General features: G+C 59.9%; 101 protein-coding genes and 1 riboswitch (1 of these 102 running past the window's edge). Of the genes, 53 read left to right on the forward strand and 48 right to left on the reverse strand.

What is annotated here, in order from left to right; translation table 11 throughout:
- Positions 1-300 precede the first annotated feature (300 nt).
- Positions 301-471: a hypothetical protein gene (locus tag AC4HNJ_RS11455; protein WP_490479710.1), complete on the reverse strand. Its 171-nt coding sequence runs from the start codon at positions 469-471 to the stop codon at positions 301-303.
- 96 nt (positions 472-567) lie between these two features.
- A complete protein-coding gene (locus AC4HNJ_RS11460) occupies positions 568-762 on the reverse strand; it encodes a rubredoxin (protein ID WP_490479711.1) in 195 nt (64 codons plus the stop codon).
- 263 nt (positions 763-1,025) lie between these two features.
- Between AC4HNJ_RS11460 and hemL the strand changes: the two genes are divergently transcribed.
- Positions 1,026-2,309: a glutamate-1-semialdehyde 2,1-aminomutase gene (hemL, locus tag AC4HNJ_RS11465; protein ID WP_490479912.1), complete on the forward strand. Its 1,284-nt coding sequence runs from the start codon at positions 1,026-1,028 to the stop codon at positions 2,307-2,309.
- Positions 2,310-2,434: 125 nt separating this feature from the next.
- Here hemL and AC4HNJ_RS11470 read toward each other — a convergent pair whose 3' ends face one another.
- Together AC4HNJ_RS11470 and AC4HNJ_RS11475 are read right to left on the reverse strand one after the other, a co-directional pair.
- A complete protein-coding gene (locus AC4HNJ_RS11470) occupies positions 2,435-2,854 on the reverse strand; it encodes a VOC family protein (RefSeq protein WP_490479712.1) in 420 nt (139 codons plus the stop codon).
- A 39-nt stretch (positions 2,855-2,893) separates the two neighbouring features.
- The gene (locus AC4HNJ_RS11475; RefSeq protein WP_490479713.1) at positions 2,894-4,111 is read right to left on the reverse strand and encodes an acetylornithine/succinylornithine family transaminase; all 1,218 of its coding nucleotides are present in this window, start codon (positions 4,109-4,111) and stop codon (positions 2,894-2,896) included.
- A 349-nt stretch (positions 4,112-4,460) separates the two neighbouring features.
- Here AC4HNJ_RS11475 and AC4HNJ_RS11480 point away from each other — a divergent pair, with 349 nt between their 5' ends.
- The 6 genes from AC4HNJ_RS11480 to AC4HNJ_RS11505 all read left to right on the forward strand — a co-directional run bounded on the left by AC4HNJ_RS11480 (position 4,461) and on the right by AC4HNJ_RS11505 (position 9,806).
- Positions 4,461-4,985 (forward strand): FapA family amyloid fibril periplasmic chaperone, encoded by a 525-nt coding sequence (locus AC4HNJ_RS11480; RefSeq protein WP_490479714.1) that lies wholly within the window; start codon positions 4,461-4,463, stop codon positions 4,983-4,985.
- A gap of 10 nt (positions 4,986-4,995) precedes the next feature.
- Positions 4,996-5,652, forward strand: a complete 657-nt coding sequence (locus AC4HNJ_RS11485) for a FapB/FapC family functional amyloid domain-containing protein (RefSeq protein ID WP_490479715.1) — start codon at positions 4,996-4,998, stop codon at positions 5,650-5,652.
- A gap of 36 nt (positions 5,653-5,688) precedes the next feature.
- On the forward strand, positions 5,689-6,579 hold the full coding sequence (locus AC4HNJ_RS11490; RefSeq protein ID WP_490479716.1) for a FapB/FapC family functional amyloid domain-containing protein: 891 nt from the start codon (positions 5,689-5,691) through the stop codon (positions 6,577-6,579).
- Between the two features lie 187 nt (positions 6,580-6,766).
- Entirely contained in the window at positions 6,767-7,432 is a 666-nt protein-coding gene (locus tag AC4HNJ_RS11495; RefSeq protein WP_490479717.1) for a C39 family peptidase, read from the forward strand.
- A 10-nt stretch (positions 7,433-7,442) separates the two neighbouring features.
- Complete coding sequence (locus AC4HNJ_RS11500) at positions 7,443-8,426, forward strand: hypothetical protein (protein ID WP_490479718.1); 984 nt, start codon at positions 7,443-7,445, stop codon at positions 8,424-8,426.
- Between the two features lie 87 nt (positions 8,427-8,513).
- Entirely contained in the window at positions 8,514-9,806 is a 1,293-nt protein-coding gene (locus AC4HNJ_RS11505; RefSeq protein ID WP_490479913.1) for a hypothetical protein, read from the forward strand.
- 46 nt (positions 9,807-9,852) lie between these two features.
- Here AC4HNJ_RS11505 and AC4HNJ_RS11510 read toward each other — a convergent pair whose 3' ends face one another.
- From AC4HNJ_RS11510 to AC4HNJ_RS11520, 3 genes are all read right to left on the reverse strand, one after another.
- Positions 9,853-11,193 carry a sigma-54 dependent transcriptional regulator gene (locus AC4HNJ_RS11510; protein WP_490479719.1) on the reverse strand — a complete coding sequence of 447 codons (1,341 nt, stop codon included), beginning with the start codon at positions 11,191-11,193 and terminating at the stop codon, positions 9,853-9,855.
- A gap of 253 nt (positions 11,194-11,446) precedes the next feature.
- On the reverse strand, positions 11,447-12,265 hold the full coding sequence (locus AC4HNJ_RS11515) for an SDR family oxidoreductase (RefSeq protein WP_490479720.1): 819 nt from the start codon (positions 12,263-12,265) through the stop codon (positions 11,447-11,449).
- Between the two features lie 7 nt (positions 12,266-12,272).
- Positions 12,273-12,875, reverse strand: a complete 603-nt coding sequence (locus tag AC4HNJ_RS11520; RefSeq protein ID WP_490479721.1) for an LON peptidase substrate-binding domain-containing protein — start codon at positions 12,873-12,875, stop codon at positions 12,273-12,275.
- An 86-nt stretch (positions 12,876-12,961) separates the two neighbouring features.
- Here AC4HNJ_RS11520 and AC4HNJ_RS11525 point away from each other — a divergent pair, with 86 nt between their 5' ends.
- Both AC4HNJ_RS11525 and AC4HNJ_RS11530 read left to right on the forward strand, forming a co-directional pair.
- A complete protein-coding gene (locus AC4HNJ_RS11525) occupies positions 12,962-13,897 on the forward strand; it encodes an ABC transporter ATP-binding protein (RefSeq protein ID WP_490479722.1) in 936 nt (311 codons plus the stop codon).
- On the forward strand, positions 13,894-15,309 hold the full coding sequence (locus AC4HNJ_RS11530) for a hypothetical protein (protein ID WP_490479723.1): 1,416 nt from the start codon (positions 13,894-13,896) through the stop codon (positions 15,307-15,309). Before AC4HNJ_RS11525 ends, AC4HNJ_RS11530 begins: the two co-directional genes overlap by 4 nt.
- Here the strand turns inward: AC4HNJ_RS11530 and mpl are convergent.
- Both mpl and AC4HNJ_RS11540 read right to left on the reverse strand, forming a co-directional pair.
- Positions 15,299-16,654, reverse strand: coding sequence for a UDP-N-acetylmuramate:L-alanyl-gamma-D-glutamyl-meso-diaminopimelate ligase (gene mpl / locus AC4HNJ_RS11535; RefSeq protein ID WP_490479724.1), 1,356 nt, complete (start codon positions 16,652-16,654; stop codon positions 15,299-15,301). The two genes, AC4HNJ_RS11530 and mpl, sit on opposite strands and share 11 nt — an antisense overlap.
- Before the next feature lie 174 nt (positions 16,655-16,828).
- Positions 16,829-17,413, reverse strand: a complete 585-nt coding sequence (locus AC4HNJ_RS11540; protein WP_490479725.1) for an adenylate kinase — start codon at positions 17,411-17,413, stop codon at positions 16,829-16,831.
- A gap of 202 nt (positions 17,414-17,615) precedes the next feature.
- Between AC4HNJ_RS11540 and AC4HNJ_RS11545 the strand changes: the two genes are divergently transcribed.
- The 4 genes from AC4HNJ_RS11545 to AC4HNJ_RS11560 all read left to right on the forward strand — a co-directional run bounded on the left by AC4HNJ_RS11545 (position 17,616) and on the right by AC4HNJ_RS11560 (position 24,325).
- The gene (locus tag AC4HNJ_RS11545) at positions 17,616-18,887 is read left to right on the forward strand and encodes a 6-phosphofructokinase (RefSeq protein ID WP_490479726.1); all 1,272 of its coding nucleotides are present in this window, start codon (positions 17,616-17,618) and stop codon (positions 18,885-18,887) included.
- A gap of 233 nt (positions 18,888-19,120) precedes the next feature.
- Positions 19,121-21,148 (forward strand): sodium-translocating pyrophosphatase, encoded by a 2,028-nt coding sequence (locus tag AC4HNJ_RS11550; RefSeq protein WP_490479727.1) that lies wholly within the window; start codon positions 19,121-19,123, stop codon positions 21,146-21,148.
- A 132-nt stretch (positions 21,149-21,280) separates the two neighbouring features.
- Complete coding sequence (locus tag AC4HNJ_RS11555; protein WP_490479728.1) at positions 21,281-23,404, forward strand: prolyl oligopeptidase family serine peptidase; 2,124 nt, start codon at positions 21,281-21,283, stop codon at positions 23,402-23,404.
- Between the two features lie 69 nt (positions 23,405-23,473).
- Positions 23,474-24,325, forward strand: a complete 852-nt coding sequence (locus AC4HNJ_RS11560; protein ID WP_490479729.1) for a 2OG-Fe(II) oxygenase — start codon at positions 23,474-23,476, stop codon at positions 24,323-24,325.
- Positions 24,326-24,360: 35 nt separating this feature from the next.
- Here the strand turns inward: AC4HNJ_RS11560 and AC4HNJ_RS11565 are convergent, their stop codons facing one another.
- Positions 24,361-24,888, reverse strand: a complete 528-nt coding sequence (locus tag AC4HNJ_RS11565; protein ID WP_490479730.1) for a hypothetical protein — start codon at positions 24,886-24,888, stop codon at positions 24,361-24,363.
- A 248-nt stretch (positions 24,889-25,136) separates the two neighbouring features.
- Between AC4HNJ_RS11565 and pdxR the strand changes: the two genes are divergently transcribed.
- Positions 25,137-26,570, forward strand: a complete 1,434-nt coding sequence (pdxR, locus tag AC4HNJ_RS11570; RefSeq protein ID WP_490479731.1) for a MocR-like pyridoxine biosynthesis transcription factor PdxR — start codon at positions 25,137-25,139, stop codon at positions 26,568-26,570.
- Positions 26,571-26,831: 261 nt separating this feature from the next.
- A complete protein-coding gene (gene ppa, locus AC4HNJ_RS11575) occupies positions 26,832-27,365 on the forward strand; it encodes an inorganic diphosphatase (RefSeq protein ID WP_490479732.1) in 534 nt (177 codons plus the stop codon).
- Here the strand turns inward: ppa and AC4HNJ_RS11580 are convergent.
- Positions 27,355-28,323, reverse strand: a complete 969-nt coding sequence (locus AC4HNJ_RS11580) for a LysR family transcriptional regulator (RefSeq protein WP_490479733.1) — start codon at positions 28,321-28,323, stop codon at positions 27,355-27,357. The genes ppa and AC4HNJ_RS11580 overlap by 11 nt on opposite strands.
- Positions 28,324-28,424: 101 nt before the next feature.
- Between AC4HNJ_RS11580 and AC4HNJ_RS11585 the strand changes: the two genes are divergently transcribed.
- Together AC4HNJ_RS11585 and AC4HNJ_RS11590 are read left to right on the forward strand one after the other, a co-directional pair.
- On the forward strand, positions 28,425-29,642 hold the full coding sequence (locus tag AC4HNJ_RS11585; protein WP_490479734.1) for an MFS transporter: 1,218 nt from the start codon (positions 28,425-28,427) through the stop codon (positions 29,640-29,642).
- A gap of 163 nt (positions 29,643-29,805) precedes the next feature.
- Positions 29,806-30,822, forward strand: a complete 1,017-nt coding sequence (locus AC4HNJ_RS11590) for a zinc-binding alcohol dehydrogenase family protein (RefSeq protein ID WP_490479735.1) — start codon at positions 29,806-29,808, stop codon at positions 30,820-30,822.
- 60 nt (positions 30,823-30,882) lie between these two features.
- On the opposite strand, the gene AC4HNJ_RS11595 is transcribed toward AC4HNJ_RS11590, so the two are convergent.
- The 4 genes from AC4HNJ_RS11595 to AC4HNJ_RS11610 form a co-directional block, all read right to left on the reverse strand.
- Positions 30,883-31,455: a ferritin-like domain-containing protein gene (locus tag AC4HNJ_RS11595; protein WP_490479736.1), complete on the reverse strand. Its 573-nt coding sequence runs from the start codon at positions 31,453-31,455 to the stop codon at positions 30,883-30,885.
- Positions 31,456-31,555: 100 nt separating this feature from the next.
- Positions 31,556-31,945 carry a DUF3224 domain-containing protein gene (locus AC4HNJ_RS11600; protein ID WP_490479737.1) on the reverse strand — a complete coding sequence of 130 codons (390 nt, stop codon included), beginning with the start codon at positions 31,943-31,945 and terminating at the stop codon, positions 31,556-31,558.
- Positions 31,946-32,496: 551 nt separating this feature from the next.
- On the reverse strand, positions 32,497-34,374 hold the full coding sequence (gene thiC / locus AC4HNJ_RS11605; RefSeq protein WP_490479738.1) for a phosphomethylpyrimidine synthase ThiC: 1,878 nt from the start codon (positions 34,372-34,374) through the stop codon (positions 32,497-32,499).
- Between the two features lie 88 nt (positions 34,375-34,462).
- Positions 34,463-34,557, reverse strand: a riboswitch (TPP riboswitch).
- Positions 34,558-34,628: 71 nt separating this feature from the next.
- Complete coding sequence (locus tag AC4HNJ_RS11610; protein ID WP_490479739.1) at positions 34,629-35,279, reverse strand: TetR/AcrR family transcriptional regulator; 651 nt, start codon at positions 35,277-35,279, stop codon at positions 34,629-34,631.
- Between the two features lie 85 nt (positions 35,280-35,364).
- On the opposite strand from AC4HNJ_RS11610, the gene AC4HNJ_RS11615 reads away from it, so the two are divergent.
- The 3 genes from AC4HNJ_RS11615 to AC4HNJ_RS11625 all read left to right on the forward strand — a co-directional run bounded on the left by AC4HNJ_RS11615 (position 35,365) and on the right by AC4HNJ_RS11625 (position 37,884).
- Positions 35,365-35,694 (forward strand): hypothetical protein, encoded by a 330-nt coding sequence (locus AC4HNJ_RS11615; RefSeq protein WP_490479740.1) that lies wholly within the window; start codon positions 35,365-35,367, stop codon positions 35,692-35,694.
- A gap of 162 nt (positions 35,695-35,856) precedes the next feature.
- Entirely contained in the window at positions 35,857-36,516 is a 660-nt protein-coding gene (locus AC4HNJ_RS11620) for a protein-L-isoaspartate O-methyltransferase family protein (protein ID WP_490479741.1), read from the forward strand.
- 36 nt (positions 36,517-36,552) lie between these two features.
- Positions 36,553-37,884: a TolC family outer membrane protein gene (locus AC4HNJ_RS11625; RefSeq protein ID WP_490479742.1), complete on the forward strand. Its 1,332-nt coding sequence runs from the start codon at positions 36,553-36,555 to the stop codon at positions 37,882-37,884.
- 74 nt (positions 37,885-37,958) lie between these two features.
- Here AC4HNJ_RS11625 and waaA read toward each other — a convergent pair whose 3' ends face one another.
- The gene (gene waaA, locus AC4HNJ_RS11630; RefSeq protein ID WP_490479743.1) at positions 37,959-39,224 is read right to left on the reverse strand and encodes a lipid IV(A) 3-deoxy-D-manno-octulosonic acid transferase; all 1,266 of its coding nucleotides are present in this window, start codon (positions 39,222-39,224) and stop codon (positions 37,959-37,961) included.
- A 92-nt stretch (positions 39,225-39,316) separates the two neighbouring features.
- Here waaA and lpxL point away from each other — a divergent pair, with 92 nt between their 5' ends.
- The 3 genes from lpxL to AC4HNJ_RS11645 all read left to right on the forward strand — a co-directional run bounded on the left by lpxL (position 39,317) and on the right by AC4HNJ_RS11645 (position 42,272).
- Positions 39,317-40,252 (forward strand): LpxL/LpxP family Kdo(2)-lipid IV(A) lauroyl/palmitoleoyl acyltransferase, encoded by a 936-nt coding sequence (gene lpxL / locus AC4HNJ_RS11635; RefSeq protein ID WP_490479744.1) that lies wholly within the window; start codon positions 39,317-39,319, stop codon positions 40,250-40,252.
- A gap of 161 nt (positions 40,253-40,413) precedes the next feature.
- On the forward strand, positions 40,414-41,190 hold the full coding sequence (locus AC4HNJ_RS11640) for a polysaccharide deacetylase family protein (RefSeq protein WP_490479745.1): 777 nt from the start codon (positions 40,414-40,416) through the stop codon (positions 41,188-41,190).
- Positions 41,187-42,272, forward strand: a complete 1,086-nt coding sequence (locus AC4HNJ_RS11645; RefSeq protein ID WP_490479746.1) for a glycosyltransferase family 4 protein — start codon at positions 41,187-41,189, stop codon at positions 42,270-42,272. The genes AC4HNJ_RS11640 and AC4HNJ_RS11645 overlap by 4 nt, the downstream gene beginning before the upstream one ends.
- A gap of 35 nt (positions 42,273-42,307) precedes the next feature.
- Here the strand turns inward: AC4HNJ_RS11645 and AC4HNJ_RS11650 are convergent, their stop codons facing one another.
- From AC4HNJ_RS11650 to AC4HNJ_RS11675, 6 genes are all read right to left on the reverse strand, one after another.
- Complete coding sequence (locus tag AC4HNJ_RS11650; RefSeq protein WP_490479747.1) at positions 42,308-43,105, reverse strand: glycosyltransferase family 2 protein; 798 nt, start codon at positions 43,103-43,105, stop codon at positions 42,308-42,310.
- Positions 43,095-44,354: an O-antigen ligase family protein gene (locus AC4HNJ_RS11655; RefSeq protein WP_490479748.1), complete on the reverse strand. Its 1,260-nt coding sequence runs from the start codon at positions 44,352-44,354 to the stop codon at positions 43,095-43,097. The genes AC4HNJ_RS11650 and AC4HNJ_RS11655 overlap by 11 nt, the downstream gene beginning before the upstream one ends.
- Positions 44,355-44,408: 54 nt before the next feature.
- On the reverse strand, positions 44,409-45,533 hold the full coding sequence (locus tag AC4HNJ_RS11660; protein WP_490479749.1) for a glycosyltransferase: 1,125 nt from the start codon (positions 45,531-45,533) through the stop codon (positions 44,409-44,411).
- A gap of 87 nt (positions 45,534-45,620) precedes the next feature.
- Positions 45,621-45,827, reverse strand: a complete 207-nt coding sequence (locus tag AC4HNJ_RS11665) for a zinc-finger domain-containing protein (RefSeq protein WP_490479750.1) — start codon at positions 45,825-45,827, stop codon at positions 45,621-45,623.
- 163 nt (positions 45,828-45,990) lie between these two features.
- Positions 45,991-46,578 carry a YceI family protein gene (locus tag AC4HNJ_RS11670; protein WP_490479751.1) on the reverse strand — a complete coding sequence of 196 codons (588 nt, stop codon included), beginning with the start codon at positions 46,576-46,578 and terminating at the stop codon, positions 45,991-45,993.
- Between the two features lie 116 nt (positions 46,579-46,694).
- On the reverse strand, positions 46,695-47,288 hold the full coding sequence (locus tag AC4HNJ_RS11675; protein WP_490479752.1) for a malonic semialdehyde reductase: 594 nt from the start codon (positions 47,286-47,288) through the stop codon (positions 46,695-46,697).
- Positions 47,289-47,424: 136 nt separating this feature from the next.
- Here AC4HNJ_RS11675 and AC4HNJ_RS11680 point away from each other — a divergent pair, with 136 nt between their 5' ends.
- On the forward strand, positions 47,425-48,390 hold the full coding sequence (locus AC4HNJ_RS11680) for a mitochondrial fission ELM1 family protein (RefSeq protein WP_490479753.1): 966 nt from the start codon (positions 47,425-47,427) through the stop codon (positions 48,388-48,390).
- A 196-nt stretch (positions 48,391-48,586) separates the two neighbouring features.
- On the opposite strand, the gene AC4HNJ_RS11685 is transcribed toward AC4HNJ_RS11680, so the two are convergent.
- From AC4HNJ_RS11685 to AC4HNJ_RS11695, 3 genes are all read right to left on the reverse strand, one after another.
- Complete coding sequence (locus AC4HNJ_RS11685; RefSeq protein ID WP_490479754.1) at positions 48,587-49,042, reverse strand: T6SS immunity protein Tli3 family protein; 456 nt, start codon at positions 49,040-49,042, stop codon at positions 48,587-48,589.
- Between the two features lie 86 nt (positions 49,043-49,128).
- The gene (locus AC4HNJ_RS11690; protein ID WP_490479755.1) at positions 49,129-49,551 is read right to left on the reverse strand and encodes a hypothetical protein; all 423 of its coding nucleotides are present in this window, start codon (positions 49,549-49,551) and stop codon (positions 49,129-49,131) included.
- Between the two features lie 36 nt (positions 49,552-49,587).
- Positions 49,588-49,740 (reverse strand): hypothetical protein, encoded by a 153-nt coding sequence (locus AC4HNJ_RS11695; protein WP_490479756.1) that lies wholly within the window; start codon positions 49,738-49,740, stop codon positions 49,588-49,590.
- A 265-nt stretch (positions 49,741-50,005) separates the two neighbouring features.
- Here AC4HNJ_RS11695 and AC4HNJ_RS11700 point away from each other — a divergent pair, with 265 nt between their 5' ends.
- On the forward strand, positions 50,006-51,583 hold the full coding sequence (locus AC4HNJ_RS11700) for a hypothetical protein (protein ID WP_490479757.1): 1,578 nt from the start codon (positions 50,006-50,008) through the stop codon (positions 51,581-51,583).
- 61 nt (positions 51,584-51,644) lie between these two features.
- On the opposite strand, the gene glnE is transcribed toward AC4HNJ_RS11700, so the two are convergent.
- From glnE to AC4HNJ_RS11755, 11 genes are all read right to left on the reverse strand, one after another.
- Positions 51,645-54,497, reverse strand: coding sequence for a bifunctional [glutamate--ammonia ligase]-adenylyl-L-tyrosine phosphorylase/[glutamate--ammonia-ligase] adenylyltransferase (gene glnE / locus AC4HNJ_RS11705; RefSeq protein WP_490479758.1), 2,853 nt, complete (start codon positions 54,495-54,497; stop codon positions 51,645-51,647).
- A gap of 181 nt (positions 54,498-54,678) precedes the next feature.
- Positions 54,679-55,062 carry a hypothetical protein gene (locus AC4HNJ_RS11710; protein ID WP_490479759.1) on the reverse strand — a complete coding sequence of 128 codons (384 nt, stop codon included), beginning with the start codon at positions 55,060-55,062 and terminating at the stop codon, positions 54,679-54,681.
- 499 nt (positions 55,063-55,561) lie between these two features.
- The gene (locus AC4HNJ_RS11715) at positions 55,562-56,116 is read right to left on the reverse strand and encodes a hypothetical protein (RefSeq protein WP_490479760.1); all 555 of its coding nucleotides are present in this window, start codon (positions 56,114-56,116) and stop codon (positions 55,562-55,564) included.
- A gap of 241 nt (positions 56,117-56,357) precedes the next feature.
- Positions 56,358-56,732, reverse strand: coding sequence for a hypothetical protein (locus AC4HNJ_RS11720; RefSeq protein ID WP_490479761.1), 375 nt, complete (start codon positions 56,730-56,732; stop codon positions 56,358-56,360).
- A 9-nt stretch (positions 56,733-56,741) separates the two neighbouring features.
- Entirely contained in the window at positions 56,742-57,254 is a 513-nt protein-coding gene (locus AC4HNJ_RS11725) for a PAAR domain-containing protein (protein WP_490479762.1), read from the reverse strand.
- A complete protein-coding gene (locus tag AC4HNJ_RS11730) occupies positions 57,251-57,622 on the reverse strand; it encodes a PAAR domain-containing protein (RefSeq protein ID WP_490479763.1) in 372 nt (123 codons plus the stop codon). The genes AC4HNJ_RS11725 and AC4HNJ_RS11730 overlap by 4 nt, the downstream gene beginning before the upstream one ends.
- 222 nt (positions 57,623-57,844) lie before the next feature.
- Positions 57,845-58,984, reverse strand: a complete 1,140-nt coding sequence (locus AC4HNJ_RS11735) for a sulfate/molybdate ABC transporter ATP-binding protein (RefSeq protein ID WP_490479764.1) — start codon at positions 58,982-58,984, stop codon at positions 57,845-57,847.
- 14 nt (positions 58,985-58,998) lie between these two features.
- The gene (gene cysW / locus AC4HNJ_RS11740; protein WP_490479914.1) at positions 58,999-59,856 is read right to left on the reverse strand and encodes a sulfate ABC transporter permease subunit CysW; all 858 of its coding nucleotides are present in this window, start codon (positions 59,854-59,856) and stop codon (positions 58,999-59,001) included.
- Complete coding sequence (gene cysT / locus AC4HNJ_RS11745) at positions 59,856-60,680, reverse strand: sulfate ABC transporter permease subunit CysT (RefSeq protein ID WP_490479765.1); 825 nt, start codon at positions 60,678-60,680, stop codon at positions 59,856-59,858. The genes cysW and cysT overlap by 1 nt, the downstream gene beginning before the upstream one ends.
- 19 nt (positions 60,681-60,699) lie before the next feature.
- Positions 60,700-61,713, reverse strand: a complete 1,014-nt coding sequence (locus AC4HNJ_RS11750; protein ID WP_490479766.1) for a sulfate ABC transporter substrate-binding protein — start codon at positions 61,711-61,713, stop codon at positions 60,700-60,702.
- A 103-nt stretch (positions 61,714-61,816) separates the two neighbouring features.
- Complete coding sequence (locus AC4HNJ_RS11755; RefSeq protein ID WP_490479767.1) at positions 61,817-63,028, reverse strand: OprO/OprP family phosphate-selective porin; 1,212 nt, start codon at positions 63,026-63,028, stop codon at positions 61,817-61,819.
- 220 nt (positions 63,029-63,248) lie between these two features.
- Here AC4HNJ_RS11755 and AC4HNJ_RS11760 point away from each other — a divergent pair, with 220 nt between their 5' ends.
- From AC4HNJ_RS11760 to AC4HNJ_RS11775, 4 genes are all read left to right on the forward strand, one after another.
- Positions 63,249-65,042: an assimilatory sulfite reductase (NADPH) flavoprotein subunit gene (locus tag AC4HNJ_RS11760; protein ID WP_490479768.1), complete on the forward strand. Its 1,794-nt coding sequence runs from the start codon at positions 63,249-63,251 to the stop codon at positions 65,040-65,042.
- Between the two features lie 8 nt (positions 65,043-65,050).
- Positions 65,051-66,748: an assimilatory sulfite reductase (NADPH) hemoprotein subunit gene (cysI, locus tag AC4HNJ_RS11765; protein WP_490479769.1), complete on the forward strand. Its 1,698-nt coding sequence runs from the start codon at positions 65,051-65,053 to the stop codon at positions 66,746-66,748.
- A complete protein-coding gene (locus tag AC4HNJ_RS11770; RefSeq protein WP_490479770.1) occupies positions 66,745-67,467 on the forward strand; it encodes a phosphoadenylyl-sulfate reductase in 723 nt (240 codons plus the stop codon). Before cysI ends, AC4HNJ_RS11770 begins: the two co-directional genes overlap by 4 nt.
- A gap of 103 nt (positions 67,468-67,570) precedes the next feature.
- Positions 67,571-69,316, forward strand: a complete 1,746-nt coding sequence (locus AC4HNJ_RS11775) for a bifunctional sulfate adenylyltransferase/adenylylsulfate kinase (RefSeq protein WP_490479771.1) — start codon at positions 67,571-67,573, stop codon at positions 69,314-69,316.
- Positions 69,317-69,369: 53 nt separating this feature from the next.
- On the opposite strand, the gene AC4HNJ_RS11780 is transcribed toward AC4HNJ_RS11775, so the two are convergent.
- Positions 69,370-70,377, reverse strand: a complete 1,008-nt coding sequence (locus AC4HNJ_RS11780; RefSeq protein ID WP_490479772.1) for a LysR substrate-binding domain-containing protein — start codon at positions 70,375-70,377, stop codon at positions 69,370-69,372.
- A gap of 298 nt (positions 70,378-70,675) precedes the next feature.
- Between AC4HNJ_RS11780 and cysG the strand changes: the two genes are divergently transcribed.
- From cysG to AC4HNJ_RS11795, 3 genes are all read left to right on the forward strand, one after another.
- Complete coding sequence (cysG, locus tag AC4HNJ_RS11785) at positions 70,676-72,115, forward strand: siroheme synthase CysG (RefSeq protein WP_490479773.1); 1,440 nt, start codon at positions 70,676-70,678, stop codon at positions 72,113-72,115.
- 156 nt (positions 72,116-72,271) lie between these two features.
- Positions 72,272-74,173 carry an LTA synthase family protein gene (locus AC4HNJ_RS11790; protein ID WP_490479774.1) on the forward strand — a complete coding sequence of 634 codons (1,902 nt, stop codon included), beginning with the start codon at positions 72,272-72,274 and terminating at the stop codon, positions 74,171-74,173.
- A gap of 244 nt (positions 74,174-74,417) precedes the next feature.
- On the forward strand, positions 74,418-75,563 hold the full coding sequence (locus tag AC4HNJ_RS11795) for a hypothetical protein (RefSeq protein ID WP_490479775.1): 1,146 nt from the start codon (positions 74,418-74,420) through the stop codon (positions 75,561-75,563).
- Between the two features lie 433 nt (positions 75,564-75,996).
- Here the strand turns inward: AC4HNJ_RS11795 and groL are convergent, their stop codons facing one another.
- Together groL and AC4HNJ_RS11805 are read right to left on the reverse strand one after the other, a co-directional pair.
- The gene (gene groL, locus AC4HNJ_RS11800; RefSeq protein ID WP_490479776.1) at positions 75,997-77,637 is read right to left on the reverse strand and encodes a chaperonin GroEL; all 1,641 of its coding nucleotides are present in this window, start codon (positions 77,635-77,637) and stop codon (positions 75,997-75,999) included.
- 55 nt (positions 77,638-77,692) lie between these two features.
- Positions 77,693-77,986: a co-chaperone GroES gene (locus AC4HNJ_RS11805; protein ID WP_115479661.1), complete on the reverse strand. Its 294-nt coding sequence runs from the start codon at positions 77,984-77,986 to the stop codon at positions 77,693-77,695.
- 244 nt (positions 77,987-78,230) lie between these two features.
- On the opposite strand from AC4HNJ_RS11805, the gene AC4HNJ_RS11810 reads away from it, so the two are divergent.
- From AC4HNJ_RS11810 to purH, 13 genes are all read left to right on the forward strand, one after another.
- Positions 78,231-78,929, forward strand: coding sequence for a class II aldolase/adducin family protein (locus AC4HNJ_RS11810; RefSeq protein WP_490479777.1), 699 nt, complete (start codon positions 78,231-78,233; stop codon positions 78,927-78,929).
- Positions 78,930-78,938: 9 nt separating this feature from the next.
- The gene (cutA, locus tag AC4HNJ_RS11815; RefSeq protein ID WP_490479778.1) at positions 78,939-79,268 is read left to right on the forward strand and encodes a divalent-cation tolerance protein CutA; all 330 of its coding nucleotides are present in this window, start codon (positions 78,939-78,941) and stop codon (positions 79,266-79,268) included.
- Positions 79,269-79,374: 106 nt separating this feature from the next.
- Positions 79,375-80,079 carry a glutathione binding-like protein gene (locus tag AC4HNJ_RS11820; RefSeq protein WP_490479779.1) on the forward strand — a complete coding sequence of 235 codons (705 nt, stop codon included), beginning with the start codon at positions 79,375-79,377 and terminating at the stop codon, positions 80,077-80,079.
- A gap of 92 nt (positions 80,080-80,171) precedes the next feature.
- On the forward strand, positions 80,172-81,083 hold the full coding sequence (locus AC4HNJ_RS11825; RefSeq protein ID WP_490479780.1) for a DMT family transporter: 912 nt from the start codon (positions 80,172-80,174) through the stop codon (positions 81,081-81,083).
- Positions 81,084-81,167: 84 nt separating this feature from the next.
- Positions 81,168-83,339, forward strand: coding sequence for a protein-disulfide reductase DsbD family protein (locus AC4HNJ_RS11830; protein ID WP_490479781.1), 2,172 nt, complete (start codon positions 81,168-81,170; stop codon positions 83,337-83,339).
- 13 nt (positions 83,340-83,352) lie between these two features.
- Positions 83,353-83,898, forward strand: a complete 546-nt coding sequence (locus AC4HNJ_RS11835) for a TlpA family protein disulfide reductase (protein ID WP_490479782.1) — start codon at positions 83,353-83,355, stop codon at positions 83,896-83,898.
- A gap of 145 nt (positions 83,899-84,043) precedes the next feature.
- Entirely contained in the window at positions 84,044-84,496 is a 453-nt protein-coding gene (gene aroQ / locus AC4HNJ_RS11840; protein WP_490479783.1) for a type II 3-dehydroquinate dehydratase, read from the forward strand.
- Positions 84,497-84,565: 69 nt separating this feature from the next.
- On the forward strand, positions 84,566-85,027 hold the full coding sequence (gene accB / locus AC4HNJ_RS11845; protein WP_490479784.1) for an acetyl-CoA carboxylase biotin carboxyl carrier protein: 462 nt from the start codon (positions 84,566-84,568) through the stop codon (positions 85,025-85,027).
- A 13-nt stretch (positions 85,028-85,040) separates the two neighbouring features.
- Positions 85,041-86,414, forward strand: coding sequence for an acetyl-CoA carboxylase biotin carboxylase subunit (gene accC / locus AC4HNJ_RS11850; protein ID WP_490479785.1), 1,374 nt, complete (start codon positions 85,041-85,043; stop codon positions 86,412-86,414).
- Between the two features lie 215 nt (positions 86,415-86,629).
- Entirely contained in the window at positions 86,630-87,526 is an 897-nt protein-coding gene (gene prmA / locus AC4HNJ_RS11855) for a 50S ribosomal protein L11 methyltransferase (RefSeq protein ID WP_490479786.1), read from the forward strand.
- A gap of 153 nt (positions 87,527-87,679) precedes the next feature.
- On the forward strand, positions 87,680-88,447 hold the full coding sequence (locus AC4HNJ_RS11860; protein WP_490479787.1) for a DUF3426 domain-containing protein: 768 nt from the start codon (positions 87,680-87,682) through the stop codon (positions 88,445-88,447).
- A gap of 195 nt (positions 88,448-88,642) precedes the next feature.
- A complete protein-coding gene (locus tag AC4HNJ_RS11865; protein ID WP_490479788.1) occupies positions 88,643-88,930 on the forward strand; it encodes a helix-turn-helix domain-containing protein in 288 nt (95 codons plus the stop codon).
- A gap of 110 nt (positions 88,931-89,040) precedes the next feature.
- Positions 89,041-90,654 (forward strand): bifunctional phosphoribosylaminoimidazolecarboxamide formyltransferase/IMP cyclohydrolase, encoded by a 1,614-nt coding sequence (gene purH, locus AC4HNJ_RS11870; protein WP_490479789.1) that lies wholly within the window; start codon positions 89,041-89,043, stop codon positions 90,652-90,654.
- Between the two features lie 97 nt (positions 90,655-90,751).
- On the opposite strand, the gene AC4HNJ_RS11875 is transcribed toward purH, so the two are convergent.
- Positions 90,752-91,768 carry a bile acid:sodium symporter family protein gene (locus AC4HNJ_RS11875; protein ID WP_490479915.1) on the reverse strand — a complete coding sequence of 339 codons (1,017 nt, stop codon included), beginning with the start codon at positions 91,766-91,768 and terminating at the stop codon, positions 90,752-90,754.
- A gap of 91 nt (positions 91,769-91,859) precedes the next feature.
- Between AC4HNJ_RS11875 and AC4HNJ_RS11880 the strand changes: the two genes are divergently transcribed.
- Together AC4HNJ_RS11880 and AC4HNJ_RS11885 are read left to right on the forward strand one after the other, a co-directional pair.
- Positions 91,860-92,756, forward strand: a complete 897-nt coding sequence (locus tag AC4HNJ_RS11880; RefSeq protein WP_490479790.1) for a LysR family transcriptional regulator — start codon at positions 91,860-91,862, stop codon at positions 92,754-92,756.
- Between the two features lie 45 nt (positions 92,757-92,801).
- Positions 92,802-93,512, forward strand: a complete 711-nt coding sequence (locus AC4HNJ_RS11885) for a glutathione S-transferase (protein ID WP_490479791.1) — start codon at positions 92,802-92,804, stop codon at positions 93,510-93,512.
- A gap of 36 nt (positions 93,513-93,548) precedes the next feature.
- On the opposite strand, the gene AC4HNJ_RS11890 is transcribed toward AC4HNJ_RS11885, so the two are convergent.
- On the reverse strand, positions 93,549-93,980 hold the full coding sequence (locus AC4HNJ_RS11890; protein WP_490479792.1) for an EamA family transporter: 432 nt from the start codon (positions 93,978-93,980) through the stop codon (positions 93,549-93,551).
- Positions 93,981-94,012: 32 nt separating this feature from the next.
- Positions 94,013-94,543, reverse strand: coding sequence for a DUF2782 domain-containing protein (locus AC4HNJ_RS11895; protein ID WP_490479793.1), 531 nt, complete (start codon positions 94,541-94,543; stop codon positions 94,013-94,015).
- A 137-nt stretch (positions 94,544-94,680) separates the two neighbouring features.
- On the opposite strand from AC4HNJ_RS11895, the gene polA reads away from it, so the two are divergent.
- The 5 genes from polA to AC4HNJ_RS11920 all read left to right on the forward strand — a co-directional run bounded on the left by polA (position 94,681) and on the right by AC4HNJ_RS11920 (position 101,114).
- Positions 94,681-97,416, forward strand: coding sequence for a DNA polymerase I (polA, locus tag AC4HNJ_RS11900; protein WP_490479794.1), 2,736 nt, complete (start codon positions 94,681-94,683; stop codon positions 97,414-97,416).
- 337 nt (positions 97,417-97,753) lie between these two features.
- Positions 97,754-98,794, forward strand: a complete 1,041-nt coding sequence (locus tag AC4HNJ_RS11905; RefSeq protein ID WP_490479795.1) for a LacI family DNA-binding transcriptional regulator — start codon at positions 97,754-97,756, stop codon at positions 98,792-98,794.
- Positions 98,795-98,940: 146 nt separating this feature from the next.
- Positions 98,941-99,351: a VOC family protein gene (locus tag AC4HNJ_RS11910; protein WP_490479796.1), complete on the forward strand. Its 411-nt coding sequence runs from the start codon at positions 98,941-98,943 to the stop codon at positions 99,349-99,351.
- A gap of 16 nt (positions 99,352-99,367) precedes the next feature.
- Positions 99,368-99,781, forward strand: coding sequence for a YciI family protein (locus AC4HNJ_RS11915; protein WP_490479797.1), 414 nt, complete (start codon positions 99,368-99,370; stop codon positions 99,779-99,781).
- A gap of 52 nt (positions 99,782-99,833) precedes the next feature.
- Positions 99,834-101,114: an RNA polymerase sigma factor gene (locus tag AC4HNJ_RS11920; protein ID WP_490479798.1), complete on the forward strand. Its 1,281-nt coding sequence runs from the start codon at positions 99,834-99,836 to the stop codon at positions 101,112-101,114.
- Between the two features lie 100 nt (positions 101,115-101,214).
- On the opposite strand, the gene AC4HNJ_RS11925 is transcribed toward AC4HNJ_RS11920, so the two are convergent.
- The 6 genes from AC4HNJ_RS11925 to AC4HNJ_RS11950 all read right to left on the reverse strand — a co-directional run bounded on the left by AC4HNJ_RS11925 (position 101,215) and on the right by AC4HNJ_RS11950 (position 114,015).
- Entirely contained in the window at positions 101,215-102,705 is a 1,491-nt protein-coding gene (locus tag AC4HNJ_RS11925) for an MFS transporter (RefSeq protein WP_490479799.1), read from the reverse strand.
- Complete coding sequence (locus AC4HNJ_RS11930; protein WP_490479800.1) at positions 102,702-104,882, reverse strand: alpha-L-rhamnosidase-related protein; 2,181 nt, start codon at positions 104,880-104,882, stop codon at positions 102,702-102,704. The genes AC4HNJ_RS11925 and AC4HNJ_RS11930 overlap by 4 nt, the downstream gene beginning before the upstream one ends.
- A gap of 250 nt (positions 104,883-105,132) precedes the next feature.
- Positions 105,133-106,692, reverse strand: a complete 1,560-nt coding sequence (locus tag AC4HNJ_RS11935; RefSeq protein ID WP_490479801.1) for a GH39 family glycosyl hydrolase — start codon at positions 106,690-106,692, stop codon at positions 105,133-105,135.
- Positions 106,693-106,821: 129 nt separating this feature from the next.
- The gene (locus AC4HNJ_RS11940) at positions 106,822-109,191 is read right to left on the reverse strand and encodes a TIM-barrel domain-containing protein (protein WP_490479802.1); all 2,370 of its coding nucleotides are present in this window, start codon (positions 109,189-109,191) and stop codon (positions 106,822-106,824) included.
- Between the two features lie 179 nt (positions 109,192-109,370).
- Positions 109,371-110,939, reverse strand: a complete 1,569-nt coding sequence (locus AC4HNJ_RS11945) for an alpha-amylase family glycosyl hydrolase (protein ID WP_490479803.1) — start codon at positions 110,937-110,939, stop codon at positions 109,371-109,373.
- A gap of 178 nt (positions 110,940-111,117) precedes the next feature.
- Entirely contained in the window at positions 111,118-114,015 is a 2,898-nt protein-coding gene (locus tag AC4HNJ_RS11950) for a TonB-dependent receptor (RefSeq protein ID WP_490479804.1), read from the reverse strand.
- Between the two features lie 451 nt (positions 114,016-114,466).
- Here AC4HNJ_RS11950 and AC4HNJ_RS11955 point away from each other — a divergent pair, with 451 nt between their 5' ends.
- Positions 114,467-115,343, forward strand: the 5' portion of a protein-coding gene (locus AC4HNJ_RS11955) for an alpha-glucosidase family protein (RefSeq protein WP_490479805.1). 737 nt of this gene lie beyond the right edge of the window; 877 of the gene's 1,614 nt are visible here — the first part of the coding sequence; its start codon is at positions 114,467-114,469; its stop codon lies off the right edge, out of view.

Raw genomic sequence — 115,343 nt, forward strand, 5'->3', positions numbered from 1 at the left:
AAAGATCAACTACTTGCGATCCTTTCTTCAGATCGCCCCGTGACCTTTCGTCCCGGGTGAGCCGCCCATTCTACATCCCTTACTACTTCCGTCAACACCTAATTGAAAACTTGTTGGCGAGATTTTGGGGGGACCCGGCGAAGGGCTATGCGCCAGGGGGATTGAAATCATAGCGCCGGTCGGCGAGCGTGTGAAGAGGTAAAACACACCAATCGCAAAATTCACACCGAGCGACGACAAACCGGGATAGCCCATCGTCGACAAGGCACGGAGGATGCGGATGCAACGCCCGGCCACATGCTATCTGGCGGCATTGGGCTCCACGCCTGCAACGGGAGCGGCGATACCGGCACTTGCCCGAATATCCGCATCGTGCGCAGCCACAAAGCCAACGCGGTAAGGGACCAGCACCTCGGGACTCAGCTTTTCCAGTGCGTCCCAGTCGTCCTCAAAGGGGATGAACTGCTGCATGACTGCTCCTCAATAATGAGTTTCAGGATCATTGCAGCAGCCAAAACGGCCCATGCGCCGGCGAAATCAGGCGATTTGCGGTCGACGCAAGGCAGATCAATCGATCTCAATCATCTCAAAATCGTCTTTGGTCGCGCCGCAGTCGGGGCACGTCCAGGTATCGGGCACATCTTCCCAGCGCGTGCCAGGTTCAATGCCCTCTTCCGGCAAACCCTGCGCCTCGTCATAGATGAAGCCGCAAACTACGCACATCCATTTGCGCAAGGTGGTGTCGGTGGAAGCTTGGTTCATGGAAGACATCGCCACATTTAGGGTGAATAGAACATTCTCGCAACTCCACCGCCAATGCGAAAGCACTGCCGCGATTCACGAAAACCCCTGCCGGCAAGACAGATTGACCCAACGTCATACAGCAGAGCGACACTCCAACTTTTCAAGGTGGCGACGGACAGGCCTCTGCCTCGACAATGATGCTCGACTTTACGGCAAGGGCCGGCATACCGATGAAACGTCAGGCAGCCTGCACGCCATTTCCCACATCGAGCGTTTCCACCATGACGAATCACGAGCTATTCCAGCGCGCACTCCAGTTAATGCCAGGCGGCGTCAACTCACCGGTACGCGCTTTTAAATCCGTGGGCAGCGAGCCGTTTTTTACAGCTCGTGCCGATGGAGCCTATCTATGGGATGTAGAGGGCAAACGCTATATCGACTATGTCGGCTCGTGGGGGCCGATGATCGTCGGCCACAATCATCCGGCGGTCCGTGAGGCGGTCGAACGTGCCGTGCGCAGCGGCCTATCCTTCGGCACGCCCTGCCCTGCTGAGATTGTCATGGCGGAAACCATCACGCGACTCGTCCCTTCGGTAGAGATGGTGCGCATGGTGAACTCCGGCACAGAAGCCACAATGTCAGCCATACGAGTAGCCCGTGGCGCGACCGGACGCAGCAAGATCGTCAAATTCGAAGGCTGCTATCACGGTCATGGCGACAGTTTTTTAGTAAAAGCCGGCTCCGGCGCGCTTACGTTCGGCGTCCCCACATCACCCGGCGTTCCCAAAGCAAATGCAGATCTGACACTCACCCTTCCCTATAACGACCTCGACGCAGCGCGCACTCTTTTTGCGGAACATGGGCACGACATTGCAGGCGTGATCATCGAGCCAGTCGCGGGCAACATGAACTGTATTCCTCCTGATGAAGGCTATCTGGAGGGCTTACGCGACTTATGCACCCGGCATGGCACGCTGCTGATCTTTGATGAAGTCATGACTGGCTTTCGCATCGCCCTGGGAGGAGCCCAAGCACATTACGGAGTAAAGCCCGACCTCACCACCTTCGGCAAAATCATTGGCGGTGGCATGCCAGTAGGTGCCTATGGCGGACGCCGGGATCTCATGGAACACGTGGCCCCAGCCGGACCGATCTACCAAGCGGGCACTTTAAGCGGAAACCCAGTCGCCATGGCGGCAGGCCTGGCCATGCTTGAATTAGTGCAGACCCCAGGCTTTTACGACTCCTTAGCAGCGCGTACTCGCTTGCTTACCGACGGTCTGCAAGCTGTCGCCGATGCGGAAGGCATTCCCTTCAGTACAAACCGGATAGGTGGAATGTTCGGTCTGTTTTTTACGAAGGGAAAGGTGCGGACCTACGCGCAGGCCACAACGGCAGATATTGCCGTGTTCAGTCGATTCTTCCATGGCATGCTGGAGCGCGGTGTTTTCCTTGCCCCCAGCGCCTTTGAGGCAGGATTTCTCTCAGCCGCCCACAGCGATGATGACATTGCCGCAACGCTGGACGCGGCAAGGGGTGCGTTGCAAGCAGCACTTACAGGTTAACGCGGCACCGCGCCGCCCACAGCAATCCGTCAAGATGCGTGGTTGCAGATTGCACGCCACGCATCTTGGAACCAATGCAAAAACGGCCACGTCATGCAGACCCACTGCACTGTCGATTCGCGCCTTTACCAGCTCCCCACGTTAGGCATGGACGTCCATGGCTCACGCGGCGGCAAATGACCATCCTGCAGCAGTTCGATCGAAATCAGGTCCGGCGAACGTACAAATGCCATATGCCCATCACGCGGCGGCCGGCTGATGGTGTAGCCCATCCCTTGCAGATGCTCGCACGTTGCGTAGATATCTTTGACCTGAAAGGCGAGATGTCCAAAGTTGCGAGCCGATCCATAATCCTCTTCCGAGCCCCAATTGTAAGTAAGCTCGATTTCCGCCCCGGGACTATCCGGCGCAGCCAAATAAACCAGCGTGTATTTCCCCTCGGGTACATCCATGCGCCTAACCTGCTCAAGGCCGAGACCGTCGCAGTAAAAACGCAGTGAGGCATCGAGGTCGCGCACGCGTACCATGCTATGTAAGTATTTCATTGAATGTCTCCGGGGGAAGGGGAGCTGATAATTTCGTTGCTATGTTCGGCCCACGAAGGCACGCAATGTAACGCGCAGACGCGACAGACCTTCGGACACTTCGGCATCAGTGATGTTCAACGGCGGCACAAAGCGCAGCACATCCGAACCGGCCTGCAACACCAACAAGCCATGCGCGGCAGCGATATCGAGTATCTCGCCAGCCTTACCTCGATACGTGTCCGTCAACACGGCACCCAGCATCAGACCGCGTCCACGGACCTCCGAAAAGATGCCTAGTTCATCACCTAACGACATCAACGCTTCTCGAAACTGCGAGGATTGACGCTTGACGTTGCTCAGCAACTCGGCAGAAGAAAGCTTGCGCAGTGCCACCCTTGCCACGGCCGAAGCCAGCGGATTGCCGCCGAACGTTGTTCCGTGTGCGCCGAATTGCATCGCCTGTGCGACTCTCGGGCCTGCAAGCATGGCGCCAATGGGGAAGCCACAGCCAAGCGCCTTGGCCAGCGTCACGATGTCAGGCACAACATCATCCTGTGCATACGCAAACAACGTCCCCGTACGTCCCATGCCGCATTGGATCTCATCCAGCATCAGCAACGCATTGTGCTGATCACACAATTCGCGCACTCGCTTGAGGAAACCTGGCGCCGCCGGCACAACCCCGCCTTCACCCTGCACCGGCTCCAGCATCACCGCAGCGACATCACCATTGGCGAATACCTTCTCCAACGCAGCGATATCGTTGAAGTCCAGATAAGAAAAACCACCCGGAAGCGGCTCATAACCTTCCTGATACTTGGGCTGGGCTGTCGCGGTTACTGTTGCCAGCGTGCGCCCATGGAACGATCCTCGAAAGGTGACAATCACGCGCTGTGACGGCGCCCTGCCCTGCGCTGTCGCCCACTTACGTGCCAGTTTGATGGCAGCCTCGTTGGCTTCCGCGCCTGAGTTGCATAGAAACACCCGCTCGGCGAAGCCCGATGCCTCGACCAACTCCTGCGCCAGGTGCAACGGTGGTTCCGTGTAAAACACATTGCTGCTATGCCAAAGCTTGCCTGCTTGCGTTGTCAGCGCGGCAAGCAAGTCAGGATCCTGATGCCCTAATGCATTGACGGCAATCCCCGCCCCGAAATCGACATAGTCGCGACCTTCTGTATCCCAGACACGCGCACCCTTGCCATGATCGAGCACCAAGTCGCGCGGTTTGTACACCGGCAGCCAATAACGTTTGCCGAGGTCAGTGAGTGAAGACACACGTAACTCCTGTGCTCAATACATGCTTGTTCCTGGCGAGATGCAACCACGCCAGGCGGAAAAGAATTTCGGTGAAGCCGCATCGTAGCCACGGCACGCCATCCTGCCAACATACGGTGGCGTTGTTTATCGCGACTTGTCCTGTATCGCAACTGTTACACCTGCCTTGAAACCGTTCTAGCAAGCCGCCTGGCGCCATGATGGCGCCGCCGAGCCTGTAACAGCCTGTGACAGGCTACCGCGGCTGCCGACAACGCCAGCGATGCGTTAACCCCTCTTTTTTCAGCGTTTTTTCGTGCTGGCATGGTACTTGCCCCTTCTTCATCAGGGATCTAAGGGGATGTTGCCCATGGACACTACACACCAAAAGTCACAGTGCCTCGCACGTGAACGTTTGCTCGTTGCGAGTGTGCTCACGCTTTGTCTGCTTCCTGCCTTGTGCGTCGCCGATGGCACTCGTGTGGCGCAGAAAGCCAAACCCGGCGAGATCATTTTGATCCGCAACGTGGCAGCGCGTCCGGCCGATCGGCCGCCGACCGCTCCCGGCATGGCGCTTATGGTCAGCGCATCGCCCAATCCCCAACTTGGCAATGCCATCACCGGCAGCGGTGGGCCAGGAGAAATTACCGACGCGGAAATCGCCGATCTCAACGCAGGGCCACGAGCCGGTGGCATGTCAGTCGTCTCGAACACCCAGCGCTCTCTCGGCGTCGCCATGGGCACAAACACCGGCGGAACCACGGTGAGCAACAACGGGGTCAGCAATACAGTGAGCGCCCCGGCAGGCGGTGCCGTGGCGGACAGCACTCGCAATATCGGCGACCAGGTAACCAACGCCATATCGCAAATCCCTCTCCTTGGCGCAAGTCACTGAAGGGAGCGCGATGAACGCTACGCATCATCGCATGGCATGGGTTGTCGGACTTTGGTCCGCCTTCACGCTGTCACAAAACACGCTTGCGCAAACGGCGGGGAACGACAGCTATGCCACGATGCTCAGCTATCTGGACAATAACGTCATGAGCGGCAACGCCTTGCAGGGCGCGCAAGGCATCAGCTCCGTCAACACAGCGGCGGGCGATGCCAACTTGCAGGCAAATGTCCACGCTTTCGCCCTCGGCAGTCAATCTCAAGCACTTATACAAGCGCGGCAACATCTGCATAGCGAAACAGACGACACCCCGCTTTACGCAAGCAGCACCATAGGCGGACATGCCTATGCCAATGGACAGGGCATCGCATCGATTAATCAGGCCAGCGGCAACGGCAACACGCAACTCAATGGCGTCGCCGTGCAACTGGCCAATCAGGGCATACGCGAAACGACGGACGGCGCCTTGGCCACCACCGTCTCCGCGTCGGCAGGGGGGCAAACAGCATCGTCGAACCCACATGCACAGGCTGGCGGCACCAGGAACGTGGCAGTCGATCCGTCCGCAATGGAGGGCTTCAACGGTGTGATGCAACTCAACCAGGTCGCAGGATCCGGCAATGCGTCGGACAACATGCTGCTGTTGTCCGCGCCGCCTTCTGCGCATTGAAAGCAATCCGCAGCACCAGTCATTAGAGAGGGCACCATGAACGCTAATCTGAGAAGGACTTTGATCGCACTGGCTGTCATAGGCAGCTTCGGCGCCTCGCTGGCATACGCTCACGACGACGGCGGAAGCAATAGCCAGGTCAAGATCAGCAAACGGATATCGCTGAGTTCAAACATCAACGTCAGCGGCGATCCTTATGTCGATGGCAAAATTGACATCAACGCTGCGGCCATCGCTGTGTCCAACGGCACGCAGTCATCGCTCTACAACAGCGTGCACAACGACTCGGATGTCAGCAACAGCGCCAACATCAGTGGAACCGTAGGCAACGGGGCCTCGGGCAACCTGGGCGTGAACCAAGCCTCAGGTGATCAGAACGCTCAAGGCAATCAGGCCGCTCTGGCCGATGCAGGCGCATCGGTAAGTGATGCCGGTTTTACCTTCAACTGCGAACATAGCGGCAGCGGCTGCGGTGGCAGCCAGGGTCAAGGTTCGCAGGCTGGCAGCATGGCAGATGCCGAAACGTTTGCGACACAGTCCTCGTACTTCAGCAGGACGTACAACCACGGCACCACCAACTCGGCCAACATCAGCGACCATGCATTCAACAATGCATCCGGCAACGTTGGCGTGAACCAGGCGGCAGGCGACGGCAACGAGCAGCTCAACCAGCTCTCGGCGGCCACGGCCAGCAACGTGGCTTACGCTGTAGCAACGTCGACACTGGACCAGGAATGGTCCGGCAACAGCGTGGACAACGATCCAGGCACGCTCGGTTGGTGCAGCTATCCGCAAGCCACCACCAACTCGACCAACCTATCGGGCAGCGTGCTTGCCAATGCCAGCGGCAACATCGGCCTGAACCAGGCATCGGGGACGGGAAATCTGCAGAGCAACAGCCTCGCCATGGGTGTTTCCAACCCGTAATGGCGTGACCAAGGAACGCGCCGTCAGCTGACGGCAATGAGGGCGGTAACCCGGCGCCATGTCGCCGGGCACCATGTGGAAGCCCCCGGCCCGTCCCCTGCGGGCCGGGGGTCTTCCCTTCGCAGGACATGAAGGGCTGGGCATGCGATCTGCATTTTCCACATTTATAGGAATGCTAGGGCTAGCCATGGTTTGCCTGAGCGGACGCGTCCATGCCGGCAATGTGAGTTTTGCCGACGTATTGCCTAATGGCGCGCAATACAACGCGCATGTCACCAGCATGCAGGAGCTGCGCTTCGCGAATATCGTGCGCCAGCACACCGACTACAGCTGTGGCGCCGCCGCACTCGCGACCATTCTCCGCTACGCCTATCACCTCGATGTAGATGAAAACATCGTCATCGACGGCATGATGGGCGAGGCCGATCCAGCACTCGTCAAGCAACGCGGCTTTTCCTTGCTCGACATCAAGCATTACGTCGAAGCGCTGGGCATGCGCGGACGCGGTTACCGTGTCGATCTCGCGCGCCTACGCACCTTGCGCGTACCAGTGATCGTACTGATGGACGTACGCGGCTACCGACACTTTGTCGTACTCAAACAAGTGCACGATGACCACGTCGAACTTGCCGATCCCATCCTGGGCAATCGCACCATGGGCCTTGATGACTTTCTGAAGGCATGGCCGTCGCATGTACTCTTCGTTGTGATCGGGAGCGACTTCGATCGCCACACCGTACTGCTACAACCCGTCGACAAACCCAGCGCCCGCGCCCTGTTCGCCCGCCAAGGTGGCGCCATTACCGACGCCGAATTACTCGATTTCGGCTTTACCCACGCCGATCTCTTTTGAGGGCCTTGTCATGGATAAGCGCTCACTACTATTCACCGCAGTCGCACTGGCTATAGCCTGCGGCTGCAACAATGTGCTTGCCTACGAAGTGAATGCCGATCGGCATGTGGGCACCGGCATCCACGAAGTGGCCGACCAAGAACTGGCCGACATGCGCGGACGCTATGTGGTCGGCGATAACACCGTGCTGTGGTTCGGCGTACAGATGGTTTCGACCTGGCAGACCAACAACGGTCAAATCTTGCAAAGTGCACTGAGCCTCGGTCTTAACTTCAGCAAGAATGCCAACGAGCCGCAGGTCACTTTTGTCCCGACCGTGACCATCACCACACTCAGCAATGCGCTGCCGTCCCCATCCACCCCATCCCATATCAGCCGCAGCATCCAGAGCGGTGGCGTCGCCAATGTAGGCGGCCTGACGCAAAGTGTGCAGATTGCAGGTGATCGCAATGCGGCCAGTAACGTCACCAGCCTTACCATTCAGAACAACGGCAATGCATCGCATCCAGCTACTGCCGGCAATGCAGGCTCGATAACGCAGATCTCGCCTTCCAACAGTGGAGCGTCTTCTTCACCTGCGAGCGTTACCGTGAACGGTCCCATGGTCAATGCCAGCTCGTCCACCACAAATCTGGCATCCGCAGGAAACAGCCAGGCACCCGACAACCCGACGCCTTCGATAACTAATCCTTCGACAACTAATGGAGACCCCACACCCGATGGGCGTACGGCCAACGTTGGCAACGCGTCCGCCTCTGCGACGTATTCAGGCAACAGCGCACAACTCAACCTTTCCGTAGCTGGACAAGGCTCCGCATCGCAATGGATTCGCCAGGGAAGCATCGGACAAACCATTGCGCTGGCCGCGGACAACCAGATCGTGACCAACCAGATGATCGTGAGCATGGTGACGCAATCACTGACAACCGCGTCATCACAACTTTCGCGCACCTTGGCGCAATCACTCAACTTATCTCGTACCAATGGCCGCTGAGCACGTGCACTAGCCCTGCGTGCTCTTGATCAGGGGGATACCGCCATGCGCAAGACGCTTTTGGCCACCGCGGTGGCATGTTGCTGGATCTCGACTTTCACCGCTCTTGATGCATTCGCGCAAGACGCGCAATCCGGCGCGACGCAAGCCAGCAGCGCGCAGAACCAAGCAGATGTGCAGGAGCTGGTTCGCCAATTGCAAATGCTCAAAGTGAGCTATGCGCAGGAAGTCCGCAGGCTGCGTGCGTTGGACATGGAGGTGCAGGCACTGCAAGCACGCCTGACCGGCAAAACGACAACGGGCTCTATTCCAGCGGAAGCGGCAACGGCGGGAACGAGCAGTGCTCCCAATAACGGAACGGTAGAAAGTACCCAAGCTGCCTCGACGACACAGAGTGCCCAAGCAAGCACATCATCGCAAACACGCAGCGTGCAGGACGTGCTGGAGCAGCAGCAGAACGCCGTGTTCAATCGTAAATTCACGTTCGAAAATGACCTCACCTACAACCATTACGACCGCGCCGAGCTGACACTGAATGGCTTCCTGGCCCTGAACTCGATCTTTCTCGGCAATATCGCCATCGATCGCGTAAACGCCGATTCACTCACTTACGACCTCATCGGTCGCTATGCGATCACCCCTCGCCTAAGCTTGAATCTCGACGTCCCCTACGTCGGACGCAATACCGACTATCAACAAGGCGGCGCGGGCGGATCGGCCGCGGCGTTGAGCGAAGCCAATTCGACCGGCAAAGGCCTTGGCGACGTCAATTTCTCCGTCAACTACAAAATCCTGACGGAGACTCCCAATCGTCCTGATACCGTGCTTACCTTGGGTGTTACCGCGCCGACCGGACGCGCGCCCTATGGCATTAAATGGGTGAATTCCGCCGCAAGCGCGCAATACGAAGAGTTTGCCGTACCAACCCGGCAACCTACCGGCAATGGTGTGTGGCAAGCCATGGTGGGCGCTTCATTCGTGAAAACCATGGATCCGGCCATCGTCTTCGGCAATGTCGGCTACATCCATTCCTTCTCACGCAGTTTCAACGACATCGACACCGATCCTCAGATCACTACGCCGGGAAGCGTGCGGCTGGCGGATATTTACTACTACGGCGCGGGCTTGGCCTTCGCGTTCAATGATCGTTCCAGCCTGAGCCTGTCATTCAGTGACCGCATCAATGGCAAGGATGCGCTACGTCAAACCGGTGGCCCATGGACCAAAATCATCGGCAGCCAGGCCAATGCGGCAACGTTGAATCTTGGCTTCACCTATGCGTTGAACTCGCATACCACCTTCGTGACCGTGCTGGGCATGGGCATGACACCCGATGCACCCGACTTCACGCTCACCTTCAAGGTTCCCTATATGTTTTAAGCAGCCCTCGGGCAGAAGCGCCGTTCCCACACCCGGCGCCTCCTCCTCAATGCATGTCTTCCAGCACCAGCTGATGCTTCTTGCATAGGCGATAAATGGTGACGCGGGACACTTTCAAGCGACGCGCACACTCGCTGATGTTGAACCGCGTCTCTCTCAAACAGGCCACCACTGCATCGCGTTCGGCGGAAGTACGAGTAAGCCCGAGACTTGAATGTCCCATGCGGGGCGTGATGACGTCCTGCAAGTCCAGATCGGCTACGCTGATCTGCGCTCCCTCTGCCACCACCGCAGCACGCTGCACACGATTGAGCAACTCGCGCACATTGCCCGGCCAGGAGAAGTCTCTCAGCGCTTTGCGCGCCAGCGGGCTGAAGGTCCGTGCCTGGCAGTCATGTTGTTTGCGGAAGGCATCCAAAAATATCTGCGCCAACTGCAATACATCGCCTGCACGTTCGCGCAGGGCCGGCATGCGCAGACGCAGCACATTGAGACGATAGTAGAGGTCTTCCCGGAAACGGCCTTGCGCGACTGCCTTTTCCAGATCCACGTGAGTTGCCGCCAGCACACGCACATCGAGCTTGATCGATTGGGTAGAACCAACGCGCTCCAATGTTCCTTCCTGCAGCAACCGCAATAGGCTGATCTGCGCATCCGGCGGCAGATCGCCTATTTCATCCAGAAACACCGTGCCGCCAGCAGCCGCTTCGAAATGACCGATGCGACGCGCATTCGCCCCGGTAAATGAGCCGCGCTCATGCCCGAACAATTCCGACTGCACCAGATTGGCCGGCAGCGCACCGCAGTTGATCGCGGCGAAAGGCCGCTCCCGCCGTGGCGAAAGCCTGTGCAGCGCACGTGCGGCTACTTCTTTGCCGGTACCGGTTTCACCCGTAATCAATACCGGGAGATCGACCGGTGCATATTTTCGCAGGCTTGCCACCACTGCCATCGTGGCCGGACTGCTGCCAGTCATGCCAGGTACGTCGGCGTATACGACGGGTGCCGGCTCATTGCCCGCGAGCATGCTCAGCGTCTCGATCAAACGCTGCATGTCGATCGGTACGGTGAAAAAATCAATGCTTGCGTGGACAACCCGCTCCACCTCTGGCGTCTGCACCGCCGTATCGGCGGACAGCAGAGCCAACCATGGAATACGCGGATGATCGGCCATCAATGCGGCCATGCTGCGCAGCGTATCCGTATCGGCGTTGCGCAGATCCGCCAGTGCCACCACCACATCACCACGCCGGATACCGACCCCGGTCCCCTGTGCCCCTGCATCCGCTACGCGCGTATGCCAACCAGCCTGCGCCAAACGCGTTCGTTCGGCATTGGTTGGCTCACCAAACCACACCACACAACGGATCGATGTGTCGCTCATCATCGCAACGCCTCCCTCCAGGACTGCTGACGTACAGCCCCCGCGACATCCCGGTCGGCAGGTTTCTGCCTCACCCCACAGCCAGCATGCGTCGAAAGAAATCGGCGCCGTTCACAAAATATACACCCGATTCTCTTCGAGTGATCATTTTTTAAGCAGATATCTTGCGAATCATCCGCGGATGCCGCAGACGGTCGGATCGTACGCGCTCAACCGCGGCGGACTGATGACAATCGCCTCCACTTTCCTAAACGACTTAGTTCAAGAACAGATCGGGCAATAAAGGGGCACCCGGTTGATACGCATAGGAGTCAAAATCCCGCACTCCTGCTTCGCGCAACACATCCTCGTCGATTGCAAAACGCCCCGTGCATTGAGCGGCCGGCTGGATCAACAAGGCATGCGCTGCGTCGGCCACGATTTCCGGACGCCGGCACTGTTCCCGCCTTACGCCTTCGATCATGGCAATAGCTGCCGTGGCAATTACCGTACGCGGCCACAACGCATTGACCGCAATCCCCAGTGACGCGAATTCTGCGCTCATGCCGAGCACACAAAGACTCATACCGTATTTGGCAATGGTATAAGCCGTATGCGGCGCAAACCACTTTGGATCCAGATTCGGCGGCGGTGCCAGCATCAACACGTGCGGATTGCTCGCCTTCTTCAAATGCGGCAAACAAGCCTGCGTCACCATAAATGTACCGCGCGTGTTGACCTGATGCATCAGGTCGAAGCGCTTCATCGGCGTGTCTTCAGTACCTGCCAACCAGATGGCGCTAGCATTGTTGACCACAATGTCGATGCCGCCAAAGCGATCTACCGCCTGCGCGACCGCCGCGTGCACGGCAGTCTCATCGCGGATATCCACCTTCAACGCAAGCGCCTTGCCACCCGCTGCCTCCACCTCCACGGCAGCCGTATGAATGGTGCCGGGCAACTTGGGGTTGGGCACGCCGCTCTTGGCGGCAATAACGACGTTGGCGCCATCGCGCGCCGCACGAAGTGCAATCGCCAAGCCGATGCCGCGCGAGGCCCCGGTAATAAATAACGTTTTGCCAGCCAGCGTATTCATGCCTACCTCAAGCTCGTTGAAAGCGCGGCAGGATATCGCGCAATACCGCCAACCGCTGCAAGGGATCGGTCATTTCCAACAATTGCTGTTGCTCGTCGCGCGCAAGCGGCAATAGCTCGGCCAAACGAAAACTCAGCCATGCCGCGTCGTCATAGGAAGAGCGCGGCGCATGATGCCACTGCGGCCCCATGGTTTCGATCAAGCGTTCCAGGATGGTCTGTAACAGAGCGAACTCAACCGGCACCTCGTGGGTCGCTTCCTCCGGCCATAATTCGACATCGCCGCGCACCAATCCATCCGAACGGACGCGCGTGCGTCGCACCCGAAAGCGTTCGCCTCCCTCCGCGGCAATACCTAGCAGGCCATCCTCGCGATGATTGAAATCAATGATGCGCGCTAGCGTGCCTACGGCTGCCGGACGAGCAGGCGCACCCGCTTCCGTTCCATCCAGGATGAGACAAACACCGAATGCTGATCCGGTCCGCGTACATTCGCGCACCAGATCCAGATAACGCGGTTCGAAAATGCGCAACTGCAATTGTCCGCCCGGATAAAGCACCGTGCTGAGCGGAAACAGAGGTACGTCAATGAGAGGTAGCTGGGCAGCCATGCGGTAGATCTTAGAGCCATTGCCACTGGACGACCCACCCTGCAAACGGCAGAGTGGCCGAAGGTCACGCCGGAGCTGCTGCAAGGATGTCTGTCCTCGAACCTACCGCTGCCGAACCACCTATTTCGATGTCCGTGCCAGGCATGGCCGAGTCCTATGTGCTGCAGATTCACGGCCTGGACAAGTCATTCAAGAAACGCCAAGTGCTCAAATCGCTGGATTGGCGCGTGCCGGCTGGCCGCGTGATCGGCCTGCTCGGCCGCAACGGTGCGGGCAAGACCACGCTGCTACGCTGCCTGCTCGGCCTGTCTCCCATCGACGGTGGCGAGATTGAACTCTTTGGTGCGCCGATGCGCGAACCCGGCGGTGAGCGCATGCATCGCATCGGTTTCGTGCCGCAAACCTTCGATTTATTTCCATGGATGAAAGTCCGCGCCTATCTGGATTTCACTGCCGCGTTCTATCCGCGGTGGAACCACCCGCTGGCTGATCGCCTGCTGATGAATTGGGAGCTGGACACCAAGCAGAAAATCGGCGAACTCTCGCAGGGCCAACGACAAAAACTGGCGATTGTGCGTGCCATTGCGCCCGATCCGGACTTACTGGTTCTCGATGAACCTGTTGCCAGTCTGGATCCACAGGCACGCCGGGCCTTCATGACCGAATTGCTTGCGCTCATGCGTGTACCCGGCAAGAGCGTGATTTTCTCCACGCATATCACGGCCGACCTCGAACGCGCCGATGCGGATATCGCCCTGCTGCGCGATGGCCGCATTCAATTCATGCGCCCGCTGGCTGAATTGCGTGAACACCTCAAACGGGTGGTGCTCACTCGATCCGAAGGATGGACACAGGCTCCCGCCGTGGCAGGCGCCATCAAAACGCACATTGAAGGCGAGCAAGCGGTGCTGGTAGCCGAAGATCCGGTCATGGAAAGCCTGCATGCCTTGGCGGCACGGGAAGGCGCAAGTCTGAGGATCGAGACGCTCAGCCTGGAAGATCTCTTTGTGGAGCTGGCATGAGGGTCGCTTGGCAGCTCTGGATGCAATTGTTTCGGCGCATGCCGTTGCTGGTCATGCTGGCACACGTCTTGGCCGCAGCCGCGCTGTTCTTCGGTATCCAATGGCTGCGCCATGAGAGCGACGCCGGTCCGGTCGCCGCCGCCCTTTTTGCCACCGCCTCTTGGCTATGGCATATCGGACAAGGCAGTGGTCTGCGCAGCTTATGCATGCCGGAAAGTTTTCTGCTGCCGCGTTTCCGCCGCCACCTGCTCAACTACGGCATGATGGATGCGGTGCTATGGGTTGTCGTACCCCTGCTGCTGATAGCTGCCGGCTCCTCCATCCACCTGCTACTGGCTGCAGCAGGTCTGCTGCTGATGGCTGTGCTGGGCGTCATCATGGGCTGCCATCCACGCGCAAGCATGCTGTTATGGCCCGTATTTATCGTGTTTGGCTGGATGCCCGCGCTGGTGACAACGATGATCGCCGAAGCCGTTCGTTCGCCACTGACAGCCTGGCTGCTGCTTGCCATCGCGGCGCTGTTGCTCACGTTGAGTCTCGCGCCGTTATTGCGCATCGAAGACCGTGAAATGGAAACGTCGCCGCTTGAAAGCACCAGCCTGAACCGTGCCTCGGCACGCAGCACGCCCGGCGAGCCGCGCCGCTCCGGCCCCATCGGCAGACGCATCGCCGCCCTCTATGATCATGTCGCGCAACGCGCTATGCAGCGCGCGCTGGAAGCTTACCGACAGCATCCCAGCTTGGCGCGGCGCATGGTATTGGTACGTCGCCTGTTGCTGCCGCATGACAACGTCGAAGCGATCGTACTGCGCATTGCGCTAGTAGCCATCCTGGTCTGTTTCTATTTCTTCGCCATGATGCATCGGCAGCATTTCCAACCGGTCGTGATCGGTGCCTACGCCATCATGCTCAGCATTTCCCGCTTCCCACAGCTGAACATCGGCATGGTCCGCATGCGTCCGAACATGGCCGACCTGTATCTCACACTCGCTCCTGAAACGCGTGCCGAATATCAGAGGATCATCTCGGATGCACTGTTGGTGCTGGTGCCGATCAGCATGACGACCGCACTTGTCTACACCTCGCTCGGTGCTGCGCTGGTCCATGCGCCTGAGCCCTGGCACATGTTGTTCGTTGCGGCGATCGTTTCAGCCGCCGCCAGCCTGGCAGCGCTCGCACTTCATCTGATCGGTCCGGAAGGCACGACCGGACGCACCATCGTCAACCTGGTCGTCGTGTTCGGCGTGATGGGCGTGTACTGGGGCGGCTATTGGCTGGTCGGCATTGCCGGTTACATGCTCGGCGGTGGATTGCTGGCCCTGGTTACGTTGGGTTTTGGCGCGGGCGTGTGGGTCGCCGCCCAGCGCGAATATCAGACCAGAGCGCCACGTTTCGACGCGCCTATTGGCTGAGTGACGCGATCATCCGACGTGGTGCGTTCTCGAAGCCCCCGTTCGACATAAAAACAATGTGATCGCCCGGCTGTGCCTGCGACTTCAGTACAGACAACAGATCATCGACGGAAGACGTCGTGCTGGCGCGCCCATGCAAGGCATCGGTGACACGCCGCGCATCCCATGGCAGTTCCGGCCGATGCAGAAACACCACCACGTCCGCATCCGAAAGCGATGGCGCCAAGGCCTCCGCATGCGCGCCCAGCCGCATGGAATTAGAACGCGGCTCCAAAGCGACGAGGATGCGCGCCTTGCCGACTTTCGCCCGCAAGCCCGCCAACGTTGTTGCGATGGCCGTGGGATGGTGCGCGAAGTCGTCATACACACGAATGCCATCGACATCGCCCACTACTTCCATGCGCCGCTTTACACTCTGGAAAGTGCCGAACGCGGGAAGCAGTTCACGTGGATCGACATCCACCGCCGCGGCAGCCGCGAGCGCGGCCAGCGCATTCATCACGTTGTGCTCGCCGAGCAGTGACCACTGTATGTCACCGATGACGCTACCCCGATAACGCACCGAGAAATGCGAGCCGTCCGCCGCAATCAGCTTGGCCTGCCAGTCGCCCTTGCCGATACCGAATGTTTCCACCGGCGTCCAGCAACCCATCGCCAACACTTCTGCAAGATAAGCATCGTGTGCATTGACGATCAGCTTGCCGTTGCCCGGCACGGTGCGCACCAGATGGTGGAATTGTCGCTGGATCGCGGCGACGTCGGGGAAGATGTCCGCGTGGTCGTATTCAAGGTTATTGAGAATGGCGATACGCGGCCGGTAGTGCACGAATTTCGAGCGCTTATCGAAAAACGCGCTGTCGTACTCGTCCGCCTCGATGACGAAATGCCGCCCTTGCCCGAGTCGCGCCGAAATGCCGAAGTTGCCGGGCACGCCACCGATCAGAAAGCCAGGTGACAATCCCGCGCTATCCAGCACATGCGCGAGCAAGCTCGTCGTCGTGGTCTTGCCATGCGTGCCGGCCACAGCCAGCACATCGCGCTCGACCAGCAACCGCTCGCCCAGCCACTGTGGCCCCGAGACATAACGCAAGCGCTGATTGAGCATGTATTCGACGGCCGGATTACCGCGCGCCATCGCATTGCCCACCACCACCAGATCCGGCGCCGATTGCAGATGTTCGGGCAAATAACCTTGCATGAGCTCAATGCCAAGCGCTTCGAGCTGTGTGCTCATCGGCGGGTAGACATTGGCGTCAGAGCCCTCTACCGTTTCGCCGAGTTCGCGCGCCAGGGCGGCGACGCCGCCCATGAAAGTGCCGCAGATACCAAGGATGTGCAGACGCATGAATGGCTCGTGTGGTTGAACCCGTATTTCCGCAGCAGCCCGCTTACATCGTTGCAATGCGCGAATTATCAGGCCGTCATGCTCTCGAACGCGGGAATTCCATCTAATGAACATGCGTGCCCGAAGGACACCGCAAGGTTAGGAACTTTTACGAAGAAGAACAGGAAAAGCAAATCAGCTGCTGGCCGCGGCGGTTTCACCGGCAATGGCGCGTTTGACTCGTGCCGTCACCTCATCCAGTTCGCCGACACCATCGACAACCTGCAGTTTGCCGCGGCGGGCGTAGAAATCCGCCACCGGCGCCGTCTGCTCGGCATACACCTTCAGGCGTCCGCGCACCACGTCCGGGTTGTCGTCCGGGCGATGTTCCGCAGCGAAACGAATCTCGCAGCGCTTGATGATTACTTCGCTCGGCACTTCAAGCTTTACGACGGCATCGAGCGGCTGACCGATTTTGGTCAGCAAGTGATCCAGTGCATCGGCCTGGGCAAGATTGCGCGGATAACCGTCGAGGATGAAACCGGATTTCGCATCCGATTGCGCAAGCCGCTCCTCCAGCATGCCGAGCAGGATGTCATCGGACACCAATTGACCCGCATCCATCACCGCCTTGGCTTTCAGACCCAGCGAGGTACCGGCTTTCACCGCGGCGCGCAGCATGTCGCCGGTCGAAATGTGCGGCACCCCCAGATCGGCTTTCAGCCGAGCTGCCTGGGTACCCTTGCCCGAGCCGGGCGCACCAAGAAGGACAAGTCGCATAGAACTCCACAAGATCCGCGTTCTGCCGCACACTGCGGCAGCCTCACGAATTCCTAGATGAATGCTGGTCAAGGTAGCGTCTGCAGGGGGTGGCGTCAAACTACGCATCGCCCGAATCGCGCCCAAGTACCTGATGCACAAAGTGATCCGTAATTGACGCTGCATTGTCACACGCGCCCCCATGCTAGCCGGAGAACGCCTTATGAAATCCAGAGCCCATCCCGCTACCGGTCGCCTGCTGTACGCCCAATCGGGCGGCGTTACGGCAGTGATCAACGCCACTGCCGCCGGTGTCATCCAGACCGCCCGTGCACATCGTGTTCCGGTGTATGCGGCACGCAACGGTATCCTGGGCGCGTTGCGCGAGGAATTGATTGATACGGGCAAGGAGTCGGCTGCCGCCATCGCCGCGCTTCGGCACACGCCTGGAGGGGCATTCGGCTCCTGTCGCTACAAATTGAAATCGCTGGATGCCAATCGCGCTGAATACGAGCGCCTGATCGAGGTGTTACGTGCGCATGACATCCGCTGGTTCCTCTACAACGGCGGCAACGACTCGGCAGACACCGCCCTCAAGATTTCACAGCTCGGCCAGGCCATGGGCTATGACATCCGCTGCATCGGCGTACCCAAAACCGTGGACAACGATCTAGCGGTGACCGACTGCTGCCCGGGATTTGGCTCCGTAGCGAAGTACACGGCGGTCTCCACGTTGGAAGCCAGCCTGGACGTCGCCTCCATGGCCGATACCTCAACCAAGGTATTCATCCTGGAGGTGATGGGCCGTCACGCCGGCTGGATCGCAGCGGCATCCGGTCTCGCCGGGGAAGGCGCGAACGCACCGCCGCACATCATTCTGTTTCCCGAGCGGGTCTTCGACGAAGCCGCATTCCTGGACAAAGTGAAAGCCACCGTCGAACGCGTGGGCTGGTGCACGGTCGTCGCCTCGGAAGGTATCCGCAACGCCGATGGCCAGTTCCTGGCCGAAGCGGGCACGCGTGATGCCTTCGGACATGCGCAGCTCGGTGGCGTCGCGCCCGTGCTGGCGGCCTTGGTCAAGGAAAAACTTGGCTACAAGTACCACTGGGCGTTGCCCGACTATCTGCAGCGCTCGGCCCGTCACATGGCTTCCAAGACCGATGCGGACCAAGCCTACGCGGTCGGCAAGGCTGCCGTGGATTACGCACTCAGCGGCAAGAACGCGGTCATGCCGGTCATTGTGCGTACCTCCGAAAACCCCTATCGCTGGAAGATCGAACCAGCCCCACTGGACAAGATCGCCAATCACGAGAAAAAAATGCCGGTCAACTTCATCACACGCGACGGCTTCGGCATCACGGCCGCGGCTCGGCGCTATCTCTCGCCGCTGATCCGTGGCGAAGCGCCGCCCCCATACGGACGCGAAGGCCTGCCCAAATACGTGCAGCTCAAGAACGTAGCAGTAACCAAGAAGTTGCCTGCGTTCGAGCGCTGAGCCCGGCCATAGCTCGCTGCTGCTCCTGGGGAAAATTCCAAGGCTTGCCTTGAACGCCAAACGCAGCACCGCGCTGATCCATTGATCGCCGAAGATGTCCCCAAGTCCTCTCTCCAAGGCTGTGGGAAAAGACACACTGCGGCATCGCACAACGTTTCATCACACAAGCTCTGCCTATACTCGGCTCGAACCGACCCGTTCGGGCGGTCGACACAACTTGAGGGGAGGCACCGATGCTGCAGCAGTATGGCTTGTGGATCGCGTTGGCTTGCGCGGTCGTGGCGATTTTGTACGGAGCATTTTCAGTGCGATGGGTACTGGCGAAATCGCCGGGCAACCAACGCATGCAAGAAATCGCTTCGGCCATCCAGGAAGGCGCACGCGCCTACCTCAACCGCCAATACCGCACGATCGCGCTGGTAGGCATCGTGCTATTGGTCGTTATCGGCTTTGCTCTCGACTGGGGAACGGCTATCGGCTTCGCGATCGGTGCGGTGCTGTCCGGCGCCACCGGCTACATCGGCATGAATGTGTCGGTACGTGCGAACGTGCGAACGGCCGAAGCGGCACGCAATGGCTTGGCCTCGGCCTTGAACGTGGCCTTTCGCGGCGGCGCCATCACCGGCATGCTGGTCGTGGGCCTCGCCTTGCTCGGCGTCGCCGGCTACTACCTGCTGCTCACCCACTTCGGCTATGACACCGGTCGTGCTTTGCACGCCATGGTGGGACTGGCCTTCGGCTCGTCGTTGATTTCCATCTTCGCCCGCCTGGGCGGCGGCATCTTTACCAAGGGTGCGGATGTCGGCGCGGACCTGGTCGGCAAGGTCGAAGCGGGCATTCCGGAAGACGATCCGCGCAATCCCGCGGTCATCGCAGACAACGTCGGCGACAATGTGGGGGATTGCGCCGGCATGGCCGCCGACCTGTTCGAAACCTACGCCGTCACGCTGATCGCCAGCATGCTGCTCGGCGGTGTGGTCGGCGCACAGGCAGGCCCCAATGCCGTGTTATATCCGCTGCTGCTCGGTGCGGCCTCAATCGTTGCTTCGGTGATTGGCACGTTCTTTGTGCGTGCCCGGGCCGGCGCAAAGATCATGAGTGCGCTCTACATGGGCGTGGTGATTTCCGCCGTACTGGCTGCCATCGCCTTCTGGCCAATCACCAAGGATTTGATGGCAGACGCCACCCTGGGCTTTCCGCGCCTGTACGGCAGCGCGTTGATCGGGCTGGTGCTCACCGGTGTGATCGTAGTGATCACGGAGTACTACACGGCCACCGAATATGCGCCGGTGCGCCATGTCGCCAAATCGTCGACCACCGGTCATGCCACCAACATCATCGCCGGCCTCGGCGTTTCGATGAAATCGACCGCGTTGCCGGTGCTGGCAGTATGCGCGGCGATCTGGGGCGCCTTTGCATTGGCAGGCCTGTACGGCATTGCCGTCGCAGCCACCGCCATGCTGTCGATGACCGGCATGGTCGTCGCGCTGGACGCCTATGGCCCGATCACCGATAACGCCGGCGGCATCGCCGAAATGGCCGAGTTGCCGCCTGACGTACGCGGCGTGACCGATCCGCTCGATGCCGTAGGCAACACCACCAAGGCGGTAACCAAAGGCTATGCGATCGGCTCCGCCGGCCTGGCTGCGCTGGTGCTGTTCGCGGACTACACCCACCGTCTCGCACTGGAGCATCCCGGGCAGGTCTTCACCTTCGATCTCTCCGACCATCGCGTGATCGTGGGCCTGCTGATCGGCGGGCTGATCCCCTACCTGTTCGGCGCCATGGCGATGGAAGCGGTAGGACGCGCGGCGGGTTCCGTGGTCGAAGAAGTTCGACGCCAGTTCCGCGAGATCCCCGGCATCATGGAAGGCACCACCAAGCCGGATTATTCGCGCGCAGTGGACATGCTCACGCGTTCGGCGATCAACGAAATGCTGGTTCCATCACTATTGCCAGTGCTGGTGCCGATCATCGTGGGCTTCGCACTCGGTCCGGTCGCGCTGGGCGGCTTGCTGATCGGCACCATCGTCACCGGTCTGTTCGTGGCCATCTCCATGACCACCGGTGGCGGCGCCTGGGACAATGCCAAGAAATACATCGAGGACGGCAACTTCGGCGGCAAGGGCTCCGACGCGCACAAAGCCGCGGTCACTGGCGACACCGTAGGCGATCCCTACAAAGACACGGCCGGTCCGGCGGTCAATCCGCTGATCAAGATCATCAACATCGTGGCGTTGCTGTTGATCCCCTTGTTGTAACCGATGCGAAGGGGATGGCCTGGAAGCCTCGCGGCCATCCCCTTGCTTTCGCCACTGGCGCTTTGAACACGGACATGCAAGCTGATGGCTCCGCGCGAGGGTTCTCCTTGCGCATGACCACGGAGCGGAAGCATGAGCTTGAAAACATCGATGCGGCTGGCCCTTGCACTCGCCCTCATAATGGGCGGCATGACCCAAGCCCACAACACCTCTGCAACCGGCGCGACCGCAAGCGCTGACGATCCTTATCTCTGGCTGGAAAACATTCATGGCACGCGCGCCATGGACTGGGTGAAAGCCCAGAATGCGATCACCGAAAAGCAGTTCGCCGAAAACTCCGAATTCAATCGCACACGCGATCGCATCCTGGAAGTGCTCGACTCCGATGCCCGTATCCCTTACGTCGAGCGCCGTGGCGAGTACCTCTATAACTTCTGGCAAGACAAAGCACATCCGCGCGGCCTCTGGCGACGCACCACGCTTGCCGAATACAGCAAGCCCGATCCCAAATGGGAAGTGCTGCTGGACATCGATGCCTTGAACAAAGCCGAGGGCAAGCGCTGGGTGTTCAAAGGCAGCGACTGCCTGAAGCCCGCCTACACTCGCTGCCTGATCAACCTCTCGCCCGACGGTGGCGACGCGGTCGAAGTGCGAGAGTTCGATATCCCTACCAAGTCTTTCGTGAAGGACGGCTTCGTCTTGCCGATCGCCAAGAGTCAGGTCGGCTGGATCGATGAAAACCATCTGTATGTCGGCACCGATTTCGGTCCCGGCACGATGACGACGTCGAGCTATCCGCGCATAGCGAAGATCTGGACACGCGGCACACCGCTCAGCGCCGCCACCACCGTTTACGAAGGCAAAATGCATGACTTGGCGGTGACTGCGTTCCATGACCGCACGCCCGGCTTCGAACGCGATTTCGTCACCGTCGCCCATGACTTTTTCCATAGCGATACCTATCAGCTCAAGAACGGCAAGCTGATCCATCTCGACATCCCGACGGATGCAAACGCCGATCCGCATCGCGAATGGTTACTGGTACAACTGCGCACGGCATGGACGGTAGGTGGTCATACCTATCCCTCCGGTGCACTCATTGCCACCAAGTTCGACGACTTCATGGCCGGCAAGCGCCAATTCACCACGTTGTTTGCACCTGATTCGCACACCGCGCTTTCCAACTACGCCTGGACGCAGCATCACCTCATCCTGGACATCATGGACGACGTAAAGAGCCGCCTGGATGTGCTGACCCCTCAGCTCGACGGCACATGGTCGCGCGCGGACATGCCTGGCGCGCCGACCTTCAGCACAGTCTCCGTGATCGACACCGATCCGGACAACAGCGACGAATACTGGCTCAGCGTGACCGGCTTCCTGACTCCTTCATCACTGGAACGAGGTGTGCTCGGCCAAGGTACGGCACAAACGCTCAAGCAAAGCCCGGCATTCTTCGATGCGTCGAAGTTCGAAGTCAGCCAGCACTTCGTGACCTCGAAGGACGGCACACGCGTGCCCTACTTTGAGATCGCATCCAAGCACCTGAAGCTGGACGGCCATAACCGCACCCTGCTTTACGGCTACGGCGGTTTCGAGGTGGCATTGCAGCCGTTCTATAGCGGCAGCATCGGCCGGGCATGGCTGGAACGCGGCGGCGTGTACGTTGTCGCCAATATCCGCGGCGGTGGTGAGTACGGCCCACGCTGGCATCAGGCCGCCTTGCAGGCAAACCGCATGCGCGCTTACGAAGACTTCGCGGCAGTGGCGGAAGATCTCATCAAGCGTGGCGTGACATCGCCCAAACATCTGGGTGCCGAAGGCGGCAGCAACGGTGGCTTGCTGATGGGCAACATGCTCACCTTGTATCCCCAGTTGTTCGGCGCGATTGCCTGTGAAGTACCGCTGCTCGACATGAAGCGGTATACCCATCTGTCAGCCGGCGCGTCCTGGATTGCCGAATACGGCAATCCGGACGATCCCAAGCAATGGGCCTTCATCAAGACCTTTTCGCCCTACCAGAACGTCAAGGCCGGCATGACCTATCCCCCCGTGCTGTTCTACACCACCACCAGCGACGATCGTGTCGGCCCGGCACAGGCCCGCAAGATGGCTGCGAAGATGGAAGGCATGGGCTACAAGCATGTCTGGTTCTACGAAAACACGGAAGGTGGCCACGGCGCGGGAGCTGATAACAAGCAGAGCGCACACATGCATGCGCTTGCCTATGATTTCCTGTGGGATCAACTGAAATAACGAAAAGATTCAGGGCTAAGGGGCGAGGGCGTTAGAATGACGGCCGGCTCTCGTCCCCCGCCTTTCAGCATGCCATCGCGTCTCTCCATCCGTCCCGAACTTCGCGAGTGGATTCTTACCACCACGCGCGCCGGCCATAGCGTTGAGTCCCTGCTCAAGCTGATGCAGGAAACCGGCTATGACCCGCGACAAAGCCGTGGGATTGTCGCGTCAGTGTTGAACATGCCGCTTTCCGCGTTGGATGCCCACGTCGAGGCACCCAAAAGCGCAGGCCGCCGTACACGACACCCCGAAGCCCCGGCGATGACCGTGGACGGCCGCGTCGTGCATGTCAGCTTGAGCGCGGAATCGCCCTCACTACGCGTCATCAATGACTTTCTGTCAGAACAGGAGTGCCGGGAACTGATCGCGCAAGCCACGCCACGTTTGCAGCGTGCGCAAACCGTGGACAGTCACGGCAAGCATCAGGTCGATGCACACCGCACCAGCGAAGGCATGTTTTTCACCCTCGGCGAATCGCCCCTGATTGCACGCATCGAAAAGCGTATCGCCAGCATGCTCAGCATTCCGGTCGACCACGGCGAGGGCTTGCAAGTGCTGCGTTATCTTCCTGGTCAGCAATACGAGCCGCACTATGACTGGTTCGATCCCAACCAGCCGGGCTTCGCGGCCATTACCGCGACAGGCGGCCAACGCATCGCCAGCCTGGTGATGTACCTCAACACCCCCGAGGCCGGCGGGGGCACCGCATTTCCGGAAATCGGCCTGACCGTGACCGCGCTGCGTGGCACGGCCGTCTATTTCGCCTACGACACCGGTGACACGGCATCCTTGCATGCCGGCTTGCCAGTGCGGAAAGGCGAAAAATGGATCGCCACTAAATGGCTGCGTGAGCGGCCGTTTCAAAAACCCTCGCGTTGAATGATCGATGTGAGCGATATCTGCTCAGGCCGATGTCATGAGTCGCACCGAACCATACGGATAGCCTGTTCGCGCCACGCACATCGCGCGCTCCATGCAATCATCATCCCGATGAGCATATGCATCGCGATGCTGCAGAGGATCCAGCTCGGCACGAACGGTGTTTTCGGCGCCGCTGACAACGGCACCACGACGCCATTCATGACGACGTAGAGCACCGCCCCATAGAGCGCACCATACAGCCACGGCCTGTCACGCAAGGCCTTCAACCTGCCGACAGCGGCGTAGTAGGCACCCACCATTACGCCCATGATGGTGTAATGAAGCAACCCGCCTAGCGCTCCGGCTTGCACACCCCCAACGAATGCGCGCCGGCCCAGCAGGCCTGCTGCAATGTTTTGCAGTACGCGTAACGGTGGCAGGTGATACAGCGCATGCCAAAAAGTACAGGCAAAAACCAAGTCTGCCGTGGCAAGCGCCACGACAACGGACACAGCAAACAGCGCCATGCGACGGACGCGCTTTGCAGGTAGCGCAGGCGAATCAACAGCTATCGACATCATCGTCACTCATTCCTTACAAAAACTTCCACGCGCCCAAAAGGCCCGCGAAGCAGTGGTGTAAAACTGCCCCGCGGGTGTGGGAAGCGAGGGAGACGTCGTCGCCGCCGGGTCTGCCTACGTCTGGGGAAGGACGCGGGCAGAGAAGATTTATTAGGGACACCCTGCGACCCGTTCAGACTAGGTATGTCGGCACGTTCCCTCCATAGCCAATTGCCCGTATTTTCTTAGAGCCAATAGGAGGGCGCGGTGTGTATCTAGAACTCGACGGCCATGGGCCGCTCTATGACCAGCTTACCCGTGCATTGAAAGCGTCCATTCTCGACGGCCGCATTGCGGCGGGAACACAATTACCGCCCACGCGAGAGCTGGCGGACGAGCTTGAGCTTTCGCGCACCACGGTGCTTGCTGCCTATGAACAGTTACGCGCAGAAGGCTTCATCGATGGCCGCGTAGGCTCTGGCAGTTACGTCAGCTATCTGCCGGCGAAATCTGCCACACACCATGCCAGCTCTTCCATTTCCGCGCCCTCTCGCTATGCGCAGCGCGCTCGCGAAGTGCGCGATTGGAATATCCCGCGCATGCACCGCGGCTTACGCTACAACCTGCAATACGGCAATCCGCTGGTCAATCCCGCACTCAATAACGCATGGGGACGCGAACTGGCTCGCGCTGCTGCATACACACGGCTCAACGTCACGGAGGTAGCGGGAGTGAGCGCGCTGCGCAAGCAGACCTGCGATTACCTGGCCCGTCGCCGCGGCGTGCAAGCACAGCCGGACGACGTGCTGATCGTCAGTGGCACACAGCAAGCTATCGATTTGACGGCACGCGTATTGTTGAATGAGGGGGATCATGTCGTCCTGGAAGAACCGCACTATTTCCTGGCGCACCAGGCACTGGCGGCGCATGGCGCACAACTTGTGGCAGTGCGCACGGACGAACAGGGATTGGTTTGCGAGGAACTTCCCAGGCAATCGCCACGGCTGGTTTACGTGACGCCCTCGCACCATTTTCCTACCGGCGCAGTACTTTCCAGGCAGCGCCGGATCGATCTGCTGCATTACGCCGAACAACACCAGTGCTGGATTCTGGAAGACGACTACGACGGCGAATTTCGTTACGACGCACATCCACTGGCAGCATTGCGCTCACTGGACGAGGGAGAGCGCGTGATTTATGTGGGCACATTCTCCAAAGTGATGTTCGGTGGGTTGCGCCTTGCCTACATTGTGATGCCTGCCGTGCTCCGTATGGATTTTCTCAACGCTAAATATCTCAGCGATATGGCGTGCCCGGTGATCGAGCAGGCGGCGCTCGCTCGTTTCATGGAAGACGGTGGTTTCGAACGCCATTTGCGCGTGGTGCGCAAGGAACTGAAGACGCGCCGCGAGACATTGATCGCCGGATTAAAGGAACATGCAGGTGATCGCGTGGCAATCACCACGACGCCAGCCGGCATGCATCTGGTCGTTTGGCTCCAAGGTTACGACGCGGCACGCTGCGAAGCGCTGATTGCCTATGCCCATGAGCAGGGACTTGGGCTCTATCCCATGGCACCGCTATATCAGCAAGCTTCGGAACGGCAGGGCCTTCTGCTGGGTTACTGCGGGCTGTCGGTGAACGAATTGCGCGAGGCCATGCGACTGTTTGGACAGTGCCTAAACCACATGGATCATGCGTGAGCATGGGTCATGATCGCGATGCTGTAAAAAGTAACCCGCCACCGTGCGCTTGAATGAGCCGCCACGTCAGATGGGGTTCCGGCGCGCTTCCCCGCCATGGCGATATGAATGCATCACCCTTCTTCGCTGGCTGGCCGCAGGATGCCTGGATGCTTTCTGCGGGAGGGGGATACCGGCCCGGATGGCCTATGGTGCGTTGCGACAGACTTTGCCTTATCCTGACTGGCTTTCCCCGTTTTAGATAGACGTAAGGAGTGCCCCATGGGCCTGGATATGGTTAACGCCGGCCGCGACGTGCCGAACGAAATCAACGTCGTTATCGAAATCCCCAAGGATGCCGAGCCGGTCAAGTATGAAGTAGACAAGGAGAGCGGCGCGATTTTCGTCGACCGCATTCTTTCCACGCCCATGCGCTACCCCTGCAACTACGGTTACGTGCCTGGCACGCTGGGCGGTGACGGTGACCCGCTGGACGCGCTGGTGATCCTGCCGTTGCCGCTGGTCCCCGGCTCGGTGATCCGCTGCCATCCGGTCGGCATGCTGAAGATGACCGATGAAGCGGGCAGCGATGAAAAGCTGGTGGTGATCCCGTCGCGTAAGATTTTCCCGGGTTACGCGCATATCGACGATATCAAAGGCGTATCCGCTCATTGGCTGGAGCGCATCGGCCACTTCTTCGAGCACTACAAGGATCTCGAAAAAGGCAAGTGGGTGAAGATCGAAGGCTGGGTCGGCGCCGCCGATGCCAAGGCGGAAATCATCGCCGGCGTGGAGCGCTGCAAGCTCAAGGCTTGAAGACGTCGACTCCCTCTCCTCTCTCGTTGGGGGAGAGGGCGTTGCCCAATCCCCGCTCCCACGGCGGCACATCGCCGAATTGTTCGGCCAGAAAATCCACGAAGGCGCGAACGCGCAGCGGCACGAGACGCCGCTGGGGCATCACGGCATAGATGCCGGTGTCGGCAATAGCGTAATCGGGCAACACCACTTTCAGCCGTCCTGCGCGCAAGTCCTCGTGCACGTGCCACGTAGAGTGCTGTGAAATGCCCAGCCCAGCCAGCGCTGCATCGCGAAGCAACTCGCCGAGTGTCGATTCCAGTTTTCCATTGATTCGCACGGTATGTAGCTCACCCTGAGCATCATGCAATCGCCACGTGTACTGGCGGCCGGCGCGGCCAACCAGAATCAAGCATTCGTGCCTGGCTAAATCCTCAGGGGTCTTCGGCATGCCGTACCGTCGCAGATAGTCTGGCGACGCGCACAGCACGCGCCGATTCACCGCCAGCTTGCGCGCGACCAGCCGTGAGTCATGCAGTGCGCCGATGCGAATGCCCAGGTCAAAACCCGAACTGATGAGATCCTGCATCTCGTCCGTGAGGTGAACGCTGAGCCTTACGCGCGGATGCCGGGCCATGAAGGCGGCCAGTAGCGGCGATACATATTGGCGTCCAAATGACGCCGAGACAGTCAGGCGCAAAGTGCCGCTCACATCCGCCGCACCCTGGCGCAAGCCGGAAGTCAGCGCCTCCAGATCCTCGACGAGCGGGCGCCCTTGTTCGGCCAGCGCCAGGCCCTCGGGCGTGGGATGCAGGCGGCGGGTTGTCCGGTGTAGTAGACGCACCCCAAGATCGTGCTCCAGACGCTTTAATCGCTGGCTGGCGACCGCGACTGACACATCCAGACTCCGCGCGGCGGCGCTGATCGAGCCCTGGTCTAACACTCGCATGAACAAGATAAGGTCACCGACACGGTCCATATTTTCAACATTTCATTGAAAGTGATTCGGCATCTTGGTGGTTTTTAAAGAAGATGCAAGCGTCTACGCTGACGTCCACCGCTTTCGACCGGACTCGCTCGATGCCCGCCGCCACTCGCTCATCTCGTCCCATGCCCCTGGCGCTGTATGCCCTAGCCGCTGGCGCGTTCGGCATAGGCACCACCGAGTTCGTGATCATGGGCTTGCTGCTGCAAGTAGCCGCTGACTTGAAGGTAAGTATCGCCACGGCAGGCCTGCTGATTTCTGGCTATGCGCTGGGCGTGTTCGTGGGCGCCCCCGTACTCACCGCCGCTACGAGCCGGATGCCGCGCAAAACCGTGTTGATCGGCCTGATGGCAATTTTTACTATCGGCAACATCTGCTGCGCCATCGCCCCCAATTACGCCCTGCTGCTGTTGGCGCGCATTATCACCTCGCTCGCGCATGGCACCTTTTTCGGTGTGGGCTCGGTGGTGGCCACCAGCCTCGTCGCCACCGACCGCCGTGCCTCGGCTATTTCGATCATGTTTACCGGGCTGACTCTTGCCACGCTGCTAGGCGTGCCGGCCGGCGCATGGCTGGGGCTGCACTTTGGTTGGCGCTCGACTTTTTGGGCCGTCGCCGCCATCGGCGTCATCGCCATGGCCGTGCTCGCTGCACTGGTGCCTGCCAGCGACGAACACAGCAAGAGCATTGCGTTGCGTGACGAGTTGCGTGCGATCGGCCATCCCTCCGTGCTGCTGGCCTTGCTGATGACCGTGCTGGGCTTTGCTGGCGTCTTTACGGTGTTCACATACATCCAACCGATCCTGACCCAAGTTACCGGATTTACCGAGCGCGCGGTGTCTCCCATCCTGTTGGTGTTCGGCGTCGGATTGATTGCAGGCAATCTGCTCGGCGGCAAACTAGCCGATCGGCATCTAATGCGCGCACTGTTGCTCACGTTGGCTGCGCTGATCGTGGTGCTCGGCGTGATGACGTTTGCCTTGCACCATGCGTGGCTGACGGTGCTCTTCGTCGGATTGCTTGGCGTAGCCGCTTTCGCCACAGTACCGCCGCTGCAACTGTGGGTGCTGCACAAGGCGCATGATGCGCAAAACCTCGCTTCCAGCCTGAACATTGGTGCATTCAATCTCGGCAATGCGCTCGGTGCGTGGCTAGGTGGTGTTGTCGTGGCACGTGGACCAGGCCTGGGCTCACTCACCTGGGTCGCCGCACTGGTCACGTTCATGGGTCTTCTAGTCGCTCTATGGGCACGGCAACGCGATCTCAGCCACCAACACCTGCCACATGGCGCATGCGCAAGCGGCGAAGCCTGATCGCTGCAACCACTCTCCATCGATTGATCTCTACAGAAACCTCGATCATGGAATACCGCTTTCACATCCTCTTACCCTTGCTGCCCATACTGGAATGGGCCTTTTGTCGAACGCAACTCACCCGCCGCGCAGGCAACTTGATCGCACATATGGAGATATCGCCATGAAAGCCGTCGCTCTTATTCGTTATTTACCCATCGAAGATCCACAATCGTTGATTGATGTGGACCTACCCACGCCGGAGATCGGCCCGCACGATCTGCTCGTGCGTGTCGAAGCGGTTTCCGTCAATCCGATTGACACCAAGCTGCGTGCACCAAAGCCGCAGGTGGAAGCACAACCACGCGTGCTCGGTTTCGACGCCGCAGGGGTCGTCGAAGGCGTAGGCAGCGAGGTAACGGGCTTCAAGCCGGGCGATGAAGTGTATTACGCAGGTGACGTCACGCGTCCCGGCAGCAACGCGCAATGGCAGGCCGTGGATGCACGCCTGGTGGCACATCGGCCGCGCCGGCTGGACGCTGTAAGCGCTGCAGCATTGCCGTTGACCGCACTTACCGCCTGGGAGCTGCTATTCGAACGCATGTCCTACGATTCCGAGCATGGCGGCGAAGGCAAATCGCTATTGGTCATTGCTGGCGCCGGTGGCATGGGATCGATCGCGATCCAGTTGGCGCGACGTGCTGGATTTACGGTGATTGCCACCGCCTCGCGGCCGGAAACGCAGGCCTGGTGCCGCGCCATGGGCGCACAACACGTAATCGATCATCGCCAATCGCTCACGACGCAATTGAAGGCGCTCGGTTTCGAACAGATTGACGCCGCCATCAATCTTGCCGATACATCCCATTACTGGGACGAGCTTGGCGAGCTGCTCGCACCGCAAGGGCATGTCGGCTTGATCGTGGACCCGAAAGCGCCCGTCCATATCGGCGGTGCTTACAAGGCCAAATGCATCGGCATTCATTGGGAAACAGTATTTTCCCGGCCACGCTTCAAAACAGCAGACATGGCGGAACAGGGTCGCATTCTCGCGCGCGTGGCAAACCTCATCGACGAAGGCGAACTGCGCAGCATTCAGCGCGAAGCCCTCAGCCCGATCAACGCAGAAACCATGCGCGAAGCACACCGCCGCCTGGAATCGGGCAGCACGATCGGCAAGCTGGTCTTGTCCGGTTGGTGAGCCTATTTTCACCAGCAGGCGGAAAGCGGACTTGCTTCCCGCCTGCCCTTATTCGCTAGATCAATGCCGCGTGGCCGGTTTTGCCGGCTCGCCCTTCTTGCCCAACTCTTCAAGCAAGGTGGACAGGTCCTCGGCATGTTCTTCTTCCTTTGCCAGGATCTCCTCCATCATGCGTCGCGTGGTCGGATCGTCGTGACCGAGGTATTGCACGATGTCACGGTAACTATCGATAGCGATACGTTCGGCAACGAGATCTTCCTTGATCATGTCCACCAAGTCGTCGCCTTCCACGTAATCGGCGTGACTGCGGGTGAGCAGGCCATCCGGATTGAAGTTGGGCGCGCCTTCCAGTTGCGTGATGCGCCTCGCGATCTGGTCGGCATGGCCCTGTTCTTCCTGCGCATGCTCCAGAAACTCGGCCGCGACACTTTTGGAGTGGATGCCCGACGCCATGAAATAGTGGCGTTTGTAGCGAAGCACGCACACGAGTTCGGTGGCCAATGCTTCGTTGAGTAGCTTGATCACTGTCTTGCGGTCGGCTTTATAGCCTTCAGTGATCGCGCCCTGATCGATATGTTCACGTGCGCGCTTGCGGATAGTCTGGATATCCGTCAGGAAAGGCTTTGCCGTCATGGCGGTCTCCTGTAAACGAGTGACAGCCCCATCCTGTCTTCACTACCGCAAAGTACAGGTGAAATTAGAGTAGTCGGCGCGTTCCTTCGAACCTGCCTGTCTACGGCAACATGTAATCGAACGTATAGAAATGCTTACCCTGTTCGATCTGGATCTGCATGGTTCCCGTCAGCCCAGTCAATTCATCCGTACCGGAATCCGGCACAACCATCACCGACAGCTGTGGCGTACCGCGATCCATGATGCCGTGATGCTGCAGCACGAAGCTTCCACGCCTGCCCTGCAGCACACCGCTGACCCGCTCCAGGGCTACATAGCCGGCCGACCCCTGTACCTGCCCCATCGCCGAAAGCATTTCACCGATGCTGACGGCGTCCAGATCACCGCGAAACTGTTTGTCGATCGCCAAGCGCCCTAGACCGGCATCCTCGCGATCGGGCCGCGGGGATTGCGGCGTCAGCGTCACTTCGAAAGCTCCACTGGCTTGCATGGATTTTCCCTCACAATTAGATGGAAATCAGAAGCACGTGAAATGGCTGTCTCACGCTACAGCGTACCCCACAGAGCAGCCCGGGGTGCTACCGGCCAGGAATCGCCTCAAATCCATGCAAAACAAGGCAATACCCGCTTAGCGCACTGGCTGTATCGGCCTCTTTGGCGATGCGCCAGGTTTTTATGGAACTTATACGTCGGCCGGCAACAGCGTTATCGCAATTTTATGTCGCGGCGCCGGACAATGGCGGCATGAAGATTCCCGCAACACGCTTTGCATGGTCGCTACGAACGAAACGGGGCTTCGGCCAGATCATTCTGGCCGTGCTTTTTCTGCTCTCCGTATTCGAACTATCGCACCCATCCATAGCAGGCCGTGATTTTGTTGATCTTTGGCGCGGACTAGCGATTGGATCGTTGTTTCTTTTCTTCTGCTTGCCGGCTTCCGGCCGCTCTCATTCGGATCTCTGAGAGCCTGTCTGCGCGTTCCACGTTGACAGGCTCCCCGCCCAGCAGCCGAGAAAGCGCCGGCTGCCGGAAGTCCCAACGTCACGCCTTGTGATAAACCTCGGCGCCCTGTGCGCGAAACTCGGCAGCCTTCTCAGCCATGCCTTCCTCCAGCGCGGCGATTTCTTCCACGCCGTGTTCCGCAGCGTAATCGCGCACGTCCTGCGTGATCTTCATCGAACAGAATTTCGGCCCGCACATGGAGCAGAAGTGCGCCGATTTGTGTGCATCCTTCGGTAGCGTTTCATCGTGGAATTCGCGCGCCTTTTCCGGGTCGAGCCCGAGGTTGAACTGATCGTCCCAACGAAATTCGAAACGGGCTTTGCTGAGCGCGTTGTCACGCACCTGCGCCCCCGGATGGCCTTTCGCAAGATCGGCGGCGTGCGCGGCAATCTTGTAGGTGATGATGCCGTCGCGCACATCCTGCTTGTTCGGCAACCCAAGGTGTTCTTTGGGCGTCACATAGCAAAGCATGGCCGTGCCGAACCAGCCGATCATGGCCGCGCCGATGGCGCTGGTGATGTGGTCGTAGCCCGGAGCAATGTCGGTAGTGAGCGGCCCTAATGTATAGAACGGCGCTTCATGGCATTTTTCCAGCTGCCGCTCCATGTTCTCTTTGATCAGTTGCATCGGCACGTGACCAGGGCCTTCGATCATCACTTGCACGTCGTGTTTCCAGGCGATCTGGGTGAGCTCGCCTAGCGTGTCGAGTTCACCGAATTGTGCCGCGTCGTTCGCATCGGCCACGCTGCCGGGGCGTAAACCGTCGCCCAGGCTGAACGACACGTCGTACGCTTTCATGATGTCGCAGATTTCCTCGAAATGCGTATAGAGAAAATTCTCCTTGTGATGCGCGAGACACCATTTGGCCATGATCGAGCCACCACGCGAGACGATGCCCGTGACGCGCTTGGCGGTCAGTGGCACGAAGCGCAACAGCACGCCGGCATGGATGGTGAAGTAGTCCACGCCCTGCTCGGCCTGTTCAATCAATGTGTCGCGGAACAATTCCCAGGTAAGTTCCTCAGCGATGCCGCCTACTTTTTCCAAAGCCTGGTAGATCGGCACCGTGCCGATCGGCACCGGCGAATTGCGGATGATCCACTCGCGCGTTTCATGGATGTTCTTGCCGGTGGAAAGATCCATCACGGTATCGCCGCCCCAACGGATCGCCCACACCAGTTTTTCAACTTCCTCGGCGATACCTGAGGACACCGCGCTATTGCCAATGTTGGCGTTGATCTTGGTAAGGAAGTTGCGGCCGATGATCATCGGCTCGCTTTCCGGGTGATTGATATTGGCTGGAATGATGGCGCGGCCACGCGCCACTTCGTCGCGCACGAAAGCCGGCGTGATCAGCTTCGGTAGCGATGCGCCGAAGGATTCGCCCGGATGCTGCTTGCACAGCGCACTGTCTTTCAGTGCTTCAATGCGCTGGTTCTCGCGAATCGCGATGTACTCCATCTCCGGCGTCACGATACCGCGGCGTGCATAGTGCATCTGGGTGACATTGGCGCCTGGCTTGGCGCGCAGCGGCGTGCGCGTATGGCCGAAGCGTACGGTGTCGAGCTGGGCATCCGCCGCGCGTGCACGGCCGAAAGCGGAACTCAGGCCCGACAACTGCGCCACGTCGCCGCGTTCGGCGATCCACCCGGCCCGCAGCGCGGGCAAGCCGGCGGCAAGGTCTACAGCATGGTCCGCATCGGTATAAGGGCCAGAGGTGTCGTAGACCGTGATCGGAGGATTGGATTCGCCACCGAACAGCGTCGGGGTCTGGGCCTGGGCCACCTCGCGCATCGGCACTTTCAGATCAGGCCGGCTGCCTTGCACATAAATCTTGCGGGAGCCGGGAATAGGCTGGGTCACCGCTTCGGAGAGGGCTTGCGCGGCACGCGCGAGGTCGGAGGGCAAGGCATTCATCGGCATTCGTCCTTCTGGTATCCGCGATCGGATGCGGCATTCGTGCGGATATCCGCACAGGATCGAAGCGACGGCGCCAGCGCACGATGGTCCGTGCGGCGAAGCTCCCTACACCGGTGCTAACCGGATCAGGTTCGAAGGGACTCTCTCAGCCGACTGCGGTCGGCACCCCCGCTTCCTAAATAACCCGTTACAGGCCCGCTTATTTGAACACGAAGCGAGGTGATAGACGAGTGCAGGATGGGGGCACGATCTCAACGCGGCGCGTAGGCACGCACAAACATGATGACGCCCGCGCGGGCGTTCTCTTCCACTTCTTTCGCATAGGCCTGCGCGCAATCGGCGCAGCCGAACATGCGCCGCATCATCATGTCGCCCTTGATCAGGGAGATGAATTGCATGCTTGCGCGGGAAATATCGTCGATCTGAAGTTTGCCGGCATCGACTGCCTGCTGCAGCAAACGCTCCATCAGCGCCCGGCTGCGCATGGGACCTTCTTCCCACATCAGTTTGCCGTAGCGGGGATTGCCCTGTCGGCAATCGCTCAGGATGGCGCGGAACGTGCCGACGTTTTCCGGATCACAGTCCAGGCGCGCATGAATAAGGGCGATGCGGGTAAGGATGTCGCCGATATCGGACGCAGGATCGAAGCTATAGGTTTCTTCCGGCAACAGGTCCTGGATGCGCGCGCGGATGACTTCGCGAAACAGGTTGTCCTTGTCGCCAAAATGGCTGTAGACGGTGAGTTTGGAAACACCCGCCTCAGCGGCGATGGCATCCATGCTGGTACCAGCGAAGGCATTTCGTATGAACAGCGCTTTCGCGGCATCAAGTATGGCCGCGCGCTTCTCCATGTCCTTAGGGCGGCCTGGCCCATGCGGCTTGGTCAGCGGGATCGAGTTCATGGATGCACCTTCACAAATCAAAAAACCCAATTTATTATACGGGTCGGTTTACTTATTTCCTGAATGATACCGAATATTTCGGCTCATGTGCGCAACTAACCCAGAATTGGCGCTTAGCGCTGCTTATCGCAAGGCCCAGCGCCTGCTGGCCGAGTGGCTGGAGCAGCGCCGGACAGCGCGGAGACAGGTCTTTGCGGTTCGCGGTGCGCTGGCGCAGCTTAATGCGACGGAACGCCACAGCCTATCGCGCTGGCTTGCATGGCTTTGCGTTGCTGCCACGCGTCGAGGTGAGTCGTTCATGGGTCGTATCCGGCGGCTCGATGCTGCGCTTTGCGTGAGTACCGAAGCTGCGCTGACGCATTTGCCGGTCATGATCGATCTGCGCGCCATTCGCCATCAGCGAAAAAGTGCGTAAGTGTCCGCGGACACAAGGTCTTACATGACTTACGTCAGATCGTTGCGATGACTTCCGGCACTTCGTGCAGCACCGGCCTGACCGCACCCTAACCATTGTCGAAACAGGGTCTAAACGCTTATCCTTTTTGACCTTTTTCGATCCACACAGGCTTGTTTTCCAATGGCGATGAACTTCGATCAGGCGCGTCAAAACATGGTTGAGAACCAGGTGCGCCCCTGGGAGGTGCTGGATGGTCGCGTGCTCGACGTGCTTGGTCGTGTCCGCCGCGAGGATTTCGTTGCGCCCGCGCATCGCCAATTGGCATTTGCCGATTTATGCCTGCCTATCGGACACGGCGAAGTGATGATGAAGCCGGTGGTGGAAGGCCGCGTGTTGCAGGCGCTGGCGTTGAAGCCGGAGGACAAGGTGCTGGAAATCGGCACCGGTTCGGGTTTCCTCACTGCGTGCGTGGCCCATCTCGCCACGCATGTGACCAGCGTGGATATCCATGCTGACTTCACCGCCGCCGCTGGTCAGCGACTGCAAGCTGCCGGCATCACCAATACGCAGCTCGTGACCGGTGAAGCCGTCGATGCATGGCATCCGCAGGGCACATTCGACGCCGTGGTTGTCACAGGTGCCGTCTACCGTATCCCCGACCGTTTTCTCGGCTGGCTCAAGCCCGATGGCCGACTGTTCGCCATCCGCGGGGAGTCACCGGTGCAGCAAGTCGTACTGATCACCCATGAAGGCAACGGCCGTTACCGTGAGGAAAACCTGTTCGAGACGGATCTTCCCTATCTCGCACATGCAGAGCCTCCGCGCCGCTTTGTTTTTTGACCCCGCTACCGATCCCCGAACCTTAAGAGGCGAACCATGCGCTTGAAGCTTCTGACCCTTGCCCTGTCCCTGGCGGCAATTTCCCTGCCCAGCCACGGCGAGGATTTGCTGGATGCATACCGTCAGGCGCGTGCGAACGACCCCGTGTTGGCGCAGGCCGATGCGACACGCCTGGCGGTACACGAAAACATTCCGCAGGCCCGCGCGCTGCTGCTACCTCAGATCAGTGCCGGCATGAGTCTGCAGCAGCAGAGCAGTCTCTCCAACCTCAGCGAGTTCGGTAACACTGCCGATAGCAGCCATATCCGCACTCGATCCCTTTCTGCCAGCGTCGATCAGACCATCCTGAACCTGGCCGACATTGCCAACTTGCAGGCTGCGCATTCCACCTACGACGCGCAGGAGCAAACCTACGAAGCCGCAGCACAAGACCTTTTTGTCCGCGTCGCCGAGGCGTATTTTCTGGTTCTCAGCGATGAAGACCAGCTCGCCTACGCCAAGGCCAACGAAGAGGCCTACCGTGTCACGTACGACCAGGCCGAGCAGCAATACAAAGTCGGCATCGCTGCGGTAACCAATGTGTACCAGGCCAAGTCGTACTACGAGGCCGCCAAAGCCACCACGATCAGTACGCAGAACACGCTGGCCAATGACCGGCAAGCCTTGAGCGTGATCACCGGCAAGCCGGTTGGCGAACTCAAGCGCCTGCGCGACGAGCTGCCCATGGATCCTCCTACGCCGGCCAGTCCGCAAGCATGGGTTGACAGCTCGATCAAGAACAACCCGACCATCCTCTCGGCACAGTACTCGGTGGATGCGGCGGATCATTCCGTCAACGCAGCGCGCGCCGGCCACTTGCCCACCATCACCGCCAGTTTTACGCGCGGCAAAAGCACCAGCTGGCTGGAGAACGGTAGCTACAACGTGATCGGTAACGGCCGCTACGGCAACACCATTGGCGTCACCTTGTCGGTTCCGATCTTTTCGGGTGGGGCCATCCAGTCGAAAGTGCGCCAGTCCATTTACCAGCGCGACGAAGCGCAGGATTCGCTGGAATCCACGCGGCGCCAGGTTACGCAAAATACGCTGAACTACTACAACTCGGTGCTCGCCGGCATCAGCGAAGTGGAGTCGGGCAAGGCAGCGGTGGATGCAGCACAGAAAGCACTCGATGCCACCAAGGCCGGCTTCCAGGTCGGCACGCAGATCATGCTCGATGTGCTGACGGCCATCCAGAACCTCACGCAAGCCGAAAGTACTTATTCACTCGCTCGCCACCAGTTGGTGCTCAATCGCCTGTTGCTGAAACAATCGGCCGGCACCATTGATTATCAAGATCTGCAATACGCCAACTCGCTGTTGCAGTAAGCCGCCAAGTCATCGCTGCTTACAAAGCTGCTTAGAAAAAAAAAGGCCGGTTTTTCCGGCCTTTTTTTTGCAGCTCATTCCTGCAGCATGCGGTCGATCAATCGCATCACCCGGCCTACTGCGCCGCGTTCACTATCGAAAACCACGCGAGCCTGTCGCCCCATTTGCGTGCATCGCGCCTCATTCTGCAGCAAGTCAAGCACCTCAGTCCCCAATGCCTCGCTCTGCAACACGCGCTTCGCGCCACCGCCACGAATCAGCGCCAGCGTGATTTCCTCGAAATTGAACGTGTGTGGTCCTACCAGCACCGGCTTGGACAGCGATGCCGGCTCAAGCACGTTATGGCCGCCGATAGGTACCAGACTCCCCCCTACGAAGGCCACGTCGGACGCGGCAAAAAAGGGCATCAGCTCGCCCATCGTGTCGATCAGAAAAACCTGGTGCGACTCTCCCGGGAGACGATCGTTGCTGCGCATCGCTGTGCTGAAGCCAAGGCTACGCACCGAATGCTCCACCACCCGGAAACGCTCAGGATGCCGCGGCGCAATCAGCAGCAAGGCATCAGGCAAACGTTTGAGCACTTCCAGGTGCGCTTCAAGCACCGCCAGCTCTTCGCCCTCATGGGTGCTCGCTGCGATCCAGACGGGCCGTAAGTGCCCCCATTGTTGACGAAAAACCTCACCACCTTCCAACGCGGCCTCGGGTACCGGCATGTCGAATTTCAGGTTGCCGCTCACCGTGACGATCGCGGGATCAGCACCCAGCAATCGATAGCGCGCGGCGTCGGTACGCGACTGGGCGGCGATCTGCCGAACGCAACGCAGAGCCGAGCGCAACAGCGCACGCATGGGCGCATAACCACGAAGCGATCGCCCGGATAGCCGCGCGTTAACGATCATCAACGGAATGCCACGCCGATAGCAGCCGAAATAGAGGTTGGGCCAGATTTCCGTCTCCACGATCAAGGCCAGGCGAGGCCTGATCTGGGTAAGGAAGCGATGCACCGAAAAGGGCAGGTCGTAAGGCAGGTAGACGTGAAAAACGCTGTCCCCAAACAGCTGTTGCACGCGTGCCGAACCCGTCGGCGTCACCGTCGTCACCACGAGCGGCGCGTTCGGATAATCCTCGCGCAGTGCCTTGATCAGCGGCTCCGCCGCATTGACTTCACCGACCGAAACGGCATGTACCCAGATGCTGCCACGCAGGTCCGGCGCCTTGAAAATGCCGAAGCGCTCCGGCCAACGCCGGTGATAGTTGCCATAGCGCATCCCGCGCGTCAGCAGCCGCATCACGATCAGCGGCGTGGCCAGGTACATCAGTAGCGTGTAGAGATAGCGCAAGGGCGGATTCCTGTCCGGAACGCGAAAGTATACGGGGGCGCTGCGCCTGACTCCGTTTCCCGAAGAAGGAGCGCGCCGCATGTGCCGTTACAATGCTGCGGATGCCTGGAACTCCCCGCCCCGACTTTACCCCCTCGCTGCTTGCTCCTCGCCTCTGGCCGGCGTGGATCGGCGTGGGCATCATGAAGCTCATCGCCATGTTGCCGTTCAAGCTGCTCATGGCGATAGGCCGCGGCCTGGGCACCATCATTGAGCGCTTTCCGTCTCCGCGACGCCAAGTGGCCGCTACCAACATTGCGCTGTGCTTCCCCGAGCTTGATGCCAAATCACAAGCTGCGCTGGTAGACGCGCACCTGCGCGACATCGGCCTCATGCTGATCGAATTCGCACTCGGCTGGATGGGATCCGACCGCGCTATTGCGAAAATCCCGGTCGTGTTCGAAGGGCTTGAACATCTGGAAGCGGCGCATGCCCGGGGGCAAGGCGTACTTCTGGTCGGCGGACATTTCTCGCATCTCGAACTTTGCGCACGCCTGGTTTCCCAGCGCATCCGCATCGCCGGCATGTATCGGCGCATGGACAACTCCGTTTTCGAATGGGCGGTGCTGCGCGCACGCCTCGGCTATGCGCGCGCCATGTTCGACAAGGACGACATCCGCGGCACCGTGAAGTACCTGCGCAGCGGCGGCACACTCTGGTATGCACCCGACCAGGACATGCGCAGCAAGGACAATGCCTTCGTGCCGTTCTTCGGCGTTACCGCTGCCACCATCACCGGCACCCATCACCTGGCACGCATGTCCCGGTCCGTAGTGGTTCCCTTCTTCCACCGCCGCCTGCCCGATGACCAAGGCTACGTTCTGCGGCTAGGCGCGCCCTTGGACAACCTGCCGAGTGCGGATGCCGAGGTGGACACCGCCAACGTCAACCGGTGCATCGAAGAAATGGTGCGTGAGGCGCCCGAGCAATATCTGTGGGTGCATAAGCGCTTCAAGACCCGACCGGAAGGCTTCCCGCCCATCTATTAAGCCTCGACAGGCAAACGACAGCATTCCCGGATAGATAAGCGGGCTGACTTCTGCCTGTGCCCGCCGCCCATGCCTTGCCCCCGTGCCTATAGCCGGCCACTGACCCGTCCGGCGCCCTCGATTGCCGTAAGATTCTACGCACGGCTGACAAGGAGCGCGGCATGACCACGCGTGGGGAACGGCAGGCGCGCGCCTGCCCCATCTTCATGTATCACAACATTGCGCATGCGCCGCGTGGCCTGCAGCGTTGGCGCAGCCTGTATGTGAGCCCCGCGACGTTTGCGCGGCAAATGTGGTTGCTCAAGCGATTGGGCTACAAAGGCCTGTCGATGTCTGATGCCATGCCTTACCTGCGCGGCGAGCAGCAAGGCCGTATCGCCATCATCACCCTGGATGACGGCTACCTCGACAACCTCGAATCGGCATTGCCCGTACTGCAACGCTACGGCTTCACCGCCACCTGCTATGTCGTCAGCGGCAGCATCGGTCGCTTCAACGATTGGGACGAAGAAAAGCTGGGCGTGCGCAAAGCGCTCATGACCCCAGGCCAATTGCGTGCATGGTGCGATGGTGGCATGGAGGTCGGCGCGCACACGCGCACGCATCCACACCTGACCCAGTGCAGCGATACCCAGTTGGAAGACGAGATCACAGGCAGCAAGGCAGATCTCGAAGACTTGCTCGGCACACCGGTCACCCAGTTCTGCTACCCCTATGGCGACGCCGATGACCGTGTCGCCGCAGTAACGCGTGCAGCCGGATATGCCGCCGCCACCACCACACAGCGCGGCCGTGCCATGCCCGGCATGGATCTCTGGCGCCTGCCGCGTGTGCAAGTCGCGCGGCACCACGCATTGCCGCAGTTCGCCATGCGCGCATTCACCGATTATGAAAACAAGCGGCATGCCGACCGGCACGCCACGAGTAACCGCGCATGAAATGTCTCTTCGTTGGCACCAACCCGGAAAACACCGGGGCGGCGACCCACTTCATAGCGCTTGCGCAAGCCATGGTGGAGGCCGGCCATCACGTCAGCGCGGTGGTCTACCCGAACGGCCTGATCGCCAATAGCCTGGCCAAATCGGGAGTGCGCCTGTATCCCGCGAAGTTCCGCAATGTGTTCGACCTGCGCGGTTATCGCGCCACCTTCAAGGCTGCACGCGATCTGCAACCGGACTGGCTGGTCGGCAATTTCGGCAAGGAATACTGGCCGCTGATCCTTATCAGTCGCCTGCTGGATGTGCCGGTAGCACTATTCCGCCACCGCACACCGCCCATGGGGCGCCTCTCCGGCTATCTGGTGCCGCGGCTGGCTCAACGCTTTTTTGCCGTCTCCAACCATGCGCGGCAGGCCTATCTCGATCGCGGGGTGCCGCCGAATCTGGTGCGCGTGCTGTACAACCCGGTGGACATGGCCTCGTGCCGGCCCGACCCGCAACGTCGCAGCGACATCCTGCATCAGCTAGGCATGCCGCAGGATGCCATCGTGCTCGGCTACTTTGGCCGCATCCATCACAGCAAAGGCATCTTTACCTTGCTCGAGGCGGCCGAGGGCGCGATGGCGCAAGAACCGCGCCTGCACTGTCTGTGGCTAGGCCATGGCCCCGACGTGCAACAGCTAGGCGAACGCATTGAAGCCGGTTCCTTCGCGCATCGTCATCACCTGCTCGGCTGGATCGACGACGCGCATCCTTACTACAGCGCAATCTCGATGCTGGCATTTCCGTCCATCGCGACCGAAACATTCGGGCGCGTTTCGATCGAAGCACAAGCTGCAGGAGCACCAGTGCTTGGCAGCAATCTCGGCGGCGTACCTGAGACACTGTCACCCAACGTCACCGGTTTGCTGCTTCCAGCAGGCAACGCAGCCGCCTGGCGCAATGCCATCCTGCGCATGTGCGATCCGGAGGTGCGCGAGCCCATGAGTGTGGCGGCACGCGATTTCGTGGATCGTCATTTCAGCACGCGCGTCATTGCGGATGAATTCGTGCGTATCCTCAGCGATACCGGAAGTCCCTAGCGCTCGTTCGATGGATGCAAGCGGCAGCGCGCCGCTTACGAATCCTCTTGTTCGGTATTTCGCATGGAGGAACGCGAAGAACGCGCATCGCGACGCGCCTCATGCAACTTGGCGTATTTCAAAAATACGTAAAAAGCGCCCAGCACGCTGGCAATGAACCCCGCCCAGCCGCTCAGGAAATAACGCTTCAGCACAAACTGCCGCAGAAAAAACAGTGGCGGATAGATGACCATACGCACACCGGTGAAGCGTTGTCCGCGACGCAGTTTATGCGCCACCATGCCGCTGCTGTAGCGATTGATCTTTTCCACGCGCGAAGCCACGTCACCATCGCCATTGTTGACGAAGTCGGCACCCCACAGCGTCTTGACCGGCCCCCGCACTTCCACCGCCGCGTGCACTTCCACATCATTCATGCCGCCGTGGCGGCGATTGAACAGACGCAGGTGACCGTTACGGTGACTCCAGCGATGCTGCACCGTCCAGAACATGCGCTCGCGACGAGGAAGCCTGAAGCCCGCATGCCTGGGATCTTCCAGCGCACGCTCGATGATCAAGCGCGTACCGGGCGATAGCATCTCGTCCGCGTCGAGGTTCAAAATCCAGTCATGGCTCGCCAGATCGTACGCACGTTGCTTTTGCGGACCATAGTCGTCGAACGGATGCACTTCGACGCGCGCGCCGTGCTTATGTGCAATCGCCACGGTTTCATCGGTCGAACCGGAATCGAGCACGACAATTTCATCCGCCCAGTCCACTTCGCGCAAACAGGCATCCAACGTATCGGCGTTGTTATAAGTAATCACCACGACTGAGAGCGGCTCACGCGCCATCGTCTTGCTCCTCCGTTGGCGCAAACAGCGTCGCGCACCACAAGCTCAGCAACCAGGCAAATAGCAACCCCCACCATGCCGAATAAAAAGCCAGGTGAGAGTTGATCGGAAACAACATGGCGACCAATGACACCGTCACCGGAAACGCCAACGCTTTGCCGCGCTTGCCGGCATACCGCCAGGCACGCCATGCGATTCCTACGCCGACGAGCCATAACACCAATCCGACGGCGCCGGTCTCGGTCAGGATTTCCAGCAACAACTGATGGGCATGGCACGCACCGGCTCCCTCACCGCAATTTTCGCCGATCAGAAAATGGTCATTCGCCGGTGCGTAAAGCGGATAGGCATAGCGAAAACCACGCACGCCTACTCCGGTAAGTGGGTGAGCGTCGAGCATGCGCAAGCTGACGCGCCAGATATCGAGACGTCCCGTCATGGCATCGTTGATCGCCTGTTCATTACCGCGCAATGCCATAAGCGTGCGTTGCACGCGCGCGTCGAAACGCGTCGAAACCTTCCAGGCAGTGCCGCCGGCCACACCGAGCACAACGGCAACGCCAAGGCAGATCGCCAGAAACCGCAAACGCGAACCCGCCTCGCGCCAGATAAAAAACAGAGCTACCAGGCCAAAACAGATCCAGGCCGCCCGCGAACCGCTCAGCATCACTGGCCCGAGTATCAGGGCAAACGTCACCACTAAGCCAAGCCGCCCCCATTGATGGCGCGCCGACCACAGTGCAAGCGGCGAGAGTACCGCCAAGGTCGGCCCCAGCTTGGGATCGTCTGCACCGAACAAGCCGGAAATACGCTCGGGCTCGGCATGCCCACGCAAGCTCCAGCCCGTAAGCATCTGCATCCACGCATCCAGCACCCAGAAGGCAATCACCCACGCGACAGCCGCATAGAATCCGTGCACGCGCTGCTCGCCCCGAAGCACCAAGCAGGCGTAAAGCCCTAGTGGGATGTAGCGCAAGAAAGCCAGCACGGTTTCCCAGCTCTTTGCAGGTGCGATGGCAGTAAACGCCGACACCAGCGCGGCGCCGATGTAACACGCCAAGAGTGCAAGCAGCCATCCGCTTCCCGGGGATCTCAGTACATCCGGACCGGTGCGCCACCAAGCCACGGCCAGCGCGATCGCACATGCAAACGTGCCCAGTTCGGCGCTGCGTCCGAACGGCAGCAGAGCGACGAGCAACCAGAGCGGCAATAGCGGCGAGCGCAACAGGCTTTTGAACGAACGGTTCATGCCGGATCCGGAATGACGATCCCGGAATTGTAGCGAGCCACCGCAATCCCGGCTCTAAGCGGCAACTTCCTCATACAGCGCCAGTGCGGCGCGCTGCATATCGATCAGTCGATAGCGCTGCAGCGGCGGAATGGGTGGTGCGACACGTAGCAGCTCGGCAGCGCGTTCCACCAGGCGTTCGCGATCCCCGGGCGGTACGCGGCCCGCCGGATACAGCTCGGCCAGCAGCTCACCGACACCGCCATGGGCGTATCCCAGCACTGGCCGACAGAGCGACAGCGCTTCCACGACGGTACGCCCGAATGCTTCCGGCTTGTTGGACAACTGCAGGATCAGCGCAGACATGGCAAAGATATCGCGCACGTCCTCGCGCGGCGCCGTCATCACCACCTGCTGGGCCACCCCTCGCCCGGCAATAAGCTCCTGCAGCTCGCGTACGTAGGCCTCGCGGCCAGGCTCAATGACGCCCAACAGCAGCAGGCGCGTTTCGATGCCCCGCTGCTTGAGTTCCGCCACCAGCTCGATGGCATCGTGATGCCCCTTGAGGCGAGTGCCGCGGGCCGGCAACGTCAGCAGCGGCGCACCGGCCAGGTTCGGATACTCGTTGAAAAACGCCCTCTGCCAGACTTCGTCCGGCCGGTGGCCATAAGGGAAGGCAGCCGGATCGATACCGCGGGGAATGATGCGGATCCGCGTCGTGTCCAACTTGTGATAGTGACTGATGAGGTAGTCGCGCACGGTCTGCGAAACCACCACCACCCGCTCGCCGCGCAGCATGATCGAACTATAGGGACCCGGTGAATTCAGGCCATGCACCGTAGTGATGAAATGCGGCCTCGGCGATAGCCCCTTGAGGGCCCACCAGGTCATCCATGCCGGCAGCCTGGAGCGGACATGGACCACATCCGGCCGGAGTTCCCGCAGGATCCGTCGCAATCGGCCGATGCGCCCCAGTGTCAGCAGCGATTTGCGTCCGATGTCGAGAGCGATGTGTTCGCTGCCTTCGGCCACCAGCTGATCGACCATGCGACCGCCCGCCGATATCACCACTGAATGATGACCGGCCTGTACCAACGCCTGCCCCACTTCCAGCACTGAACGCTCCGCACCGCCCGCACGCAGCGCGGGGATAAGCTGGACAACCGTCAGCACTCTGGCCGGCGTGGCGGCAACGGACATAACTCCCTCATTCGCGACTCTCATCCGTAAAAACCAAGCACCAATCGTGCCGCATGGTGCGGGCTAAGCGCTGTGATGACGGCGAATTCAGTCTCGCAGGATGTAATGCGCGCCGCAGTAAGGACATACGGATTCGCCGCCGTCCTCAACGATGGGCAGATAGACCTTCGGATGGGAGTTCCACAACGCCATGCCGGGCATCGGGCAGGAAAGCGGCAGGTCCGAACGCGTCACTTCGTAACGATTTTCGGCATTCGCCAGGATGGGCGTGACAGCGGCAGAGGAACCCGACATGGGATGGTGCTCCGGGGACGAAACGATGGGACCGGCTATCTTAGCAAGGGTTGCCCTGGAAAATACGCCCTCTCTCACACAGCCGTCATGCCCATGAGAAAGTGAACAGGAAGGCCCATTGCGCCTCCTGTTCACTGCTCATGTGCCGGCTCTTTCTCGACGCTTACTGACCGGCTTTCGGCACCGAACCCTCGGTGGTGATATCCAGCTTGATGGCGTCGCTCACCTTCGGCACGTATGCGCCAAGGCCGAAGGCCGAGCGATCCAGCGTACCCGTCGCATTGAAGCCGATCGCCTGCTGGCCGGTCATCGGGTGCTTGCCCATGCCGTTGAGCGTGGCGGTCAATACCACCGGCTTGGTCACACCGTGTACGGTCAGGTTGCCGATGACCTTGTAACGCTTGCCGCCCAACGGCTGCACGCTAGTGCTCTTGAAGGTGATCGTCGGATATTTATCGGCATCGAAGAAATCCGGCTCCTTCAAGTGCTTGTCCAGCGCCGTGACATGGGTATCCAACGCGCTCAGCGGCATCGTCACTTCCACCGAGGATTTGGACGGGTGCTGCTCATCAAACACCAGCGTGCCGTCAGAAATGCCGATATCTGCCGTCGGATTGGAGAACCCGAAATGGCTCCAGCTAAACAACACCATGGTGTGCGCGGGGTCGAGCTTATAAGTCACCGGCGCGGCCTGGGCCGACAACGCTGCGCTGAGCAGCCCGGCGAGTATGACGTAACGGAATGTACGCATGAAAAGTCTCCTGCCTTTATCAAAGGAATGGGTAAGTGCCTTTCGGCCGGTCTCCGGGTTGAACGCTTCGCTCTCTCCGGATCCGGGGTCCTGCCATACGGGAAGCCCGCATCGGCTTATTCCACGCGGCATGCCTCCTCGAACGAGAGCCGCGGACTGCGCGGGAAGAGATCTCGACTGGCATCGCCATAGCCGATGTTGATCAGGAAGTTCGACTTGATCTGCGTGCCGGCAAAGAACGCCTGATCCACGCCTGCGTTATCGAAGCCGGACATCGGGCCACAATCCAGTCCCACGGCGCGTGCGGCCATGATCACGTAAGCCCCTTGCAAGCTGCCATTGCGAAATGCCGTGATATCGATCAACGCCTGGTTGCCCACGAACCAGCTGCGCGCATCGGCATGTGGAAACAACTGAGGCAGCCGTTCGTAAAAGGCATGATCATTGGCCACGATGGCCGTAACAGGGGCAGCCAGCGTCTTGGCGCGATTGCCCTCGGAAAGGAACGGTTTGAGTTTTTCCTTGGCGGCTGCGGATTTCACGAACACCAGCCGCATCGGGGACGAGTTGGCGCTGGTCGGTCCGAACTTCGCAAGTTCGTACAAAGCGTGCAACTGCGCGTCAGTAACCTCTTTGGGTAGGAACGCATTGTAGGTACGTGCGGAACGAAACAGCTGATCCAGTGCTGCCTCGGCAAGTTTCTCGCTCATGGTTATCCTCTGCATGACAAAAAAGACGACGCTACCAGCCGAGAGTGTAAGTGCAAGGCGGCCCCCTTAGAGGCGACCAAGGCGAACATACTGTGCACGATCCGGCAACAATCCTTCCGAGCGCACCCTCCATCACATGAACCTGCCGCAGGACGAATGCTGGGCCATCACCGACCAAGCCGCCGGCAACCAGCGCCAGGCGCTGGCCTTGGCCGAACGGATGGACATGCCGGTGCGTCATCTCGTTCTTTCGCCACGCGCGCCCTGGTCCTGGCTGTCACCGCGCATGACACTGGGTGGACGGCTCGCCCTCCCCCCTTCCCAGCGGCAGGTATTCACGCCGCCATGGCCGAAGATCGCCATCGGCTGCGGTCGCAGCGCCGCCCTGCTGACACGTTTGTTGCGGCCACTGACCGATGGTCGCTGTTACTCCGTGCAAATTCTCGCCCCGCGTATCGATCCATCCCACTGGGATACGGTCATTGCGCCGCGGCATGATGGGCTGAGCGGCGACAACGTATTGACCCCGCTGGGCTCTCTCAATCCCATCGATGACGCGTGGTTGGAAGATGGTCGCGAAGCCAGCCCGGAGATCGGCTATCTGCCACGTCCACGCGTGGGCGTGCTGCTGGGAGGCCCACGCAAGGGACTGCGCATCGATGCCGCGTACGCAAAACGCCTCGCCGACGCGTTACTGGCTCGCCGTCGCATCGAGGGCGGCAGCCTGCTGGTGCTGGCCTCCCGCCGCACGCCGTCATCGCTAGCAGAAGCGATGCACAACGCCACCGCCGGCATACCCGGCTTGTTCTGGCATGGCCCCGATGACGGCAGCAATCCCTATCCCGGCGTGCTGGGCTGGGCCGATCGATTGGTAGTCACGCCCGACTCGGTGAACATGCTCAGCGAAGCCTGCGCCGTCGGCTGTCCGGTGCACACCTTCATAACGGCAAACCTGCCGCCCAAGCTCGCGCGTTTTCATCACCGCTTGCGTGAAGCGCGACTGCTGCACGACATGAACGACCAGGCGCCAGCACAACAACCGCCGCTGCGGGAAACAGAAACCATCGCGGCAATGTTGCGCGAACGGATGCTTGCCACGTAGACGTGCGCTTGGCTTGCCGGACCTCGCAACGACTTTTTGTGCCGTTCAATCCTTCCGCTTCGCTCCAAACAGACGGCCAAACAAGTCAACGCACGAACGGTTTATGTCAAGCATCAATGGAGTGCGGCAACCCAATGCAGGCGCTTAGCGCGCTTATGTGTGCCTGGCAAGCATCAGCTTGAGCCCTTGCGCGATGTCATTCCTGCGAATCCTCGACGGTGTCGTAGCTATGCTCCATGTAGGTCAACCACTGGAAGGAGCGTCCGGCATCGGTGGAATAGGCCAGCGGCACGTCGCAGCCACGGTCGCCGCAGCCGTTGCGATCCATTAATGCGACAGCGATGTTCATGCCGGTGGGATCGTCGATGATCAGGCGGCCACGGTAATCCGTAGGGTCACCTTCGAAGATGAAGCGATGAATGTGCCGTTGAGTGTCGTTGTAGTAAACGCTCCCCAGGCACTCGTCGTAGTCCTCCAGCGAAACAAAGCGATGATCGTCAAGGCGGTAAACCACCTGCAGCGGCACATCGAAATGCAGCTTTTTGGACGCATCCGTTGTGCTCGGTGCCGATGGCGCAGGTTGGCCGCAGCCGGCAAGCACGGCGAGCAGCAGGAGCGGCATGAAGAAGGTTTTGAGAAGAGGCGTTTTCATCGACAGTAAGGCCATGGCCGGCTGCCGTACGGCGGCCGGTGATCTGGCTTGCATCTCATGCAAGCGCTAATGAAGCATGGGTACGCTTACGGCGATGAAGGCGGCTGCGATGAAAGCCCCGCACGGTAGTGATTCACACTGCAGTATGACTTGCACATCGCTTCACCATGGTCGAAGGGCCGTGCGAGCACGTTCCAGATTTGCCGGCCTTGGGCGTCTTCGGTGACACGGATCTGCAGGGTGGCATCCTGATAGATCGCAGTACCCGCATCCTGCATGCTTGAATCCACCGGGCTTGCCGCCACAGCACCGACGCGGGCCACGATCCGGTTGTCGCTGCATGCTGCGGCGCATGTGGATATTCCGTTTTCGAACGCGTGCGACGTCTTGGACGTGGCCGGTGGCACGACGATGCGGTTCGCATCGATGCCCATCGGCAAAACCATGACTACGCCGTTTGCGGTGGCGAAGGCGGCGCAAACCACGCCCTGGCTGTCGTTGATTTGCACGTAGCGCACACCATCGCGCTGGAAGACATAAACACGTCATAGCGCGTTGGCACTCCGGTCAACGGCATGCGGAAATGCTTCGCCTAGATCATTGAAAGACGAAGCCGCACGCGCCACACCCGACATGCCTGGCACCAGCAAGACACAGGCGGCAAAACACCGTGAAAAGAAACGTGCGGACAGGTTCATGGGTTCCACCTGGACAGCTATGCAAAGGGAATCTGAGCATAGCCTTTACCCTGCGGAAGCAAGCAGAGGAATCACCGCGAAAAATCTCAATTGCATCGCGAAGGGCATCGATGGCGATACGTGGGTATTCATATCGCGGTAGCTTCACCCCACTGTTCGCGCTGCTATGGAATGGGTCATGTACCAACGGACGTTTTATTTGGGGCGTTGTTTGCTTATCGCATTGTTGTATGGCGTGGCCTATGTGTTTATTAGGGATGCCTCCATGCGAAGCATCAGTAGTTTTAATTGGGTTCTCGTAGCCGCCCTGCGCATGAGTTGCTTGCTACTGATACCGATGCGTTACTGGCCGGCGCTGGTAATGGGCGAGGCGATTCCGCTTGGCTACGCCAATTATCTGTGCCTGGACGCATTTGGATGGCCATGGGTCTGGGCTGCCAGTGTCCCGCCGATGCTGCAGGTCATGCCGGTGGTTGCGCTGACTCGCCTGCGCGTTCCGGATATTCAAAGCCGCATCGCGCAAAAGATGACGTATCTGCTGGCATGCATGTTTGCGGCGGCAGTGATCACCACCCTGACGGCCTGGCTGGACTACCGCCTCGAGGCGCACCTACCTGCCGGTGAGCGGCCACTTTCATTTATCGAACTTGCTGGCCAGGCTTTCGCCGGCTATTACCTAGCCATGCTGTCGTTCACGCCGCTCGCCTTGTGGGCGGCGCAAGTCATCAAATGCGCAATGGGCGACCGAGCGCTGGCTAAGCGTGAATGGATCAATTTCATAAAAAGGCGGCGGTACTTGGTCCCCTCTGTACTTTTGATTGTCGATGGCTTGATGGTGCTACTCGCTCTTCACAGTGACGATATGGAGCGGCAGTTGGTCACTTTTGGCATTCTTGCCACCCTGATTCCGGTTGCCGCATCGTATGGCTGGCCCGGCATCGCTCTGATGGGTGCGGCGGCGAATATCGCGTTGGTAAGCATCATGCCCGTGTACAACGATACCGTGACGCTACTTGCACAGGGCTTTATGGTCTTGTTTATGACAACACTCTTTTTGTTCGCAGCCCAATCATCGAAAGCTATTGAGCTTGTGCGTGATGAATTTGTCCAACAAACCCGACGCGGCTACCTGATGACAGAGCGCGTGCGCCTGAAAAGCGCCTGTCATTTGAGCGACGCGCTGGACGATGCACGCAGGGAAACGACCCGCCTGATGCACAGCGCACGCACGCATATGCCAGCCAAGGCACTTGTTGAACATTATCACCGGCTGGACATCTTGCATCAGGAATGCTCGCGTATCCTGATGGGCCTGTCGCCGCATGACTGGTGGGACTTCGGCGACCGCGATGGCCTGATTATTTCCGCCTTGCGCAGCGAGGGTATCGGCTGCGACGTGCTGGCGATGCCGCGCAACGCCCACTTGCTGCAGCTTTCCACCGACATGTGCATCACGATTCATCGGTTGGGCTGCGAGATGGTGCTGCATGTGCTGGAGCGCGCGCCCAGCAATCGCATCTCGCTGGCGCTTGGCATACACAAACAGGGCAATGGCTATCACATCGAGATGGTGGTCGAAAGCACGGGCCTGCCCTTCATCCTGGGTGAGGAAGCCGATGAGCGCCTGATGGTCAGCATTGGCGCCTTTGGCCTGAGCGAGCAAGGGCTGCGCGAGCGGGCGCAATTGTATGAAGGCGATGTGGCGATGACCCAGGTATCCAGGCACGAAGCGCGTGCCGTCCTGCGGATGATCGATAGACCTGATCGAATGACCACCCTGCCCAGTGAAAGAAGAAAACCAGTCATGCCGGACCGAGGCTCGCCGTGGGGCGAGTATCCGTGAACAGGGTCCCTTCGGGGAGCGCGCGGCGAAACGCTTTGCTATGCCATGAAAAGACACGGTGTCAGAAATCGAACCCCAGCGCGCGGGTTACCGCGCCAACCTCACTGCATAGCCTCTCCAAGGCCGCATCGCGCGCGGCGATGCGTGAGCGCAAATCCAGGGTGCAGAACAATGCACGCCGCAACCATTCGGCATGCGCGCGGCTGAAGCAATCAGCCTGTGCGGCGTCGAGCAAGCCCGCCTCACGGCACACGTCGATCATTCCCGCATTGGCGGTCGTCGACAGCAGGCGCGGGAACGTGGCGGCGTTCGCCAGTACCAAGCCTTGCAAGGTGAATTCGATATCCAGCAGAGCGCCATGTCCTTGCTTGAGATCAAGCTGCGCAGCATTCGAACGATCGCGTTCCGCACGCCAGCGTCGACGCATCTTGCTGACTTCCGCGAATACCGCCTGCCGATCGCGCGGCACGGCAAGCGTACGACGCCGTACCTCGGCCAGTTCTGCATTCAATGAGAGATCGCCCGCTACCGGACGAGCGCGCAACAATGCTTGATGCTCCCATGTCCACGCGCGACTTTCCTGGTACGCGACGAACGCTTCCAGGCTGCCTACCAGCAATCCCTTCGAACCATCCGGCCGCAGTCGCGTGTCCACTTCATACAGACGCCCTGCACGCGTCAGCACGGTAAGCCAGTTCATCACGCGCTGCGTCAGGCGTTGATACCAACGCGAGCCGTCCACGGGACGCGCGCCATCGCTCATCGCCTGTGCACGCTGACCGTCGAAGACAAACACCAGATCCAGGTCCGACGCAAACCCAAGTTCCTCTCCACCCAGGCTGCCATAGCCCAGTATCGAAAAACCCGAACCTTCGCCGGGAAGACGTCCATGCTGGGCGATCACTTCACGCTCTGCCAAAGCTGCTACGGCATTGACCACCGATTCGGCGAGCGCTGCCAGGCGACGGGCCGTAGCCACCGCATCGGCGCGCCCATCGTTGAAGGCAAGACCGAGCCGGAACGCGATACTCGCCTTGAACTCGTTGATGCGTTCCAGCTCCGCCTCCGCTTCGCGCTCATCCAAGGTGGTGAGCACGCGCGTAATTTCCGCACTGATATCTATGCGTTTGAGCGGCAACTGCTCGATACGCGGATCGAGCACGTCATCGAGCAATATAGGCTGCGCAATCACGCGCTCGGCGAGGAAGGCACTTTCCGCGAACAGCTGCGCCAGGCGTTTGCGCGCCGCCGGTTGCTCTTCCAGCAAGGACAGATAGGAGGGCCTGCGCGCCACCGTCTGCACTAGCCGGCACAGGCGCAATAAACAAGCGACCGGCGCCGAGGTTTCGCGGGCGGCCCCCAGCAATTGCGGCATGAGATGATCGAGCTGTTCGCGCGCGCGTGCCGACATGGCACGCAGCGCGGCCGCCTGCGGCAGCTTGAGCAAGGCTTCGACCGCTTCCGCACCCGGCACGAAGCCTGATGCTTCCAACACATCCGCTTGCAGCGTTTCAGCGCACGCCTGTTGCCACAACAGGGCCTCGGCCGCAGGCACGCTCGCCCTCGCACCGCCTTCCGGCACCAGCACGGCGGCGAATTCGGTGGCAACGATCTCTCGGTGTTTTGCCAACTCCTCAGCCAACGATTCCCATCCCGGATAATCCAACGCCAACGCCAGCCGCTCGCGTGTCAGGTCGTCATCGGGAAGGTCATGTGTCTGCGCATCGCGCAACATCTGCACGCGGTTCTCCAGCCGACGCAGAAACACATACGCTTCGCGCAAGGCACGCGCGCGCACGGCGGGGATATGTCCGCGCGCTTCGCACGCCGTCAGCGCCGGCAACAGGCCACGCACGCGCAGACTCGGTTCGCGCCCTCCGCGAATCAACTGCACCAGTTGCACGATGAATTCGATCTCGCGAATGCCACCCGGCCCCAGCTTCAGGTTGTCCGCCAGATCCTTGCGCGCCACTTCGGCATCGATCAAGGCCTTCATCTCGCGCAAACCAGCGAAGGCGGTGTAATCGAGATACTTGCGATAGACGAAGGGCCGCAACATTTCCTGCAACAGCTTGCCCTCGTGCCGATCGCCGGCCACCGTCCGCGCCTTGATCCACGCATAGCGTTCCCAATCGCGGCCTTCCCGCTGGTAGTACTGCTCCATCGCACTGAACGGCAAAGCCAGCCGCCCGGCATTGCCAAACGGACGCAAGCGCAGGTCGACACGCGCGCAGATACCGTCGATCGTCGGTTCATGAAGCAAGCGGACCAGCTGTCTTCCCAGCCGGATGAAATACTCACTGTTGTCCAGGGAACGCGTGCCGTCGCTTTCACCGCCTTGCGGATAAGCCAACACGAGATCGATGTCGGACGAAAAATTGAGTTCGCTGCCACCCAGCTTGCCGAAGCCGATCACCACCAGCCGCTGCACATCGCCGTCCTCGCCACGCGCGCGACCATAACGCTCGGCAAGGCTGCGTTCGGACCACTCCAGTGCGCTGCCCAGCAGGGCTTCGTACAAAATGCTGGTGGCGGATAATATTTCCGGCAAGGCGTCCAGCCCATTGACGTCACGGAATACCAGCCGCAAGGCTTCGGCATGGCGGAAGCGGCGCAAAGCCTGCATGCAGGCCGCTTCATCCGTATCCAAGCGGAGCGCCTCGATGCGCGATGACGCATCGCTGCCCGAACGCAGACGCTCCAAGCCCTGCGGCGACAACAGCTGTGGCTGATTGCGCCAGGTCTCAAACGCGAAATCGCTGGCCAGCAAGGTGCGCCGTATGCGCTCGGCTACGCCGGCATCGTCATGCAAAGGCACGCCTGCAGCACGGCAACGTGCGACCAGCTGGGCATAGCGGTCGTCGATCAGCGCTTGCAGGGCGGGGGATTCACTGGGAAGAACGGTCGCGGACATAGTCCCATTATGACCGCAGCTTCGCTTTTGATCCGCATCGGGAAGATGGCCGCCCCCATCGCAGCAGGCGCTGTCTTGATTCAGGAGCAAAAAGTGACGCTTTGCCACGAAGACATCGCCGACGACAGGAACCGGCACGTCCCTGTCGGTTATATGGGGCGACTTCAGCCAATCGATAGGTTTATTCTTCGTCGTCCAACAATGCTATCGGCACAAAATGCCACTGCTCACCTTCGGGATCGTACAGGGCTATTTGCGTACATTCGCTTCCCGAAGGCACCGTATCGGGAATCGAGTGGATCGCTTTCGCAACCGCCTGATGTCGCCGCTGTTCATCCCAATGCATGATTTGCCCGTGGGGCTCGCGATAGTCGAACAGACCAGCGTGCTCGTGAAGGCGATCGATCGCGGCGAGGATATCTTGTGGCACGGTGATTTCCACGCGGCTGGTGTTGTTGACGGGAAAACTTGCCTCTTCGGCCGCCGAGGCGGGCGTACCACGATGCCGTAGCACTAACTTTCGGTCGTGGGCCGCCCAACCGAGATGCACGACGATTCTCAACATGCCGCCGCAATTACGGATGAACTCGCCAGGGTCGAACCGAGAGGCGGGAATGACGTGAAACGTTTCCCCAGGCTTGGTGCAATAAACGGCATCGATCATTGCATCAAGGGGTGAAAGAAACGTAGAAATGGCATCACCATTCTCCGTACTTTCACATGATATGCGAACCGCATCCGGTTGCCCGGGTTGTGGCGTGTAACGCACAGAAACATACAGGTTCGGCGTGGTCACAAACTTGTGATTGCACGTGCACTGCGGAGGATGATTCTTTTTCAAAGACGTACCCTATGCCCTATGACGAAAATTGGTAAGGATGAGTGGCCATGAATTATTCAGTTCTTATCCTGGACCGAAAATTGAAACGGGACCTCTGTATGTGTAAATCCGAGCCGTAGTTGTTCTGGAAATGAGACAAGGGCAAAGCACTGATCCTCAAACGGGTAGTAAGACATCAACAGTCCAACGCGGGACTCTTCTGCACCCTTGTTTAGCCCACAAATTACGGCAGTCCACGACAATCCGAGCCTTCAACATCATAACCAAGACTCCAATAATAATGTGCCACCTCTTTATTTGATTGCTCATCACGTATATAGAAATTAACACCCTCAAATGAAAGGCATGAATCAACCCGGTAGATGCTTTTTGACAACAAAAGATAGCCCTTTCCAGCCTTCTTTACAGAGCCAACATTCCACACTGCAAGTGATGCGGAGCCGCTATCAAGAAGCAAATCTTTTGGAATATTCAATGCATAGGTAAAAAGATGATGATTTTTATCTGAATTTACATTAATAAAAATAGACGCTCCATCACCCAAGTCGGAAGGATGGGCATTAATGCTTGCACAGCATCTGACTGCTACGTCTCCATGAATACCAAGGATAAATATCTTTTGAGTGCTTGGGATATTACTTATGTCTGAATACATAACCCACTTTCCTGCATTATCTTTTTTTATCAGACCTACTTTTGGTGTGGATTTTTGAGCCAAGCCTGCAACGGGAAATGGGAGCAACAGAAAGCCTAATAAAAATATTTTTGTAATTGTCATTTCCCATCATCCGACCAATGTGGAGGGTCGCTCATTAATTTATGAACACCATAAGAACTTCCGAGCTTATACAAGTCATTCATATTTGATATCTTCACACTCTCCCTCTTCGCATTTACAAATGTCTTTTCCTCATACCCTGTAATGGTCATATCGATGGCCCTCCTCAGAGAGTACCGAGTAGTCTTCAACGCTGGGGGATAGACAATTTGGTACCCCCTCACCATCTCCTGCGCAGCGGCTACAGCCTCTTTATGATTGGGGTGGCCCCAGCATCCAGATGCTCCCAATCAATATCCACCCCATCCATCGCTGGCACAGATGACGGATCGGTACCATGTGCGATCTTGTATGACCAATGCATAAGATAGACACGCTCTGGCGGTCGATATGTGGTCGAAATTATTACTCTTGCCCCACCTGCTCTTAGAGCAGCGATGAAATCATCAACATCGGTGCGAAATGGCTGAATTAAATCAGCAGTTGATGTGCTCGGTAGAAAACGACCCACCCATTGCAAACCACTTTTCTCCTTTTTAGGCACATTTACTATCACCCTTGTCACAGAACCAGGTGTCGTATTCGTTCTCGCTGTTCCCACGCGTGTATCAGTCATATGAATCTTTTATATATAGAGATGCAGGTTTTCCGCACCATTCGTTACAACACGAGATGTCTTACCCTGAGCGTCCGTAACCCCTGTCGTTACCGAACCCGAGGATGAAACGATTCGGTACGCTTTATTGCAGACTGGACGGCCCAGTTGATCAAGCACCTGAAACTGGTCGTCATACAGCGAAGCAGCTCCTACCCACGACCCATAGCCCTGACGTATCACCTCATCCGTCTCGATGGTCTGATACATGTCTGTGCGTGAGTTAATAAGTCGCGGTGACGGCCTGCAATCGCAAAGACAAAGATCGCCATCCAATGCAACATCACGCCCATGCACGCTTTCTCTGAGCCGTGGTCCGTTCGGGCATATCTTCCCTACTGTTCCACACTCTCGGCAGATGACGTCGTCGCCGATCAAGGCCAGCGCGCGACCATTATTTGTGGAATGGGTTGTGGAACTTCTCACGGCTCCGCCCCCACGCGCAGTAGTCGTATCACCATCCAAGATGTTGTACCGTCTCATGTGACCTGCTCCCGCGCTCGCGGCACGTAAGCCGGATCAAGAAGTCTCTCGATGGGTTTGCCGTGATAGTCCACCAGCCTGCAGTTTTTGGTTTGCAGTGTATTGATGATGCCGGCGCCGTTGTCGAGCCGACTATCAACCAGCGCGAATGGCGTCTCGTAAAGGGTCGCGCCGAAGCCTGTGCCGTCTACGATAATTGCCGTATTACCGTCCTCGCAGGACATCGCGCCCCCTACGACAGCTAGTGGCACGCCGTCGATCGTTACACTGTTTGCTGCGATGACTTGGCCCCCTTGCTCTGTCAATGACCCCATCGTTACCAATAGATGATTGGTCTTGACGGCACGCTTCTGTACATCTTCAGACATTCACTTAGCTCCACTCGGCGCGATTTCGGCCTGCGAGCGCGCGAATGTCTCACTACATCCGTTCAATGGGAATTAGAAAAGTCCCACTATCGTTGGGGAAAAGTCCCAATGTGGGACTTCGGATATCGCGGAAGTTCTCAGGTACCACCAGGGCGGATATATCCGACAAGAGCAGGCGTTACTATTTGCGCCGGCATCAAGGTCGACCTAGCTGCGACAATCCTACGCCTCGACCCGCTTCCACGGTCCCACCGCTACCGGAAAGCTGGCATGAGGCGGCTGGAGATTGGCTCGCTGCCGCACGTGCCCTTCCTTGTCCATGCCGAATACAGCCAGTGCCCGAAACTGGATGGCCACCGTGTCACCGATCTCGCTCGCATGGCGATGCCAATCGTGCTCGCTCCATTCCGCTTCCAGCGATAGGTCGTGGTCTTCCAGATACAGGCCGATGCGTACAGTGCCGGCCACATGACGGATGTTCAAAAGTTTCGCCTTCAGCCCTTCGCCCGGACGCGGCGAAGGAAGCACATCTTCAGGGCGTACGTGGATCGTAAGGTCGTCGTGTACCCCGAAGCCGCTGAGCGGCCATGTATCGCCAAGCACACGCAACTGACCATTCTCGATTTCACCAGGCAAGCTCTGGCCGCGGGCGATAAAACGCGAAGCAAACGGCGAAGCCGGCTCGCGATGAATCTGCTCCGGCGTGCCGATCTGCTCAATATGTCCGCGATTCATCACGACCACGCGATCGGCCATCTCCAGGGCTTCGTCCTGATCATGTGTCACGAACAAGGTGGTGATGCCGAGCGAACGATGGAACTCGCGCAGCCAGCGACGCAGAGTGATCCGTACCTGCGCATCCAGCGCACCGAAGGGTTCATCCAGCAACAGCAGCCGGGGCTCGATCGCCAACGCCCGCGCCAAGGCCACCCGCTGACGCTGCCCGCCGGAAAGCTGGGCGGGATACCGATCGGCCAACCCTTCCAGTTCCACTCGTTGCAGCAGCGAGTGCACGCTCGCCTTGATCGCCGAGGCGCGCGGTCGCAGACGCCAGGGGCGCACCCGCAAGCCGAACGCGACGTTCTGCGCCACGGTCATGTGCGGAAACAACGCATAGTGTTGAAACACCAGCCCCACGCCGCGCCGCCGCGCATCCAGCGCCAGCAAATCCTGCCCGTCGCGCTGCACCCAGCCGGCATCCGGATGATCCAATCCCGCCAGGATGCGCAACAGACTGGTCTTGCCCGAACCCGAAGGGCCCAGCACGGCGACGAATTCGCCATCGGCAATCGTCAGGCTGACGTCGTTCAGGGCGGTGAACGAGCCGAACTGTCGACGCAAATGAGATATCTCGATAGCCATCGTGTCAGGTGCTCTCAGCGATCCGCATGTAACTCGCCGCCATGCCGCCATTCCAGCAAACGTTTGAGCCCAAGCGTGAAGACAGTAAGCAGGGCGAGTAGTGAAGCGACTGCAAAGGCAGCCGAAAAATTTTCTTGGTAAAGCTGATCCACTTGCAGCGGAAGTGTGTTGGTGATGCCACGCAGATGGCCTGAGACGATGTAAACGGCGCCGAATTCGCCCATCGCCCTGGCGTTGCAGAGCAGAACGCCATAAAGCAGGGCCCAGCGCACGCGCGGCAGCGTCACCCGAAAGAAAATCTGCCAACCGCCGGCACCCAGGGTCAACGCTGCTTCTTCTTGCTCGGAGCCTTGCGCTTGCATCAAGGGCATCAGCTCTCTCGCCACAAAAGGCAGCGTGACGAATACGGTCGCCAATACCAAACCTGGCAAAGCGAAGATCACCTGCAAGCCATGCGCTTCCAGCCATCCGCCCAGCCAGCCGTATTTGCCGTACACCAGGATCAACATCATGCCGGCCACCACCGGCGACACCGAGAAAGGCAGGTCGATCAGTGCAGCCAACCAGGCCTTGCCGCGGAAATCAAAATGCGTCATCGACCAGGCGGCAGCCAGCCCGAACACCACGTTCAAAGGCACCGCGATGGCCGCGACGGTGAAGGTCAGACGCACGGCGGCGAGAGTGTCCGGCTGACGGATCGCATTCCAGAAAAACTCCGTGCCCTGGCGAAACGCCTCGGTAAAAATCGCCAGTAACGGAAACACCAACAACCAGACCAGTACCAACACGGCCGCCGCGATAAGCCCACCTCGCACCCAAGGCGTCGAGCGCGACGGCCTGCCGATGGACATCACGGCGGAGATGGCGGCCATCAGCGCACCACCGCCCAGCGACGCGTCCATCGTTGCAAGCACGCCATCGCCACCAGCAACAGCAATGAAGCCGCCAGCATGACGGCGCCCAGCGCCGCCGCGCCGCGGTAGTCATACTGCGAGTCGATCTTCTGCACGATCAAATAGGGAGCAATTTCCGTGCGGAACAGACGATTGCCGGAAATGAACACGACCGAACCGTACTCGCCGATCGCACGCGCCAACGCCAAGGCGTAACCGGTCAGCAAGGTCGGCAGCAGCAACGGCAGCAGCACGCGAAAGAAGCGTTGCACCGACGATGCGCCAAGCGTGTACGCCGCTTCTTCCAGATCGCTCTCCAGACTTTCCAGCACCGGTTGCAAGGTTCGCACCACGAAGGGAAAACCTACGAACACCATCGCCAGCAACACACCCAGGCGCGTATAGGCCACCTCGATATTCCACGATGCCAGGCGGCTGCCAATCCAGCCGTTCGGCGCATACAACGCAGTCAGTGCGATACCCGCGACCGCTGTCGGCAAGGCAAACGGAAGATCGACCCATGCGTCGCACAGGCGACGGAACGGAAAGCGGTAACGCACCAGCACCCACGCCACCAACAAGCCAAGCACCGCATCGATCGTCGCCGCCACTAACGCCGCGCCAAAGCTCAATCGCAGCGATGCCAGCACCCTGCGCGACCCGATCTGCGCCCACCAACCGTGTGGCCCCAGATCGCAGGCCGTCCATATCAGCGCCGCCAAAGGCAGCAACACGCAACTGGCCAGCACGGCCAAGGTATAGCCGGTACTGAGTCGAAATCCCGGAAGGACAGGACGTGTCATGCGTTGTCGCACGGGAGGCTCACTGCTCCCCCTCCGTAATCTGATCGAACACGCCACCATCCGCAAAGTACGTGGCTTGCACGTTGCGCCAATCACCGAACTGCTGCGCAATCGTGAAGGTGTTCACCGCCGGAAACTGCGCGGCGTACTTCGCCGCGACCGAAGCCAGCCGCGGACGAAAGAAATGCTTGGCCGCAAGCGCCTGTCCTTCCGGGCTATACAAGAACTGCAGGTAAGCCTGGGCGACTTGCCGCGTGCCATGCGCCTTCGCTACCGAATCGACCACCGATACCGGCGGCTCCGCCAGGATGGTGGTCGACGGAACGACGATCTGATAATTACCCTTGCCGAACTCCTGCTGCGTCAGCAGCGCCTCGCTTTCCCAGGCGATCAGTACATCGCCAATGCCACGCTGCACGAACGTATTGGTAGCACCGCGCGCACCGGTATCCAGCACCGGCACGTGTTGATAGAGCTGACTGACGTAGGCGCGCGCCTTGTCGGCATTGCCGCCCGGCTGGCGCACTGCCCATCCCCACGCTGCCAGGAAATTCCAGCGCGCACCGCCCGACGTTTTCGGATTGGGTGTAATCACCTGCACGCCCGGACGAATCAGGTCCGGCCAATCGCGGATATGTTTCGGATTGCCCTTGCGTACCAGGAAGACGATGGTCGATGTGTACGGCGAGCTGTTGTCCGGCAGCCGCTTCTGCCAATCCTTGGCAAGCAGGCCTTTGTCCGCCAACACATCGATGTCGTACGCAAGCGCGAGTGTCACCACGTCCGCCTGCAAACCATCGAGCACCGCCCGTGCCTGCTTGCCCGAGCCGCCATTGGACGTGGTCACCGTGACGTTCTGTCCCGTCTGTTTGGCCCAATAAACCTTGAACGCACTGTCCACGTCCTGAAAATATTCGCGGGTCGGGTCGTAGGACACGTTGAGAAGCCTCGTATCCGCCGCCATCGCACAACATCCCGCGCCGAGCGAGATCAGCGTTACCAAAACCAGCAGTATGCGTCTCATGCGTGACATTCTCCTCGGCGCGATGCCTCCACCCTGCACTGCACTATAGGTTTGGAAGGATGGACGGCTAAAAGCACGGATCGTGCTATCCATATGCCATGCCCTCCGCTAGTTATATGTAAATCTCTGCCCGCAGCTCGAAGATGTGCGGATTGATGACCAGTCCGCGCCGATTGCTGAACGCACGGATGTAATTGGCCTGCAGCCTCAAATGCGTACCGACGTACCAATTGAGCCCAGCCGTCCAGTCATGCTCCTTGCCGCCCTGCACCGGCCCGTCATTGAGATCAAGCTCGCTGTAACGCAGCGCAAACTCCACGGCGCCCCAGGGATGCGAGGGAATCACATTCTTGACGTTGCCGCCCTGGTATCGGCGGGACTCTCCCGTGAGCACCCACGTACCGAACACGTAATAGCCGTCAAAGTCATAGCGCGGCTTTGGCACGTCGAAAGCGGTGTGCGCTTGCAGGTATTCGCTCTGCACGGACCACGGTCCCTGGATCCACAGGCCTTCCAGCCCTACTCGATCGATGTGATTGACACCTGTCAGCGTGCCAGAACTGACCAAGGCCGTCGTGGTAAGCCCCGCTTCGGGCAACGATTTGAAGCTGGCCGTAGATGGCTGCTGGACACCGAGTGCATCGACGATGCCATAGGGCCGCTCCTGCGATGCCGCCACGCCCAGGTGCAACACGCGAGCCGTTTCATGAATCGGCACCCAGGCGACGCGAGCGGCCACTGTATGGCCGTTGTTCCTGCCTTCCATATTCTCCCCGTAATAACCGAGGCTAGCCAGCCAATGTTGCCGCTGGATCGCCCAGTCGACGCCGATCCGGCGATTCTCGTATACCGCCTGCGACGGTAACGCCAGCTCGATGAAGGTGGTTTGGGTAGAAGTGGTGACGCCCTCGAAACTTACCGGCGTTTTGCTTTGCCCAAAACGCAGGGCGCCGAAGTCCTCACCGAACAACGCCTGCGACTGCAAACGGACAAAGGCGTCCTGCCATTGCTGGGACTGGAAATCGTAATAAAGAGTGGCGTCATAGACCCCCGGCTTTCTTACATAGAAGCCCAGGTATCGGCGACGGTTGGTATGCGCGTCCGTGAATTTATTGTCGTCATGTGAAAAGTCGTTGACGTCATATTGATAACGCAATACCAGGCCGATATCCGTGCCATCGCTCAGCTGTACCTGCGTGGGCCAGTGATTTAACCAGTCATCGTCGGAAGCAGCCGCTGGGCGACAAGCCAGCACGGCTAATGCACCGAGAAAGACGGATGTGAAGATGGCATTGACACGGCCTGGCTTGGATCTTCGCGGCATAAGCAACTCCGGCACCGCAAGCGGCGCATGGGTCGATGAGAGCAAACAGTCCCTAAGACGCCTTGGAGATGCGCCTTGATCCATGCTGCCCGGCCGGTTTTGTGCAATGGAAAGGAGGGAATGGCATGCGGTTATGCCGCGCCATCATTTCTTGGCAAATAAACGGAGTTCTAACATTGCTCGACTAGATGGACGTCTAAACGTCCAGGGACACGCAACGATGACGGCCGTCACACTCTCACCCCTGCCGGAGGACAAGCAATCGCTGGTTGCACGCCTTGTCGACGGGCTGGAAGCACCGGCATTGCATTGGCTTTCCGGCTATCTCGCGGGTGTGGCGGCGCAACGCCAGACGCCGGGGAAAAGTAGCGGTGAAGCACCGCCTGCGGCCGAAGCCCAAGCTCGCCTCACCGTGCTTTACGGCAGCCAGACCGGCAATGCCAAGCGCCTGGCCGAGGAACTTGGGCGTCGTGCAGGCTCAGCCGGCCTCGCGGTGCGGGTGGTTCGCGCAGATACCTACGCCACCCGCGAACTGAAACAAGAGCGTCTGCTTTACATCGTGATCAGCACACAAGGCGACGCCGAGCCGCCGGACGATTCGCGCGCGCTGGTCGAATTTCTCAACAGCGCACGCGCTCCCAAATTGGATGGCTTGCGTTATGCCGTACTGGGTTTGGGCGATTCCAGTTACCCGGACTTCTGCGCGATCGGTCGCGGCCTGGATGAACGCCTTGCGACACTGGGAGCACAACGGCTGCTCCCGGCCGGCGAGGCGGACATCGACCTGGAAACAGTGACGCAGCCTTGGCTGGAGCAGGCGCTGCAGCAGGCACGCGAGCAGCTGAAGATCGCTACACCGCTCGCGACAGTGACGCCGCTGCGCACTTCACGCAGCGTACCCGCCTGGCATCGGGACCAGCCGTTCGCATCGCCCATCTTGCTCAATCAGCGCATCACCGGCCGCGATAGCGACCGCGACGTGCGCCATGTCGAACTGTCGCTGGAAGGCTCTGGCCTGCGCTATTCCCCCGGCGATGCGCTCGGCGTATGGCCCACCCAGTCGCCCGAGCTGGTCGACGCCGTGTTGAAGACATTGCGGCTGGACGGTGACACACGCGTCCGCGCGGGCGAAGAAGAATACCCGCTGCGAACCTGGCTTGCCGAACGACGGGAGCTGACGCAACTGACCCGGCCGTTCTTTGCCGCGCACGCAGAGCGCAGCGGCGATGCCCAACTGCGCGATTGGTTGTCACCCGCCTCACGTGATGCATTATCGGCATTGTTCGGGCAATGGCAGGTACTGGATCTGCTGCAGCGCCATCCCGCCGACTGGACGGCCGATGCGTTGGTGCAGGCGCTGCGTCCGCTGGCACCGCGCCTGTATTCGATCGCGTCCAGCCAGGCAGTCGTCGGCGAAGAAGTGCACATCACGGTCAGCCACGTGGACTACATGCTGGACGGCGCTTCGCGCTGGGGTGTGGCGAGCCGCTATCTCGCTGCGCAGAGAGAAGGCCAAGCCGTTCCTGTCTTCATCGAAGCCAACGAGCGCTTTCGGTTGCCCGGCGATGACCGTGACATCGTGATGATCGGCGCCGGCACCGGCGTCGCACCGTATCGCGCATTCGTGCAAGAGCGCGCCGAGCGAGCGGCCAGTGGCCGCCATTGGCTGGTGTTCGGCAATCCGCACATGTATTCCGATTTTTTGTATCAGGCCGAGTGGCAGCACGCCTTGAAGAGCGGCCAGCTGTATCGCATCGACCTTGCGTTCTCGCGCGATCAGGCTGAAAAAATCTACGTGCAACACCGCTTGCTCGAACAAGGCCGGCGACTTTACGAGTGGCTGGAAAACGGGGCCCATCTTTACGTCTGCGGCGATGCCAGCCGCATGGCCAAGGACGTGCATAAGACGCTGATCGCGATCGTGGCCGAGCATGGCGGACGCAGTGTCGAAGACGCCGAGGCGTGGCTCAATCAGTTGATCCAACAGGGCCGTTACGCCCGCGATGTGTACTGAGGTTTGCGATGAGCCATACGCCGCTATCCGATTTCGAACGCGTCAAGGCGCGTAGCCGGTTTTTGCGCGGCACGCTGACCGAGAGCCTGGCCGATCCGGTCACGGGCGCGATCAGCGATGACGACAACAAGCTGCTGAAATTCCACGGCAGCTATCAACAGGATGATCGTGATCTGCGCGAAGAGCGCCGCAAGCAAAAATTGGAGCCGGCTTATCAATTCATGGTACGCGCCCGGCTGGCCGGAGGGATTCTAAGTCCCGCGCAATGGCTGTCCTTCGACCATATAGCACGCACCTGGGCCAATCACTCCCTGCGCATCACCACGCGCCAGACCTTTCAGTTGCATGGCGTGCTCAAGCGCAATCTGAAGCGATCTATCGCCGCCATGAACGAAGCGTTGGTAAGCACCATCGCTGCCTGCGGCGATGTCAACCGCAATGTTGTCGCCAGCGCCAATCCGGTCCACTCCCCGGCGCATCGGCTCGCCTACCACTGGGCCGAACGCTTGTCCGAGCACCTGAAGCCGAAGACGCGCGCCTATCATGAAATCTGGCTGGATGAGCAACAGGTGGCCGGCGGCGAAGAAGAGAGCGAGCCGCTGTACGGGCCAACGTATCTGCCGCGCAAGTTCAAGATCGGCGTGGCAGTGCCGCCCACCAATGATGTGGATGTCTTCGCGCAAGACCTGGGCTTGATCGCGATCATCGAACACGATGAACTGCTCGGCTTCAATGTAGCCGTCGGTGGCGGCATGGGCGCAAGCCATGGCGACCCCAGCACGTATCCGCGACTCGGCAGCGTCATCGGTTTTGTGACGCCCGAGCAATTGCTGCGCACAGCTGAAGGCGTGATCGAGGTGCAGCGCGACCATGGCGATCGCCAGGAGCGTAAACACGCACGACTGAAATACACCATCGACAACATGGGCCTGGCTGCCTTCAAGGCGGAGCTGGAGCAGCGCATTGGTTTCACGCTGCAGCCATCGCGGCCCTACCACTTCGATCACAATGGCGATCGCTACGGCTGGACAGAAGGCGACGATGGACGCTGGCATCTCACGCTGCAGGTCGAATCGGGCCGTATCGCCGATCGTCCCGGCCAACTGCATCTCAGCGGCATGCGTGCGATTGCCGAAGTGCACGAGGGCGATTTCAGGCTGACCTGCAATCAAAACCTGATCATCGCGAACGTACCCGAGGCGCAGCGCGAGCGCATCGATGCGCTCGTCGAAGCCTACACATTGGATGGATATCGTCGCCTCAGCGGCATCCGGCGTCATGCCGTGGCATGCGTGGCCTTTCCGACCTGCGGACTGGCGATGGCGGAAAGCGAGCGCTATCTGCCGGAACTGCTGCCGAAAATCGAAGCCTTGCTCGATCGACATGGTTTGAGCGATGCACCGATCCTGCTGCGTTTGTCCGGATGTCCGAACGGATGCTCGCGCCCTTATCTTGGCGAGATTGCGCTGGTGGGACGCGCGATTGGCCGTTACGACCTGCGCCTCGGCGCAGATTTTGTGGGCCGGCGGCTCAATCGCGTCGTGCGCGAGAACATCGACGAAAGCGAAATCCTGGCGGAACTCGACCGGCTGTTTGCCCGCTATGCAGCGGAACGTCATGAGCAGGAACGCTTCGGCGACTTCCTGGTGCGCAGCGGCGTACTGCCCGCTCCTCGCCACCCGCTTGAAGTGGAGGTGCTTGCATGAGCCTGCCCACCCCCGAGCAAGCGACCAATGATGCGCGTGCACGCGTCAAGCTGGACGCGTGGCTGCTCGCGCTTACGGCGGAAGATCGCATCGACTGGGCCTTGGCACATTTGCCCGGCACGCATGTGTTGTCATCGAGCTTTGGCGCGCAATCGGCGGTGTCACTGCATCTGCTTACGCAACGCGTGCCACGCATTCCGGTGATCGTCATCGATACCGGCTATCTGTTTCCGGAAACCTACCGCTTTATCGATGAACTGACCGAGCGCTTGTCGCTCAACCTGCACATCGTTCGCCCTGTTTTGTCGCCAGCATGGCTGGAAGCGCGGCATGGAGAACTATGGAAACAGGGCCGCGAAGGCCTGGACCATTACAACCGCCTCGCCAAAGTAGAGCCGATGCAACATGCGCTGGCCGAGACGGATGCCGGCACCTGGTTTGCGGGACTTCGCCGCCAGCAATCACTGAGCCGCGCCGCCACGCCCGTCCTCGATCATCGACATGGCCGCTGGAAAATGCATCCGATCATCGACTGGTCCGATCGCGATGTCGGTCTTTACCTGCGCCGTCACGACCTGCCTTATCACCCGCTATGGGACAAGGGATATATCTCGATCGGCGATACGCATACCACACGCCGCTGGGAACCTGGCATGCGCGAGGAGGACACCCGCTTTTTCGGCATCAAGCGCGAATGCGGACTGCACCTGGATGTGTAGGCAAACATAGCAACACGAAAAAACGAACGGATTGGCGCGATGCAGACCGAGGCTCGCAGCCAATGCATAGAACGAGCAACAGCCCCGATTCAAGGACACCCTCATGAAAGCCCTGGCCGCCGAGCTTGCCTCGGCCGAACACGAAGCGCTGGTGGCGCCGCACGGCGGCGTACTGCGTGAACTCTACGTCTCTGCACCCGAAGCCGAATCGCTCAAGCGACTTAGTGCATCGCTGCCGCAATGGACCCTCAACCAACGTCAGTTATGCGATCTGGAACTGCTTCTCAACGGCGGTTTCTCGCCATTGCAGGGATTTCTCGGTCGCGCGGATTACGACAGCGTCGTCAGCAACATGCGATTGGCGGACGGTACGTTATGGCCGATGCCGATCGTGCTGGACGTGGACGAGGCTTTCGTCGCACGCCTCCCCGAACACGCGCAGATCAGCCTCAACGATACGCAAGGCACGCCGCTTGCGGTGCTTACGGTGGAGGATGTGTATTTTCCTGATCACCTTGCCGAGGCACGGCAGGTATTTGGCACCACCGACCGGACACACCCTGGCGTCGCGGAATTGCTGGATCGCACGGGCTCGGTCTATCTCGGTGGTCGCGTGCAGGGCATCCAGCCGCCCGCGCATTACGACTTCACCGCGCTGCGCCATAGTCCACGCCAATTGCGCGACTGGTTCCACCAGCACGGCTGGCACCGCATCGTCGCGTTCCAGACGCGCAACCCGATGCATCGCGCGCATCGTGAGCTGACCCTGCGTGCAGCGGAACAAGTGGGGGCAAAGCTGCTGATCCATCCCTCGGTAGGACGTACAAAGCCGGGCGATGTCGATCACTACACGCGTGTACGTTGCTATCGCGCGCTGCTGGATCATTATCCACAGGACCACGCCGCGCTTTCGCTGTTGCCGCTGGCGATGCGCATGGGTGGCCCACGTGAAGCCCTATGGCATGCCATCATTCGCAAGAACTACGGCGCAAGTCACTTCATCGTAGGCCGCGACCACGCCGGCCCCGGCAAGGATGCGCAAGGCGAGCCGTTCTACGATCCCTACGCCGCACAAGACTTGCTGGCCGAGCATCAAGACGAACTCGGCATTCGCATCGTGCCGTTCCCGGCTATGGTCTATGCCGCGAATCGCGATGCTTACGTTCCACAGCCCGAAGTCGAAACCGGTGATGAGGTCCGCGATATCTCAGGTACGGAACTGCGGCGACGCCTGCACGACGGAGAGGCGATCCCGGAATGGTTCACGTTTCCGGATGTAGTCAGGATTCTGCGTGAGCGTCACCCCGCCCATGCACGCCAGGGCTTCGCTTTGTTCTTCACCGGCCTTTCCGGCTCGGGCAAATCCACCCTGGCGCAAGCGGTGCTGGCTAAATTGCTTGAAACCAGCAGCCGCCCCGTCACCGTGCTCGACGGTGATGAAGTGCGTCGGCATCTATCCAAGGGACTGGGTTTCTCACGCGAAGATCGCGATGCGAACATCACGCGCATCGGCTATGTCGCAAGCGAAGTCGTACGCCACGGCGGCATTGCCATCTGCGCGCCTATTGCACCTTATGCAAGTGCGCGTGCCGAAGCGCGCGAACTGGTACAGGCGCATGGACGTTTCGTGGAGATCCATGTTTCCACCCCGCTGGAAACATGCGAAGCGCGCGATCGCAAAGGTCTCTATGCGGCAGCGCGCGCCGGCAAGATCAAGGGATTCACCGGCATTGACGATCCTTACGAAATACCGGCCGCACCAGAGCTGCGCATGGACACCAGCGCGACCTCGGTGGGCGAAGCCGCTGACCGCGTCGTTGCATGGCTACGCAGTAAGGAGTTGGTCTGAGAGGCTGCCCGCGATCTTTGCCGCACCGCTCGCTGCGAGCGGTGCGGCATGTGTCAGGCGGCGCGCGTCACAGTGCGCCGAACCGTACGCGACTGCAACTCGCTCCACAACGGCGGCACGGGCCACTGCGCTTCCGCATGACCGGCCACGACGCGCCGCAATTCGGCCTCGTCGATTTGCGGCGCCACCAGTCGCGCCAGCTGTGCCACATAGCTGCGCAGCACGTGGTCGCGACGCAACACCATCCAGCTGGTGCAGACAGGCAGTAGATGATCGATGTTGAGCGAGACCAGTTCGCGTGCGTCCGCCGGCGTAATCGCCATCTCGGCGAGGATGCCCACACCCAGGCCCGCAAGCACATACGTCTTGATCAAGTCCGCATCGACCGATGTGCAGGCGATGCGCGGGCTGAGGTCCACAGCGCCAAAGGCACGCCGCAGCGACGACTCCGGTTGCAGGGACGATTCGTAGCTGACCAGCGGGTGTTCGGACAGGTCCTCGATACGCAGCGGGCGCCCCAGCTTGGCCAGAGGATGGCCTTGCGGCACGACGGCACGCCGATACCAACGGAACAATGGCACCGCGATGCCGCCTTCCGGCGCCTGGCCGCTGGTGCTGACGATGACCAGGTCCACCTCGCCGCTTTCGAACAAGCTGATGATGCGACCTTCGCCCTGCGGACGAATGTGCACCCCCAAATCGGGGTATTGCTGCTTCAGGCGCGCGATAGCATCCGGCAACACGAAGCGCGCTTGCGTATGCGTCGTGGCAACCGACAGCTCGCCGTGCGCTTCTTCGCGCAGGTTGGCGGCCAGCGCGCGGATATTGCGTGCTTCGTGCAGGATGCTGCGCGCTCTTTCCAGCACTTGCGCACCGGCCGGCGTGATCGCGTCCAGGCTCTTGCCGCGGCGGGTAAAGACCTGGAAACCGAGTTCGCCTTCCAATTGCTTGAGCTGCTTGCTGATGCCGGACTGCGTCGCATGAACGTTATCGGCGGCGAGCGTGATGTTAAGGCCCGCGTCGGCGATGGCGACGATATAGCGGAGTTGCGTGAGGGTCATGAGATCGGCTCCAGAACGGGTCGCGTGCAAGGTTGTGCCAGGCGCATGGCGCAGCACATACAGCTCACGAACCACTCTGGACGGCGTTTCATCACGTTCTCCACACGCACCGGCCCATTACCGGTCATCGCAGGACCTTAACACAGTGTTATTTGGACGTCTATACATCTATCAGTCTCCGCAACAAAGGCTTACGGCCTATGCCAAGTCGGCATAACTTCTGTCGCAGCGGCCATTTCCGTGGAGCCGGCAACGGCGTTAGCGTGTTCAAGCTTTCTTGCGTTTAAGGACACGCGTCATGCAGCTCTACCCGCTGTTCGCCGACTTGACCGATCGCCCTGTGCTGGTGGTGGGCGGCGGCGACGTGGCGGCCAGAAAAGTTTCCATGCTGATGAAAGCCAGCGCCAAGGTCATGGTGGGCGCACCCATGCTGGCTCCCGAATTGCGCGAGTGGGCTCAGCAGGGACATATCCGTTATCGCTCCGGTGCTTATCAATCCGAATGGCTGGATGGCGCATGGCTAGTGATTGCCGCCACACGTTCACGCCGTTTAAATGCGCGTATCGCTAACGATGCGCAAGCCAGGCGATGCCTGGTGAATGTGGTGGACGATCCCGCGCTCTCCAGCTTCCAGGTTCCCGCGGTGATCGACCGCTCGCCGTTGCTCGTGGCTATTTCAACCAGCGGCACGGCGCCGGTATTGGCAAGGCGCCTGCGCGAACGCATCGAAAGTTTGCTTGATCCTGCCATCGGCCCACTGCTGCAACTCGCTCAGCGTTATCGCGCCCGTATTCGCGCGCGCTACGAAGATCTTGCAGCGCGTCGCGCGTTCTATGACTGGCTGCATGACGGTCCTGTTGCGGCACTTTTGCGCACAGCCCAATCCGCTCGCGCTGAGCAGGCACTGACTGCCGCATTGGATGGACATGCATGCCTGAAAGTCCAGGGTTCCGTGTCACTGGTCGGCGCAGGTCCGGGCGATCCAGGCCTGCTTACATTGCGTGCGTTGCGGGCCTTGAATGAAGCCGATGTGATTCTGCATGACGCTTTGATCAGCGACGACATTCTTGAACTGGCGCGGCGTGATGCGCGGCGGATTGCAGTCGGCAAGCGCGGCGGCGGCGCGCATACACCGCAGGCATCGATCCATGCCTTGCTACTTGAGCACGCACGGGCGGGACAGAAGGTAGTCCGGCTGAAAGGCGGCGATCCCTTTGTTTTTGGGCGCGGCGGCGAGGAACTGGCCTTTCTGCGCGAGCACGGCGTTGCCTGTGAAGTGATTCCGGGCATTACTGCGGCGCTTGCCTGCGCAGCCTACAGCGGCGTGCCGCTCACGCATCGCGATTACGCGCAATCGGTGCGCCTGGTTACAGCGCATTGCCAGCACTCGTTGAATACGCAGGATTGGGCCGACCTCGCGCGTGAGCGGCAAACCCTCGCGATCTACATGGGTGTAAGCCAACTCGACGAACTGACCCGGCAATTGCTCGCTCATGGACGCGCTGCCGATACGCCGTTCGTGCTCATCGAGAACGGCTCGCTTTCGAGCCAGCGAACACTGGCCGGTGTGTTGGAAGAGCTACCGACGCTCGCCGCTCATCACGGCCTGCGTGCGCCGGCGATGCTTATTCTTGGCGAGGTCGCGGCCATGGCGAAGACCATGCACTGGTTCGGCGAGTGGCTGGCACCCCGTGCATCTGATTTGGCTGGCTCCGTGCATTTAGCGGACGCGGCCTAGGGCCTAAACCGCCCAGGTGCAAGCTCACTGGCAGGACAAGCGTTGTAGCCACGGTTGTGCGGCATGAACCCGTCCTGACACGGGAAGGCCGCCTGACAACCGATTCATGTCAGTCGCGTTACAGTCCTCACCTCTGGATGACGGTTTACGGACTGCATGAGCGACCTGCCTTCCACCTGGCTTTCACGACGCAGTGCCGCCTTGCGGGTGGTGCTGGTGCTGGTGATTGCAGTGCTATTTGCGCTGCTGACCAGCTTGCTTGATGGCCATGCGGGCGTCGCGGCATCGCAGTGGCTCGCCCAGCCAGCCTTCCCGCTCGCCAATGCCATACCGGGCTTGCTGCTGGCCTTGCTGCTGCTGGCCATGACCCGGCGCGTTTTTCTGTCGTTCGGCCTGGCTTATTTGCTGCAGGCAGTGATGTATGGGGTCAACGCCCTGAAGGTGGCCAACCTCGGAACGCCGTTGCTGCCAGCCGATTTCCGCATGGTGGGGCAGTTACGCAAAGGCGGCATGCATGTCCTCGGCAGTTATCTTCCGCACAGTCCATGGATCTATCTCGCCATCATCGGTGGCGTGCTGACGATGGCGGCGATGTGGCGTTACGAGCCACCGCTTTTTGGCCGCCGCACGGGTGGCAAACGACTCGCCACTGGTGGCGTGCTTGCCGCAACGCTGGTCACGCTGCTGCTTGGCGTACCCGGTTGGCGCGATCTTTATAACGGCCACAAGCTCTGGCTGGAGCCTTGGTCGGCGGCTGCCACCACCAACCATTCCGGGCTGGTCAGCTCGCTGGTGATGTTCCATCTGCAAGACCGTCGCACTAAACAGAAGGCCGATCCGGCAGCGGTGAGCAACCTGCTCCAGGCCACCGGCGACGCAGTGCGTGCGCGCATGCAGGCAACACCAGACCGGGGCACAGCGTTGCCCGATATCGTAGTGGTGCAGAGCGAGTCGTTTTTCGACCCGAGCATCATCCGCGGCTATGAAAACACCGATCTCACGCCCAACCTCCATCGCCTCGCGCAGGAGGGCATGAGCGGCCCGCTGCACATTCCAACCTATGGCGGCGGCACCATCCGCACCGAGTTCGAAGTGCTGACCGGTCTTTCGCTGCGCTACTTCGGCAACATGCAGTTTCCGTACTTGCAGCTCACTGACAAAGTCGTGCCGAGCATGGTGCGCACGCTGCGTGCGCATGGTTATGAAACCGTCGCCATTCATGGCAACGATCCAAGTTTCTGGAATCGCAATACTGCGTTCAAGGCGCTGGGGTTCGATCGCTTCGTCTCGCAGTCAAGCTTCCCCCACGACACCCCGATGGATGGCAAGTACATGGCCGACAGTGCCATGACTGACGAGATCATGGCGCAGCTGAAAGATTCCGGTCCGCCGCAATTCCTGTTCGCCATCAGCCTGGAGGCACACGGTCCTTACGATGTGACCCCCAAGGACCCCGCCGCGCGCGATGCGATTCCTGTTCCGTCGGTGGTCGATGCCAGGGACAAGGTGGAGGTGCAAAACTACCTCTATCATATGCAGCATGCAGATGAAGAACTCGGACGCCTGGCGACTTTGCTTGCCAAACGCAGCCGCCCGACCTTGCTGCTGTTCTATGGCGACCATCTGCCCGGGCTTACCGCGGCTTATCGTGAAACCGGCTTCGTGGACGGGCAGGACATGCTTGGCGAGCCAGGCACATGGCTATTGATCGATCCGCGCAATCCCGGCCAGCCACAGCGCATGGAGATGGCTTCGTGGATGTTGCCGGGCCTTCTGCTCGAACGCGCAGGCATTCACGACAATGCGTACTTTGCGCTCACGCAGGTACTGGCTCCCTCCCTCGCGAAATTGACTCGCGCGCCCGGTGCGTCACCGGTCTCCCTCGACGCGCAACAGCAGCAGTTCGATAAGGACATGGCAAGTGTCGCCGTCCTGCGTATGAAGGGCAAACTGGACAAGTTGCTGCCAGCCAGCCTGTTGCCTCCCAATTCTGCCGTAGCGAAACAGGAAGCCGAACAGGAAGACGTTCCAGCAGCAATCATGGGCGTTCATCGCTAAAACAGCCCTACCTCGGTTTAGTGCCGCATAAAAAGCTCCGCGTAAGCGGAGTTTTTTTGTTGCAGGAAACTTGCGATTTTTTGAAGACCCATGGTCGCGTCAGCGCCGATGAGCGCGTAGTCAGCTCAGGTCGGAAACGTTCTGCTTCGCAAACTATTTGGGAGCTTGTCCAAAATCGAGCAGCAAGCGTGGAGGATTATTCTGAAGAGCAATCCGGGGGAAGCAGATTGAGTGGGAGAGGACGATGGCGGCTTCAGCGTTTCGGTGGGATCCGAGTGCCAATCAAGTCTATAACGGACCTACCCGCACCTTGACCGGCGCGGCGGACAGCTTCAACAAAGATCTTGGCACAAGCTTCGTGCTGGATGCTCCATTGCAGACTTTGACACTGCAGGTTACTGATGCGGATATTCTCGCTGACGGAATCACTCTGTGGGGTTGGCAAAATACCGGCCTACCGGCAGCTGATGAAACAGCCATGACCCTGAAAAACGGTACGCTCGTCTATAACGGCGCCTACACGGGACAGGCATTATCCCCAACTTTTGATCTGGCGGCTGACCCGGGTATTCCGTCCGCTCAAATAGCCATAACGGTATCGGGTGATTCCAGTTTCCAGATCCTCGATACGGCAAATTTGATGGTCCTTGCGCCTCTGTCGCTGAAAATACAGGACACGGGATCCTTCACGACCAGCAATACGCCGTCCATAGAGATCAAACCCAATGATATGCCGTCAGCATCCATGATCCTGACGGTGCAGGACGGTGGTTTAGTCGATATCGAATGCAATGAATTTGAGGGACCCGTCAATGGAAGCTCTCTATCTGGCAACGCGAGTGTTTCCATCACGGCATACGACTGGCTTGGAACGGGCGGCTCGATCGTCTTGAGCGAGCAGTCGAGGTTATTGCTTAAATCCAGCGGCGGAATGAAATTGTTTGAAGCGCAACTTTATTTGCAAGATGACGCGGAAGCTTCGCTGTACGGTGAGTCTCTTATGTGCAGCGGCGGATCAAGCATCTATGCCGGCGGCAACGTGTGCGCCGAGATGCACTTCAATACCATTACCTTGGACGAGGGCTGCCGCTTCTCTCTCAGCGCCGCCGAAGCGACTTTCAGGATCGAGAGTTTTACTCCGGAGAATCAGCCATTTGATTTTTTGAACGGCACTTATCCGCAAGGCATCTTCAACTTCGTCACGAGTCGGCAAGCAATCAACAATAGCGAGTTCGTCATCAAGACGTTCGGAGAGCACGCCATTCCTTATATGTTGTTCGTGAAGAAGCTTATTTCTATCGACGGCGTTCCGGTGGATGAGAATCATGAAAATAAAATTCTCTGCCAGATCGAAACGGATGCCTACCTTCATATCCGCCTATTCCATTAGCAGGCGGCGAAGAAGTTGCCGGCCAGTCCACCGATTGCCGGCAGCGCAGTAGCGAACTCACTGGCAGACAACGCGATGACGCGCCTGCTCCAGGCAGTTGATACAGGTGCAGCTTGAGCAGATTGCTTGAGCCATCGCCGGGACGGCCCGTGCTGATAGCCTGACTGCGGACAAAAACCCAGAGCGCTCATGTCCAGCTTGTCGACGAAGGCCTGGATTACTCGAAGGGCATGATCAGCAGGGATCAAGTCCTCCAGATACAACGGAAACAGTGTGCTTTGGCTGCACCCTTCGCGATCACATGGCCCATAACAACAATGCCCTCGGGGTTCCGAGGGCATTGCCTGTCAATCACGCCACTTTGGCTGCATCAGGTTGGAGCGTTGGCACAGCCTGTTGCGCGGCCTTTTGACATTACGCAAAAGCGCAGGACTTAGAAGTCCATACCGCCCATGCCACCCATGCCGCCAGCCGGCGCATGGTTGTGCTCTTCCTTCTTCGGCAGCTCGGCCACCATGGCTTCGGTGGTAATAGCCAGACCCGCCACGGAAGAGGCGTACTGCAGCGCAGAACGAGTCACCTTGGTCGGATCCAGGATGCCCATTTCGACCATGTCGCCGAACTCGCCGGTGGCCGCGTTGTAGCCGTAGTTGCCACTGCCTTCCTTGACCTGGTTGACGATCACGGACGGCTCGGCGCCAGCGTTGAACACGATTTCGCGCAGCGGAGCTTCCAGCGCACGACGCGTGATGGCGATGCCGAGGTTCTGGTCTTCGTTGTCACCCTTCAGGTTGTCAACGGCCTTGAGCGCGCGGATCAGCGCCACGCCACCGCCGGGAACCACACCTTCTTCGACAGCCGCACGAGTGGCGTGCAGGGCGTCTTCGACGCGGGCCTTCTTTTCCTTCATTTCGACTTCGGTGGCGGCACCGACCTTGATCACCGCAACGCCGCCGGCCAGCTTGGCCACGCGCTCCTGCAGCTTCTCGCGGTCGTAGTCGGAGGAGGTCTCCTCGATCTGCGCCTTGATCTGCTTGATGCGCGACTGGATCTTCTCCGCTTCGCCGGCACCGTCGATCAGGGTAGTGTTTTCCTTGGTCACCACAACCTTCTTGGCGCGACCCAGATCCTGGATGGTGGCCTTCTCAAGCTGCAGACCCACTTCTTCGGAGATGACCTGGCCGTTGGTGAGGATGGCCATGTCTTCCAGCATCGCCTTGCGGCGGTCACCGAAGCCCGGCGCCTTCACGGCGGCAACCTTGACGATGCCGCGGATGGTGTTGACCACCAGGGTGGCCAGCGCTTCGCCTTCCACTTCCTCGGCGACGATCAGCAGCGGCTTGCCGGCCTTGGCCACGCCTTCGAGGATCGGCAACAGCTCACGCACATTGGAGATCTTCTTGTCGTACAGCAGGATGAACGGGTCTTCCAGCTCGACCTGTTGGCTCTGCTGGTTGTTGATGAAGTACGGGGAGAGATAGCCGCGATCGAACTGCATGCCTTCCACCACGTCCAGCTCGTTCTCGAGGCCCGAGCCCTCCTCGACGGTGATCACGCCTTCCTTGCCGACCTTCTTCATGGCCGTGGCAATGATGTCGCCGATGGCGACATCGGAATTGGCGGAGATGGTACCGACCTGGGCGATGGCCTTGTCGTCAGCCGTCGGCTTGGAGAGCTTCTTCAACTCTTCGACAGCGGCGATTACTGCCTTGTCGATGCCGCGCTTCAGATCCATCGGATTGATGCCGGCGGCGACGGCCTTCATGCCCTCGCGGATGAACGCCTGGGCCAACACGGTCGCGGTGGTGGTGCCGTCGCCTGCGTTATCCGAGGTCTTGGAAGCGGCTTCCTTGACGATCTGGGCGCCCATGTTCTCGTACGGATCGGCCAGCTCGATTTCCTTGGCGACGGACACGCCGTCCTTGGTGACGGTGGGGGCGCCGAAGCTCTTCTGGAGCACGACGTTGCGGCCCTTCGGGCCCAGCGTGACCTTGACCGCGTTGGCCAGGGTATTCACGCCCTTGAGGATGCGCGAGCGCGCGTCTTCACTGAAGCGGACTTCTTTAGCTGCCATGGGTGTATTCCTTCAAATTCAGTTATGGGGATGCCAAGAGAGGCGGGAGAGGCAATCAGCCTTCGATCACCGCGACGATGTCGTCTTCCTTCAGGAAGACCAGCTCTTCGCCGTCGATCTTGATTTCCTGGCCGGCATACTTGCCGAACAGCACGACTTCACCGGCCTTGACCGACATCGGACGGACCTTGCCGTCTTCCAGGATGCGGCCTTCGCCGGCGGCGATGACTTTGCCGCGGGTCTGCTTTTCGGTAGCGCTATCGGGGATGACGATGCCGCCGGCGGAGACACGCTCCTCTTCCAGGCGCTTGACGATGACGCGATCGTGCAGCGGACGCAGTTTGCTCATGGGATGAACTCCAGCTATGGCTTGGGTTGAAAAGTGGATGACCCCGGGCCGGCCTTGGTGACCGCTGTTAGCACTCGGAGTACGTGAGTGCCAATTCTAGTCACCAAAAAAACCCCTGCAAGAGGGGCCGGATGGGTCGTGCGAGTTTTAATGGGGGAAGCGGCAGGGCTTTCAAGGGCCGTCAATGAAACGACGTGGTTTGATAATTCGGAAAGGATCGACACCGACGACCAAAACGCTGACGATGCCCGCTTTCCACATCACGCAGATGAGTACCCAGGCAGTGAGCAGGGACCAGACATTACGCGAGCAGATTGTCAGCTACGGCCTGAAGCTGACCCCCTCAGGCCTGAGCCAAGGCACCTCCGGCAACCTTAGCGTGCGCCATGGCGACGGATTCCTGATCACCCCCAGCGGCACGCCCTACGAAGAGATCACACCCGCGTCCGTGGTGCAGGTAGCGATGGATGGACGCCACGCGGAAGGGCTACGCCCGTCCAGTGAGTGGCGTTTCCACCGGGACATCTATGCCGCACGCCCGGACGTGCATGCCGTGGTGCATGCCCATCCGCCCTATAGCACTGCGCTGGCAATGTGCCGCATGGATATCCCGGCAGCCCATTACATGATCGCGGTCAGCGGCGGCGATTCGATCCGTTGCGCCGGCTACTACACCTACGGCACACAGGAGCTGTCCGATGCCGTCGTACAGGCATTGCACGGACGCCTGGCTTGCTTGCTCGCCAACCATGGGATGATCGCGGCAGGCGCGACGCTGGAACAAGCGATGTGGCGAGCCGTGGAAGTGGAAACACTGGCCCGCCAGTATGCATTGGCGCTGCAGGTCGGCAAACCGGCGTTGCTCAACGACACCGAGGTGACACAGGTGTTGGAAAAATTCAGCAACTACGGCCTCATGTCCCGCAAAGAAACGTCCACCTGACGAGGTCTCATGTCCACCTCCGAAACGGTTCTGCTCTGCTACTGCACCTGTCCAGATGCCGCCAGTGCGCAGCACTTGGCCGAGTCGGTGGTGGACGAATCGCTCGCCGCCTGTGTCAATCGCATTCCCGGCATTCAATCGACCTATCGCTGGAAAGGCGATGTCACCACAGATGCCGAAGAACTGCTGATCATCAAGACCACGGTCGCCCGCTTCGAAGCCTTGAAAGAACGCGTTCTAGCCTTGCATCCCTATGAACTGCCCGAACTGGTTGCCGTACCGGTCGAATACGGGCACACGGCTTATCTGGACTGGGTGCGATCCGCAGGTGAGCGGTAGGCTGTTTCCCCTTTTAAGGGCAGGCATCACATCAGGCATGTCTCACAATGTGGCTCTAGTCCGATAGCGCCTAGGATGGCGACATTATCAAAGCGAGACACGGACCATGATCGACCTTTACTTTGCCCCGACACCCAATGGACTCAAGATCAAACTGCTCCTGGAAGAGATCGGGCTGGCTTACCGTGAGATCCCGGTAAGTCTCAGCAAAGGCGAGCAATTCCAGCCTGCCTTCCTCGCCATTTCACCCAATAACAAGATCCCGGCGATCGTTGACCACGCACCCGTTGATGGCGATTCCCCCATTTCGCTGTTCGAGTCGGGGGCCATCCTGCTTTATCTCGCCGAGAAGACCGGTCATCTGCTGCCACGCAACCCGCGCGGCCGTGCCGAGGTGTTGCAGTGGTTATTCTGGCAGGTAGGCGGCCTGGGCCCGATGGCCGGGCAGATCGGCCACTTCAACGTCTACGCGCCGGAAAAGGTGCCGTACGCCATCGACCGCTACACCCGCGAGACCGCGCGCCTGTATGGCGTGCTTGACCGGCAGCTGACGGATCGCCCTTTCATGGCGGGCGACTTTTCGATTGCTGACATCGCCTGTTACCCCTGGATCGTTCCGCACGAAGTACATGGACAGGAGCTGGCCGCTTTCCCCCATCTCAAGCGGTGGTTTGAAGACATCGCAACGCGGCCGGCCACAAAGCGCACCTACGCAGGTGTCGAGAATGTGTATGCCCCTAAACAAGCGATATCAGAAGAAGAACGACGGGTGCTGTTCGGCCAGGACGCAAGCACACGCCACGGCGCTTAATCATGCGCCGCAGCGGTTGCTCAAAGCTGCTGACAGGTTCTGTCACTGCGTCGCCTTACGCTTGTTTATAGGCTCCCATTCCGACCTTCGCCATGAAAAAGTCCGATCTCGCCGCACTGCTGTTGCTTGGCGCCCTATGGGGAGCGTCGTTCCTGTTCATGCGCATGGGTGCCGCGCAGTTCGGTGGTATGGCCCTCGCGGGCGTGCGCGCCATCGGTGCCGCGATCTGCTCACTGCCATGGCTGGCCTCACGCGAACGCAGGATGGAGCTGCGCGCGAATTGGCGTTCGATCAGCTTGATCGGCCTGGCGAATTCCGCATTACCGTTCGTGTTGTTTTCCTATGCGGCGCAGAGTCTTCCTGCCGGGCTTTCGGCCATTTTCGACGCGATTGCGCCGCTATTGGTGGCGGCATCCGGCTGGCTTTGGCTGGGAGAACGCTTGGGCACCACGCGCGCCATGGGCTTGATCGTCGGCATGGCCGGCGTGGCATGGCTGATCGGCGGCACCATGGGTTTTGGACATGGTGGCGGCGCCATCGGCTGGGCAATGGCTGCCTGTGTCGGGGCAAACGTTTGCTACACCTTCGGCGCGCATTACAGCCATCGACGTGTCCAGAGCGTGGCGCCAATGACCGTCGCTATCGGCAGTCAGATCGCCTCCGCCATCATGCTGCTGCCTTTCACGATCTGGTTGTGGCCGGCCAAGGCACCCACACCGCAAGCCTGGGTCGCCATGTTCGGCTTGGCCGCAGGTTGCACCACGCTCGCGTACGCGCTGTTTTACCGGCTGCTCGCGCGCGTCGGTTCGACCCGTGCGATGGCCGTGCTGTATCTGATCCCGGTCTTCGGCGTGATCTGGGGAGCCATGTTCTTGAACGAAGCAGTCACCCTCGCGATGGCCGGCGGCTGCGTGGTGATCCTATTCGGCGTCGCACTGACCACCGGTATGCTGAAGCCACGCGTGGCTGCACCTTCAGCTATCGACGCTGTCGAAAAAGCCTGAATAACCCCCACTCCGGCATCTGTCGCGGGCTGGGTCATAATTCCCATCATTCGCCCCGCGCGATCTCAATACGCTGGAGTTGGAATGCGTTCGCTTCGTAACGGCCGTGTCGCCGCCAAAGTGCTGTTCGTTTTATTTGTCCTGATGGTTGGCGTGCAAGCGTTCGCGCAGGATACCGCCAGCCTGCTGCCCGTGACGGAGGCATACAAGCTCACCGCCGACGCCAGCACACCGGGTGTGGTGAAGCTGCACTGGACCATCGCGCAGGATTACTACCTTTATCGCGGTCGCATGGCCTTCAAGGGTGGCGATGGCGTTACGCTCGGCAAAGCGCAGCTTCCCGACGGCGAAAAGCACACCGACCCTTACCTGGGACCGGTGGAGACCTATCACCACAGCGTCGACGCCACCATTCCCTATACCGTCGCTCCGGGCATCACGACGCTCGCATTGAGTGTGCGTTTTCAGGGATGCCACGAAACCGATCCGCAAGTCTGCTACCCGCCGCATACCGAGCAATTCAATCTGCGATTGCCCGCCGCGGCCATCCAACCGTCGAACAAACTGCAGGCACTGTTGGACTCGCGTCCATCATCGCTTGGAGGCGACAGCAACACCCCGTTACCCGCGGAACAGGCGTTTCGCTTCGACGCGATTGCGCAGGACACCCATCACCTGCTGTTGCGCTGGACGATTGCCAAGGGCTACTACCTGTATCGCGACCAGACGCAACTCGGGTTGAAAAATGCGCCACAGCTTTCGCTGTCGCCAGCATGGCCCGCAGGCACGACGCACCAGGACGCGCACTTCGGTAACGCTACTGTGTATTTCGATGAACTGACCCTGCCGGTCGCCGTTCAAGGCGATACGTCAGGCATGCCGTCGCTTGCCCTGGTTGCCAGCTTCCAGGGCTGCCAGGACGGCGGCCTCTGCTATCCGCTCATGACGCGCGAGGCTCATATCGATCTAACCGGGAGTGGCACGTCAACGGTCGCGCCCGCGGCCAATCCCGCACCGGAGATGCCACCGGCGCCGTTGGAAAAATCGGAATCGTTCAAGGTAAACCTGTGGTACGCGCTGTTGCTCGCACTCGGTGGCGGCTTGGTCCTGAACTTGATGCCCTGCGTGCTGCCGGTTTTATCGATCAAGGCCATTGGCTTGATCGAAAGCGGTGAAAGTCCGACGCGGCGGCGTAGGCATGCACTGATGTATACGGCTGGCGTACTGATAAGTTTCGTTGCGCTTGGCGCAATGATCATCGCGCTGAAAACTGCATGGGGTGCGCATCTGCAAAATCCGCTGGTGGTGGCGGTGCTGTCGCTAGTGATGCTGGCGGTCGCCCTGTCCATGTCCGGCGTAGTGCAGTTCGGTACCTCGCTTGGCAACGCTGGCAGTTCGCTTGCAAATCGCAACGGCTCTGCCGGTGATTTCTTTACGGGTGTTCTGGCAGTCGTTGTAGCCAGTCCCTGCACGGCGCCTTTCATGGGCACAGCGTTGGCATACGCCTTGGTCGCACCCTTGCCGAATGCCATCTGCGTTTTCGCTGCTTTGGGACTGGGGTTGGCGCTGCCTTTCCTCGCCGTCGGTTTTGTGCCGGCGCTGTCGCGTTGGCTGCCGCGTCCCGGCCGCTGGATGGAAACGCTGAAGGAAGTGCTGGCGTTTCCGATGTATCTCACGGCAGCATGGTTGGCATGGGTGCTTGCCCATCAGCGTGGTGCCGATGCGGTAGGTCTGCTACTGGTCGCCGCCGTGCTGCTATCTATGACGCTTTGGTGGTTCGAACGCAGCCGCGGCCATGGCACCTTCAGCCGCTCCTTGGTCGCACCGCTGGCCCTGCTTACCCTGGCACCCCTGTATTACCTCGCCACCCTGCCCGCCCCGGCACACATCACAGGCATGCCCGCCGATGGCACCGTGGCCTACTCGCCGGCGAAGCTTGCCGAGCTGCGCAAGTCCGGCAGGCCTGTTTTCGTAGACATGACTGCTGATTGGTGCGTGACCTGCAAAGCCAATGAGCATGCCGTGCTGGATGGCGACAGCTTCAAATCGCTGCTCAAACGTACCGGCACCGTCTATATGAAAGGCGACTGGACCGACGTGAACCCCACCATCTCGGCCTTCCTGCAGCAATACCATTCCCCCGGCGTGCCGCTATACGTCGTATTTCCGAAGGGTGGCGGTCCCGGCAAGCCATTGCCGACAGTGCTCACCTTTTCCCTGGTGGAGCAGGCCCTGACTGAAGCAGCCAAGGGATGAAGGGCCACGGATCATGCTGAGCCGAGCCAACCTGGTCATCCTCAGCTTGGCGCTTCTGGCCGCGATAGCGGGCGGATGGCTGCAGCATGAAAGTCGAATGGCGCGCATTCCACCGGGCGTGCAGGTGGCGAACATCGGCGATCTTCGTCCCGACCTCGCCTTGCGCGACCTCGACGGCAAAGAGCATCGCTTGTCCGAATTTCATGGGCGGCGAGTGCTGCTCAATTTCTGGGCAAGCTGGTGCGCTCCGTGCCTGGATGAGATACCCGCACTCAACGTGGCGCAGCGTAAGTTCGGCGATCAGGGAGCGATCGTGCTGGGTATTGCGATGGATAACCCTATTCGCGTGCGTGCGTTTCTAGCCACCCGCCCGGTCGCCTATCCGGTGCTGCTGGGCCAGTTGAGCTCACCGAGCACCTCGCTCCGCTTTGGCGATCTCGCTGAAGTACTGCCCTTCAGCGTCTTGCTGAATGAATACGGGCGCATCCTGGCCGTCCAACGCGGCCCTCTCAGCAAAAGCCAATTGGCACACTGGCTATCGCCGACGTCCTCACCCTGAGAGGCCAAACCAGGTGCCATACGTTCCCGCACGGTGATTGCCTTAGTTCTCCGCCGAACTGCGCCGAACTGCGCCGAACTGGACAACATTCCTGGCAGCGCGCACACTTCGCAAATTCTGGACACCCGGGGGCTGCCTGGAGCCTATGGCGAAGCTGCTGGTCCTGCATGGACCCAACCTCAACCTGCTAGGCGTGCGCGAACCGGACATTTATGGCCGGGAGACGCTGGCCGACATCAATCAGCAGCTGGCCCAGCGTGCCCAATCGGCCGGACACGAGCTGGCTTGGTATCAATCGAATGCCGAGCACGAGCTGATCGGCCGTATTCACCAGGCGCGGGATGAGCAGATCGAATACATCCTCATCAATCCCGGTGCTTTCACCCATACGAGCGTGGCCCTGCGCGACGCCTTGGCGGCGGTCGACATTCCGTTCATTGAGCTGCACATGAGCAATGTGCACGCCCGTGAACCGTTCCGGCGCCACTCGTACCTTTCGGACCTGGCCGTTGGCGTGATCTGCGGCTTCGGCAGTACCAGCTATCGTCTGGCGCTGGATGCGGCCATCGCCAAACTTGAATCGAAGCCGGCTGGCTAGTCGCCATTTTCGTTTTCTTTCACTTTCCGGCCGCCACGCTGCGGCCCAGACCCTGAGAAGGCAAGCCCCATGGATCTGCGCAAGATCAAAAAACTGATCGACCTGCTCGAGGAATCCAACCTCGCCGAACTGGAAATCAAGGAGGGCGAAGAAGTCGTTCGCTTGTCGCGCGTACCCAAAGGCGGCGTGACGGTTGCCGCAGTTCCTACCGCCCAGATGGCACCCGCCCCGATCGCGGCGGTACCCGCCGCGCCTGCCGCCGCACCGGCTGGGGAAGCGGCCAACCATCTGCCGGCAGGCCACGTGGTGAAGGCGCCGATGGTCGGCACCTTTTATGCGTCGGCCAGTCCTGGCGCTTCCGCATTCGTGAAGGTCGGCCAGCAAGTGAAGACTGGCGAGACGCTAGGCATCATCGAAGCGATGAAGATGTTCAATCAGATCGAAGCCGAGGTGAGCGGCACCGTGCAAGCCATCCTGGTCGAGAACGGCCAGCCGGTGGAATTCGACCAGCCGATGTTCGTCATCGCCTGAGCGGCCCGCCGATATGCAAAAACTCGAAAAGGTTCTTATCGCCAATCGCGGCGAAATTGCGTTGCGGGTGCTGCGCGCCTGCCACAGTCTCGGCATCAAGACCGTGGCGGTACACTCCACGGCCGACCGCAATCTCAAACACGTCGGCTTGGCGGATGAAGCCATCTGCATTGGCCCCGCTCCCTCCGCGGATAGCTACCTCAATATTCCACGCATCATCGCCGCGGCGGAAATCACGGATGCCAATGCCATCCATCCCGGCTACGGTTTTCTTTCCGAACGCGCCGATTTCGCCGAACAGGTCGAGCAATCCGGCTTTATCTTCATCGGACCGACCGCCGACGTTATCCGCCTGATGGGCGACAAGGTAGAAGCGATCCGCGCGATGAAAGCCGCCGGCGTGCCGTGCGTACCCGGCTCAGGCGGCCCGCTTGGCGACAACGTCGAAGAAAACATGCGTATCGCGCGCGACATCGGCTATCCCGTCATCATCAAGGCTGCCGGCGGCGGCGGCGGCCGCGGCATGCGCGTAGTACGCACCGAAGCGCATCTGGGCAATGCAATCACCATGACCAAGCAGGAAGCCAAGGCGGCTTTCGGCAACGATCAGGTGTACATGGAGAAGTTTCTGGAAAATCCGCGCCACGTGGAAATCCAGGTACTCGCCGATGGCCGCGGCAACGCCATTCATCTCGGCGAACGCGACTGTTCGATGCAACGCCGTCACCAGAAAGTCGTCGAAGAAGCACCGGCTCCCGGCATTACTCCGGAACTGCGTGCACAAATTGGCCAGGTCTGCGTGGATGCCTGTGTTCGCATCGGTTATCGGGGCGCGGGTACGTTCGAATTCCTGTTTGAGAACGGACGCTTTTATTTCATTGAAATGAATACGCGCATCCAGGTCGAGCATCCCGTGACGGAATTGATTACTGGCGTGGACCTGGTGCGTGAACAACTGCTCATTGCCGCAGGTGAAAAGCTCTCGATCAAGCAGGAAGACATCAAGATCCATGGGCATGCCATCGAATGCCGCATCAACGCCGAGGATCCGGATTCCTTCATGCCTTCGCCAGGCACGGTAAAACGTTTTGAAGCGCCGGGCGGCCCTGGCGTGCGCGTCGACACACACCTCTACGATGGCTACAAGATTCCGCCGAACTACGACTCGATGATCGGCAAACTCATCGTGCACGGTCCCGACCGCGAAACAGCCATCGCACGCATGCGTCTTGCGCTTGCCGAAACGGTGATCGAGGGTGTGAAGTGCAATATCCCGCTGCAACAGCGCATCATGGCGGACGTCGGCTTTCAACAGGGTGGACAAAATATCCACTATCTGGAAAAACGCATGGCCGAACATAAGGAACATCCGCACAGCGGACATTGAGCCGCAAGCGGATGGACGCCGGGCGAAGGGCCAAGACATCGAGAAGAACTGCACCGAAGCATGTCAGAAACAAGTCTTCGGTGATTCTCATCGCAGGATCCGCTCTTCGCCCTATCTTCCCCGCGCAAAGGCAACGGACAATCTCAGCATGCCCTTGAGAGGGTTTCAGCGCGACGCGCGCCGAGACCTTGAACAGGTTCTCACACGGAATACCCATGCCCTGGCTCGAACTCTCACTGATCGCCCGCACCGAGCAACAACCTCGTGTTGAAGAAGCGCTGGACGATCTGGGCGCACTCTCGATCACGCTGCAAGATGCTGATGCCGAAACACCGGACGAGCAGGCTATTTTCGAGCCTGGCGTGGGAGAACTTCCGTTGTGGCCCATCATTACGCTGAAGGCCTTGTTCGATGCCGACACCGATCGCCGTGGATTGAGCGAAGCATTGGGCGAACTGCTGCCCTGGCTGGAACCCGACCAGATCGTCTTTCGCGATGTCGCGGACGAAGATTGGGAGCGCGCATGGATGGACCAGTTCAAGCCCATGCCATTCGGCCAACGCCTGTGGATCTACCCCTGGAATGTCGAGCCCCCCAAGGATGAGAGCGTGATTGTGCGGCTGGATCCGGGCCTGGCATTCGGCAGCGGAACGCACCCCACCACAGCCCTCTGCCTGGAGTGGCTCGATAGCCTCGATCTTGCCGATAAGAACCTCATCGACTACGGCTGCGGCTCGGGCATTCTGGCCATTGCCGCGCTCAAACTGGGTGCCGCAACGGCCACCGGCATCGACAATGATCCACAAGCCCTCACGGCTTCTGCCGACAACGCCGAGCGCAATAGCGTGGGCGAGCGTCTGAAACTCTTCCTGCCCGAAGATTTTGCCGGCGAACCCGCGGACGTGTTTGTCGCCAATATCCTCGCCGGCCCACTAAGCGAACTGGCCCCGATCTTCGCCTCAGCCGCAAAGCCGGGTGCTCCTTTTGCGATCTCCGGCATCTTGCAGGGCCAGCAGGACGAACTGCTGAGCCGTTATGCCGAATGGTTCGAAGCCTTGCGCGTAGACACACGCGAAGACTGGGTGCGCATAAGCGGTCGGCGCAAGCACTGACCTTTCAAGTTGGCACGCAAAAAATTTGCGCCGCGCGTGATTCGAAGTACGCTTCGGAGCAGGACCCTCCGATTCCACTTCCACCTTCCCCGCGACGCAGAAGGGGCGGACCCAAAGCGATCTTCAAGCATGTATACGCAATGCCCCGAATGCATGTCCGTGTTTTCAGTGGATGCGCGCACCATTGCGCAGGCACACGGCTTTGTCATGTGCGGGCACTGCGGCGCAGGCTTCGACTGCATCGCAACCCTGGCCGACCAGCTTCCGCCAGAACCGTTTGGCGAATTGCCCTCGCATGAGCCAGCCGTCGAACCGCCGCATGTCGAACACGTGGTCTATCGCCCGCAAGCGCAAGCGGAAGAGCCCACAGACGCCTCTTCATCACCCACTTTTGATGAATTTGCGGACCTTAGTGTTACACCGCGTTTCGCGCGCGATACACATATCGACCGGCCGCGCCGTTGGCCATGGATCATGGCATGCCTGTTGCTGCTGCTTGGCCTCGCCGCACAGCTTGCCTGGGCTCTACGCGATACATTGATTGCCGATCCGACCACAGGCGCATTGCTAAAACAAGCATGCGCCACGCTGCAATGCCAGCTGCCACCTGTACGCGACGTCAGCAAACTGCATCTACTGGCACGCGACGTGCAAACACATCCGACCGTTCCGGGCGCCTTATTGATCAGCGCCACACTGCGCAACGACGCAACGTTTACCCAGCCATGGCCAGTGGTCACCCTGCGCTTGTCCGATGGCAATGGAAAAGTCATCGCCATGCGCCGGCTCAACCCATACGAATACCTCGACGACACCGAGGCGTTGCGACACGGTATCCCACCGGGGGCTAGCACAGCTTTGATCTTCGAGGTAGAGGATCCTGGACATCAGGCTGTCGCCTTTGACCTTGGGTTTGAATAAGAGCGTCTTAGTACCTGTTCAGTATGGGCTTATGCTTTTTCTTCGTCGAAGGCTCTTAATTTTGTCGCCGCCCGCGAGTAAACTCGGCCCCTCGCGTGACTGAAAGCGCGACTGTCGACCACCCGCCGCGAAAGCGGTAACTGCCATAAACATGGCGACGGCCCATGCAGCCGTTGCGTGAGTACGTGAGGGGAAATGTCCTTGAACGCCGTCAGACTGCCTGCCAACGAGGCTGTTCGCGAATCCTCGTCGCAGAGCGCACTGAGCGAATGCGTCAGTCGTACCGTACGCCGCTATCTTGCGGACATCGGCGACACGCCGTGCGAAGAAGGTTTGCATGCCCTGGTGATTCGCGAAGTCGAAGGTCCGCTGTTGCGTGAAGTACTGGCCTTTCATGATGGCAACCAAAGCCGCGCCGCCGCGGTACTTGGCATCAACCGCGCTACGCTCCGCAAGAAGCTCGCTGCACACGGCCTGCTTTGACTCGCTTCCGTGCGTTTCTCACGGTTTCATTTAGCCGTCTAAATATCTCGCAGTTCGCATAGTGCCCCTCGCGCTATAATGCGCGGCTTCACCACATCTCGGAAGCCGCCATGCCCGCACCCGCCGTTACTCCCATCCGCCGCGCCTTGATCAGCGTGTCGGATAAAACCGGGCTGATTGAACTGGGACGCCGCCTGGTCGCGGCAAACGTGGAATTGCTGTCCACCGGCGGTAGCGCCAAGGCGCTGCGCGAGGCGGGCGTACCGGTAAAGGATGTCAGTGACGTCACTGGCTTTCCGGAGATCATGGATGGCCGCGTCAAGACGCTGCACCCGACAGTGCACGGCGGATTGCTTGGCCGACGCGGTACAGATGACGCCGTCATGAACGAGCTGCACATCCTGCCCATCGATCTGCTGGTGCTGAATCTGTATCCGTTCGAAGCCACTGTCGCCAAATCCAATTGCACGCTGGAACAGGCGATCGAGAACATCGATATCGGCGGCCCCGCGATGCTGCGTTCTGCCGCGAAGAACTGGAACAATGTCGGGGTACTCACTGCTCCCGAGCAGTACGAAGCAGCGCTCCATGAGATTGAGCAGCAAGGTGGCCTCAGCCGCGCCACGCGTTTCAAGCTCGCTGTCGCCGCGTTCAACCGCGTCTCCAATTATGACGGCGCCATCAGTGACTATCTTTCCGGCTTGCAGCTCAACGATACGCAGGAGGCCATCACCGGCCGTGATGCCTTCCCGGACCAGCTCAATGGACATTTCGTAAAGCGGATGGATTTGCGCTATGGCGAAAATCCGCATCAGCAGGCAGCGTTCTATCAGGACCTCCATCCCACCCCAGGCACGCTGGCAACCTTCCGGCAACTGCAGGGCAAAGAGCTTTCATTCAACAACATCGCGGATTCGGATGCCGCCTGGGAGTGCGTACGCAGTTTCAGCAAGCCTGCCTGCGTCATCGTCAAACATGCCAATCCCTGTGGCGTAGCAGTGAGCCTGGATGGCATTGGTCGCGCCTACGATCTGGCTTACCAGACCGATCCCACTTCCGCCTTCGGCGGCATCATTGCCTTTAACCGGGAAGTGGAGGGCGCGACAGCACAGGCCATCGTCGATCGTCAGTTCGTTGAAGTCGTACTGGCACCTGCCTATACAGAAGGTGCACTGAAAGCATTCGCGAAGAAAAGCAACGTGCGCGTATTGCTGATCCCGGTACCGACCGCAAGCGAACTCCCCACAACGCAACCGCCGACTCATGATCTGCGCCGCGTCGGCTCGGGTTTGCTCGTGCAAACGGCCGATCGCGGCATGATTACCGCGGAAGACCTCAAAGTTGTGACGCGTCGCGCACCCACCGAGGCAGAAATCAATGACCTGATTTTCGCCTGGAAGGTTGCCAAATATGTAAAGAGCAATGCCATCGTCTACGCACGCGATCGCCAGACCATCGGCATTGGCGCGGGCCAGATGAGCCGTGTTTACAGCGCACGCATCGCCGGCATCAAAGCTGCCGACGAGAAGCTGGAAGTGCGCGGCTCCGTCATGGCGTCGGATGCATTTTTCCCATTCCGCGATGGCATCGATGCCGCTGCTGCCGCAGGCATCCGTGCGGTGATCCAGCCAGGCGGCTCCATGCGCGACGCGGAAGTCATTGCCGCCGCGGACGAGCACAGCATGGCCATGGTCTTCACCGGCATGCGCCACTTCCGGCACTGAAAAACTGCCGAACATACAGGTACGCAATCTACCGAGCGCAGCAGGTTCTGCACGCTTCCTTAAACCCTCATAGGCCGGCATTCGCCGGCCTATGGCGTCAGGGCTGCTCCATCACCGCCGCCGATGCGTTGGATGTCCTTCCTTCGCCTGCGCCTTGACGCTGCGCATAACGGCGCGCCAACACGGCGCAGGTCATCAATTGCATCTGATGGAACAGCATCAGCGGCAACACGATCATGCCTATCGCATGCGCGGGAAACAGAACATTGGCCATCGGCACACCGCTGGCCAGGCTCTTCTTCGAGCCACAAAACACAATGGTGATTTCATCTTCGCGCACAAAACCCAAGGCGCGCGAGCCATAGCGCGTGATCAAGAGCGCCGCGGCAAGCAATACAGCGTTGACGATCAACACACCGCCCAGCACCGGCCACGGAAGCTGTTTCCATAACCCTTGCAACACTGCCGCACTGAAAGCCGTGTACACCACCAACAGAATCGAGCCCTGGTCCACCAGGCCGATCACCGGGCGATGCCGTTGTACCCATCCACCGATCCAGCGTTGCGCGACCTGCCCCGCAACGAACGGCACAAACAATTGCAGCACGATCTCACCGACGGATCGCCACGACATGGCACCCTGCCCGTGCGCTTGCACCACCAGGCCTGTCAGCAGCGGCGTGATCACGATGCCAATCAGGCTGGAAGCAGACGCGGAACACACGGCAGCCGAAACGTTTCCCCGCGCAATCGACGTAAACGCAATCGACGATTGCACCGTCGAGGGCAGCGTGCATAGAAATAGAATGCCCATGTAGAGTGCCGGCGTTACCAACGGCAGCAACACTGGCTTGAGCAAGAGGCCTAACACCGGGAAGAGCACAAATGTGCTCATCAGCACGGTGAGATGCAGGCGCCAGTTGGTCATGCCCGCCACCACTGCCTCACGCGAGAGTTTCGCACCATGCAGGAAGAACAACAGCGCAATGGCCAGATCGGTCAGCCACTCGAATGCGCCGGCCACGTGGCCGCGGCAAGGCAGCACACTGGCGGTGATCACGGTGCCGATCAGGCAGAGGGTGAAGTTGTCGGGAAGAAAGCGGCGCAGTGACATGGTCGCGAAGCGATGGGGCAACGGCGCTATTCCACAGTACACTTATTGATAAATCAAATCACTTTATTTAATGTATTGATTCGATATGAGTATGAATATCAGCCTTCGGCAATTACGCGCTTTTCTGGCCGTGGCGCGCCAACGCCACTTCCGTCGCGCTGCCGAACATCTACACCTGAGCCAGCCGGCCGTGAGTCGACACATCGCCGAGCTTGAAGCGGAGCTGGGCATACGGCTTTTCGATCGCAGCACGCGAGAGGTTGTTCCTACCGATGCCGGACGCTATCTCGAAGGCGCGATCGAGCGCGTGCTGGACGAACTCGAGGGCGTGCTGGAACACGTGCATTCGGAGGGCGAACGGCGACGTGGCAAAATCCGCATCGCCTCGGTGCCCACCTTGTCGGCAAGCCTGATGCCCGCGTGCATTGCAGATTGCGCACGTGATTACCCTGAGCTGACGATTCAACTGCACGACCAGGCGCAAACACTGGTACTCGACAGCGTGCGGGGCGGCGAGGTGGATTTCGGTATCGCCATCGAACCGCCTGAGAGCGGCGATTTCGACAGCGAGGTCATCATGCATGACCCGTTCTTCCTGGTTTGCCGTCCCGATCATCCGCTTGCGCAACTGAAAGCCGTGTCCTGGAAAAAACTGCAGGGACAGCCGCTCGTGCTGCTCGACTATTCTTCCGGCAGCCGACGCCTGATCGATCAGGCATTGCTGAAACATGGCATCGAGGCCCTGGTAGTCCAGCAAACCGGACATACGCACACGGCATTCCGGATGGTCGAATCGGGGCTCGGTATCAGCATTACGCCCGGACTGTCCTCGCCACCGTCCACGCTGGCCCTACGTCCATTGGCACCTACCGAACGGCGCGCCGTCACCCTGATCCGTCGACACCAGCGCTCGCTCTCGCCGTTGGCGGCGTTGGTGTGGAATCGCCTGCGTGAATTGGCTTCGCGAGGTACGCTCACACCTCGTTGAATCTGCCTTGCCTATTTTCACGGACAAGACCTCGAAGGAGGCGTCATGCGTTACGAACTCTATTACTGGACAGGTGTTCAAGGACGCGGCGAATTCGTGCGGCTTGCACTCGAAGATGCGGCCGCCGATTACGTAGACGTAGCACGCAAACGCGGCGACAACGCCATGATGGCGTTCCTGCGCGGCAAACAGCAGGGCGCAATCCCTTTCGCACCGCCTTTCCTGAAAGCCGGACGCCTGGTGATCGCACAAACGGGCACCATCCTGGCCTACCTCGGCCCCCATCTCGGCCTGGTACCCGGTGGTCAATCCGCGGAAATCTATGCGCAGCAATTGCAACTAACCATTGCCGACTTCGTCGTGGAGATCCACGACACCCATCATCCGATTGCTGCGAGCCAGTATTACGAACAGCAGCGGGCAGCCGCTCGTCAACGCAGCCAGGTCTTCCGCGAAGAGCGGCTACCCAAATTCCTTGAATATTTCGAACAGGTCATTAGGCGGGGAAATGGCCGGCAAACGCTTTCTCGCCACTCCTATGTCGATCTTTCCCTGTTTCAACTGGTCAGCGGGCTGGACTATGCATTCCCTAACGCCATGCAGCGCATGCAAAAACGCATGCCGCGCTTGCGCGCGCTAGCGGATCGCATTGCCGAACGGCCCAACATAGCGGCCTACCTTGCTTCAGCACGGCGAATTCCATTCAACGAGCAAGGCATTTTCCGCCATTACGCCGAATTGGATCCTTCTCGTTGATTCGCCTGACTATCGTCACAGCGGGTCGCGGACCTGTCAGAACAACGCGATCACCAGAGACCCCGCCACGATCAGGACGCCACCCACCATGACCGGCCAGGTGGGTTTCTCGCCCAGCACGAGAAGCCCTAGCACGATCGCCATCGCCACACTGAGTTTATCGATCGGCGCTACCTTGCTGATAGGACCCAACTGAAGCGCGCGATAGTAGCACAGCCACGACAATCCCGTGGCGATGCCGGAAAGCACGAGGAACATCCAGCTATGCCAAGGCAAACCCGATGGCTTCGCCCATTCGGCACGCAAACTCAGAATCCCCGCCGTGACCGCGAGAATCACCAGCGTGCGGATAAACGTAGCCAGGTTGGAATTGATACCGGCGACGCCCAGCTTGCCGAACAACGCCGTCAAGGCGGCGAAGAATGCGGAGCCGAGAGCGAACAACAGCCAGCTTGCGCGCAGGTTCATGCCCGCTCCCGATCAATGATGCGTCGATTCGATCACGATCCGTTGTCGCCCGAGGACGACGAGGATGCCGGCCTGCCGCCGCCCCATTGCATCACCTTGTACATCACCGGCTTCACCGGCGGTTGTCCATTGGGATCGAGCATGTGGCCGTCTTTGTCCACGTTGTAAATCTGCTGTGGCCCATGCTTCGGTGTCACGACCACCATGTAGACACGGCCGTTCTCACGGTATTCCTGGATGGTGTTTTCGCCCTCTTGCCGCACCGTAACATCGGGAGGAGGCTGGCCGTTGGCGTCAGTCGCCGGTCCACCCGGCACGAGCGGCGTCGGGATGGGTTTGCCCTGCAGATGACTGGGCTCCAGTTCCGCCGGTGACGAGACAGGCTCGCTGGTGCTTGCTGACGCCGGCTCCTTCTCCTTGGAAGGATTCACACCCGGATCATTCATGCCCGGCGGCGGCGGCGCAGGTGCGAAATGAGGCATGGCCGAGGAAGAGGACGTCTGCGCCAACGCCGACGACGTGGCCAGGATAGAAAGTGCAAGCAGACAGGCGACGTGTTTCATGGCGGAAAGTCTCCTCAAGGCCATACAGCATAACAGTGCACCCCACGTCCGGCGGTGAACAGTCCGCGTGTTACAAAGACCGCCTGCGGCTTGTTCGTCGACCGCTCGCGCGCCCCCCTTCCCTTAGAATTCTCCCCATGCCAACCCTGACCCTCATCGACGGCTCCTCCTACCTTTACCGTGCTTTTCATGCACTACCGCCCTTGAGCAATGCCCATGGCGAGCCGACCGGCGCACTGTTTGGTGTTGTCAACATGCTGCGCGCGACCCTGAAGGCCAAGCCGGATTACGTGGCTTTCGTCACGGATGCATCAGGCCCGACTTTCCGCAACGTCCTCTACGAACACTACAAATCGAATCGGCCACCGATGCCGGACGATCTGCGCGCGCAGATCGAGCCGATGCTGGCTATCGTTGGCGCACTCGGCTTTCCCATTCTGCGCGTCAGCGGCGTGGAAGCGGATGACGTCATCGGCACGCTCACCACGCAGGCACACGAACATGGCATCGACGTCGTGATTTCCACCGGCGACAAGGATCTCGCCCAATTAGTGCGCCCCGGTGTCACGCTGATCAACACCATGACCAACACCACCATGGACAGCGCTGCCGTGGTGGAAAAATTCGGCGTCAAGCCCGAACAGATCATCGACTTTCTCAGCCTGACCGGCGACACCGTCGACAACGTTCCCGGCGTGACCAAATGCGGCCCCAAGACCGCCGCGAAGTGGCTGGCCGAATACGGTTCGCTGGACGGCGTGATTGCCCATGCCGACAAGATCGGCGGAAAAATCGGCGAATACCTGCGCGAAGCGATCCCTGCCCTGCCGCTTTCCCGTGAATTGGTGACGATCAAGACTGACGTTCCACTGGACCTCACCGTGCAACAACTGCTGTTGCGCGAGCGCGACGTCGAGGCCTTGCGCACATTGTTCACGCGCTATGAATTCAAGGCAGCCCTAAAGGAACTCGACAGCGCCACCGCGGAAGTCGCGACCACTCCTCCGCCTTCCGCTCCCGTTGCAAGCGAGACGCCTTCGGTGCCTCCTGCGACGCAGGCCAATGCACCGGGGCATTACGAACTGGTCACCACCCAGGCCCAATTCGATGCGTGGCTGTCGCGCTTGCACGACGCCTCATTGATTGCCTTCGACACGGAGACCACCAGCCTCGACGCCATGCAGGCGGACATCGTAGGCATCAGCTTTTCCGTCGAACCGGGGCGCGCCTGCTACATTCCGCTCGCTCACGATTACCCTGGCGCACCCACGCAACTGCCACGCGACACTGTACTGGCTGCGTTGAAACCGCTGTTCGAAGATCCCAACCGTCCGAAACTGGGGCAGCACGCCAAGTACGACATGAACATCCTGTCGCTCTACGGCATCGTGGTGCAAGGCCTGAAACACGACAGCATGCTCGAGTCCTACATCTGGAACGCTACGGCCACGCGTCACGACATGGATTCGCTCGCCAAGAAGTACCTCGATTACGACACAGTGAAGTACGAACAGGTCGCCGGCAAAGGCGCCAAGCAGATCTCGTTTTCGCAGGTAGATCTGGATACGGCATGCCGCTACGCCGCCGAAGACGCTGATGTCACGTTGCGCCTTCATCACGCACTATGGCCGTTGCTGCAAAGCGAACCCAAACTGCGCAAGGTCTACGAAGAGATCGAAATACCGCTCGTACCTGTGCTGGCCGGCATGGAACAACGCGGCGTGCTTATCGATGTCGGGGAGTTGCGCATGCAGAGCCAGCAACTCGGCAAGCGCATGCTCGCGTTGCAAAAAGAGGCCTGGCAATCCGCCGGACGCGAGTTCAACCTCGATTCTCCTAAGCAACTGCAGGCGATTCTGTTCGATGAACTCGGCCTGCCTGCCAAACTGAAGACTCCGACAGGCCAACCCTCCACCAACGAAGAAGCATTGGAAGCAATTGCCGGTGATCACGCCCTGCCGCGCCTGATTCTCGACTATCGCGGTTTGGCCAAGCTGCGCTCCACCTACACTGAAAAACTCGCCGAAATCGTCAATCCTCGGACTGGGCGCGTGCATACCAGCTATCACCAGGGCGCCGTCGCCACGGGGCGTATTTCTTCCACTGATCCGAATCTGCAGAACATTCCTGTTCGCACCGAAGAAGGCCGGCGCATTCGCCAGGCCTTCTTCGCGCCGGAAGGATGGCTGGTGATGGCAGCGGACTACTCGCAAATCGAGCTGCGCATCATGGCGCATCTTTCAGGAGACGAGGGCTTGTTGCGCGCCTTCCAGGAAGGAGGCGATATCCATCGCGCGACGGCGGCCGAGGTGTTCGGCCTGGATCCCGCTTCCGTCACCAGCAACCAGCGACGCGCCGCCAAGGCGATCAATTTCGGCCTCATGTACGGCATGAGCGCATTCGGCCTCTCGCGCCAACTTGGTATCGACCGCGGCGAAGCCAGCGATTACATGGCGCGCTACTTCTCCCGCTATCCCGGCGTACATGCATTTATGGAGGCCACACGCGAGCGTGCGCACCGCGACGGTTATGTCGAGACCCTGTTCGGTCGGCGTCTTTATCTGGAAAACCTCACTGCCCGTAACCAGGCCCTGCGCGCCGGTGCCGAGCGCGCGGCAGTCAATGCGCCGATGCAGGGCACCGCCGCGGACATCATCAAGCGCGCGATGATCACCGTGGCCGCCTGGCTGAAAGCGCGCGACGACGCCCACATGCTGATGCAGGTACACGACGAACTGGTGTTCGAAGTACGCGCCGACGCCGTGGATGGCGTGCGTGAAGCGATTCGCACGCGCATGTCGGGAGCGGCTGAACTCCAGGTCCCCTTGGTCGTGGACGTAGGAGTGGGCAAGAACTGGGACGAGGCGCATTAATCTGACGAGTTGGGCTGGCTTCAGCTGCGGATCCAGCGCATGAATCCCGGCTGACTCGTTCCCGCCACAACATGCGTGCCATGCAACTTTTACGGTATTCCGATGCTCTAAGTGTCTGGATGCACGCAACGGCATCCAGGCGATCCACCTCCCTGGGTCGCCAACCGGAATCGGGCCTCTCCCCTGGGCTGACGATTCCACGGGCCCCGAGGACTCCCCCTAAGTCCCCGGGGCTTTTTCTTGCCCTGCGTCAGGACAGATGGTCAGGTAACCGTTAGGATGACGTTACGGGACGGCTGCTGCCCGCCGATCGCCCATAGCCAGAGCTACCTCGCAAGTGTCCATCAAGGGAAAAGCTACTTCCTTCGACATCGCCCACCTGACCGGGGTCTCACAGTCCACGGTGTCGCGCGCGTTGCGTGGAAGCCCGCTGGTCAGCGAGGAAACGCGTCAGCGCATCAAGGCCGCCGCCGACCAGCTCAATTACAAGGTCGACAAAAACGCCTCCAACCTGCGCTCGCAACACTCCGGGACCCTGGCACTGTTGCTGTTCGAGGATCCCACGGCAGACGACTCACACATCAACCCCTTTTTCCTGTCGATGCTCGGCTCGATCACCCGCGCCTGCGCGCTGAGGGGTTACGACCTGCTGATCTCGTTCCAGCAGCTTTCTGACGATTGGCATGCTGACTACGCCGATACCAAGAAAGCCGACGGCATCATCCTGCTTGGCTACGGAGACTACCTGGCGTATCGCGACAAGCTGGAAAAGCTGGCCGCGCAAGGTACTCGCTCCGTACGCTGGGGCGCAGTGCTGCCGGATCAGCCGGATGTCTCCATCGGCTGCGACAACTTCCAGGGCGGCCACGCAGTCACTGGCCACTTGCTCGAACAAGGCTGTACGCGTACCGCTTTTTTGGGCAACGCCTCCAGTCACTATCCGGAATTTTTCGACCGCTATCGCGGCTATGTTGCAGCGTTGGAAGACGCAGGCCTGGATGTGGATCCGGCACTGCAGGTGGACGCTACCGAAAGCACCGAGCAGGCCGGCTATGACGCCGCGGAAAAGCTATTGCTGCGCGAGGCACCTTTCAACGCCGTCTTCGCGGCTAGCGACCTGATCGCCATTGGCGCCATGCGCGCCCTTGCCGATCATGGCATCAAGGTACCTGAGCAGGTTGCGGTGGCCGGCTTCGACGACATCCCCATGGCCCGCTTTCTCAATCCTCCGCTGACCAGCGTGCTGCAGGACACCAAGCTGGCCGGCGAAACACTGGTCGACACTTTGTTATGCCTGGTTCATCGCGAACCGGTTGAAACCCGCCTGCTTCCGGTCAAGCTGGTCATACGTCGGTCGAGCCAGTTCGGCTCCCGCTGAAGCCCTGTCGCTGCCGCAGTATCCAGCGACACATTCATAACAGCTGCTGTCGAAATCCGCCGACCCGTTTCGTCGTCTGTATAGGAACCCAAGGCCCCTCGTCGGGAAACGGGCATCCTCACACGTCACGCCAAGGAGCAAATCCCATGCAAGTGCAGCCTTATCTGTTCTTCGACGGCCACTGTGAAGAAGCGGTGCAGTATTACCAGAAACATCTCGACGCCAAGGTCAACATGCTGGTGCGTTACAAAGAGGCGCCCTCCAATGAAAGCCCCGCCGCAAACTACGATGGCGAGAAGATCATGTATTGCAACCTCAACATCGGCGATACCGTGTTGATGGTTTCCGATAGTTACCTGGACCCCAACACAACCTTCAAGGGTTTCTCGCTCTCCCTCTCGGTCTCCGGCGCGGACGAAGCCAGCCGCGTCTTTGCGGCCTTGTCCGATGGCGGGAATGTGCAGATGCCATTGAGCAAAACCTTCTTCTCGCCCTGCTTCGGCACAGTGACCGATCGCTTCGGGGTGAAGTGGATGGTCATCGTTCCTCAGGCATGACGTTGGGAGAGACACCATGCGGTTCATGATGCTGATGTTTCCCGCCGGTCAGTGCGATGCTGCTGCCGATGCGGTGCCGAGTGCCGAAGCCGTGCAGAACATGATGCGCTTCAACAAAGCGCTGCAAGAAGCCGGCGTGCTGCTTGCCCTGGATGGTTTGCATCCGCCAGCCGCCGGCGTGCGCGTCAGTGCGGCTGACGGAAAAACGCGCATCGTCGACGGCCCCTTCGCTGAGAGTAGGGAAGTGGTCGGCGGCTACTGGATGATCGACGTGAGTTCGCGCGACGAAGCCATTGCCTGGGCCTCGCGTTGTCCGCTCGCTCCGGGCGACACCATCGAAATCCGCCAGGTCTTCGAAATGACCGATTTTCCGCCCGACGTACAGAAGGCAGCGGAAGGTTTCGAAGATCCCCGGACATCGGCGGCCTGATGCCTGCCTTCGCGCTTGCGCCGCATGCATGTGCGTGCTGTGATCGGTGGCCATGACGGCCACCGACATCCATCGCAGCATCGAAGCGGTGTGGCGCATCGAATCGGCGCGGCTCATCGCGGGTCTCGCACGCATGGTGCGCGACGTCGGCCTGGCCGAAGAGCTGGCGCAGGACGCGCTGGTCGCTGCACTCGAGCGCTGGCCGGACAGCGGGGTTCCGGATAATCCCGGCGCATGGCTGATGACCACCGCCAAGCATCGCGCCATCGATCAGCTTCGCCGGAAAAAGCTGATCGAACGCAAACATGAGGTTCTCGCGTTCGAACCCGAGTTCGAACCCGCGGACAGCAAGTCGGAGCTAGAAGCCATGCTCGACGACGATATCGGCGACGATCTGCTGCGATTGATCTTCACCGCCTGCCACCCGATCCTTTCTGCCGAAGCGCGCGCAGCGCTCACCCTGCGTCTGCTTGGCGGCTTGACCACCGACGAAATCGCGCGCGCCTTTCTCGTGCCCGAACCCACCATCTCGCAGCGCATCGTACGCGCCAAACGCACCTTGACGGAAAAACATATTCCATTCGAAGTCCCGCGCGGCGAGGAACGCAACGAACGGCTCGCATCCGTGCTCGAAGTGCTGTACCTGATCTTCAACGAAGGCTATGCCGCCACATCCGGCGATGATTGGATTCGCCCAGAGCTCTGCAATGAAGCCATGCGCCTCGGACGTGTGCTGGCCGCGCTGGCGCCCCGGGAACCGGAAGTATTGGGTTTGCTGGCGCTGATGGAGATCCAGGCGTCACGGCTGCATGCGCGCATTACCGCCACAGGCGACCCCATCTTGCTGCCGAACCAGGATCGCAGCCGCTGGGACCCCTTACTGATCCGCCGTGGCCTGGCCGCGCTGGAGCGCATTGAAAAACTGGGAGGAGCACGCGGGCCGTATGCCTTGCAAGCAGCCATTGCGGCCTGTCACGCACGCGCCCGCACGATCGATGCGACCGACTGGCCGCGCATCGCCTCGCTTTACGACACATTGGCACAGGTGATGCCTTCGCCCGTGGTGGAACTTAATCGCGCCGTAGCCGTGGCCATGGCTTTTGGCCCCGAAGCCGGGCTGGCATTGCTCGACACGCTGACGAACGCGCCGCAGCTGCGCAATTATCATCTTCTTCCCAGCGTGCGTGGCGACCTGCTGAGTCGGCTGCGGCGCCATGCCGAAGCATGTAAGGAATTCGAGCGTGCCGCAGCCCTGGCACGCAACACGCGCGAGCGTTCTTTGCTGCAACAACGCGCCACCGCCTGCGCCGATGCAGCGCGCATGCACGAGTGATTCGGCTCGCGCCCTTTTCCTCCGCAGGAAAGCTGACATAGCGCCCCGTATCCTTGCGCGACGAAAAAGTCGCCGAGGTAACGGTTGATCCGGAACACGCTTAAGCCGATTGCGACAAGGAACCGGAAAAAGCCGGCTCTTTCACGCGCAACACACTCAGCCCGGCAACCAGCAAACTGGCGCCGCCCAGCACCAGCGCGTAGATCGGCTGGCTGTGGAAGAACACCCGTAGCAAAACACCCAACACACTCGCGGCAAGCAACTGTGGAATCACTACGAAGAAATTGAAGATGCCCATATAGACGCCCATCTTCTCCGCTGGCAGATTGTCCGACAGCAGCGCGTACGGCAGCGATAGAATCGACGCCCACGCAAAGCCGACGCCAATCATCGGAACCAGCAGCCAGGTGGGGCTGCGAATCAGCAGAAACGACACCAGTCCCGCACCACCTAGCCACAGATTGACGAGATGACTGATGCGCAGCCCCCAGCGCCGCACCATCAGCGGAATGATCAGCGCCGCAATCGCCGCGAAACCGTTATAGGCGGCAAACAGGATACCCACCCAGTTGGCGCCATTGTTGTAGGCCGCCGAATTGGGATCCGTGCTGCCGAAATGAACCTGCGCCACGGCCGCCGTGGTGTAGATCCACATCGCGAACATGGCGAACCAGGAAAAGAACTGTACCAACGCCAGCCGACGCATCGCCTGCGGCATGGTCAGAAGATCGGTCATCACCTGCGTGAACACGCCGCTGCCGCGCGTGATGCCGAGCGCCAACTGCGCGATGCCGAATGCCGCTATGCCGCCCGCCAACAAATACAGCTCATGTTCCAGGCCGCGCTCGTGAACCAGCCAGACGCCTATCAGGCCGATCGCCAACCACAATCCGCCGTAACGCCACAGGCTGGTTTGTTTTACCGCCGCGGGTTCGGAAACTGTTTCTTCAGCGAATACGCGAAGTTGCTCCGGCGGATATTCGCGCGTGGATGTCACCGTCCACAGTACGGACCCCAACAGCACGACGCCGCCGATATAGAACGAATCGCGCACTGTCGCCGGAATGCCGCCGGGACCGGCCACATTGCTTACGCCGCAATGCGCCAACACATACGGCAACGCCGACGCCACCACCGCGCCCAGGCCGATGAAGAAGCTCTGCATCGCATAACCGAGCGGACGCTGCGTCGTCGGCAGTTGATCGCCGACAAACGCGCGGAACGGCTCCATCGAAACGTTGATCGATGCATCCATCACCCACAGCAGCATCGCCGCCACCCATAGCACGCCGGAATTAGGCATCCATAGCAGGGCAATCGTCGTCAACACCGCGCCGGCCAGAAAATACGGACGGCGCCTTCCCAGGCGACCCCAGGTGCGATCAGAGGCATAACCGATCAGTGGCTGCACGATCAGTCCGGTCAGCGGCGCGGCAATCCACAACACCGGAATATCCGCCACGCTTGCACCCAGCGTCTGGAAGATGCGGCTGACGTTGGCGTTCTGCAAAGCAAAGGCGAACTGGATGCCCAGGAAACCGAAGCACATGTTCCAGATTTGCCAGAACGACAGACTCGGTTTGCGGCTCATGGCATGTCCGTGGTCGGCGCGATGAGAAGGTCGTCGATCTGTGCATCGTTCAGCGGACCGTCGACGCCGCCCTTGCCGCCGGTGTAATGCGCAAAGTGACTCAAGTCGCTCATATTGAAACCCTGATCCAGCCCGAAGCGGCACACCGCACCCGCTTTTGCCGTGATGACACCGTATGTGGAAGACTGCTCGCCCACGCTATGCGGCATCACGATAGGCACGCGCTGCGTTGGCGCGCCGGCGCAATTTACCGCCAGCATTTTCACCGCCGCCGTCACGCCTGTGCTGATCGTTCCGTGATGATTTTCGTAGCGCAGCGTGACGCGATAGCGGCCGCTTGCTGGCGCGGTCCATGAGCGCGGCCAATCTCCACCTATCGCAGAGGGCTCTCCCGCGCAAACGATGGGGCTGTGCAGGGATTCCATGCCATGTTCATCCATACGCGTAACACTCACGCAAGGCGGCTGCGCGCCCTGCGCGACATAGGCCTCGCCGTCGATCGTACCGACCCGCTGACCGTCGGCATACAGCACTACTTTGCCATCGGCCTGTACACGCCAGCCTTTATTGTCCGCCACGATGGTCGGCGCAGCAGGCGCGGCAGGTGCATACAGCGGCGCGTCGGTATGCAGAGGAACCCGCGGCACATCGATCGCCTTCAAGCTCACTACCGTCTCGTCCCCGCGCTGCCTGATCTCGCCGGCCACCAACAGATCGCCATGTACGTCACGTGGGCGACGCAAAACGATGGTGCGCGAAGCCAAATGCAGGCTAATGCTGTCACGGTCGCCAAACAGCATCGGCACCAGCGAAACCGGCAACTTCGGTTCGACCTTGCCATCTTGTGTCAGACCGAACACCCCCTCGCTCACCATGTCCAGGTAGGCCGCCACCGACCACAGCTGACGCGGCGAATCGACCACCGGCCCACTGAGCTTGCCATCGTCGACATGCGTCGATTGCGTTATCAGCTCGTAGTTCTCCATGTTGGAACCGGCCATCGCCGCACCACGCATGATCGAGCGCAATTCGTGCGCGATACGTTCGGGGTCATCAATGTCCCGCGCCGCACGCAAAGCGTAGGCGCTGACAAACGGCCAGATCGCACGATTGTGATAGATCGGCTGATCGGCACGCTCAGGCCAGATCACCGGGCTTCCCGCCGGCCAGGTCGGGTAGTTCACCAATGCAGTGCGCGCACGCGCGCCTTCTGCGACCCCGCTGGTGATCGCCAGGGCCGTGCCCAGCAGGTCATAAGTGTCATAAGGTGTGCCGTCGCCACCGATGTAGCTCATGTACATGCCGCGATCCGCACGCCAGAAATGCGCATTGATCGCCTTTTTCAGCGCATCGGCCTGTTCCTCGTAGTGCCTGGCCTTGTCGGCGTCCCCGTGCACACGGGCAAGCCGTGCGGCCAGCTGCAGCGCCTGGTAATGCAGCACATTGGTGGATAGTGCATACGATTGCGCGATGAACACCACATTGTCCGCCGTCCATGCCGGATAGGTTTGCTCGCGCCAATCGAGAAAAGAAGTCTCGCCGCGGTAAAGGCCGAAGTTCGCGTCGAATACGTACTGACGATCTTGCGCCAAGGTATCGTTCAACGCCTGATAGACCCGCTCGCCGAACGCCTTGTCATCCAGCAGATGCTGCGCGCCGAGAAACCAGACCACGCGATCGGTACTGATCGGCCAGCTGCCGCCGGAACCGGTGTCCTGCATGACATACAAACCTTGCGGCAAAGACCGGTCACGCACATCGGACAACTTGAAGTTCAAGCCATTGCGCGCACGCAGCGGGTCATAGGCCCACAGCCCCAGATCAATCGAATAAGAAAGGTCGCGGGTCCAGACGTAAGGCCACTTCGCTCCGGTTTCGAAACAGGTACAGGGAATGGGGTGCCCCTGGTCGAAGGCACCGTCGCGGATGGCCGTGACCGAATCCTGCGCCAGATCTTCCTGCGCCATCGCAAACAGCCCGTCGAACATCGAACTGGCGGTGTCCACTCGCATGGATTGGGCAGGAATATCGCGCCGCCCGAACGGCCCCGTCAGCGTAAAACGTCCACTCGCTGCAGCGCTCATGCGCGCTTGCTCGCCGCGCCAGGAAATTCGATCGTGCCAGGCATCCCCTTGGGCGCCCGCGGCCAAGGCCGCCATCATCACAACGCTCAGCATGCACACTCCGCGTACCGGTGAATCCGCAACGTGCCGACCATGGGCCGTTTTCCCCTCTGGTTATGTCATGGCGCGGCGCCATACACAGGCTGCCATTGCAGCATGATCAGCCTATCACCGCCATGAACCGACCATGGTAGGCAAGCTGATGACCCAGGATAGCCTCATGCATACGTATTCATGCACGACGTCGTCCGCCACTCTCTCGCAGCGAAAGCGAGAACGCTTTCGCACGAGTGAGACAAAGGCATCATCCATGCAGTTCCACCACCACCAATCCCTGCGGTGGAATATCGATGTTCAAGCGCCCGTCGTGCAGTGCCATCGACTCGGGAGCTGCCATCCTGCCAGCCGCGCGCAACTGCGCAATCTGTTCCCGGCTGGGGAAATCCGGGCGCCCCATGCGATCGAACAAAGCCAGGGCATTGCCGTGCGTTTCGTCCAGACGCCAGACCGTCGCCTTCGCCGTGCCGCGCAAATGCGCTACGTCAACGTCGAAGTGCTTGATCGATCCTTGCGGTTCGCCCTTCGTATAGCTCGCCGTATCGCCGACCGGCGGCGCGTAGTTCCATAAGGCCAGCACGATCGTTCCGTCTTTGCGGCGCGTGGCCAATGCGCTCTCCGATGCCAGTGGCAGGCGAACATCACCCAACCGATGCAGCATCGCAAAAGCATTGAACGCAGGCTTCTCGATGCGATCGGCCGCGATCAGGCCGAAACCGCCATAGAACGGCGTACGCACGACACCCTGCTCCTCGAACACATCGGAAAACGACCAGTAGCTCATGAGGTCGACCTTACCGGCACATTCGCGAATCGTGTTCGCCATCCACGGTCCCATATAGATCGAATCCGTCACATTGGGCAGGTTGGCGTACGAAGCGTTGTATTCGCTGAAGATCAACGGCATCTTCGGATAGGGCGACGCGGCGATCTCGCGGTGAACCTTGTCGACCGCACGGCACACCATGTCAGCACGTGAAATGTTTTCGTCAGTCTTGAACACGTTTTGCGCGGTATCGTCGCCATAAACATGTGTGCTCACGAAATCTACGGGCACCTTGGCGTCATGCACATGCTCAAGGAACGCAGGCACCCATGCCGCCTGCGCGGTGGCCGGCCCGCCGACACGCAAGCGCGGACTCACCGCTTTCAGGGTACGCGCCGTATTGTCGTACAGCGTGAAATAAGTCGGCTGTTCCGGATGGCCGCCCCAGAACGTGAGGTTGGGCTCGTTCCACACTTCGAAGTACCAGGTGGATACTTCATCGATGCCGTAACGCGCAATCAGATGCTGCGCGAATGCGCGGATCATCGCATTCCACTGGGTATAGTCTCGGGGAGGCATCACGTTGGGGTGATACCAGAAATCGTGCTGCTTCGACGGGTCCGAGCTCAGCTCCGGCGGCATGAAACTCAGTTCTACAAACGGCTTCACGCCACGCTCCAGCAATCCGTCATAGATCTGGTCGACGTAGGAGAAGTTGTAGCTGATATGTCCCTTTGCATCGCGCTGCACCAGACCGACGTCGCGATCGAAAATACCGTGGAAGCGCACGTAGTCGAAGCCGGTAGCTTGATGAACAGCCTCGATGTCCTTGCGGTAATCGTCACGCAAGGCAAGTACCGCACGGCCCGAACCGAACATCTGTTCCCAAAAGTGCGGAAAAGGCGTGCCCGTGGCCTGGGCATCGACCCGGACCGGCACCGTGTCCGGCGTTGACGGCGCAGCATGGGCGGCGCCAAGCGCAAACAACAGGACAAAGCCGAGTTTTGGTGCAATGCGGCGAAACGGGGACGTACTGGGCATGGCGATTCCTTAAGTCTTTTTACCGGCATGTAAACGTTTACTTATGAGGCGCCAAGTCTCTTACAGAAGTGTCCGCACGTCCAATGGGCGGTCCAAAAAAAGCGCCGGCAAGCAGCCGGCACCTTCTCCTCAATGCGTGCCGCCCGTTCGCAGCACGACTTGCTGCGGCTGCGCCGCCGCAAGTCTCAACCATGTCACCGGCCCGTAGCGATCACGACCGATTGCCCAACCCTCGCCATTTGCCGTCGCCAGCGCGCCGCCATCCGCGTATGACTTCAACATGCCCGCGCCCGCACGCACTGATTGCGCGGCCGTCCCATGTACTTTCACCAGGTAGTACTTCAAAGCTGGCTTGAACGTGCCATGTGCGGCCTCGGTGCCGAAGACGACGTTGTCTCCATCGCGCCGGGTCGTCAGCCGCTGCGAGAAGTAGACACCGTGTTCATAGGCATAGGTACTGCCATCGTCATCGTAGTAATCGAAATGCGTGGGATGCGCCGCCGGGAAAACATCGACACTCAACTCCGTCACCGGGGACTCACCCACGTAATCCATCACCGGCTGAGTGGGGATGATGGCACCCTCGCGAATGAACAGTGGAATGTCGCTCCACGTCTTGCTGTCCACGGCGTAATGAATGGTCTGTCCTCCCTGATACACCTTGCCGCTGAAGTAATCGGTCCAGGTGCCTGCGGGCAAATAGATATCTTTTTCCGTTTGCCCCTTCACCACCACCGGTGATACCAGCAGACCGTCGCCAAACATCCAGGCGTCGACATCGTTGCGTACCTGCGGATCATCGGGGTAATCGAATGTCAGCGGCCGCACGATGCCCACGCCTTCAGTGGTCGCCGTGCGGTCATAGCTATAGATATAAGGAATCAGCGCATAGCGCAGGCGAATCGCCTTGGTTGCGGCTTTCTCCGCAGCCTCTCCATATAGCCAGGGCTGGCGCTTTTCGCCCAGCGTTCCGTGTACGCGGAAAATCGGCACGAAGGCACCGAATTCGATCCAGCGCGCATAGTTCTCGTCTGACGGATGACCCTTGAACCCGCCACCATCCATGCCCCACTTCATTTCGCCCACATCGATGGCGCCCAGCATGCGCTGGCGTTGCGCGGCCATGCTGGCAAATCCGGTATCGATGTCGCCAGACCAGAGCCCGTACGCGTAGCGCTGGGCACCCAGATAAAAATCGCGATTGATCGACCACACGCGAATGGGCGTATAGGCCCGCTGACCGTCATACAGCGCACGCTCCATGTTGAGGAACTGTGTATTGCTGTTGGTGTCATCTGCTTCGTCGTTCCACCAGCCCACGATGCCGGTATCGAACGAGTGCTTCAGTGCCGCATTGAAAAACCATGCGCGCACCGCCGCCTGATCAAAATCCAGCTCGCGCACCGGCTTGAGCGAGAAGTAATCCATGTTCTGCGGCCGGCTTGCGGCCCAGAATCCGTGAGCCGTGGCGTAACGCCCTTCTACGGTATTGACGTGGATGCGCGGCTTCATGATGCCCGTCATGTGCATGCCGAGCTGGTCTGCCTTCGTCTTCAGCACGCCGGTGGGGCCATCCGGGAATTTCTTCGCGTTCCAGCGAAATTCGCCGTAATGGTCATCACCCCAGGCTTTCCAATCGAAATCGAACGTGAAGTTGTCGATCGGGATATGACGGCTGCGGTAGCCATGCACGATAGCAAGGAACTCCTGCTCGTCGATGCCCCATTGGCTGTTGGTAAAACCCATCGCCCACTTCGGAAACATCGGCGGCGCGCCACTGAGCATCGCGAGTGCGGAAAAGATTTTTGGCGGATCGCCCGCCATGATGTCGTAGCTGACGTCCTCGCGTGGAATCCCGCTGACATCGATATGGCCGTCCGTGAGGTCGAACTTGGCGCCGACCGTATCGACCAGCACGCCATAGCCATGCGTGCTCCATACGAATGGGCCGCCGGCATACCCCTGTTCGCCAGCTTTGGCAATCTGCACGCCACTGCGCGTCAGGCTGCTCGGTGCCGGTTCGAAAGCGTCATACGTGCCGATGCCGTACAACGGATCGGCCGCATCGTGCTGCAGATCGATACGGCCCTCCATCAATGAGGAAGGATCGGTTTGTACCAGTACGTGCCCCTGTGCATCGGCGATGGTCAGGCGCGCTGTACGCTTGTCCCACGTAGCGACCAGTTCGCTGCTCGAAACGGAAGCGCTGGATGCACTATTGCTCGCGCGCAGATTCGACAAGGTCTCGCGTGAACCGTGCGGATCCATCACGATGCCTGGGCGCGACGCAAAGCCGCCTGGCATGCCATGCACCTGCACCACGTTCGGTGTGACGAAGTGCACGCTGATACGGTCTTTGCCGCGTACTAATTCGATGCCGCGCGCATCGGCGTGTTCAAGTTGAAAACGCGAGTTGGCCTGAGTGGGAACTGCCGCATGGTTTGTTGAAGCGGTTGCCAGCAGGAGGCCGAAAACGGCCACATTACGCAAGCTTGTCATCCAACCGTCCTTTCTTGAGTGCAGAACGTAACGCTGCGCCAAGACAAACCCAAGCATGCATGATGCACGCGCAGCCTATTGTCCGGCAGCAAGATCGCCCGACTATAACCGCAGCGCCGCAAGAGGTGGGATAAATCGGGTCAAATAGAAAAACGCCGCGGGCAAGCCGCGGCGTTGGTCTACTGCAATACGGCGCTCGCATAGGGCGGCAGTGTGATGCGCCCTTGCGCCACGGCAACGCCAGTTCCCGTTTGCAACAGGACCGCCCCCGTCTTCATGTCCGCATTGAGTGTGATGACGCGTGCCTCACGTGACAGGTTATGCACGACCAGCACGCGATCCTGCGCATCCTGCAACGTATACGCCACGACATGGGGATCGGCGACCGGGACATTGTGCAGCGTGCCATCCCGCAACGCGCTGACGCGCTCGCGCCAGCCGATCAAGCTGCGGTAGAGATTGAGCAGCGAATGTGGATCGGCCTGCTCCGCTTCGACCGAAACAGCCGCACCATCATCTGTGCTCCAGGCTTTCCAGCTTGCGGTGCCGGGGCCCTTTCCGCGCCGATACCAGCGCATCGGCTCACGGATGTCTCCGTCGGGCTTAGTCCCTTGCATGCCGAGTTCTTCGCCGTAATAAACGAAGGGATGGCCTGGCAGGGTGAGCAGCAACGCCGCCGCCACCCGCATATGCGCCATGTTGTCGTCCAGCTGGCTCATCACGCGTTCCTGGTCGTGATTGGACAGGAATGGCGCATCGTCGAAATCGCCGTTCGCATGCGCACGATAAGCTGCGTAGGTGTATTCCAGGCCGCGACCGATACCGAAATTACGCTCCTGCCGCACGCTATCGATTAGCTGCGTCGCAACCGGAAAATTGAACACGGTATTCAAAGGCCCCATGTACGGCGTCAAGTCGTCTGGATTCTGCCGCGCAACCTCGCCGACCAGCCATACATGCGGATTCACGCTCTCCAGGCCGCGGTGGTATTCGGACCACCACACGACGTTCTTCTTGAGTGCGACGGGGCTATCCATATCCGAACGCAGATCGTCGTAAATGTGCTGCGCCGCATCCAGGCGAAAGCCGTCCACGCCTTCGCGTAGCCAGAAGCGGCCCACGTCGATCATCGCCTTGCGCACCGCCGGATTGTCGTAGTTCAGATCGGGCATCGCAGCCGTAAAGGTGCCCTCGTAATACTGGCCGTTGGGCGCGCGATGCCAGGCCGGCCCGCCGACGGCGCTGATGGCATGCAGATCCGTGCCGGGCTTGGCCCACAGGTACCAGTCATGGTGCGGATCCTTGGGATTGAGCGCCGCCTTGAACCAGGGGTGCTGATTGCTGGTGTGGTTGATCACCATGTCGATCACCACCTTGATGCCGCGCTTATGCGCTTCGGCAACCAGCTTCTTGAAATCCCGCATCGTGCCGTACTGCGGGTTGATACCCTCGTAGTCGGTGATGTCGTAACCGTGATAGCTCGGCGAGGGATTGATCGGCATCAGCCAGATCCCGCTCACGCCCAGCGATTTGATGTAATCGAGCTTGGCCGTCACACCATTGAGATCGCCGATGCCGTCGCCGTTGGTGTCATAGAACGCGCGCACGAAGATCTCGTAATACACGCCGGACGGCTGCACTGCAGAGGGAACGGTTGCTTCATCGGCTTGCGCGAATGCGCTGGCGGACACCATCCAGACGACCATTGCCATGGCGGCGGCATAAAAAACAGCGCGGAACTTTGACATGCGGATCTCCCGGGGATGGAGGGTCGTTGCTAAGGCGCAGCCCACGCAGCGATGTCGATAAACGACCAGGGCGATCCGGGCCTCGCCTGCATTCAAAAAGACCCGGCTCCACAATCGTCAACGGAACCGGGCCAGGGGAGTGTGCCGGACACCGCCAGGCGACGTCCGGCACGATGCATCACAACTTGAAGTTGAAACCGAGATAGCTGGTGCGCCCGAAGTACTGGATCGTACCCGTCTGCTGCGGATTGCCGCCGAAGTAAGTACGGGTCGGCTGGTTGCTCAAATTGAGCATCTGATAGACCACGCTCAGCTGCTTGGTAACGTTGTACGAGGCCTGCAGGTCATACACGGTCTCGGATGCGAACGTCACGAGCTGGTTGTCGACAGCGATCTGGGTGTCGGACAGGAACGAAGAGCGGTAATTCGCCGACAAGCGGACCGAGAAAGTGCCGTTGTCATAGAACAGCGCGGCGCTGGCTACGCGACGCGACAATCCGGGCAGGCCAATGTAGGTGGTGGGGCCGCCCAGCGTCGTCGGGTTGTGCACATTGCTCGACGTCACGGCGAGGTTCGCATCGAAACCCAGGCCCGACCAGATACCCGGCAGGAAATGAGTCTTGGTAAACGACGCCTCGAAACCGCGCACGTCACCGCCCTTGGCGTTGTAGGCCGTCTGGTACTCGCCGTTTTCGTACGGTTGGCCGGTCGCTGGATTGATCGGCACTGTAATGCCCGCGGCAGCGAAATCGAAGTTGTTGTAGGTAACGTTCTGTACGAACGAATTCACGTGCTTGAAGAACACACCAGCCGTCACCGCGCCGGTGGAATCATCGAAGTAGTGTTCGTAATCGAGGTCATACTGCTGCGCACGCAACGGATTCAGCAACGGGCTCGTACCGCCCCACACATTGTATTGCCCGTTGTCGACCCACGAACCAGCGCCAGCCAGCATGGTATTGATCGGCGGACGCGACAGCACCTTCGATGCGGAGAAGCGGGTCTGATCGTTATCCGTCCAGTGGTAGATCAGGTTCAGCGACGGCAGATAATCCGTATAGGTTTTGCCGACTTTCAACGGCGCGTAATCGTAGCTGGTATTACCGTTGCCATCGGTGATCGGAATACCTGCGCCATTGCCGACCTGCTGCAAGCCATAGCTGTACTGCGACTGGCGCGATACGCGCACGCCAACGTTACCGGTCAGCTCATGACCGAACAGCTGAGCGTCGATATCACCCATCACGAACAGGTCGCGCGTCTTCTCATTGACCGAACCGCTCTGGATCTCCGACCAGCTTTGATCCGTGATGTTCTTGACGGGATTTGCCACGATGCCATGCGAGGCCAGAATCGCCGGACCGTTAAGCGTAAGGAAGCAGGGGAAGCCGCTGAATTTGCCTTTCCAGCACGTCATCTGCGCATCAGCTGCGGGAATCGTCAACGGCGGCTGGCCGGCAACAGGAGCCGTGTTCCACTCCGAACCGTAGACGTATACCTCGCGATCCGCGTCGTAGTAATGATTGTTGAGGTAAAAGCCCGCCTCGATGGCCGAGAACACCGGGTTGTTCGGCATGTCGTACTGCACGCTCGTACGGAATGCCTTGTTCTTGTCGTGATAGATGTACGGATAGACACCGTAGCGCGACAGCGCCATGTCATTGAGATTGGTGTAAACGCCGGGATTGGCAAACGACACGTCGCCGATCGAGCGCCCCTTCAGCAGAAAATTCGTCGACTGCGCCATGAGCTGCGGATTGCTGGTGCCCAGGCCGGTGTAAGGATCGGCGGTCGTATCGACGTTGATCTCATTGCTTGACGCATGCGACAGCGATGCATCGGACTCTACGTGCCAATTGCCGTGGTTCCACTTCAGGTTGAGGCCGCCGGAAAACACGCTGGTGTCCGTCGTGTAATTGTCGGCGGTGGTTTCGTTCGAAAACTGGTTGCCGCCAACACCTGCCGGGTTGCTGGAAACCGTGCCGCCGACCACCGTACCCAACGAACCAATCACGGGATCGGTGATCTGTGCGTTGTTGCCGTAGAAATTCTGCGAACGGAAACCGTAGCCGAACGACGAGTTGTCAAACTTGGAGAAGAACGTGTCTGCTGTCAGCTGCAATTCGTCCGTCGGCTTCCACACCACGGTAGCCAGGTAGCCGCGGCGACGTTCTTCACCGCCGTTTTGCTGCAACTGGACACCTTCCGGCAGATAGGCTTTCTGCGGGCTGTTGCTGTTGAGCTGATAGAGCGCTCCGTCCGACGCCTCACCAGCAAACTGCTCAGACACGTGCGGCTGGTACATATCCGCAAAGCCCAGGCCGACACCCAGGGTATTGTCGAGGAATTTGCCTTGGTAGGCCGCACTGAAGCGATAACCGAGCGGGTTGGCATTAGGCACGTCATGTGCCTGGCCGTCGTAGCTGCCGCGGCCATCGATGTTCAGCGATTGGTCCTTGCTGTTCTCCAGCGGATTCGCCGTTTGCATGGCGATCGTACCGGCCACGCCACCTTCGATCAGCGACGCCTGCGATGACTTGTACACCGTGGCCATGTTGATCAGCTCGGACGGGTACTGGTCGAACTGGATGTAGTTGGTGCCGCTGGTGGAAGGTTGCTCGCGGCCGTCCAGCGTGGTTTGAATGAAGTCGCCGGAAAGACCGCGGATATTGATCTGCGAAGCCTGGCCTGCGATGCGTTCGGCCGAAACACCCGGCAGGCGCGTCAACGAGTCAGCGATCGACTGATCCGGCAGGCCGCCGATATCGGAGGCGGTCACCACATTCTGGATGGTGTCGGCATAGCGTTGGTAATCGATCGACTTTTCGACGCTGCTGCTGAAACCGGTCACCGTCACGCTGGACAGACTTTTCGCCAGTTGCCGCTGGCTTTTCGGATCAGTGGTGGCCTGGCTGGTACTGCCAGTGCCGTTATCGGTGCTGGCCGTGGTGGTCTGCTGCGAGGTGCCCGACGGAGTCTGCGCACCGTTGTCGCCGGTAGCGGCTTGGACGCCGAAAGCCATGCAAAGACCGGCAGACGCCAGCGCCATCACTAGCAAATTACGCTTGAGTATCACGTTTCCCCTCCCCCAAAAAATCTTGTAGTTGCGTTTTCTTGATCATTCGCCGCCGCGCCTTCACCCTTCGCGGACATGAGCGGTTCGCACGCAGTCGGATGGACCGGCGGCGTGAGCGGATGGTAGGGCGCGAATTTCCAAGCAAACCACACCATGCATACGTATTCATTTCAGCACCCCTACAGGGGCCATCGCAGCGCAACATGCGCGCCATGCCTACCGCCGCCGCACCATCGTGCGACGTAAAAAACCGCGGCAAGACTGGGTTTTTACGTAATCTCGCAGTTACTAACTAAGCGTGACCAAGCGGCAAGCCTGCTTCTCATGACGCACTCGCAGCACAAATGAATACGTATGCAAACCCCTCCGAGTACGCGCGGGCGTGCGGCTAAGCTGCACACCGTTTGCAGTGCCGGGCTACGGAAGCTCTGCGCTTACAGTGGGGTTTTCGATGAGTGATGCATCCTGGTGGCGCGGCGCCGTCATCTATCAGATCTATCCACGCAGCTTCCTGGACACTAACGGCGATGGCGTGGGCGATCTGCCGGGCATCATCCAGCGCCTGGATTACGTCGCCAGCCTTGGCGTGGATGCGATCTGGATCGCGCCGTTCTTTCGCTCGCCGATGGCTGACTTCGGTTACGACATTGCCGACTACCGCGACGTCGATCCACTGTTCGGCACACTGCAGGATTTCGATCGGCTGCTGGCCAAGGCGCACGGTCTCGGGCTGAAGGTGATGATCGACCAAGTGCTCAGCCACACCTCCGACCAGCATGCCTGGTTCAAAGAAAGCCGCGAGAGCCGCGACAATCCCAAGGCGGATTGGTACGTGTGGGCTGACGCCAAACCGGATGGCAGCCCACCGAATAACTGGCTGTCGATCTTCGGCGGCTCCGCCTGGCAATGGGAACCTCGCCGCGGTCAGTACTACCTGCATAATTTTCTGGCCTCGCAACCGGATCTCAACTTTCATCATGCGGAAGTGCGCGCCGCCACGCTGGACAACGTTCGGTTCTGGTTGGACAAAGGCGTGGACGGCCTGCGCCTGGACGCGATCAACTTCTGCTTCCACGATCCGTTGTTGCGCGACAATCCGCCCAAGCCGAAGGAAATGCGCGTCGGCCGCGGGTTCAGTCCGGATAATCCGTACGCATTCCAGTACCACCATTACAACAACACGCAGCCAGAGAACCTGGCGTTTCTGGGCGAGTTGCGCGCGCTGATGGACCGCTACCCTGGTGCGGTCACGCTCGGCGAAATCTCTTCCGAAGATTCGCTGGCGACCATGGCTGAATACACCAGTGGCCATCGTTTGCACATGGGCT

Source organism: Dyella sp. SYSU CM1112 (assembly GCF_058216415.1).

What these genes read in the sequence shown, in the direction of transcription:
- AC4HNJ_RS11670 (WP_490479751.1), bottom strand. Translation starts at nt 46,578, where the DNA reads ATGCGTACATTCCGTTACGTCATACTCGCCGGGCTGCTCAGCGCAGCG.
- AC4HNJ_RS11895 (WP_490479793.1), bottom strand. Translation starts at nt 94,543, where the DNA reads ATGAAACACGTCGCCTGTCTGCTTGCACTTTCTATCCTGGCCACGTCG.
- AC4HNJ_RS11715 (WP_490479760.1), bottom strand. Translation starts at nt 56,116, where the DNA reads ATGACAATTACAAAAATATTTTTATTAGGCTTTCTGTTGCTCCCATTT.
- AC4HNJ_RS11625 (WP_490479742.1), top strand. Translation starts at nt 36,553, where the DNA reads ATGCGCTTGAAGCTTCTGACCCTTGCCCTGTCCCTGGCGGCAATTTCC.
- cysT (WP_490479765.1), bottom strand. Translation starts at nt 60,680, where the DNA reads ATGACACGTCCTGTCCTTCCGGGATTTCGACTCAGTACCGGCTATACC.
- aroQ (WP_490479783.1), top strand. Translation starts at nt 84,044, where the DNA reads ATGGCGAAGCTGCTGGTCCTGCATGGACCCAACCTCAACCTGCTAGGC.
- AC4HNJ_RS11885 (WP_490479791.1), top strand. Translation starts at nt 92,802, where the DNA reads ATGCGTTACGAACTCTATTACTGGACAGGTGTTCAAGGACGCGGCGAA.
- cutA (WP_490479778.1), top strand. Translation starts at nt 78,939, where the DNA reads ATGTCCACCTCCGAAACGGTTCTGCTCTGCTACTGCACCTGTCCAGAT.
- AC4HNJ_RS11920 (WP_490479798.1), top strand. Translation starts at nt 99,834, where the DNA reads ATGACGGCCACCGACATCCATCGCAGCATCGAAGCGGTGTGGCGCATC.
- AC4HNJ_RS11615 (WP_490479740.1), top strand. Translation starts at nt 35,365, where the DNA reads ATGTGCGCAACTAACCCAGAATTGGCGCTTAGCGCTGCTTATCGCAAG.
- AC4HNJ_RS11455 (WP_490479710.1), bottom strand. Translation starts at nt 471, where the DNA reads ATGCAGCAGTTCATCCCCTTTGAGGACGACTGGGACGCACTGGAAAAG.
- AC4HNJ_RS11875 (WP_490479915.1), bottom strand. Translation starts at nt 91,768, where the DNA reads ATGTCACTGCGCCGCTTTCTTCCCGACAACTTCACCCTCTGCCTGATC.
- AC4HNJ_RS11805 (WP_115479661.1), bottom strand. Translation starts at nt 77,986, where the DNA reads ATGAGCAAACTGCGTCCGCTGCACGATCGCGTCATCGTCAAGCGCCTG.
- polA (WP_490479794.1), top strand. Translation starts at nt 94,681, where the DNA reads ATGCCAACCCTGACCCTCATCGACGGCTCCTCCTACCTTTACCGTGCT.
- purH (WP_490479789.1), top strand. Translation starts at nt 89,041, where the DNA reads ATGCCCGCACCCGCCGTTACTCCCATCCGCCGCGCCTTGATCAGCGTG.
- AC4HNJ_RS11725 (WP_490479762.1), bottom strand. Translation starts at nt 57,254, where the DNA reads ATGAGACGGTACAACATCTTGGATGGTGATACGACTACTGCGCGTGGG.
- AC4HNJ_RS11595 (WP_490479736.1), bottom strand. Translation starts at nt 31,455, where the DNA reads ATGACGGCAAAGCCTTTCCTGACGGATATCCAGACTATCCGCAAGCGC.
- AC4HNJ_RS11720 (WP_490479761.1), bottom strand. Translation starts at nt 56,732, where the DNA reads ATGACTGATACACGCGTGGGAACAGCGAGAACGAATACGACACCTGGT.
- AC4HNJ_RS11500 (WP_490479718.1), top strand. Translation starts at nt 7,443, where the DNA reads ATGGATAAGCGCTCACTACTATTCACCGCAGTCGCACTGGCTATAGCC.
- AC4HNJ_RS11680 (WP_490479753.1), top strand. Translation starts at nt 47,425, where the DNA reads ATGAACCTGCCGCAGGACGAATGCTGGGCCATCACCGACCAAGCCGCC.
- AC4HNJ_RS11480 (WP_490479714.1), top strand. Translation starts at nt 4,461, where the DNA reads ATGGACACTACACACCAAAAGTCACAGTGCCTCGCACGTGAACGTTTG.
- AC4HNJ_RS11750 (WP_490479766.1), bottom strand. Translation starts at nt 61,713, where the DNA reads ATGTCACGCATGAGACGCATACTGCTGGTTTTGGTAACGCTGATCTCG.
- AC4HNJ_RS11755 (WP_490479767.1), bottom strand. Translation starts at nt 63,028, where the DNA reads ATGCCGCGAAGATCCAAGCCAGGCCGTGTCAATGCCATCTTCACATCC.
- accB (WP_490479784.1), top strand. Translation starts at nt 84,566, where the DNA reads ATGGATCTGCGCAAGATCAAAAAACTGATCGACCTGCTCGAGGAATCC.
- AC4HNJ_RS11675 (WP_490479752.1), bottom strand. Translation starts at nt 47,288, where the DNA reads ATGAGCGAGAAACTTGCCGAGGCAGCACTGGATCAGCTGTTTCGTTCC.
- AC4HNJ_RS11940 (WP_490479802.1), bottom strand. Translation starts at nt 109,191, where the DNA reads ATGACAAGCTTGCGTAATGTGGCCGTTTTCGGCCTCCTGCTGGCAACC.
- AC4HNJ_RS11660 (WP_490479749.1), bottom strand. Translation starts at nt 45,533, where the DNA reads ATGTCCGTTGCCGCCACGCCGGCCAGAGTGCTGACGGTTGTCCAGCTT.
- AC4HNJ_RS11710 (WP_490479759.1), bottom strand. Translation starts at nt 55,062, where the DNA reads ATGTTGAGAATCGTCGTGCATCTCGGTTGGGCGGCCCACGACCGAAAG.
- AC4HNJ_RS11735 (WP_490479764.1), bottom strand. Translation starts at nt 58,984, where the DNA reads ATGGCTATCGAGATATCTCATTTGCGTCGACAGTTCGGCTCGTTCACC.
- AC4HNJ_RS11930 (WP_490479800.1), bottom strand. Translation starts at nt 104,882, where the DNA reads ATGCTGAGCGTTGTGATGATGGCGGCCTTGGCCGCGGGCGCCCAAGGG.
- AC4HNJ_RS11915 (WP_490479797.1), top strand. Translation starts at nt 99,368, where the DNA reads ATGCGGTTCATGATGCTGATGTTTCCCGCCGGTCAGTGCGATGCTGCT.
- AC4HNJ_RS11835 (WP_490479782.1), top strand. Translation starts at nt 83,353, where the DNA reads ATGCTGAGCCGAGCCAACCTGGTCATCCTCAGCTTGGCGCTTCTGGCC.
- cysW (WP_490479914.1), bottom strand. Translation starts at nt 59,856, where the DNA reads ATGGCCGCCATCTCCGCCGTGATGTCCATCGGCAGGCCGTCGCGCTCG.
- AC4HNJ_RS11590 (WP_490479735.1), top strand. Translation starts at nt 29,806, where the DNA reads ATGAAAGCCGTCGCTCTTATTCGTTATTTACCCATCGAAGATCCACAA.
- AC4HNJ_RS11490 (WP_490479716.1), top strand. Translation starts at nt 5,689, where the DNA reads ATGAACGCTAATCTGAGAAGGACTTTGATCGCACTGGCTGTCATAGGC.
- AC4HNJ_RS11865 (WP_490479788.1), top strand. Translation starts at nt 88,643, where the DNA reads ATGTCCTTGAACGCCGTCAGACTGCCTGCCAACGAGGCTGTTCGCGAA.
- AC4HNJ_RS11880 (WP_490479790.1), top strand. Translation starts at nt 91,860, where the DNA reads ATGAATATCAGCCTTCGGCAATTACGCGCTTTTCTGGCCGTGGCGCGC.
- AC4HNJ_RS11510 (WP_490479719.1), bottom strand. Translation starts at nt 11,193, where the DNA reads ATGATGAGCGACACATCGATCCGTTGTGTGGTGTGGTTTGGTGAGCCA.
- AC4HNJ_RS11665 (WP_490479750.1), bottom strand. Translation starts at nt 45,827, where the DNA reads ATGTCGGGTTCCTCTGCCGCTGTCACGCCCATCCTGGCGAATGCCGAA.
- cysI (WP_490479769.1), top strand. Translation starts at nt 65,051, where the DNA reads ATGAGCCATACGCCGCTATCCGATTTCGAACGCGTCAAGGCGCGTAGC.
- mpl (WP_490479724.1), bottom strand. Translation starts at nt 16,654, where the DNA reads ATGCGTCTGCACATCCTTGGTATCTGCGGCACTTTCATGGGCGGCGTC.
- AC4HNJ_RS11585 (WP_490479734.1), top strand. Translation starts at nt 28,425, where the DNA reads ATGCCCGCCGCCACTCGCTCATCTCGTCCCATGCCCCTGGCGCTGTAT.
- hemL (WP_490479912.1), top strand. Translation starts at nt 1,026, where the DNA reads ATGACGAATCACGAGCTATTCCAGCGCGCACTCCAGTTAATGCCAGGC.
- AC4HNJ_RS11540 (WP_490479725.1), bottom strand. Translation starts at nt 17,413, where the DNA reads ATGCGACTTGTCCTTCTTGGTGCGCCCGGCTCGGGCAAGGGTACCCAG.
- cysG (WP_490479773.1), top strand. Translation starts at nt 70,676, where the DNA reads ATGCAGCTCTACCCGCTGTTCGCCGACTTGACCGATCGCCCTGTGCTG.
- AC4HNJ_RS11650 (WP_490479747.1), bottom strand. Translation starts at nt 43,105, where the DNA reads ATGGCGCGTGAGCCGCTCTCAGTCGTGGTGATTACTTATAACAACGCC.
- AC4HNJ_RS11550 (WP_490479727.1), top strand. Translation starts at nt 19,121, where the DNA reads ATGCTGCAGCAGTATGGCTTGTGGATCGCGTTGGCTTGCGCGGTCGTG.
- AC4HNJ_RS11790 (WP_490479774.1), top strand. Translation starts at nt 72,272, where the DNA reads ATGAGCGACCTGCCTTCCACCTGGCTTTCACGACGCAGTGCCGCCTTG.
- AC4HNJ_RS11555 (WP_490479728.1), top strand. Translation starts at nt 21,281, where the DNA reads ATGAGCTTGAAAACATCGATGCGGCTGGCCCTTGCACTCGCCCTCATA.
- AC4HNJ_RS11645 (WP_490479746.1), top strand. Translation starts at nt 41,187, where the DNA reads ATGAAATGTCTCTTCGTTGGCACCAACCCGGAAAACACCGGGGCGGCG.
- AC4HNJ_RS11495 (WP_490479717.1), top strand. Translation starts at nt 6,767, where the DNA reads ATGGTTTGCCTGAGCGGACGCGTCCATGCCGGCAATGTGAGTTTTGCC.
- AC4HNJ_RS11730 (WP_490479763.1), bottom strand. Translation starts at nt 57,622, where the DNA reads ATGTCTGAAGATGTACAGAAGCGTGCCGTCAAGACCAATCATCTATTG.
- AC4HNJ_RS11860 (WP_490479787.1), top strand. Translation starts at nt 87,680, where the DNA reads ATGTCCGTGTTTTCAGTGGATGCGCGCACCATTGCGCAGGCACACGGC.
- accC (WP_490479785.1), top strand. Translation starts at nt 85,041, where the DNA reads ATGCAAAAACTCGAAAAGGTTCTTATCGCCAATCGCGGCGAAATTGCG.
- AC4HNJ_RS11810 (WP_490479777.1), top strand. Translation starts at nt 78,231, where the DNA reads ATGCCCGCTTTCCACATCACGCAGATGAGTACCCAGGCAGTGAGCAGG.
- AC4HNJ_RS11780 (WP_490479772.1), bottom strand. Translation starts at nt 70,377, where the DNA reads ATGACCCTCACGCAACTCCGCTATATCGTCGCCATCGCCGACGCGGGC.
- AC4HNJ_RS11655 (WP_490479748.1), bottom strand. Translation starts at nt 44,354, where the DNA reads ATGAACCGTTCGTTCAAAAGCCTGTTGCGCTCGCCGCTATTGCCGCTC.
- AC4HNJ_RS11775 (WP_490479771.1), top strand. Translation starts at nt 67,571, where the DNA reads ATGAAAGCCCTGGCCGCCGAGCTTGCCTCGGCCGAACACGAAGCGCTG.
- AC4HNJ_RS11830 (WP_490479781.1), top strand. Translation starts at nt 81,168, where the DNA reads ATGCGTTCGCTTCGTAACGGCCGTGTCGCCGCCAAAGTGCTGTTCGTT.
- prmA (WP_490479786.1), top strand. Translation starts at nt 86,630, where the DNA reads ATGCCCTGGCTCGAACTCTCACTGATCGCCCGCACCGAGCAACAACCT.
- AC4HNJ_RS11760 (WP_490479768.1), top strand. Translation starts at nt 63,249, where the DNA reads ATGACGGCCGTCACACTCTCACCCCTGCCGGAGGACAAGCAATCGCTG.
- AC4HNJ_RS11820 (WP_490479779.1), top strand. Translation starts at nt 79,375, where the DNA reads ATGATCGACCTTTACTTTGCCCCGACACCCAATGGACTCAAGATCAAA.
- thiC (WP_490479738.1), bottom strand. Translation starts at nt 34,374, where the DNA reads ATGAATGCCTTGCCCTCCGACCTCGCGCGTGCCGCGCAAGCCCTCTCC.
- AC4HNJ_RS11560 (WP_490479729.1), top strand. Translation starts at nt 23,474, where the DNA reads ATGCCATCGCGTCTCTCCATCCGTCCCGAACTTCGCGAGTGGATTCTT.
- AC4HNJ_RS11640 (WP_490479745.1), top strand. Translation starts at nt 40,414, where the DNA reads ATGACCACGCGTGGGGAACGGCAGGCGCGCGCCTGCCCCATCTTCATG.
- AC4HNJ_RS11525 (WP_490479722.1), top strand. Translation starts at nt 12,962, where the DNA reads ATGTCTGTCCTCGAACCTACCGCTGCCGAACCACCTATTTCGATGTCC.
- AC4HNJ_RS11945 (WP_490479803.1), bottom strand. Translation starts at nt 110,939, where the DNA reads ATGTCAAAGTTCCGCGCTGTTTTTTATGCCGCCGCCATGGCAATGGTC.
- AC4HNJ_RS11695 (WP_490479756.1), bottom strand. Translation starts at nt 49,740, where the DNA reads ATGAACCTGTCCGCACGTTTCTTTTCACGGTGTTTTGCCGCCTGTGTC.
- ppa (WP_490479732.1), top strand. Translation starts at nt 26,832, where the DNA reads ATGGGCCTGGATATGGTTAACGCCGGCCGCGACGTGCCGAACGAAATC.
- AC4HNJ_RS11685 (WP_490479754.1), bottom strand. Translation starts at nt 49,042, where the DNA reads ATGAAAACGCCTCTTCTCAAAACCTTCTTCATGCCGCTCCTGCTGCTC.
- AC4HNJ_RS11925 (WP_490479799.1), bottom strand. Translation starts at nt 102,705, where the DNA reads ATGAGCCGCAAACCGAGTCTGTCGTTCTGGCAAATCTGGAACATGTGC.
- AC4HNJ_RS11935 (WP_490479801.1), bottom strand. Translation starts at nt 106,692, where the DNA reads ATGCCCAGTACGTCCCCGTTTCGCCGCATTGCACCAAAACTCGGCTTT.
- AC4HNJ_RS11580 (WP_490479733.1), bottom strand. Translation starts at nt 28,323, where the DNA reads ATGGACCGTGTCGGTGACCTTATCTTGTTCATGCGAGTGTTAGACCAG.
- AC4HNJ_RS11795 (WP_490479775.1), top strand. Translation starts at nt 74,418, where the DNA reads ATGGCGGCTTCAGCGTTTCGGTGGGATCCGAGTGCCAATCAAGTCTAT.
- AC4HNJ_RS11530 (WP_490479723.1), top strand. Translation starts at nt 13,894, where the DNA reads ATGAGGGTCGCTTGGCAGCTCTGGATGCAATTGTTTCGGCGCATGCCG.
- AC4HNJ_RS11565 (WP_490479730.1), bottom strand. Translation starts at nt 24,888, where the DNA reads ATGATGTCGATAGCTGTTGATTCGCCTGCGCTACCTGCAAAGCGCGTC.
- AC4HNJ_RS11770 (WP_490479770.1), top strand. Translation starts at nt 66,745, where the DNA reads ATGAGCCTGCCCACCCCCGAGCAAGCGACCAATGATGCGCGTGCACGC.
- glnE (WP_490479758.1), bottom strand. Translation starts at nt 54,497, where the DNA reads ATGTCCGCGACCGTTCTTCCCAGTGAATCCCCCGCCCTGCAAGCGCTG.
- lpxL (WP_490479744.1), top strand. Translation starts at nt 39,317, where the DNA reads ATGCTGCGGATGCCTGGAACTCCCCGCCCCGACTTTACCCCCTCGCTG.
- AC4HNJ_RS11890 (WP_490479792.1), bottom strand. Translation starts at nt 93,980, where the DNA reads ATGAACCTGCGCGCAAGCTGGCTGTTGTTCGCTCTCGGCTCCGCATTC.
- groL (WP_490479776.1), bottom strand. Translation starts at nt 77,637, where the DNA reads ATGGCAGCTAAAGAAGTCCGCTTCAGTGAAGACGCGCGCTCGCGCATC.
- AC4HNJ_RS11600 (WP_490479737.1), bottom strand. Translation starts at nt 31,945, where the DNA reads ATGCAAGCCAGTGGAGCTTTCGAAGTGACGCTGACGCCGCAATCCCCG.
- AC4HNJ_RS11610 (WP_490479739.1), bottom strand. Translation starts at nt 35,279, where the DNA reads ATGAACTCGATCCCGCTGACCAAGCCGCATGGGCCAGGCCGCCCTAAG.
- AC4HNJ_RS11825 (WP_490479780.1), top strand. Translation starts at nt 80,172, where the DNA reads ATGAAAAAGTCCGATCTCGCCGCACTGCTGTTGCTTGGCGCCCTATGG.
- AC4HNJ_RS11545 (WP_490479726.1), top strand. Translation starts at nt 17,616, where the DNA reads ATGAAATCCAGAGCCCATCCCGCTACCGGTCGCCTGCTGTACGCCCAA.
- AC4HNJ_RS11910 (WP_490479796.1), top strand. Translation starts at nt 98,941, where the DNA reads ATGCAAGTGCAGCCTTATCTGTTCTTCGACGGCCACTGTGAAGAAGCG.
- AC4HNJ_RS11460 (WP_490479711.1), bottom strand. Translation starts at nt 762, where the DNA reads ATGAACCAAGCTTCCACCGACACCACCTTGCGCAAATGGATGTGCGTA.
- AC4HNJ_RS11485 (WP_490479715.1), top strand. Translation starts at nt 4,996, where the DNA reads ATGAACGCTACGCATCATCGCATGGCATGGGTTGTCGGACTTTGGTCC.
- AC4HNJ_RS11470 (WP_490479712.1), bottom strand. Translation starts at nt 2,854, where the DNA reads ATGAAATACTTACATAGCATGGTACGCGTGCGCGACCTCGATGCCTCA.
- AC4HNJ_RS11520 (WP_490479721.1), bottom strand. Translation starts at nt 12,875, where the DNA reads ATGGCTGCCCAGCTACCTCTCATTGACGTACCTCTGTTTCCGCTCAGC.
- AC4HNJ_RS11700 (WP_490479757.1), top strand. Translation starts at nt 50,006, where the DNA reads ATGCGAAGCATCAGTAGTTTTAATTGGGTTCTCGTAGCCGCCCTGCGC.
- AC4HNJ_RS11620 (WP_490479741.1), top strand. Translation starts at nt 35,857, where the DNA reads ATGGCGATGAACTTCGATCAGGCGCGTCAAAACATGGTTGAGAACCAG.
- AC4HNJ_RS11515 (WP_490479720.1), bottom strand. Translation starts at nt 12,265, where the DNA reads ATGAATACGCTGGCTGGCAAAACGTTATTTATTACCGGGGCCTCGCGC.